Annotated in this window: 102 protein-coding genes and 1 pseudogene (2 of these 103 cut by a window edge); 45 read left to right on the top strand and 58 right to left on the bottom strand. The window is 70.9% G+C overall.

Annotated features, from left to right (window positions below; translation table 11 throughout):
* From K8Z49_RS16625 to K8Z49_RS16615, 3 genes are all read right to left on the bottom strand, one after another.
* On the bottom strand, positions 1-3,053 hold the 5' portion of the coding sequence (locus K8Z49_RS16625) for an AAA family ATPase (RefSeq protein WP_412519569.1). Its footprint begins 655 nt before the window's first position; 3,053 of the gene's 3,708 nt are visible here — the first part of the coding sequence; the start codon lies at positions 3,051-3,053; the stop codon falls past the left edge of the window.
* Positions 3,054-3,410: 357 nt separating this feature from the next.
* On the bottom strand, positions 3,411-4,070 hold the full coding sequence (locus K8Z49_RS16620; protein WP_021598886.1) for a response regulator: 660 nt from the start codon (positions 4,068-4,070) through the stop codon (positions 3,411-3,413).
* Positions 4,067-5,209 carry a sensor histidine kinase gene (locus K8Z49_RS16615; protein ID WP_021598887.1) on the bottom strand — a complete coding sequence of 381 codons (1,143 nt, stop codon included), beginning with the start codon at positions 5,207-5,209 and terminating at the stop codon, positions 4,067-4,069. The genes K8Z49_RS16620 and K8Z49_RS16615 overlap by 4 nt, the downstream gene beginning before the upstream one ends.
* A gap of 165 nt (positions 5,210-5,374) precedes the next feature.
* Here K8Z49_RS16615 and K8Z49_RS16610 point away from each other — a divergent pair, with 165 nt between their 5' ends.
* The 4 genes from K8Z49_RS16610 to K8Z49_RS16595 are packed head-to-tail and all read left to right on the top strand — an operon-like array spanning position 5,375 to position 10,732.
* Positions 5,375-6,835 carry an MFS transporter gene (locus tag K8Z49_RS16610; RefSeq protein WP_412519566.1) on the top strand — a complete coding sequence of 487 codons (1,461 nt, stop codon included), beginning with the start codon at positions 5,375-5,377 and terminating at the stop codon, positions 6,833-6,835.
* On the top strand, positions 6,832-7,212 hold the full coding sequence (locus K8Z49_RS16605) for a cupin domain-containing protein (RefSeq protein WP_021594139.1): 381 nt from the start codon (positions 6,832-6,834) through the stop codon (positions 7,210-7,212). Before K8Z49_RS16610 ends, K8Z49_RS16605 begins: the two co-directional genes overlap by 4 nt.
* Entirely contained in the window at positions 7,209-9,005 is a 1,797-nt protein-coding gene (locus K8Z49_RS16600) for an ABC transporter ATP-binding protein (RefSeq protein WP_412519564.1), read from the top strand. Before K8Z49_RS16605 ends, K8Z49_RS16600 begins: the two co-directional genes overlap by 4 nt.
* The gene (locus K8Z49_RS16595) at positions 9,002-10,732 is read left to right on the top strand and encodes an ABC transporter ATP-binding protein (RefSeq protein WP_075022511.1); all 1,731 of its coding nucleotides are present in this window, start codon (positions 9,002-9,004) and stop codon (positions 10,730-10,732) included. Before K8Z49_RS16600 ends, K8Z49_RS16595 begins: the two co-directional genes overlap by 4 nt.
* A 5-nt stretch (positions 10,733-10,737) precedes the next feature.
* On the opposite strand, the gene galT is transcribed toward K8Z49_RS16595, so the two are convergent.
* From galT to K8Z49_RS16560, 7 genes are read right to left on the bottom strand one after another with little or no spacing between them, the layout of a single operon-like run.
* Positions 10,738-11,865 (bottom strand): galactose-1-phosphate uridylyltransferase, encoded by a 1,128-nt coding sequence (gene galT, locus K8Z49_RS16590; protein WP_412519561.1) that lies wholly within the window; start codon positions 11,863-11,865, stop codon positions 10,738-10,740.
* Positions 11,862-12,845 (bottom strand): formylglycine-generating enzyme family protein, encoded by a 984-nt coding sequence (locus K8Z49_RS16585; protein WP_412519559.1) that lies wholly within the window; start codon positions 12,843-12,845, stop codon positions 11,862-11,864. The genes galT and K8Z49_RS16585 overlap by 4 nt, the downstream gene beginning before the upstream one ends.
* Positions 12,842-14,347 carry a sulfatase-like hydrolase/transferase gene (locus K8Z49_RS16580; protein ID WP_021594144.1) on the bottom strand — a complete coding sequence of 502 codons (1,506 nt, stop codon included), beginning with the start codon at positions 14,345-14,347 and terminating at the stop codon, positions 12,842-12,844. The genes K8Z49_RS16585 and K8Z49_RS16580 overlap by 4 nt, the downstream gene beginning before the upstream one ends.
* Positions 14,344-15,339, bottom strand: coding sequence for an aliphatic sulfonate ABC transporter substrate-binding protein (locus tag K8Z49_RS16575; protein WP_111829929.1), 996 nt, complete (start codon positions 15,337-15,339; stop codon positions 14,344-14,346). Before K8Z49_RS16575 ends, K8Z49_RS16580 begins: the two co-directional genes overlap by 4 nt.
* A 15-nt stretch (positions 15,340-15,354) precedes the next feature.
* Positions 15,355-16,173: an ABC transporter ATP-binding protein gene (locus tag K8Z49_RS16570; protein ID WP_021594146.1), complete on the bottom strand. Its 819-nt coding sequence runs from the start codon at positions 16,171-16,173 to the stop codon at positions 15,355-15,357.
* Positions 16,170-17,009, bottom strand: a complete 840-nt coding sequence (locus K8Z49_RS16565) for an ABC transporter permease (RefSeq protein ID WP_021594147.1) — start codon at positions 17,007-17,009, stop codon at positions 16,170-16,172. Before K8Z49_RS16565 ends, K8Z49_RS16570 begins: the two co-directional genes overlap by 4 nt.
* Positions 16,993-18,237, bottom strand: coding sequence for an ROK family transcriptional regulator (locus K8Z49_RS16560; RefSeq protein ID WP_200871812.1), 1,245 nt, complete (start codon positions 18,235-18,237; stop codon positions 16,993-16,995). Before K8Z49_RS16560 ends, K8Z49_RS16565 begins: the two co-directional genes overlap by 17 nt.
* A gap of 227 nt (positions 18,238-18,464) precedes the next feature.
* On the opposite strand from K8Z49_RS16560, the gene K8Z49_RS16555 reads away from it, so the two are divergent.
* The gene (locus K8Z49_RS16555) at positions 18,465-19,814 is read left to right on the top strand and encodes a family 43 glycosylhydrolase (protein WP_412519556.1); all 1,350 of its coding nucleotides are present in this window, start codon (positions 18,465-18,467) and stop codon (positions 19,812-19,814) included.
* A complete protein-coding gene (locus tag K8Z49_RS16550) occupies positions 19,807-21,024 on the top strand; it encodes a hypothetical protein (RefSeq protein WP_220126501.1) in 1,218 nt (405 codons plus the stop codon). The genes K8Z49_RS16555 and K8Z49_RS16550 overlap by 8 nt, the downstream gene beginning before the upstream one ends.
* Positions 21,025-21,076: 52 nt before the next feature.
* Here K8Z49_RS16550 and katG read toward each other — a convergent pair whose 3' ends face one another.
* Positions 21,077-23,296, bottom strand: coding sequence for a catalase/peroxidase HPI (gene katG, locus K8Z49_RS16545; protein ID WP_111829925.1), 2,220 nt, complete (start codon positions 23,294-23,296; stop codon positions 21,077-21,079).
* A gap of 236 nt (positions 23,297-23,532) precedes the next feature.
* A complete protein-coding gene (locus K8Z49_RS16540; RefSeq protein ID WP_412519553.1) occupies positions 23,533-23,976 on the bottom strand; it encodes a winged helix-turn-helix transcriptional regulator in 444 nt (147 codons plus the stop codon).
* A gap of 160 nt (positions 23,977-24,136) precedes the next feature.
* Here K8Z49_RS16540 and K8Z49_RS16535 point away from each other — a divergent pair, with 160 nt between their 5' ends.
* From K8Z49_RS16535 to K8Z49_RS16505, 7 genes are all read left to right on the top strand, one after another.
* Positions 24,137-25,048 carry a nitrilase family protein gene (locus K8Z49_RS16535; protein WP_021594153.1) on the top strand — a complete coding sequence of 304 codons (912 nt, stop codon included), beginning with the start codon at positions 24,137-24,139 and terminating at the stop codon, positions 25,046-25,048.
* A 4-nt stretch (positions 25,049-25,052) separates the two neighbouring features.
* Positions 25,053-26,222, top strand: a complete 1,170-nt coding sequence (locus K8Z49_RS16530; RefSeq protein WP_412519551.1) for a hypothetical protein — start codon at positions 25,053-25,055, stop codon at positions 26,220-26,222.
* Complete coding sequence (locus K8Z49_RS16525) at positions 26,219-27,532, top strand: amidase (RefSeq protein WP_412519549.1); 1,314 nt, start codon at positions 26,219-26,221, stop codon at positions 27,530-27,532. Before K8Z49_RS16530 ends, K8Z49_RS16525 begins: the two co-directional genes overlap by 4 nt.
* Before the next feature lie 15 nt (positions 27,533-27,547).
* Positions 27,548-27,949: a tautomerase gene (locus K8Z49_RS16520; protein WP_111829920.1), complete on the top strand. Its 402-nt coding sequence runs from the start codon at positions 27,548-27,550 to the stop codon at positions 27,947-27,949.
* Between the two features lie 98 nt (positions 27,950-28,047).
* Positions 28,048-28,506: an SRPBCC domain-containing protein gene (locus K8Z49_RS16515; protein WP_412519547.1), complete on the top strand. Its 459-nt coding sequence runs from the start codon at positions 28,048-28,050 to the stop codon at positions 28,504-28,506.
* A complete protein-coding gene (locus K8Z49_RS16510) occupies positions 28,503-28,898 on the top strand; it encodes an ArsR/SmtB family transcription factor (protein ID WP_412519545.1) in 396 nt (131 codons plus the stop codon). The genes K8Z49_RS16515 and K8Z49_RS16510 overlap by 4 nt, the downstream gene beginning before the upstream one ends.
* A gap of 22 nt (positions 28,899-28,920) precedes the next feature.
* Entirely contained in the window at positions 28,921-29,685 is a 765-nt protein-coding gene (locus K8Z49_RS16505; protein WP_412519543.1) for a VOC family protein, read from the top strand.
* Here K8Z49_RS16505 and K8Z49_RS16500 read toward each other — a convergent pair.
* The 5 genes from K8Z49_RS16500 to K8Z49_RS16480 form a co-directional block, all read right to left on the bottom strand.
* Entirely contained in the window at positions 29,676-29,927 is a 252-nt protein-coding gene (locus K8Z49_RS16500) for a hypothetical protein (protein WP_146877237.1), read from the bottom strand. The two genes, K8Z49_RS16505 and K8Z49_RS16500, sit on opposite strands and share 10 nt — an antisense overlap.
* A 93-nt stretch (positions 29,928-30,020) precedes the next feature.
* Positions 30,021-30,695 (bottom strand): hypothetical protein, encoded by a 675-nt coding sequence (locus K8Z49_RS16495; protein ID WP_412519541.1) that lies wholly within the window; start codon positions 30,693-30,695, stop codon positions 30,021-30,023.
* A 19-nt stretch (positions 30,696-30,714) separates the two neighbouring features.
* Positions 30,715-31,299 (bottom strand): RNA polymerase sigma factor, encoded by a 585-nt coding sequence (locus K8Z49_RS16490; protein ID WP_412519539.1) that lies wholly within the window; start codon positions 31,297-31,299, stop codon positions 30,715-30,717.
* A 106-nt stretch (positions 31,300-31,405) separates the two neighbouring features.
* The gene (gene lexA, locus K8Z49_RS16485) at positions 31,406-32,068 is read right to left on the bottom strand and encodes a transcriptional repressor LexA (RefSeq protein ID WP_021594163.1); all 663 of its coding nucleotides are present in this window, start codon (positions 32,066-32,068) and stop codon (positions 31,406-31,408) included.
* Between the two features lie 51 nt (positions 32,069-32,119).
* A complete protein-coding gene (locus K8Z49_RS16480; protein ID WP_412519537.1) occupies positions 32,120-32,860 on the bottom strand; it encodes an NIPSNAP family protein in 741 nt (246 codons plus the stop codon).
* 129 nt (positions 32,861-32,989) lie between these two features.
* Between K8Z49_RS16480 and K8Z49_RS16475 the strand changes: the two genes are divergently transcribed.
* Entirely contained in the window at positions 32,990-33,988 is a 999-nt protein-coding gene (locus tag K8Z49_RS16475) for a helix-turn-helix domain-containing protein (protein ID WP_021594165.1), read from the top strand.
* A gap of 27 nt (positions 33,989-34,015) precedes the next feature.
* On the opposite strand, the gene K8Z49_RS16470 is transcribed toward K8Z49_RS16475, so the two are convergent.
* The 14 genes from K8Z49_RS16470 to K8Z49_RS16405 all read right to left on the bottom strand — a co-directional run bounded on the left by K8Z49_RS16470 (position 34,016) and on the right by K8Z49_RS16405 (position 48,683).
* Positions 34,016-35,215: a glycoside hydrolase family 6 protein gene (locus K8Z49_RS16470; protein WP_412519535.1), complete on the bottom strand. Its 1,200-nt coding sequence runs from the start codon at positions 35,213-35,215 to the stop codon at positions 34,016-34,018.
* A 134-nt stretch (positions 35,216-35,349) separates the two neighbouring features.
* Complete coding sequence (locus K8Z49_RS16465; protein ID WP_412519533.1) at positions 35,350-36,573, bottom strand: flavin-dependent oxidoreductase; 1,224 nt, start codon at positions 36,571-36,573, stop codon at positions 35,350-35,352.
* A 50-nt stretch (positions 36,574-36,623) separates the two neighbouring features.
* Entirely contained in the window at positions 36,624-37,610 is a 987-nt protein-coding gene (locus K8Z49_RS16460; protein WP_075022522.1) for a helix-turn-helix domain-containing protein, read from the bottom strand.
* Between the two features lie 80 nt (positions 37,611-37,690).
* The gene (locus tag K8Z49_RS16455) at positions 37,691-38,836 is read right to left on the bottom strand and encodes a pyridoxal phosphate-dependent aminotransferase (RefSeq protein WP_021594169.1); all 1,146 of its coding nucleotides are present in this window, start codon (positions 38,834-38,836) and stop codon (positions 37,691-37,693) included.
* Entirely contained in the window at positions 38,836-39,705 is an 870-nt protein-coding gene (locus K8Z49_RS16450) for an amidohydrolase family protein (protein ID WP_021594170.1), read from the bottom strand. The genes K8Z49_RS16455 and K8Z49_RS16450 overlap by 1 nt, the downstream gene beginning before the upstream one ends.
* On the bottom strand, positions 39,702-40,337 hold the full coding sequence (locus K8Z49_RS16445; protein WP_412519530.1) for a bifunctional 4-hydroxy-2-oxoglutarate aldolase/2-dehydro-3-deoxy-phosphogluconate aldolase: 636 nt from the start codon (positions 40,335-40,337) through the stop codon (positions 39,702-39,704). Before K8Z49_RS16445 ends, K8Z49_RS16450 begins: the two co-directional genes overlap by 4 nt.
* Positions 40,334-41,365 carry a sugar kinase gene (locus K8Z49_RS16440; RefSeq protein ID WP_024935028.1) on the bottom strand — a complete coding sequence of 344 codons (1,032 nt, stop codon included), beginning with the start codon at positions 41,363-41,365 and terminating at the stop codon, positions 40,334-40,336. The genes K8Z49_RS16445 and K8Z49_RS16440 overlap by 4 nt, the downstream gene beginning before the upstream one ends.
* The gene (locus K8Z49_RS16435; RefSeq protein WP_081842541.1) at positions 41,358-42,344 is read right to left on the bottom strand and encodes an ABC transporter permease; all 987 of its coding nucleotides are present in this window, start codon (positions 42,342-42,344) and stop codon (positions 41,358-41,360) included. The genes K8Z49_RS16440 and K8Z49_RS16435 overlap by 8 nt, the downstream gene beginning before the upstream one ends.
* On the bottom strand, positions 42,341-43,864 hold the full coding sequence (locus tag K8Z49_RS16430; RefSeq protein WP_075022525.1) for a sugar ABC transporter ATP-binding protein: 1,524 nt from the start codon (positions 43,862-43,864) through the stop codon (positions 42,341-42,343). Before K8Z49_RS16430 ends, K8Z49_RS16435 begins: the two co-directional genes overlap by 4 nt.
* Positions 43,865-43,878: 14 nt before the next feature.
* Positions 43,879-45,189 (bottom strand): substrate-binding domain-containing protein, encoded by a 1,311-nt coding sequence (locus K8Z49_RS16425; RefSeq protein ID WP_024935027.1) that lies wholly within the window; start codon positions 45,187-45,189, stop codon positions 43,879-43,881.
* A complete protein-coding gene (locus K8Z49_RS16420; protein ID WP_412519527.1) occupies positions 45,147-46,115 on the bottom strand; it encodes an ABC transporter permease in 969 nt (322 codons plus the stop codon). Before K8Z49_RS16420 ends, K8Z49_RS16425 begins: the two co-directional genes overlap by 43 nt.
* Entirely contained in the window at positions 46,112-47,371 is a 1,260-nt protein-coding gene (locus K8Z49_RS16415) for a M20 family metallopeptidase (protein WP_412519525.1), read from the bottom strand. The genes K8Z49_RS16420 and K8Z49_RS16415 overlap by 4 nt, the downstream gene beginning before the upstream one ends.
* Positions 47,368-47,862: a pyridoxamine 5'-phosphate oxidase family protein gene (locus tag K8Z49_RS16410; protein WP_021592252.1), complete on the bottom strand. Its 495-nt coding sequence runs from the start codon at positions 47,860-47,862 to the stop codon at positions 47,368-47,370. Before K8Z49_RS16410 ends, K8Z49_RS16415 begins: the two co-directional genes overlap by 4 nt.
* Positions 47,859-48,683 (bottom strand): IclR family transcriptional regulator, encoded by an 825-nt coding sequence (locus K8Z49_RS16405; RefSeq protein WP_161791011.1) that lies wholly within the window; start codon positions 48,681-48,683, stop codon positions 47,859-47,861. Before K8Z49_RS16405 ends, K8Z49_RS16410 begins: the two co-directional genes overlap by 4 nt.
* 76 nt (positions 48,684-48,759) lie before the next feature.
* Between K8Z49_RS16405 and K8Z49_RS16400 the strand changes: the two genes are divergently transcribed.
* Both K8Z49_RS16400 and K8Z49_RS16395 read left to right on the top strand, forming a co-directional pair.
* On the top strand, positions 48,760-49,272 hold the full coding sequence (locus tag K8Z49_RS16400) for an NUDIX hydrolase (RefSeq protein ID WP_021592250.1): 513 nt from the start codon (positions 48,760-48,762) through the stop codon (positions 49,270-49,272).
* Positions 49,273-49,493: 221 nt separating this feature from the next.
* Positions 49,494-50,180: a haloacid dehalogenase type II gene (locus K8Z49_RS16395; RefSeq protein ID WP_412519522.1), complete on the top strand. Its 687-nt coding sequence runs from the start codon at positions 49,494-49,496 to the stop codon at positions 50,178-50,180.
* Here the strand turns inward: K8Z49_RS16395 and K8Z49_RS16390 are convergent.
* Positions 50,168-51,127, bottom strand: a complete 960-nt coding sequence (locus K8Z49_RS16390; protein ID WP_075022533.1) for a GlxA family transcriptional regulator — start codon at positions 51,125-51,127, stop codon at positions 50,168-50,170. The genes K8Z49_RS16395 and K8Z49_RS16390 overlap by 13 nt on opposite strands.
* 150 nt (positions 51,128-51,277) lie before the next feature.
* On the opposite strand from K8Z49_RS16390, the gene K8Z49_RS16385 reads away from it, so the two are divergent.
* Positions 51,278-51,925, top strand: a complete 648-nt coding sequence (locus K8Z49_RS16385) for a dihydrofolate reductase family protein (RefSeq protein ID WP_412519520.1) — start codon at positions 51,278-51,280, stop codon at positions 51,923-51,925.
* Between the two features lie 2 nt (positions 51,926-51,927).
* On the top strand, positions 51,928-52,482 hold the full coding sequence (locus K8Z49_RS16380) for a hypothetical protein (RefSeq protein WP_111829904.1): 555 nt from the start codon (positions 51,928-51,930) through the stop codon (positions 52,480-52,482).
* Positions 52,483-52,504: 22 nt separating this feature from the next.
* On the opposite strand, the gene K8Z49_RS16375 is transcribed toward K8Z49_RS16380, so the two are convergent.
* The 6 genes from K8Z49_RS16375 to K8Z49_RS16350 form a co-directional block, all read right to left on the bottom strand.
* Positions 52,505-52,954 carry a S26 family signal peptidase gene (locus tag K8Z49_RS16375; RefSeq protein WP_021592244.1) on the bottom strand — a complete coding sequence of 150 codons (450 nt, stop codon included), beginning with the start codon at positions 52,952-52,954 and terminating at the stop codon, positions 52,505-52,507.
* Between the two features lie 115 nt (positions 52,955-53,069).
* Positions 53,070-53,291: a hypothetical protein gene (locus tag K8Z49_RS16370; RefSeq protein WP_021592243.1), complete on the bottom strand. Its 222-nt coding sequence runs from the start codon at positions 53,289-53,291 to the stop codon at positions 53,070-53,072.
* Positions 53,263-55,236 (bottom strand): ABC transporter ATP-binding protein, encoded by a 1,974-nt coding sequence (locus K8Z49_RS16365; RefSeq protein WP_412519517.1) that lies wholly within the window; start codon positions 55,234-55,236, stop codon positions 53,263-53,265. The genes K8Z49_RS16370 and K8Z49_RS16365 overlap by 29 nt, the downstream gene beginning before the upstream one ends.
* 1 nt (position 55,237) lies before the next feature.
* The gene (locus tag K8Z49_RS16360; protein WP_146877234.1) at positions 55,238-55,792 is read right to left on the bottom strand and encodes a hypothetical protein; all 555 of its coding nucleotides are present in this window, start codon (positions 55,790-55,792) and stop codon (positions 55,238-55,240) included.
* Positions 55,793-56,161: 369 nt separating this feature from the next.
* On the bottom strand, positions 56,162-58,066 hold the full coding sequence (locus K8Z49_RS16355; protein ID WP_412519515.1) for a hypothetical protein: 1,905 nt from the start codon (positions 58,064-58,066) through the stop codon (positions 56,162-56,164).
* A 96-nt stretch (positions 58,067-58,162) separates the two neighbouring features.
* Positions 58,163-59,389 (bottom strand): DUF6351 family protein, encoded by a 1,227-nt coding sequence (locus K8Z49_RS16350; RefSeq protein ID WP_412521087.1) that lies wholly within the window; start codon positions 59,387-59,389, stop codon positions 58,163-58,165.
* A 1,155-nt stretch (positions 59,390-60,544) separates the two neighbouring features.
* Here K8Z49_RS16350 and K8Z49_RS16345 point away from each other — a divergent pair.
* The 3 genes from K8Z49_RS16345 (at position 60,545) to K8Z49_RS16335 (ending at position 63,524) form a co-directional block, all read left to right on the top strand.
* On the top strand, positions 60,545-61,303 hold the full coding sequence (locus K8Z49_RS16345; RefSeq protein WP_412519513.1) for a hypothetical protein: 759 nt from the start codon (positions 60,545-60,547) through the stop codon (positions 61,301-61,303).
* Positions 61,304-61,471: 168 nt separating this feature from the next.
* Positions 61,472-62,011 (top strand): peptidase inhibitor family I36 protein, encoded by a 540-nt coding sequence (locus K8Z49_RS16340; RefSeq protein ID WP_412519511.1) that lies wholly within the window; start codon positions 61,472-61,474, stop codon positions 62,009-62,011.
* A 535-nt stretch (positions 62,012-62,546) separates the two neighbouring features.
* Entirely contained in the window at positions 62,547-63,524 is a 978-nt protein-coding gene (locus K8Z49_RS16335; protein ID WP_075022711.1) for a helix-turn-helix domain-containing protein, read from the top strand.
* A 122-nt stretch (positions 63,525-63,646) separates the two neighbouring features.
* Here the strand turns inward: K8Z49_RS16335 and K8Z49_RS16330 are convergent.
* The 4 genes and pseudogenes from K8Z49_RS16330 to K8Z49_RS16315 all read right to left on the bottom strand — a co-directional run.
* Positions 63,647-63,993 (bottom strand): annotated as a pseudogene (locus K8Z49_RS16330) (transposase); the annotation flags it as partial.
* 268 nt (positions 63,994-64,261) lie between these two features.
* A complete protein-coding gene (locus tag K8Z49_RS16325) occupies positions 64,262-64,828 on the bottom strand; it encodes a dihydrofolate reductase family protein (protein ID WP_218163758.1) in 567 nt (188 codons plus the stop codon).
* Positions 64,829-64,906: 78 nt separating this feature from the next.
* Complete coding sequence (locus K8Z49_RS16320) at positions 64,907-65,746, bottom strand: helix-turn-helix domain-containing protein (RefSeq protein WP_075022543.1); 840 nt, start codon at positions 65,744-65,746, stop codon at positions 64,907-64,909.
* 704 nt (positions 65,747-66,450) lie between these two features.
* The gene (locus K8Z49_RS16315; protein ID WP_075022544.1) at positions 66,451-66,813 is read right to left on the bottom strand and encodes a hypothetical protein; all 363 of its coding nucleotides are present in this window, start codon (positions 66,811-66,813) and stop codon (positions 66,451-66,453) included.
* A gap of 332 nt (positions 66,814-67,145) precedes the next feature.
* Here K8Z49_RS16315 and K8Z49_RS16310 point away from each other — a divergent pair, with 332 nt between their 5' ends.
* Complete coding sequence (locus K8Z49_RS16310; RefSeq protein WP_412519507.1) at positions 67,146-69,857, top strand: tetratricopeptide repeat protein; 2,712 nt, start codon at positions 67,146-67,148, stop codon at positions 69,855-69,857.
* Positions 69,858-69,932: 75 nt separating this feature from the next.
* Here K8Z49_RS16310 and K8Z49_RS16305 read toward each other — a convergent pair whose 3' ends face one another.
* The gene (locus K8Z49_RS16305; RefSeq protein ID WP_111829897.1) at positions 69,933-71,180 is read right to left on the bottom strand and encodes a helix-turn-helix domain-containing protein; all 1,248 of its coding nucleotides are present in this window, start codon (positions 71,178-71,180) and stop codon (positions 69,933-69,935) included.
* Between the two features lie 209 nt (positions 71,181-71,389).
* Here K8Z49_RS16305 and K8Z49_RS16300 point away from each other — a divergent pair, with 209 nt between their 5' ends.
* From K8Z49_RS16300 to K8Z49_RS16290, 3 genes are read left to right on the top strand one after another with little or no spacing between them, the layout of a single operon-like run.
* A complete protein-coding gene (locus tag K8Z49_RS16300; protein ID WP_412519505.1) occupies positions 71,390-72,646 on the top strand; it encodes an iron-containing alcohol dehydrogenase in 1,257 nt (418 codons plus the stop codon).
* Positions 72,647-72,656: 10 nt separating this feature from the next.
* The gene (locus K8Z49_RS16295; RefSeq protein WP_412519503.1) at positions 72,657-74,018 is read left to right on the top strand and encodes a MadS family sensor histidine kinase; all 1,362 of its coding nucleotides are present in this window, start codon (positions 72,657-72,659) and stop codon (positions 74,016-74,018) included.
* Positions 74,015-74,704 (top strand): MadR family response regulator transcription factor, encoded by a 690-nt coding sequence (locus tag K8Z49_RS16290; RefSeq protein WP_412519501.1) that lies wholly within the window; start codon positions 74,015-74,017, stop codon positions 74,702-74,704. Before K8Z49_RS16295 ends, K8Z49_RS16290 begins: the two co-directional genes overlap by 4 nt.
* Here the strand turns inward: K8Z49_RS16290 and mftM are convergent.
* From mftM to mdo, 4 genes are all read right to left on the bottom strand, one after another.
* Positions 74,697-75,668, bottom strand: a complete 972-nt coding sequence (gene mftM / locus K8Z49_RS16285; RefSeq protein ID WP_412519499.1) for a mycofactocin oligosaccharide methyltransferase MftM — start codon at positions 75,666-75,668, stop codon at positions 74,697-74,699. The two genes, K8Z49_RS16290 and mftM, sit on opposite strands and share 8 nt — an antisense overlap.
* A gap of 34 nt (positions 75,669-75,702) precedes the next feature.
* Positions 75,703-77,220, bottom strand: a complete 1,518-nt coding sequence (locus tag K8Z49_RS16280) for a VWA domain-containing protein (RefSeq protein ID WP_412519497.1) — start codon at positions 77,218-77,220, stop codon at positions 75,703-75,705.
* A gap of 13 nt (positions 77,221-77,233) precedes the next feature.
* Entirely contained in the window at positions 77,234-78,454 is a 1,221-nt protein-coding gene (locus K8Z49_RS16275) for an AAA family ATPase (protein WP_412519495.1), read from the bottom strand.
* Between the two features lie 97 nt (positions 78,455-78,551).
* On the bottom strand, positions 78,552-79,844 hold the full coding sequence (mdo, locus tag K8Z49_RS16270) for an NDMA-dependent methanol dehydrogenase (protein WP_412519493.1): 1,293 nt from the start codon (positions 79,842-79,844) through the stop codon (positions 78,552-78,554).
* 294 nt (positions 79,845-80,138) lie between these two features.
* Between mdo and mftA the strand changes: the two genes are divergently transcribed.
* The 6 genes from mftA (at position 80,139) to K8Z49_RS16240 (ending at position 85,166) form a co-directional block, all read left to right on the top strand.
* Complete coding sequence (mftA, locus tag K8Z49_RS16265) at positions 80,139-80,282, top strand: mycofactocin precursor MftA (protein ID WP_412519491.1); 144 nt, start codon at positions 80,139-80,141, stop codon at positions 80,280-80,282.
* Positions 80,283-80,292: 10 nt separating this feature from the next.
* On the top strand, positions 80,293-80,559 hold the full coding sequence (mftB, locus tag K8Z49_RS16260) for a mycofactocin biosynthesis chaperone MftB (RefSeq protein WP_412519489.1): 267 nt from the start codon (positions 80,293-80,295) through the stop codon (positions 80,557-80,559).
* Positions 80,560-80,583: 24 nt separating this feature from the next.
* Positions 80,584-81,789 (top strand): mycofactocin radical SAM maturase, encoded by a 1,206-nt coding sequence (gene mftC, locus K8Z49_RS16255; protein WP_075022715.1) that lies wholly within the window; start codon positions 80,584-80,586, stop codon positions 81,787-81,789.
* A gap of 58 nt (positions 81,790-81,847) precedes the next feature.
* On the top strand, positions 81,848-83,053 hold the full coding sequence (gene mftD / locus K8Z49_RS16250; RefSeq protein ID WP_412519486.1) for a pre-mycofactocin synthase MftD: 1,206 nt from the start codon (positions 81,848-81,850) through the stop codon (positions 83,051-83,053).
* 41 nt (positions 83,054-83,094) lie between these two features.
* A complete protein-coding gene (gene mftF / locus K8Z49_RS16245; RefSeq protein ID WP_111829894.1) occupies positions 83,095-84,564 on the top strand; it encodes a mycofactocin biosynthesis glycosyltransferase MftF in 1,470 nt (489 codons plus the stop codon).
* 233 nt (positions 84,565-84,797) lie between these two features.
* Complete coding sequence (locus tag K8Z49_RS16240) at positions 84,798-85,166, top strand: histidine kinase dimerization/phospho-acceptor domain-containing protein (protein WP_075022555.1); 369 nt, start codon at positions 84,798-84,800, stop codon at positions 85,164-85,166.
* A gap of 138 nt (positions 85,167-85,304) precedes the next feature.
* Here K8Z49_RS16240 and K8Z49_RS16235 read toward each other — a convergent pair whose 3' ends face one another.
* Together K8Z49_RS16235 and K8Z49_RS16230 are read right to left on the bottom strand one after the other, a co-directional pair.
* On the bottom strand, positions 85,305-85,709 hold the full coding sequence (locus K8Z49_RS16235) for a DUF779 domain-containing protein (protein WP_075022556.1): 405 nt from the start codon (positions 85,707-85,709) through the stop codon (positions 85,305-85,307).
* On the bottom strand, positions 85,709-87,226 hold the full coding sequence (locus tag K8Z49_RS16230) for an aldehyde dehydrogenase family protein (protein ID WP_412519484.1): 1,518 nt from the start codon (positions 87,224-87,226) through the stop codon (positions 85,709-85,711). The genes K8Z49_RS16235 and K8Z49_RS16230 overlap by 1 nt, the downstream gene beginning before the upstream one ends.
* 217 nt (positions 87,227-87,443) lie before the next feature.
* Here K8Z49_RS16230 and acs point away from each other — a divergent pair, with 217 nt between their 5' ends.
* Positions 87,444-89,420: an acetate--CoA ligase gene (acs, locus tag K8Z49_RS16225; RefSeq protein WP_075022558.1), complete on the top strand. Its 1,977-nt coding sequence runs from the start codon at positions 87,444-87,446 to the stop codon at positions 89,418-89,420.
* 90 nt (positions 89,421-89,510) lie between these two features.
* Positions 89,511-90,080 (top strand): adenylate kinase, encoded by a 570-nt coding sequence (locus K8Z49_RS16220; RefSeq protein WP_111829892.1) that lies wholly within the window; start codon positions 89,511-89,513, stop codon positions 90,078-90,080.
* 29 nt (positions 90,081-90,109) lie between these two features.
* Here K8Z49_RS16220 and K8Z49_RS16215 read toward each other — a convergent pair whose 3' ends face one another.
* The 5 genes from K8Z49_RS16215 to K8Z49_RS16195 form a co-directional block, all read right to left on the bottom strand.
* Positions 90,110-90,739 carry a DUF5134 domain-containing protein gene (locus K8Z49_RS16215; RefSeq protein WP_075022560.1) on the bottom strand — a complete coding sequence of 210 codons (630 nt, stop codon included), beginning with the start codon at positions 90,737-90,739 and terminating at the stop codon, positions 90,110-90,112.
* A 106-nt stretch (positions 90,740-90,845) separates the two neighbouring features.
* Positions 90,846-91,940: a helix-turn-helix domain-containing protein gene (locus K8Z49_RS16210; protein ID WP_218163761.1), complete on the bottom strand. Its 1,095-nt coding sequence runs from the start codon at positions 91,938-91,940 to the stop codon at positions 90,846-90,848.
* Between the two features lie 275 nt (positions 91,941-92,215).
* On the bottom strand, positions 92,216-94,516 hold the full coding sequence (locus K8Z49_RS16205; protein WP_075022716.1) for a N,N-dimethylformamidase beta subunit family domain-containing protein: 2,301 nt from the start codon (positions 94,514-94,516) through the stop codon (positions 92,216-92,218).
* A gap of 10 nt (positions 94,517-94,526) precedes the next feature.
* Complete coding sequence (locus tag K8Z49_RS16200) at positions 94,527-94,889, bottom strand: hypothetical protein (RefSeq protein WP_075022562.1); 363 nt, start codon at positions 94,887-94,889, stop codon at positions 94,527-94,529.
* Between the two features lie 186 nt (positions 94,890-95,075).
* Entirely contained in the window at positions 95,076-96,083 is a 1,008-nt protein-coding gene (locus tag K8Z49_RS16195) for a helix-turn-helix transcriptional regulator (RefSeq protein ID WP_075022563.1), read from the bottom strand.
* 483 nt (positions 96,084-96,566) lie between these two features.
* Between K8Z49_RS16195 and K8Z49_RS16190 the strand changes: the two genes are divergently transcribed.
* The 3 genes from K8Z49_RS16190 to K8Z49_RS16180 are packed head-to-tail and all read left to right on the top strand — an operon-like array spanning position 96,567 to position 100,265.
* Positions 96,567-98,513, top strand: a complete 1,947-nt coding sequence (locus tag K8Z49_RS16190) for a primary-amine oxidase (protein ID WP_075022564.1) — start codon at positions 96,567-96,569, stop codon at positions 98,511-98,513.
* Positions 98,497-98,736, top strand: a complete 240-nt coding sequence (locus tag K8Z49_RS16185; RefSeq protein WP_075022565.1) for a hypothetical protein — start codon at positions 98,497-98,499, stop codon at positions 98,734-98,736. The genes K8Z49_RS16190 and K8Z49_RS16185 overlap by 17 nt, the downstream gene beginning before the upstream one ends.
* Positions 98,736-100,265, top strand: coding sequence for a sodium:solute symporter family protein (locus K8Z49_RS16180; RefSeq protein ID WP_111829890.1), 1,530 nt, complete (start codon positions 98,736-98,738; stop codon positions 100,263-100,265). Before K8Z49_RS16185 ends, K8Z49_RS16180 begins: the two co-directional genes overlap by 1 nt.
* Positions 100,266-100,374: 109 nt before the next feature.
* On the opposite strand, the gene K8Z49_RS16175 is transcribed toward K8Z49_RS16180, so the two are convergent.
* Both K8Z49_RS16175 and K8Z49_RS16170 read right to left on the bottom strand, forming a co-directional pair.
* Positions 100,375-100,488: a hypothetical protein gene (locus K8Z49_RS16175; RefSeq protein WP_412519479.1), complete on the bottom strand. Its 114-nt coding sequence runs from the start codon at positions 100,486-100,488 to the stop codon at positions 100,375-100,377.
* A gap of 41 nt (positions 100,489-100,529) precedes the next feature.
* A complete protein-coding gene (locus tag K8Z49_RS16170; RefSeq protein ID WP_412519477.1) occupies positions 100,530-101,399 on the bottom strand; it encodes a hypothetical protein in 870 nt (289 codons plus the stop codon).
* A 468-nt stretch (positions 101,400-101,867) separates the two neighbouring features.
* Here K8Z49_RS16170 and K8Z49_RS16165 point away from each other — a divergent pair, with 468 nt between their 5' ends.
* The 4 genes from K8Z49_RS16165 (at position 101,868) to K8Z49_RS16150 (ending at position 106,394) form a co-directional block, all read left to right on the top strand.
* Positions 101,868-102,782, top strand: a complete 915-nt coding sequence (locus tag K8Z49_RS16165) for a DAPG hydrolase family protein (protein ID WP_177287785.1) — start codon at positions 101,868-101,870, stop codon at positions 102,780-102,782.
* Positions 102,783-103,000: 218 nt separating this feature from the next.
* Positions 103,001-103,396 (top strand): hypothetical protein, encoded by a 396-nt coding sequence (locus K8Z49_RS16160; protein WP_075022568.1) that lies wholly within the window; start codon positions 103,001-103,003, stop codon positions 103,394-103,396.
* A complete protein-coding gene (locus K8Z49_RS16155; RefSeq protein WP_218163762.1) occupies positions 103,396-105,690 on the top strand; it encodes a LamG domain-containing protein in 2,295 nt (764 codons plus the stop codon). Before K8Z49_RS16160 ends, K8Z49_RS16155 begins: the two co-directional genes overlap by 1 nt.
* A gap of 80 nt (positions 105,691-105,770) precedes the next feature.
* Positions 105,771-106,394, top strand: a complete 624-nt coding sequence (locus tag K8Z49_RS16150; RefSeq protein WP_177287786.1) for a TetR/AcrR family transcriptional regulator — start codon at positions 105,771-105,773, stop codon at positions 106,392-106,394.
* Positions 106,395-106,536: 142 nt separating this feature from the next.
* Here K8Z49_RS16150 and K8Z49_RS16145 read toward each other — a convergent pair whose 3' ends face one another.
* Complete coding sequence (locus K8Z49_RS16145; protein ID WP_075022571.1) at positions 106,537-107,862, bottom strand: MFS transporter; 1,326 nt, start codon at positions 107,860-107,862, stop codon at positions 106,537-106,539.
* 343 nt (positions 107,863-108,205) lie between these two features.
* On the bottom strand, positions 108,206-108,844 hold the full coding sequence (locus K8Z49_RS16140; protein ID WP_075022572.1) for a TetR/AcrR family transcriptional regulator: 639 nt from the start codon (positions 108,842-108,844) through the stop codon (positions 108,206-108,208).
* 236 nt (positions 108,845-109,080) lie between these two features.
* Between K8Z49_RS16140 and K8Z49_RS16135 the strand changes: the two genes are divergently transcribed.
* The 5 genes from K8Z49_RS16135 to K8Z49_RS16115 all read left to right on the top strand — a co-directional run.
* On the top strand, positions 109,081-110,700 hold the full coding sequence (locus tag K8Z49_RS16135; RefSeq protein ID WP_075022573.1) for an AMP-binding protein: 1,620 nt from the start codon (positions 109,081-109,083) through the stop codon (positions 110,698-110,700).
* Between the two features lie 71 nt (positions 110,701-110,771).
* Positions 110,772-111,527, top strand: coding sequence for an alpha/beta fold hydrolase (locus tag K8Z49_RS16130; RefSeq protein WP_412519473.1), 756 nt, complete (start codon positions 110,772-110,774; stop codon positions 111,525-111,527).
* Between the two features lie 2 nt (positions 111,528-111,529).
* Positions 111,530-112,543 (top strand): LLM class flavin-dependent oxidoreductase, encoded by a 1,014-nt coding sequence (locus K8Z49_RS16125; protein ID WP_111829887.1) that lies wholly within the window; start codon positions 111,530-111,532, stop codon positions 112,541-112,543.
* Between the two features lie 37 nt (positions 112,544-112,580).
* A complete protein-coding gene (locus tag K8Z49_RS16120) occupies positions 112,581-113,339 on the top strand; it encodes an SDR family NAD(P)-dependent oxidoreductase (protein WP_111829886.1) in 759 nt (252 codons plus the stop codon).
* A protein-coding gene (locus tag K8Z49_RS16115) for an amidase (protein WP_412519470.1) crosses the window boundary here: on the top strand, positions 113,332-113,806 show its start. It continues 929 nt past the right edge of the window; 475 of the gene's 1,404 nt are visible here — the first part of the coding sequence; its start codon is at positions 113,332-113,334; the stop codon falls past the right edge of the window. The genes K8Z49_RS16120 and K8Z49_RS16115 overlap by 8 nt, the downstream gene beginning before the upstream one ends.

The following is a 113,806-nucleotide window of genomic DNA, read 5'->3' as shown; positions in this document are numbered from 1 at the left end:
CCGATGACATCGCGGGTGCGGAAGGCCATGAGCCGGCCGTCGGGGCTGAGCTCGACGGCCCAGCCCTCCTTGCCCGTGTCGACGGGCGGGCCGGCCTGGCGCTGGGTGGCGGTGTCCCACACCCTGATGACGCCGCCGGCGCTCACCGTGATGAGCGTCCTCCCGCCCGGCCCGAAGCCGATCTCGAACACCGTGTTCTGACCGGACGGCGGGCCGCCGGGTTCCAGACCGTCGCCGATCTGGCGCTGGGTCGCCACGTCCCACAGCCGCGCCGCGCGGTCGGCCTCCGTCGTGCCGGGAGCGCCGGCGCCGGGACCCGGGGCGGCGAGGGTCCTGCCGTCCGGGCTGAAGGCGACGGCGGACAGGCTGGTCATCGTCGTGCCGAGCTGCCGGTGGACCCGGGCGTCCCACAACCACACGGTGGCCTCGTCGCCGATGGCGACGAGGGTCCTCCCGTCCGGTCCGTACTCCACCGCGCGGACGGGAAGCCGCTGATCGTTCAGTGCCGGGCCCACCTGCCGGTGGGCGACGGTGTCCCACAGCCGGAGGTAGCCGTCCTCTCCGGCGGTGGCGAGCCTCGTGCCGTCCGGGCTGAAGGCCACGCTGGAGAAGGGGCGGCCCTCAGCCGGGCCGCGCAGTGCGCCGCCGATCTGCTTGCGGGTGGAGATGTTCCACAGCCGGGCGGTCTTGTCCTTGCTCACGGTCGCCAGGGTCGTCCCGTCCGGGCTGATGGACAGGTCGTCGATGCCGTCGGAGTGCCCGGTGAACGCCTTTCCGGCCTGGCGCCGCGTCGCGGTGTCCCAGAGCCGCGCGGTGCCGTCGGCCCCGGCGGTGACCAGGTGCCTCCCGTCCGGGGTGAAGGCCACCGCGCGGATGGCGTGGCCGCCGGACTTCGTGTCGGGGGTGCCGAGGGTGGGGCCGATCTGCTCGCGGGCGGCGATGTCCCACAGCCGGGTGGTGCCCTCGTAGGTCGACGTGGCGAGAGTCCTTCCGTCCGGGCTGAAGGCCATGGTCTGCGCGAAACCCAGCAGCTCGTCGGGATCCTGGGTGTTCAGCGGGCCGCCCGACGGCTTCCGCGTGGCCACGTCCCAGAACCGGACGGTCATCTCGCAGACCACGGCCAGGGTCTTCCCGTCGGGGCTGAAGGCCACGTCGAAGCCCGCGCCGCAGCCGCCCTCCGGATGGGTGACCGGGCCGCCGAGCCGCCGGCGGGTCGCGGTGTCCCACAATTGCACGGCGCCGGTGTCGCCCCTCCCGACCGCCATGACCGAGCCGCGCGGGGCGAGCGCCAGCTCCTCGTCGGGGACGCTCCCGCCGTACCCGGGCAGGACGGCCCGCGCCGGACGCGCCGTCGCGTCCAGCATCCGGTACCGGGCCTCCGGGGTCGGCGCGATCCGCCACGCCGCCACCGCGAGCAGGGCGGAGATCACCGGGTCGTCGGCGATCTCGCTCTGCGCCGCCAGCTGCCGCGACACCGCCAGGCCGCGCTGCCGGTCGGCGTTGCCCGCGGCGTCCACCGCGGCGACGGCGGCGAGCACGGCGGCCGCCGCCAGGACCGCCAGCCCCGCCATGACCATGCCGCGGCGGCGGCTCGCCCGCCTGGCGGCCGCCGCCGACGCCGCGACGAACCCCGTCACGGTGGAGCCGGGCGGCGGGAAGCTGTCGAGGTCGCGCTCCCAGCGAAGCCGCGCGTCCTCGACCGACAGCAGCCGGGCGCCCCGGTACAGGAACGCGGGGTCACGGTGGTTCTCGTCCCACCGCTCGGCGTCCTCGACCAGCCGGTCGTACACCGCCTGCGCGGTCAGGTCGGGTTCGAGCCACTGCCGCAGCGTCGGCCAGCCGGTGAGCAGCGCGTCGTGCGCGATCTCGACGCCGTCCTCGTGCAGGGTGAGCAACCGCCGGCCGGCGAACGCCGACAGCAGCGCCTCGACCCGCTCGCGCCGCTCCGCCGAGTCCGCCCCCGCGGCGGCATGGATCTCGGCCGGGGTGGCGGCGCGCCGCGCCGCCCGTCCGCCCGCCGTGATCACCGTTAACCGGCGGAACACCCTGAGCGCGGTCTTGCGGTCCTCCGGCGGCAGGTGCGCGAGGACCTGGTCGGCCGTGCGCTGCACCGAGTCGCGGACCCGGCCCGAGTCCTCATAGCCGCGGACGGTCAGCCGGCCGTTCTCGCGCCTCTCCCACGTGTTGAGCAGCGCCTGCGACAGCAGCGGCAGGGCCCCGGGCTCGTAACGGCCCTCGGCCGTGCGGCCCTCGCCCAGCTCGCTCAGGATCAGCTCCACCAGGCCGGGCTCGAGCTCCAGCCCGGCCGCCGCCGCGGGACCGGTGACGGCCAGCCGCAGATCCGACTCCGTCATCGGCTCGACGATGACCTGGCCGTCCTGGATGGCCTCGGCGAACTGCGGATAGGCCGCGCAGCGGTCCCAGTAGTCCGCGCGCACACCGACCACCACCCCGGCGCGGCGCGGCCCCTCGGCCATGGCGTGCAGCGCGCGCACGAACACCTGCCGCTCCCGCTCGTCGGAGACCAGGGTGAACAGATCCTCGAACTGGTCGACCACCAGCACGAAACGGCCGTCCGGGGCGGCCGACTCGGAGGGCCCGGAAGGGAGGTCCCACGGGTCGTCGCGCAGGCGCTCGTCCACCGCCTCGACCGGCCCGCCGAAGGCCCGCGTCCAGGCCTCCGCCAGCGCCCGCAGCGGCGTCGCGGTCGGTGTCATCAGCAGGCGCGGCCACAGCGCCGACCCGGCGAGCGGCAACGCGCCCTCCGCCAGCGCGGGCAGCAGGCCCGCCCGCAGCAGCGACGACTTGCCGACCCCCGATGCACCCGACACCAGCAGGATCGTCCCGCGCTCCTTCAGCCGCGGCCCCAACCGGTCGACGAGATTGCGGGTCGCCTGGACGCGCCCGAAGAACACGTCGGTCCGGTCGGCCTCGAACGGCGCCAGACCTTGATATGGGCAGACATCTCTTTCATCGGGCCGCCGGGCTTCACCGTTCCTCAGCGGTACCTGGGCCACGGCACTTCCGTGATCATCATCGTCCACCTCGGCCATGCGTCTCATTCTCGCACCGCGCGCCGCCGCGTGATCAGGGTCGTCCGATTCCGTCCAGCCGCCGTCCACGGCCGGACCGGACGGGAGGGAGCGCGCGAAACCCTAGGTCATCAGGCTGCTCGGTTCACCGCGGCCGTATTGAGGCTGTCCGAATCCGCGCAATTCCGTTCGACGCCTGATCCATACCCGCGGGGCCGCGTTCGATGGACGCGGGAGACGGGACGAAGACCGGTGAAAGAAGGGGGAGTAACCCGTCCTGATCATCGGGCACGTTATCGGGACGATGAGAATATCGACGACGGGGGACCCGCCGCGCCGGAGGACGCCGCGGCTCGGTCAGGCGGGGGTGTGAGGCCGTCAGGTGCGGCGCGGGGTGACGAGGCCGGACTCGTAGGCGAAGACCACGAGCTGGGCGCGGTCCCTGGCCCGGAGCTTGGTCATCGCCCTGCTGACGTGGGTCTTCGCGGTCGTCGGGCTGATCACCATCTGCGCGGCGATCTCGTCGTTGGACAGGCCTCGGGCCACCAGCGCGGTGACCTCGCGCTCGCGGTTGGTCAGCACGTCGAGGACCGCGGGCATGGGCTCGGGGCGGCGGGTGACGTACTCGCCGATCAGGCGGCGGGTGATCGCGGGGGACAGCAGCGCGTCGCCGCGGGCCGCGACCCGGACCCCCTGCACCAGGTCGGCGGGCTCGGTGTCCTTGACCATGAACCCGCAGGCGCCGGCGCGCAGCGCGTTGAAGACGTACTCGTCCAGGCCGTAGTTGGTGAGGATCACGACGTGGACGCCGCCCAGCCGCTCGTCGGCGACGATCCGCCGGGTCGCCTCGATGCCGTCCATCACCGGCATCTGGACGTCGACGAGGGCGACGTCGGGCCGGTGCTCGACGGCGAGCGCGACGCCCCGCTCGCCGTCCGCGGCCTCGGCCACCACCTCGATGTCGTCCTCGATCTCCAGCAGCGCGCGGAACCCGCCGCGGATGAGCGCCTGGTCGTCGACGAGCAGCACGCGGATCACGCCGGTCCTCCGAGAGGCAGCTCGGCGCGGACGGTGAAGCCGGACTCGGGACGCGGCTCGGCCCGCAACCGGCCGCCGAGGGCCGTGACGCGCTCGCGCATGCCGAGCAGGCCCGTGCCGGGGACGGGCGGCGCGTCCGGGTCGGCCTCGCCGTGGTCGTCGACCCGCACGACGAGGTCCTCCTGCCGGTAGTCGATGACCACCTCCGCGGCCGCCCCGCCGGCGTGCCGGGACACGTTGGTGAGCGCCTCCTGGACGATCCGGTACGCGGCCCGGTCCACCTCGGGCGGCAGCTCCCGGGGCGTGCCGGTGACCGTCACCGTGACCGGGAGGCCGGTCGAGCGGGCCCGCTCGACCAGGTCGTCCAGCCGGTCGAGGCCGCTGGCCGCGGTCTCGCCCTCGGAGCGGTCGTGGTCGCGCAGGACCTCCAGGGTCGCGCGCAGCTCGCGCATGGCGTCGCCGCTGGCCTCCTGGATGGCGACCAGCGCGGGGGGCACGTCCTCGCCCCGCCGGTGCGCCAGGTGGACGGCCACCCCCGCCTGGACCTTGATGATCGAGATGCTGTGGGTGAGGGAGTCGTGCAGCTCCCGGGCGATGCGCAGCCGCTCCTCGCCCGCGCGGCGCAGCGCCGCCTCCTCGCGGGTCCGCTCGGCCTCGGCGGCCCGCCGCTCGGCCTCCTCCAGGTACGCCTGCCGGTGCCGGGTCACCGTCGCCGCCGCCCCGGCCGCGACGAACCAGCCGACCAGCAGCGAGGTGCTCTGGAAGTTCTGCCCGGCCCCCTCGGCGCCGGGCAGGTTCACCGCGAAGCCGGTCCCGAGGAAGACCAGGCTCGCCACCGCCGCCACCAGCTGGTGTCCGGCCCAGACCGCGGCGAACACCGCCACCATCACGGGGTAGGCGACCGCCGGACCCGGCTGGAGGTGCGCCGCGACCGCGAGCATGCAGGCCGCGCTGGCGAACAGCGCCACCAGGGGCGCCCGCCGCCAGGCGACGAGCGCGAGCGACCCGGCGAGGACGCCCGCGAAGTCCGGCGCGCCCGCGTCCGGCGTGTAGAGCAGGATGGCCGACAGCAGGACGGCCATCCCCGCGGCGAGCAGACCGTCCTGGGCGAGCGGCTGCAACCGGCCAATGAACCTCATTCGTGCAGATTAGAGCCTTTTTGTGGCGGAGTCCTCCGCAGCAGGTCGTAAGAGATCAGTACTCCCGGCGAAGTAGTCGCGCGGTCCGTACTCCCCGCGTGCCAGGCGGAGATGTCTTCCCGTGCAGGACGACCGCCGGCCGGTCCGGGGCCCACGATGTCCGGCATGACGGTCAAGGAATCGGTGGCCCGGAGCGCGGCCACCCGGACGGCCCCCCGGCCGGGGCTCACCCTCGCCGCGGTGGCCGTCGTGCAGTTCATGGTGTCGCTGGACCTGTCGGTGGTGAACGTCGGCCTGCCCGAGATCGCCGCCGGGCTCGGCTTCGGCCCGGTGGGGCTGACCTGGGTGATCCACGCGTACGCGCTGACCTTCGGCGGGCTGCTCCTGCTGGGCGGCAAGGCCGCCGACCGGTACGGCCGCAAGCGGGTCCTGTTGCTCGGGCTGGGGCTGTTCGGCCTGGCGTCCTTCGCCGGAGGGTTCGCCCAGGAGCCCGGCCACCTGGTGGCCGCCCGCGCCGCGCAGGGGATCGGGGCGGCCGCGCTGGCCCCGGCCGCGCTGGCGCTGCTGGCCGCGACGTTCCCCGGGGGCCGGGAACGCGTCCGGGCGTTCGGGGTCTGGAGCGCGACGAACGCCGCCGGCGGCGCCCTCGGCGTGCTGATCGGCGGCCTGCTCACCGAGTACGCCGGCTGGCGCTGGGTGATGTTCGTCAACGTCCCGATGGCCGCCGCCGCGCTGGCCCTGGCGTGGCGGGGCGTCGCCGCCGGACCGCCGGCCGCCCGCGGGGGCCGGCCGGACGTGCTCGGCGCCGTCCTGGCGACGGCGGGCATGACCCTGCTGGTGTTCGGCGTCGTCCGCACCGACCAGCACGGATGGACGTCGCCGGTCACGCTGGCGACCCTGGCGGCCGCCACCGCGCTGCTGGCCGCGTTCGTCATCGTCGAGCGGACCACCACCCGCGATCCGCTGATCCGGCTCGGCCTGTTCGCCAACCGCTCGGTCACCGGCGCCAACACCTACATCCTCCTGGTGGGCGCGGCGATGGCCTCGTCGTTCTACTTCATGTCCCTCTACCTGCAGCGGGTCCTCGGGACGGGGCCGGCGCTGACCGGGATCGAGTTCGTGCCGTTCGCGCTCGGCGTCGTCGCCGGATCGGTGCTGGCCGTCCGGCTCGGCTACCGGTTCCCGCCGCGGATCCTGCTGGTCATCGGCGGGCTGCTGACGGCGGCCGGGTTCGCCTGGTTCGGCATGATCGACGCCGACGGCGGCTACCTCACCGACGTCCTCGGCCCGTCGATGCTCGCGAGCGTCGGCTTCGGGCTCTGCCTGGCCCCGGTCGTCTCCACCGGCACCACGGGCGTCGCCGCCCACGAGACCGGCACCGCCTCCGCGCTGCTCAACAGCTCGCGGCAGATCGGGGCCTCGCTCGGGCTCGCCGCCCTCGGCACCGCCGCCCAGCACCGCACCGGCCGGGCCGGCACGCCCGAGGCGCTCAACGACGGCTACGCGCTCGGCATGATCCTCGGCGCCGGGCTCCTGGTCGGCGCCGTCGTCATCGCCTTCACCGTCCTGCGGCGGACGGGCCCGGCGCCGGAGCCCGAGCACCTCGCGACGGAGGTTCAGGCATGACCGTCACCCCGATCGACCTGTTCGCGTCCCTGCTCCGCCTCCGCCAGGACGGCGGGATCCACGCCGGGCCGCGGGCGTCCGACCCCGAACCGGACGGCTGGCAGTTGACGGCCGTGCACGCCAAGACCGGCGCCGACGTCCACGCCGACCACTGGGAACTGCACCCCGAAGCCGAGGAGGTCGTGTCCTGCCTCATCGGGAAGGTGCGCCTCTACCTGCGGGAGGAGGCGCCGGGGCGGCGGGACGAGGAGATCAGGCTGCCGGCCGGGACCGCCGCGATCGTCCCGCGCGGGCGGTGGCACCGCATCGCGCTGGACGTCCCCAGCACCGTCCTCACCGTCACCCTCCCGCGCGGCAGCCGGATGGAGAAGCGATGACCGCCGCACCGCAGGCAGATCCCGGCCGCGCGGCCGGACCGAGCATGGCGGGGCTGGTGCGCCCCTTCGCACCGGCGTTCGCCGCCGTCGTGATCCTGCAGGTGATCGGGGCCGTCGCGGGCCTGGCGCCGCTGCTCGCGGTCGTCGAGCTGGGGCGCGCCCTCCTGGCGCCCGGCCCGGTCGACCACGGCCACGTCCGGCTCGTCGTGGCCGCGGGCGCGGCCGGCCTGCTCGTCCGGCTGCTGTTCACGGCCGCGTCGTCCGGGATCGGGCACCTGCTCGACGGCCGGGTGCAGCTGGCGTTCCGCCGCCTGCTGGCCGCGCGGCTCGGGCAGGCCCCGATCGGCTGGTTCTCCCGGCGCCGGACCGGCGAGCTGGCGAAGGTCGTCGGGGAGGACGTGGCCGCCGTGCACCCGTTCATCGCCCACACCCCCGGCGAGCTCATCTCCGCCTTCGCGGTGCCGTTGGTGGCGCTGGCCTACCTGTTCACCGTCGACTGGCGGCTCACGCTGATCACCTTGATCCCGGTGGCGCTGGCCGTGGCGCTGGTGCCGCTCATGATGACGCCGTCCCGGCTGCGCGAGCAGCGGGAGTTCGACGCGGCCATGGCCGGGATCGCGAACTCCGTCGTCGAGTTCGTGCAGGGCATCGCGGTGGTCAAGGCGTTCGGCGGAGGCCGGCGCGCCCACGACAGGTTCCTCGCCGCCGTGGACGGTTTCGTCGACAGCTTCTTCCGGATGGTCCGCGCCCTCGCGGGGATCGCCGCCGGGATGCAGGTGGCGCTGTCGCCGCCGTTCGTGCTGCTGGTCGTGCTGATCGGCGGGACGGCCCGGATCACGAGCGGCGCCATGGCTCCGGCCGACCTGCTGCCCTTCCTGCTGCTGGGGCTCGGGCTCACCGCCCCGGTGGAGGCGCTCGGCCACGGCTTCGACGACATGCAGACGGCCCGGCGCGCGGTCGGCCGGATCCGGGACGTCCTCGCGGTGGACCCGCTCCCGGAGCCCGCCCATCCGGCCGTGCCGCGAGGCCACCGGGTGGAGCTGCGCGACGTCCGGTTCGGGTACGACGCCGATCACGAGGTGCTGCGCGGGATCGACCTGGTGCTGGAGCCGGGGACGGTCACCGCGCTCGTGGGCCCGTCGGGCGGCGGGAAGTCCACGCTGGTCCAGCTGCTGCCGCGGTTCTTCGACCCGACCTGCGGCTCGGTCGTCCTCGGCGGTGCCGACCTGCGCGAGATCGCCGGCCGGGACCTCTACCGGACGGTCTCCTTCGTCTTCCAGGACGTCCGCCTGCTGCGCGCGACGGTCGCCGACAACATCGCGCTGGCGGTGCCGCACGCCGGCCTCGACGCCGTCGTCCGCGCCGCCCGGCTGGCCGGCGTCCACGACCGGATCCTCGAACTGCCGCGCGGGTACGACACCGTGATCGGCGAAGAGGCCGGGCTGTCGGGCGGCGAGGCGCAGCGGATCTCGATCGCCCGCGCGCTGCTCGCCGACACGCCCGTCCTGGTGCTCGACGAGGCGACCGCCTTCGCCGACCCGCAGACGGAACGGGCGCTGCGCCGGGCGCTGGCGTCGCTGGGGGACGACCGCACGATCCTGGTCATCGCCCATCGCCCGGAGACGGTCGCCGGCGCCGACACCGTCGTGCTGCTGGAGGACGGGGTGATCGTCGAGCGCGGCGCCCCCGCCGAGCTGCTGGCGCGGGACGGAAGGTTCGCGGCGTTCTGGCGAGACCGCCGGTCCGTGGTCGCCGATGACGACGGCATCCTGCGAGGAGACGAGCTCCGATGATCCGACTGCTGCTTCGCGTCCTCGGCCCGGAATACGCCCGGCCCGTGCGTCGCGCCCTGGCCCTGATGACGGCGACCGCGGTGCTGGAGGGGCTGTCCTACGCGCTGCTGATCCCCGTGCTGCGGGCGCTGTTCGGGAGCACGCCCGCGGACGCGCGGCCCTGGCTGGTCGCGTTCGGGGCGGCGGTCGCTGTCTACGCGGTGCTGCGCTATGTCAGCGACCTGTCGGGGTTCCGCGCCGCGACCACGCTGCTGCGCGGCACGTATCGCCGCCTCGGCGACCATCTGGCCCGGCTCCCGATCGGCTGGCACCACCCGGGACGCGTCGGGGAGGTGTCGGTCCTGGCCAGCCGCGGTGTGCTGCAGGCGATGAGCGTGATCGCGCACCTGATGGCCCCGCTCGTCTCCGCCGCCGTGACCCCGCTGACGATCGTCGTGGTGATGCTCGCCTTCAACTGGCGGATGGGACTGGCGGCGCTGCTCGGCGTTCCGGTCGTGGCGGCGATCCAGGTCCGGGCGGGACGGTCGATGGCCGCCGCCGACGCCGAGCGCGCCGAACACGACCGGGAGGCCACCGGACGGGTCATCGAGTATCTCCAGGCCCAGCCCGTCCTGCGCGCCGGCGGCCGGGCCGCCGAACGCTTCGAGCTGCTCGACGGCTCGCTGCGCGACGTCCAGCGCGCGTCCCGCCGGCTCACGCTGTCGGCGCTGCCGGGGGCCCTGGGCCTGACGCTGACGGTGCAGGCGGTGTTCACCGTGCTGCTCGTCCTCGGCGCCTACCTCGCGCTCGGCGGGGACGTCGGCGCGGCGGAGGTCCTGGCGATCCTCGTGCTCGCCGCCCGCTGCGCGGATCCGCTGCTGTCGCTGGCCGAGATCGGGGGCCGGCTGCGCGGCGCGCGGTCCGAGCTGGTCAGGCTGGACGCGGTGCTGCGCGCCGAGCCGCTGCCGGAATCCTCCGAGCCGATCGTGCCGGCGCACCACGACCTGGAGTTCGAGTCCGTCGTCTTCCGCCATGGCGACCGCACGGTTCTCGACGACGTGTCGCTGTCCGTCCCGGCGGGGCAGCGGCTCGCCATCGTGGGGCCGTCGGGTGCGGGCAAGAGCACCCTGCTCCAACTCCTGGCGCGGTTCTACGACGTGGACGGCGGCGCGGTGCGCGTCGGCGGTGCCGACGTCCGCGACATCACCACGGAGGAGCTGATGTCGCGGATCGCCATCGTCTTCCAGGACGTCTACCTCTTCGACGGCACGATCGAGGAGAACGTGCGGCTCGGACGTCCGGACGCCACCGAGGCCGAGGTGCGGGCGGCGGCGTCCGCGGCGCGGCTGGACGAGGTGGTCGAGCGGCTGCCCGGCGGATGGGCGGCGGACGTCGGCGAGGGCGGGGCCCTGCTGTCGGGCGGCGAGCGCCAGCGCGTCTCGATCGCGCGGGCGCTGCTGAAGGACGCGCCCATCGTCCTGCTGGACGAAGTGACCTCCGCGCTGGACCCGGTCAACGAGGCGGCCGTCCACGAGGGGATCGAGCAGCTCATGGCCGGCCGGACCGTCGTGATGGTGGCGCACCGGCTCCGCACCGTCCGGCGCGCCGACCGCATCGCCTTCCTGGACGGCGGCCGGATCGCCGAGGAGGGCGACCACGATGACCTGCTGCGCCGCGGCGGCCGCTACGCCGGCTTCTGGAACGTCGCCCTGTCACCGGCAACCGGGGCACCCGTGGCGCGCGACTGACCGGCTCAGACCTCGCGCAGGCGGCGGGCCACCTGCTCGGGGAGGGTGTCGGTGACGAAGGCGCCCATGCCCGACTCGGAGCCGGCGAGGTACTTCAGCTTGTCCGCGGAGCGCCGGATCGAGAAGAGCTGAAGATGCAGGTAGGCGAGATCGTCGGGGTCGTCAACCGGCGCCTGGTGCCACGCCGAGATGTAGGGGAGGGGTTTGCCGTACAGCCGGTCGAGGCGCGCGAGCAGATCCAGATAGATCGTCGCCAGCGCGTCGCGTTCCGCGTCGTCCAGGTCGGGGATGGTCTTCACCCTGCGGCGGGGGTAGAGGTGGACCTCCAGCGGCCAGCGCGCCGCCGCCGGGACGAACGCCGCCCAGTGCTCGTTCTCGGCGACGACGCGGACGCCGGACCGGCGTTCGGCGTCGAGGACGTCGGTGTGCAGGTCGCCGCCGGTCCGCCGCCGATGGCGCGCCGCCGCCTGGAACATGCGCGCCGTGCGCGGGGTCGTGAACGGGTAGGCGTAGATCTGCCCGTGCGGATGGGACAGGGTCACGCCGATCTCCTCGCCGCGGCTCTCGAAGCAGAACACCTGCTCGACGCCCTTGACGCGGGACAGCGCCAGCGTGCGGTCCGCCCACACGTCGACCACCAGCCGCGCGTGGCTTGGCGAGAGGTCGGCGAACCTACGGGAGTGGTCGCTGGAGAAGCAGATCACCTCGCAGCGGCCGATGGCCGGGCGGACGTCAACCAGCGGATGGTCGCCCGCCGCGCCGTCCAGGGCCGTGCTGTCCAGGGCCGTGCCGTCGAGGACCTTGCCGTCCAGGACCGCGCCGGTCGACAGGCTCGGGAAGCGGTTCTCGAAGACCACGACGTCGTAGTCGTCAGCGGCGATCTCCGTGCGGCGCCCGTCCGCGGAAGGGCACAGCGGGCACTCGTCGGCCGGGGGGAGGAAGGTGCGGTCCTGCCGGTGCGACGCCATCATGACCCACTCTTCGAGCAGCGGGTCCCAGCGCATCTGCGCGGTCGTGCTCACCGGCGGCAGCGTCCGCGTGTCGGTCCACCTCCGCCGCGCGCCGGCGCCGAGGTCGAAGTAGATCAGCTCCCGCCCGTCGGCGAGCGTCGTGGCGGTCTTATGCGGCGTCATGCTTCCTCGTCACGGGTGGCGGCGACCGTGCGGAACCCGGCGTTCCCCATGGACGAGTCCGGTGTGTTCGAGGAGCGGGCGGCGTTGCGGTACCGGTTGCAGTAGGAGTCGTGGCAGAGATAGGAGCCGCCGCGCAGCACCCTCGTCGTGCCACGGCCGGGTCCCTGCGGGTCCTCGGTGGGCGAGGTCCGGTAGTAGGTGGGGTCGAACCAGTCAGAGCACCATTCCCAGACGTTGCCGACCGTCTGCCAGAGCCCGTAGCCGTTGGGCTCGAAGGAGCGCACCGGCGCGGTGGTCGTCCAGCCGTCCTCGGCGCTGTTGTGCACCGGGAACTCGCCCTGCCAGATGTTGGTGCGCCACACGCCGTCCGGCATCAGCTCGTCCCCCCAGGGGAACCGGGTGCCGGTGAGGCCGCCCCGGGAGGCGCACTCCCACTCGGCCTCGGTGGGCAGCCGGCGCCCGCTCCATGTGCAGTAGGCGACCGCGTCGCCCCAGCTCACGTGGACGACCGGGTGATCGTCCAGCCCGTCGAGGTCGCTGAACCGCCCGCCTGGACAACGCCAGGACGCGCCGCGGACGCCGAGCCACCAGGGCGTGCCGGCGGCCCGTCCCATCACGTCCTCGGCGGGAGCCGCGAGCGCCAGGTGGAACACGGCGGAGAAGCCGTGGGACTCCGCGTCGGTGACGTAGCCGGTGGCGTCGACGAACTCCGCGTAGGCGCTGTTGGTCACCGCTGTGGCGTCGATGGTGAACGACTCGACGCGCACCTCGTGCACCGGGACCTCACCGTCCGCCGGATCACCGTCACCGTGGTGGTCGCCCATGAGGAACCGGCCGCCCGGTACGGAGCACTGCTCGGCGGGCGGGGGCACGGGATCCGGCCCCGGAGCGATCGGCCGGTCCCCGCGAGGCCCGTCGTGCAGGAGGGTGGGGGCGCAGCACGGCGTCTCCTGGCGGGGTCGGCCGGCCGCGCCGGTCATCGCTCGGCCTTCTGGTAGGTGGCCTCGTCCAGGCCGCTCAGCGTGGGGTCGTACGCGACCTCGCCGACGTCGTACATGGACGTCATCCAGTGGTAGAAGTTGTCGCCTCGCTCGCGGAGCACCGTGTAGAGGCGGCGCATCATGGCCGCGCGGACGCCCCGCATCTCCGGCTGCTCGTAGCGGTTCAACAGCTCGTCCGGGTCCGTCTCCAGGTCGTAGAGCTCGTTGACCGAGTCGGGGTTCACCACCAGCTTGTACCGGTCCGTGCGGAGCATCCGCTGCGGATAGGGGAAGTGGTGCCCGTGGAACTCGCACACGATGTCGTCGTCCCATTCGGCCTCCTCACCGCCGAGCAAGGGCAGCAGGCTGCGCGAGTCGACGGCCGTCTTGGGGTCGAGGCCCGCGAGGTCGAGGATCGTCGCGGTGCAGTCGAGCAGGCTCACGAACTCGTCGCGGACCACGCCGCCGGGCCGGCCCGGCACCCGCAGCAGGCCCGGCGTGCGGTAGATGTCCTCGTACATCGCCGGCCCCTTGTCGTGCAGCCGGTGCGCGCCGGTGAACTCGCCGTGGTCGCAGGTGAAGAACACGGCGGTGTCGTCGGCGAGGCCGAGCCGCCGCATGGCGTCCATGACGCGGCCGATCTGCCGGTCGATGAGCGCGACGTATCCCCAGTAGACGGCGATCAGCTTGCGCGTGGTCTCGATCGGCATGGTGTCGAACGTCCAGTGGGCGCTGTAGTTCCTCTGGACCGGGGGCTTGCCCTGGAAGGTCTCCGCGACCGAGCGCGGCAGATCGATGCCGGACGGGTCGACGAGGTCGAAGTACTCGTCCGGCAGGATGTACGGCAGGTGGGGTCCGAAGAAGTGCAGGGCCAGGAAGAACGGCTTCTCCTGGTTCCGCACGTCGGCGGCGTACCGTTCGAGCGTCTCGATCGCCCGGGTGGCGAGGTAGTGCTCGAACGTCGCCTCCACGGGCTGGTGCAGCCGGGCGGCGAGCAGGTTCCCGGGGCCGCCGTTGGGCAGCGTGCCGCGGATCCGGTCGGAGATCTCGTACGGGGGCAGGTCGTGCTCGGCGAGGTAGGCCAGGTAGTCGGGATGGTCGACGGGGTTGTGCCAGCCGGGCAGGTCGGGCCCGTCGAAGCCGAAGTCGCGGGCGGTCTTCTCCGTGCCGACGTGCCACTTGCCGATCAGGCCGCAGTTGTAGCCCTTCTCCCGCAGCGCCTCCGAGAAGGTGAACTGCCCGTCGGCGAGGTCCTCGATGTAGCCGACGTTGCGCTCGTGGTTGGCGAGCAGCTTGTGCCGGAACGGCGCCTGCCCGGTGAGCAGGCTGGCCCGCGCCGGGGTGCAGATCGCGGTCGGCGTGTACCACCGGTCGAAGCGGGTGCCGCTCCTCGCCAGCTCGTCCAGGACGGGTGTCGCGGCCCCCGGGTTGCCGTACGCGCCGAGGGTGTCCGCCCGGTGCTGGTCCGTCATGAGGAAGAGGATGTTCGCCGGGTTCGTCACTTGGCGCCCGCCGTGAAGAGGTCGCCCGTGTAGTAGGTCTTCGGGTCGACGGACGACTTGAGCTTGCCCGCGCCGACGAAGTAGCCGTTCATCCCCGTGAGCCACTTGCCGATGGTGCCGTCCTTGGTCATCGTGTCGAGTTCCTCGACGGACAGGACCTTGACGTTGGCGGCGTCGGCCTTCACCTGGTCGACCGGAACCTTGAGCATCTTGGCGGTGAGCTCGATCGACTCGTCCATGTGGGCCGTCCGGTACTGCATGGCCTCGCGCAGTGCCGCGATCAGCTTGGTGGCCTTGTCCTTCTCGCCGGAGACGAACTTGTTGCCCGCGACGAACGCGGTCGGGAAGGCCATCTGCGACTCGAAGTCGGAGTTCTTGGCCAGCTCGGTCAGGCCGGGGACCCGCTTCTTGATCGTCGCGATCGCCGGGTACCAGAACCCCGCGGCGTCGATCTTCTTGGACGAGAAGGCGGACACGATGGTCGAGGCGTCCATGTTGACCACCTTGATGTCCTTCCTCGTGAGGCCCGCCTTCCTGAGCGCGAGGGTGAGGATCATGTCGCCGGACGTGCCCTCGGGCACCCCGACGGTCTTGCCCCGCAGCTGCGCCAGGGACGCGGTGCCGCTCTGCGCGATCACCCGGTCGGCGTTGCCGAGGGTGTTGAGCGCGATGATCTTCGCCTGGCCGGAGGCCGGCAGCCAGAACGCGCCGGGGCCGATGTACCCGACGTCGAGGTCGCCCGTGCCGAGCGCCTGGATCTGCAGCGGGCCGTTGGTGAACACCTTCGCCTTGACATCGAGGCCGTGCTTCTCCCAGATCTTCTGGTCGTCGGCGATGGCGAGCAGGCTGGTGCCGTTGTAGTCGGCGATGTAGCCGAAGTCGACCTCCGCCTTGTCTCCACCTCCGCCGGAGCCGGAGCCGCAGGCGGTGAGCGCCAGCACGGCGGCCACGCCGAAGGCGGTCGCGGCGGGGAATCTGCGTGACAGTGACATGTCCGTCCTTGAAGATCAGGCCGTTGTCGATGACGGCATGGGGTGCTTGGAGTCGGCGGCCGTGCGGCCGTCCTGGTGGTAGACGGAGTGCCAGACGCGGTTGCGCAGCGCGGCGAACTCCGCGCTGAGCCGGAACTCCTCGGATCGCGGGTAGGGGAGGTCGACCTCGACCACGTCGTAGACGCGGCCGGGGTCGGCGGCCATCACGATGACGCGGTTGGCGAGGAAGACCGCCTCGTCGACGTCATGGGTGATGAACAGGACGGTGCGCTGCTCCTTGCTCCAGGTGTCGAGCAGCTGCTCCTGGAGCTTCACCCGGGTGAGCGCGTCGAGCGCGCCGAACGGCTCGTCCATCAGGAGGATCGAGGGGTTCACGGCGTACGCGCGGGCGATCGCGCACCGCTGCCGCATCCCGCCGGACAGCATCTTGGGCAGCGCGTCGGCGAACTGCTCCAGCCCGACCATCTCGATGAAGCGCTGGGCCCGCTCGCGGCGCTCCGCCTTCGGCACGCGCGCCGTCTTCAGCCCGAACTCGATGTTCTTGCGGACGGTCAGCCAGGGGAACAGCGCGTACTGCTGGAAGATGACGCCGCGCTCGGGTCCGGGGCCGGAGACGGCCGAGCCGTCCACGAGGGCCTGCCCCTCCGTGGGCTCCTCCAAGCCGGCGAGGATGTTGAGCAGGGTGCTCTTGCCGCAGCCGGACGGGCCCACGACGGTGACGAACTCGTTGTCCGCGATGTCGAGCGAGACGCGGTCCAGCGCGGTGAAGGAGTCCCTGCCGAGCGCGAAGGTCTTGCTGACGCCCTGGACCGAGATCTTTGCCGGGGTGGTCATCGGCGCTCCTGCCATCCGGTGAGCTTGCGTTCGGCCAGCAGGAGCACCCGGTCCATGAGCAGGCCGAGGATCCCGATGGTGATGAGCCCGACGAAGATCGTGGGCAGGTCGTAGTAGAGCTGCGCGTTCTGCATCCGGAAGCCGAGGCCCTCCTGCGCGGCGATGAGCTCGGCGGCGACCAGCGTCGCCCACGCCGAGCCGAGCCCGACCCGCATGCCGACGAGGATGAACGGGGTCGAGGCCGGCACCACCACCCGCAGGAAGATCCCGGCGTCCCCGGTGCCGAGGACGCGGGCGGCGTTGATCAGGGTGCGGTCGACGTCCACCACGCCCTGGAACGTCGAGATGACGCAGACGAGGAACGCCGCCAGGAAGATGACGAAGATCTTCGGTGTCTCGCCGATGCCCATCAGCACGATGGCGAGCGGGATGATGGCCAGCGGCGGGATGGTGCGGAAGAACTGCACCCAGGGTTCGACGAGGCCGCGGACGAAGCCGTACCACCCCATGAGGAATCCCACCGGGATCGCCAGGGCCGTCCCGAGGGCGAAACCGGCGAGGACCCGGCCCAGGCTGGCGAGGACGTCCTTCTGGAGCGTTCCGTCCGAGAGGAGCGTGCCCGCCTGCGACACCACCTCGCTCGGCGTCGGGAGGGTGAAGCCCGCCGCGGCGAGCCCCCACCACAGGGCGATGCCGAACCCGACGGACACCCCGTTCAGCAGCAGGGAGACCCCTCTTCGTCGCGGCCCCGTCCTCGCGCCGGTGCGGCCGCGGCCGCCCGCGGCGTTCGCACCGCCCCGGCTCGTCCGGGCGCTCTGGTCACTGAGCACGGCCATGGCCCACTCCTCTGTTCGCTGTCTTCCGTGCGCGCTCGATCGGCCCGGAACCGGCGGGGCCCGCCTCGGCGGCCTCCGGATAGGCCGCCAGCAGCGGCGAGCTGTGAAATAGCGCGGCGAGCGCGCCGAGCGCGCCGTCGTCGTCGGAGAGCCCGGCCCGCCGCACGACCGGCCGGGGGGCGCCGGGGAAATGCCCGGCCGCGACGGTGGCCGCGGCCTGCTCGAGCAGCGCGGGCGCCACGCGGGTGATCTCCCCGCCGATGACGACGTCCGCGGGGTTGAGGATCAGGGACGCCTCGCCCAGCACCCGGCCGACGGCGGTCCCGGCGGCGCGCAGCACCCGGTCGGCGACCGGGTCGCCCCGCTCGACCGCGGCGGCCAGGCCGCCGAGGTCCTCGACCGGGAGGCCCTGCTCCCGGCAGGTCCGCAGGATGGCGGGGACGGACGCGAGGGTCTCGACGCAGCCCCGCTTGCCGCAGCGGCAGTCCAGCCCGTCCGGGTCGGCCGTGATGTGCCCCAGCTCGCCGGCCAGCCCCGACGAACCGGTGACCAGCCGCCCGCCGACCACCAGCCCTCCGCCGACGCCGTCGGAGATCCGCAGGTAGAGAAGGTCGTCGACGGACCCGTGGCCGAAGACGACCTCCGCGAGCGCGGCCAGCCGGGTGTTGTTGTCCACGATGACCGGTGCCCCGAACCGTTTGGCGAACGCCGCCTGCGCCGCCGCCTCGGGGGCGCCCGCGGCGGCCGGCTCGTGCGGCGCCGCCACGAGCACCCCCGGGCTCGGGCGGTACGGCCCGGGAACCCCGATGCCGACGCCCTGCAGCGCCCCGTAGTGCACCCCGGACTCGGCGCTGAGGCGGTCGATGAGCTGGAACGCCAGGTCGAGCCGGACCGGCCACGGGGCGTCGTCGTACCGGTGCGACCCGGACACGACGATCTCGTGGGAGGCGTCCGCGACCGCCAGGTGCACCCGCCGGTGGCCGAAGTCGACGCCCATGAACTGCCCGGAGGCGGGGTCCAGGGCGAGCCGCTCGGCCGGCCGGCCGCTGCCCTCCCGCTTGGCCGCGTCGGTGTCGACCACCACGATGGCGCCGCGCTGCAGCAGGCTGCCGGTGATCTCGGAGAGGGTGGTGCGGGACAGCCCGACGGCGAGGGCGATCTGCCCGCGGCTCATCGCGCCGTGCTCGCGCAGGACGCGCAGGACGCGCTCCTCGTGAGTGCGTCTCACCAGCGCATGCACTCCGGCCGACGTCGTCATGCGGCAACGCTGACAGCGGGCAATTTTTCCGTCAACACTCCGACAGAAAGATCCTGCGTCTCCGAACCGGCGCCGGAACCGGCCATGTCACGCGTCCAATGACCTTTCTGTCGCCTGTTCACCGACGGAATGAGTCTCTATAACGTCTCCTCCCAGCCGGGCCACTGGGGTCCTGCGCGACGAACGAGGAGTGAGTGATGACCAGCTCCGAACACGGTTTGCACCTCGGCAGGCGGTCCCTGCTGATCGGTGCCGCCGGCTCCCTCGCGGCGGCGGCACTGCCCGCGACCGCCGCCGCCGTACAGGCGTCCCCCGCGGAGTCCGTGTCCAAGCGGCGGTACCCGCCGAACTGGCCCGACCCCGAGCCCTACGGCCTCGCCGACACCCGGCAGGACCTGTGGCCACGCCGCGACAACTCCTTCGTCCTGCCGCTTGAGCTGCGCCCCCGGGACAGAGAGCGCGGCGTGGTCTGGATGCGCGACACCTACGTCAACTGCTTCGTCGTCAAGGGACGTCCCCTCTACGTCGCCACCGGGACCTCGCGCGTTCCCGGACTCGACCGGGCCGCCCCGTGGAACGACGGCATCTTCGTGTGGGTGTCACGCTCGCTGCGAGGGCCGTGGCGGCTGGTCGACACGACCAGGGTCCGGCCGGGCGCCGAGAAGGGGAAGGTGTGGTCGCCCGAGTTCGTCGGCGAGAACCGGCCCGGACGCATGGTCGTCGCACCGTGGCAGGAGTACTGGTACGACGACAGGTTCGGGAAGCGCGGCGAGGTCTGGGCGCCCGAGCTGCACTACTTCCGCGGAAGGTGGTACATCGTCGCGTGCATGGGCGACCACTCCCGCAAGGTCGGCTCGTTCATGCTGGTGAGCGAGGGCGGGATCGAAGGCCCGTACCGTCTCGTCGAGGGGAACCACGACAAGCCGTTCGGCGACTCGTTCATCGGCGGACCGAACTTCATCGAGCCCGGCGCCTACCACCACATCGACGGCGGCCTTTACGCCGAGAACGGCGATGCGTGGCTCGTCCTGCACAACGACCTCTACGCGAAGTTCCGCGACGACATGGAGGACATCGTCCCGACGACCGACCTCCCGAGGTTCCGGCAGACGCCCTACTCGCCCGAGCCGTACCTCGAAGGCGCCTACGTCTTCAAATTCCAGGGCAGGTACTACCTCCTGCACGCCGCGTGGGACCGGAGGTCGGCCAATCCCGACGGCGGCACCCGCTACGCGTACGACCCGCCCGGCCCCGGCCGCACGCAGTACCAGTACGACGTGATCGTCGCCGTCTCGGACGCCTTCGAGGGCCCCTACTCGGAGCGGTGGACCGCGGGCGTCGGCGCCGGGCACAACAACTTCTTCACCGACGCCGCCGGCCGGCCCTGGTCGACGTTCTTCCGCAACCCGAACGCCGGCTACTGGGCCGACCCGTCGCGCGTCGCCGACGCGGCCGTGCCCGGGGTCGCCCGGCTGGAATGGACCGGCCCCGAGGGCAAGCGCCTGTACGTCCAGCGCCGCGACCAGGGCCGTGCGATCGATGGGTGACGATCGCTCGCGGCCTCGGAGCCGACGCGTCCCGCGTCACCGCCTCGTCACCCGGATCCTCACCATCGCCGGCGTCCTCGCCGCCCTGACCGCCTGCTCGCTCGGCTCATCCGCGGCCGGTGACGCGGGCGGCGGGGTCGAGCCGCTCCCCGCGCTCGGCGCGCTCGGCGCCAACTACAACGAGAACCTCGACCAGCTGAACTACCGGGAGCTGCGCGAGGCGCGCGCCGGCTGGGTTCGCGGCTTCTATGCCCTGCCCGAGGCGGACGAGGTACCGCCGGCGCGGAGCGACGCCATCCGGGTGATCCGCGGTGCTCACGACCGGGGGTTCCGCACCCTGCTCAGCCTGAAGTTCCCCATGTCGGGGACCCCGTTCCCCCAGCCCGGCGGTTCGGAGATGGCAGCCGAGCTCAAGCGGCTGGACAGCGTGCTGCCGCTCGTGCTCGGGACGGTCGACGTGATCACCATCGGCAACGAGCCGTTCATCGAGAGCCTGCCGGCCCAGCGCGACGAGCGGCTCAACCGGTTCTACGAGACCGTGGCGCGCCATGTCATCGAGACCCGGGCCGAACTCTGCGGCGCGGACTGCCCCACCCACCTGTTCATGGGGGCGCTGAACCGGCTGGACCTCCCTCAGAACCGGACCCCGGCCGTCGAGCGGTACCTCGCCTTCGCGCGCGGGACGCCCGAGATCGAGGGCGTCGACCTTCATCCGCACGTTCCCGACGAGGCGCGGATCCAGGACTTCCTGGACTACACCCTGCCGCGGCTTCGCCCTGGCCAGACCTTCCTGGTCACCGAGTTCTCACTGGTCTGGTACTGGCAGAAGCACATGACCGACCGGATACCGGCCGCCTTCGCCCGTCGCTACGGCTACGCCTCCGGCACCCAGGTCTGGCAGGTCATCGGCGAAGCGATCGAACGTCCCTTCCCTGCGCGCAAGTGGAACGAACTTCTCTCCCAGAGCCCCTGGTTCGAGTCCAAGAAACACATGCTGCGGGACGAGATGGCGCGGTTCCGGAGTACCGGCCGGCTGGCCGTGGCGACATACGGCTTCCGCCAGATTCCCTCCATGACGGCCGGCTGGAGCGCGACCAAGCCGCCCTGGCTGCTCAACAGCGTGTTCGCCACGCTGACGGTGCGGCACCGCGGCCAGGCCATGTCGACGCCGGGCTACGGCTGGATCGGCGATTTCCGCCGCCTGCAGTGACCGCGGCCGTCCGCCTGTCGACGACCCGGTGACCTGACGGCCCCGGGACGGGTCAGGCGAGGTCGTAGCGGTCGAGGTTCATGATCTTGTCCCACGCGGCGACGAAGTCGCGGACGAACTCCTGCTCGGCGTCGTCGCTGGCGTAGACCTCCGCGACCGCGCGCAGCTCGGCGTTCGCCCCGAAGACGAGGTCGGCGCGGCTGGCGGTCCACCGGACGGCGCCGGAGGCGTCGCGGCCCTCGAAGACCTCGGCGTTCTCGGACGTCTGCTTCCACACCGTGCCCATGTCGAGCAGGTTCACGAAGAAGTCGTTGGTCAGCGTCCCGGGGGCGTCGGTGAAGACGCCCAGGGACGATCCCTTGTGGTTCGCGCCGAGGACGCGCAGGCCGCCGAGAAGGACCGTCATCTCTGGCACGCTCAGGGTGAGCAGGTTCGCCCGGTCGACGAGGAGGAACTCGCCCGGCAGCATGTTGCCCTTCGTGAGGTAGTTGCGGAACCCGTCGTGCGTCGGCTCCATCACCTCGAACGACTCCACGTCGGTCTGCTCCTGCGACGCGTCGGTGCGTCCCGGCGTGAAGGGCACCTCGACGTCGTGGCCCGCGTCCCTGGCGGCCTTCTCGACCGCGGCGCAGCCGCCGAGGACGATGAGGTCGGCCAGGGAGATCCGCTTGCCGCCGGTCTGCTCGGCGTTGAACTCCTCCTGGACCCGCTCCAGGGTGCGCAGCACGGTGGCCAGCGCGTCGGGGTCGTTGACCTCCCAGCTCCGCTGCGGCTCCAGCCGGATGCGGGCGCCGTTGGCGCCGCCGCGCTTGTCGGTGCCGCGGAACGACGCGGCCGACGCCCACGCGGTGGTGACGAGCTGCGCGACCGACAGGCCCGAGCCGAGGAGCCGCTCCTTGAGGGCGGCGACGTCCTGGGCGTCGACGAGCTCGTGGTCCACCGGCGGGACCGGGTCCTGCCAGACCAGCGTCTCGGACGGGACCTCCGGGCCGAGGTAGCGCTGGATCGGGCCCATGTCGCGGTGGGTCAGCTTGAACCACGCGCGCGCGAAGGCGTCCGCGAACTCCTCCGGGTTGTCCTTGTAGCGGCGCGAGATCGGCTCGTAGATCGGGTCGAAGCGCAGCGACAGGTCGGTCGTCAGCATCATCGGCTGGCGCGTCAGCGACCCGTCCTCGGGGTCGGGGACGGTGCCGGCCCCGCCGCCGTCCTTCGGCCGCCACTGGTGGAGCCCGGCGGGGCTCTCGGTCAGCTCCCACTCGTATCCGAAGAGGATCTCGAAGAAGCTGTTGTCCCAGGTGGTCGGGGTGGGCGTCCAGGTGACCTCCAGGCCGCTGGTGTAGGAGTCGCGGCCCTTGCCGGTGCCGTGGGTGCTCTTCCAGCCGAGGCCCTGGTCCTCCAGCGGGGCGCCCTCGGGCTCGGGGCCGATGCTGTCGGCCGGGGCCGCGCCGTGGGTCTTGCCGAAGGTGTGGCCGCCCGCGATCAGGGCGACGGTCTCCTCGTCGTTCATCGCCATCCGGCGGAACGTCTCGCGGATGTCGCGGGCCGCCGCGATCGGGTCGGGGTTGCCGTTCGGGCCCTCCGGGTTGACGTAGATCAGGCCCATCTGCACCGCGGCCAGCGGTTTCTCCAGCTCCCGGTCTCCGCTGTAGCGCTCGTCGTCGAGCCAGGCGGTCTCCGGGCCCCAGAAGACGTCCTCCTCGGCCTGCCAGGCGTCCTGGCGGCCGCCGGCGAAGCCGAACGTCGTGAAGCCCATGGACTCCAGCGCGACGTTGCCGGCGAGGATCATCAGGTCGGCCCAGGAGATCTTCCGGCCGTACTTCTGCTTGACCGGCCACAGCACGCGGCGGGCCTTGTCGAGGCTCGCGTTGTCGGGCCAGCTGTTGAGCGGCGCGAAGCGCTGCTGGCCCGCGCCGGCGCCGCCGCGGCCGTCGCTGACGCGGTAGGTGCCCGCGCTGTGCCACGCCATCCGGATGATCAGCGGTCCGTAGTGCCCGAAGTCGGCCGGCCACCAGTCCTGCGAATCGGTGAGCACGTGCGCGATGTCCCGCTTCACGGCGGGGAGGTCGAGGCTGTTGAACGCCTCGGCGTAGTCGAAGTCCGCGCCGAGGGGGTTGGCCATGGGAGGGTTCTTCGCGAGGAGCCGCAGGTTGAGCTGGTCCGGCCACCAGCCGCGGTTGCCGCCGCCCTGCGTCGGGTGCGGGGCGCGGCTGTGCACGACCGGGCAGGCGCCTTCGCCTTCGGCGGGGGTGGCGGCTTCGTTCTTCTCGGACATGTGTTCCCTCCAGGGAGCGCGGGTGAATCAGGTGTCCAGATGGTTGGAACAGGCCGGGCATCTGCCTCCAGATGACTCGGCTTCCCCGATTCGCGGCTTGTTACGCGCCACCGGAACGGACGGCCGGACGTGCCGTACCGGCCCCGCCGCCGTCGGGCGGCCACCCGTCCACACTGACCCGCTGAGTTGAATGAGTCAAGTCTGCGAAATGATCAGCTCTGTGGCCGCCGCCGGGCTCACGACCCCGTTCCGACCTTGCGGACGAAGGTGTCGGTGGAGGTCAGGACGCGGCCGGCGGCGTCCCTGACCTCCAGTTTCCGGAGGGGGCTCTCGGTCTTGGCGTCGAGCATGACCGAGTGCTGCTCGGCGTCCTCGAAGAGGTGGCCCTCGCCCCACTGGCGCAGGCTGACGAGGATGACGAAGAGGTCCCGGCCCTTCTCGGTCAGCGCGTACTCGTGATACGCGCTCCCGTCGGTGGCCGGGACGATCTCCAGGATGCCGTGCGCGACGAGTTCGCGCAGGCGCGACGACAGGATGTTCTTGGCCAGGCCGAGGTTCCTCTGGAACTCGCTGAACCTGGTGATGCCGTCGAACGCGTCCCGGACGATGAGCAGGGACCATCGGTCCCCGATGACGTCGACGGCCCGCGCGACCGGGCACTCCGCTCGCTCGTGCGTCACGCGCCGCGGCATCGGCGTCCCTCCAGGTGATGCGACGGGTCGGCCCCGACCGGATCGACCCTGACCAAGTGGTTGCAAGTATAAACCACACCCTCTATGCTCGCGGCCAAGCTGGTTTCAACTTGAAACCAGAGACGCGTGCAGTGGAGGAGGCCACGTCATGACGGCACAGGCACGGGAGAACGGCGATCCGAGGGTGAGCCCGGCGCGGGTCGCGGTCGTGCAGTTCGAACCGCGGGTCGGGGTCGAGAACCTCAAGGCCAACGCCCTGGCGGTCGAGCGGCGGCTGACGGCGGCGGCGGACGGGGGAGCCGACCTGATCGTGCTCCCCGAACTCGCGACCACCGGGTACGTCTTCGAGAGCCGAGAGGAGGCCTACGCCCACGCCGAAGCGGTGCCGGACGGGCCCACCGTGGAGATGTTCGCGCGGATCGCCGCCGCGCGGAACGTGTACATCGTCGGCTGCGTGGCCGAGCAAGACGGCGTGAAGCTCTACGACACCGCCGTGCTGGTCGGCCCGGAGGGCTACATCGGCCGGTACCGCAAGACCCACCTGTGGAACACCGAGAAGCTGTGGTTCACCCCGGGCGACGAGGGCTTCTCGGTCTTCGACACCCGGATCGGACGGATCGGGCTGCTCGTCTGCTGGGACATCTGGTTCCCGGAGACGGCGCGGATCGTCGCCCAGATGGGCGCGGACATCATCTGCATTCCCACGGGCTGGGTGTGGACGCCGCCGCCCCTGTACGACGCGAGCGGCGTGTGCATGGCGGCCTACCTGACCATCACGGCCGCGCACGCCAACAACGTGTTCATCGCCACCGCGGACCGGATCGGTGAGGAGCGCGGTGCGGGGTTCATGGGCAACTCGCTCATCGCCGGAACGAACGGGTGGCCGATCGACCGGATCGCAGGTCCGGACGAGGACACCATCATCTACGCCGACGTCGACCTGACGTCCGCGCGGACGGCCCCGATCTGGAACCAGCTGAACGACCTCCACCGGGACCGCCGCACCGACCTGTACGACCAGATGCTCGGCTACCGCGACCGCGCCCCGCTGCCGAGGTGACGTGATGGCGACCGTCCGCGGGAAGGCCGACGCCGCCGTCCCGCGAAGGACCGCCCACCTGGGCGCCGGGCTGGCCGGCGTCCTGCTGGCGGTGCTCGCCGGCTGGACGTTCACCCGGGCCGCGAGCCGCCAGGACTGGAGCGCCGACTACACCGACGCCGGCCGGCTCGCGTCATGGCTGGTCGGATCCATCAGCGAGCCGCAGTTCTACGCGGTCGCCCCGGCGGGCGCGCTGCTGCTCGCCGGGGGCCTGGCGGGCCATGTCGCCCACCGGCGATCGTGGCGGTGGCAGGGGTTCGTCCAGGCCTGCGGGACGGGCCTGTGGCCGTGGGCCGCCGGGAGCGCGCTCGCCGGCCTGCTGCTGGGCAACCTCGCCTGGGGATGGACCCTCGCGCCCGGTGGCTGGCAGCCCCTGTTCGTGCCGCTGGTCTCCGTCGCACCGGCGATCGTCGTCCTCTACGGGCCCGGATGGAGGATCGCCCTGCCGGCCACCGTCCTCGGAGCCCTGCTGACTCCGCCGATCGCGATCCTCACCGTCGGGCACGTCACGGGCCCGCTCGACCTGCCGCCCGTGGTCGGCGCGACCACGGGGATGTGGGGCGGCGCGATCATCGCGTTCTGGCTCTGCGATCGCCTCCCGTGGATGCCGGCACCCGGAGCCTGGCGGACGCACCCCGATCCCGCGCCGAGCCGCGGGCACGTGTTCCTGTGGGTGCCCCGCCGGGCGTTGGCCGACTTCTCCGAGGCGCAGTTCTTCGGCAACGAATGGGCGAGCGCTGCGCTGATCCTCGGAGCCGTCCTGTCCCATCTGCTCGATCCGTCCAGCACCGCGTACGGATCCGGCCTGTTCCCGGAGGTCCTCGCCGGCCAGGTCCTCACCGCGGTCGCGGGCGTGGTGATCTGGCGCGGGCGCTGGGAGGCGCGCGGCTTCTACCCGACCTTCGTGCCGGTCGTCTCCGTCGCGCCCGCCACCGTGCTCGCCTTCGGAGGGACGTGGCAGTCCGTCGTGCTGGGCGCGCTGGCCGGCGCGCTGGTCGCCCCGCCCGCGGCGGCGGCGATCTCGGCTCGCCTGCCGGCGGGCTTCCATCCGTTCATCGGCAACGTCGCCTCCATGACCATCTCCACGGCGCTGATCGTCGCCGTGTTCCGCCTCATCCCTGGAATCGCCTCATGACCATCGCAGAATCCGCCCGCGCCCTCCGCCGGCGGGAGACCTCCGCCCGGGAGCTGACCGAGACGGCGTTGCGCCGCGCGCGCGAGCTCGATCCCACGCTGAACGCGTTCGTCCTCATCGACGAGGAGGGGGCCCGCGCGGCGGCGCGCGAGGCCGACGAGCAACTCGCCGCGGGCGCCGACCGTGGACCGCTGCACGGCATTCCGGTGGCGGTGAAGGACCTCATCGACATGGCCGGCCTGCCGACCACCTGCGGATCGGCCACCGCGTTCGGCGGCCTAGCCGGCAAGGACGCCGAGTCCGTGCGGCGGCTGCGCGACGCCGGAGCCGTCATCATAGGAAAGACGACCCTGCACGAGTTCGCGTACGGCGCGACCGGCGACCGGTCCGCCCACGGCGCCTCGCGCAACCCGGAGGACCCCGGCCGGATGTCCGGCGGCAGCAGCGGTGGCAGCGCCGTCGCGGTCGCCGCCGGCATGGTGCCGCTGACCCTGGGCACCGACACGGCCGGGTCGATCCGGGTGCCCGCCGCGCTGTGCGGCGTCGTCGGCTTCAAGCCCGCCTACGACGCCGTTTCGAGCGAGGGCGTGTACCCGCTGGCTCCGTCCCTCGACCACGTCGGGGTCTTCGCTGCCACGTCCGAAGACGCGCTGATCGGCCACCAGACGCTGGCCGACCGGCCCGTGCTCCCGGCCGCCGCCCTTGACCGCGTCTCCGTCGGCTGGATCCCACCCGAGTCCATCGCCGTGACGGACCGGCGGATCGAGGAGCTGACGCGACGGTTCGTGAGCCGGGCCTTCGACGTCGACGTCGTCGAGGGCTTCGCCAAGTGGGACCTGTTCGACGTCCTCTCCACCCTCCAGGGCAGGGAGGCGTTCCAGGTGCACGAGCACCACCTGGCGGCGGACGATGACCTCATCGATCCCGAGGTGCGCGCGCGACTCCACCGGGGACGCGAGATATCCGATCACCTCTACGCCGAGGCCGACGAGGTCCGCCGGGAGCTCCGGGCCGTGGTCGGCGAACTGCTGTCGACGTTCGACCTGCTGGCCCTGCCGACCGTGCCGATCGTGGCGCCGCCTCTCGACGCGCGCAGCGTCACCGTCGACGGCACCGGCCTGGAAGTCCGCGCGGCACTGCTCTCGCTGACCAGCCCGTGGAACCTGACGGGTTCGCCGGCGATCAGCGTCCCCGCGGGCCGGCTGGACGGGCTGCCGATCGCCGTGCAGCTCGTCACGTCACCGGGCAGCGAAGGGCTGCTGTTCGCCGCGGCCCAGGCGCTCGAAGATTCGCGGCACTCGGCCGTCTGACCCGAAGGGAGTCCCATGCCATCCATCCAGGTCGACCTGCCGCTGGTCGCGGACGAGGACGCCAAGCGGGAGTTCGCACGGCGCGTCGGCGTCATCTACGGGGAGATCATGCAGGTCGGCATGGATCTGCTCACCGTCTCGATCCACGACCTCGGACGCGGAGGGGTGTGGCGCTGCCACGAGTCCGGCCCGCCCACCCCCTCCGCGCTGATCATGTGCGACATCCGGAAGGGCCGCCCGGCCGAGACCCGGGCTCTGCTGGCCCGGTCCCTCATCGACGCCTGCGTGGAGGCCTTCGACCTCGACGCCCTGTGGGTGAAAGTCGAGTTCACCCAGCACAGCGGCGACGAGATGTACCACCCGCATCTCGGCGGATTCAACAAGGACTGGCACGGCGACGAGCGTTCAACGGGCTGATGGAGGGGAGACCGGTACCCCACTTATGCAACCGATGGTTGCGCGTCACTGGCCTGCGGGTTAGGGTGATGCGCAACCAAAGGTTGCAAAGGATGGGCATGGAATACGAATCCATCGAGCGGGAGATCCACATCGAGGCCTCGCCCGAGGTGGTCTTCGAGGTGGTGAGCAGCCCCCGGCACCTGCGCGAGTGGTGGCCGGACGAGGCGGAGTTCCCGGCCGTGCCCGGGGAAGCGGGCCGGATCGGCTTCGGAGACCCGCGGAACCGCGAGTGGATGCAGTTCACGGTCGTCGAGGCCGTCCCGCCGCGGCTGTTCTCCTTCCGGTGGACCCACCGGGAGGGGGAACAAGCCGGCGCGGGGAACTCGATGCTGGTCGTCTTCGAGATCGAGGCCGCCGGGAGCGGGACGCTGCTGCGGATGACCGAGAGCGGGTTCCGCGAGCGCGGCTGGGCGGAAGCGAAGATCGCCGACGAGTACCGGGCGCACGTCGAGGGCTGGGACCTGTTCCTTCCGCGGCTGCCGGGGTATGCCGCGCAGGTCGCCGCGGGCGCATGAGCGCGGCCGTGGACGACGCGCTGTGGGCGGCGATCGGCGATCCGACCCGGCGCCGGATGCTCGACCTGCTGCTCAGCGAGGGCGGCGGGACGGCGACCAGCCTGAGCGGGCACCTGCCGGTGAGCCGCCAGGCGGTGGCGAAGCACCTGGCCGTCCTCGACCGGGTCGGCCTGGTCCACGCCACCACCGCCGGGCGCCAGCGGCGGTACCGCGTCGACCAGGCCCGGCTCGCCCGCGCGGCCGCCCAGCTGGCCGAGGTCGGCGGCGCCTGGGACGCCCGGCTCCGGCGCATCCGGCGCATCGCCGAGGCGATCCAACAGGACAAGGACACCGAGACCGGGAGCGAAGACGCTCCAGATCCTCACGACGTGCGGATCGGCGACGAGCACTGACCGGCTGGAGGAGACCATGGGCATGACCACGATCGAGAGCATTCTCATCGGCAGCGCCGACCCGCAGCGGTTGCGGGAGTGGTACGCCGATGCGCTGGGCGCGCGGCCCGACGTCGACGGCTTCCTCGGCTTCGGGCAGGTCGGCGTGCTGATCGACGGCCGCGACGACGTCGCGCCCCGCGCCGCCGAGCCTGGACGGGTCATCATCAACTACTACGTCCCCGACATCCACAAGGCCGCGCAGCGCCTCGACGACCGCGGCGCCACCTGGGTGTCCAGGGCGGAGTACCGCGACGGCGGGCTCTGGTTCGCCACCGTCGAGGACCCCGAAGGCAACTACGTGCAGCTGATCCAGACCACGCCGACGTACTGGGCGAAGAAGAAGGAGCGCGCGGGGGAGACCGCCGGCCCCATGGACCACGCCCGCGCGGCGGTCCGGCTCCCGGCGCAGGACCTCGACCGGGCCCGGCGCTGGTACTCCGAACGGCTGGGCCTGGAACCGGTCGAGGAGCGCGAGGGCGGTCTGCGCTATCTGTGCGGCGGCACCGAGTTCGTGGTCTTCGCGTCGACAGGAAAGGCGTCGGGGGACCATACGCAGATGGGCTTCACGGTGCCCGACATCGATCTGGCCGTCGAAGATCTGCGCAAGCGCGGCGTGCGATTCGAAGGCGACATCGTCGACGTGCAGGGCAACTACCCGTCCACCGGGGCGGTCGGCGAGCGAGGGACGTGGTTCCGCGACAGCGAGGGAAATCTGCTCGGCCTGGGCCAGTACATCTACGAGTAGTGCTTGTGGCGGGTGACGATTCTTCTGATCAGCCGGCCCCAGAGAATCGAGGACACCGCCAACAACGCAAGGAAGCTGAGCAGCATCATGGGGCCGGCGCCGCCGTACAGCGGGTTCGTGCTCGCGCCTTGAATGAACCCTTCAGGTTTCTCCCAGCCTGACAGCCAGATCCCTAGATACCAGGCGAGTGGCACACAAGCGACGGCCGTGACGAACCACCCCACCACCGCGGCCAGCGTCATGAGCAGGCAACCTGCGGTGCGCTTCCCGCTCATATCAGTCGGACGTCCCCAGACCATTCCCGGTTCCCGGCCGCGGTGGTCGCAGGCTGGACGTCAGCGTGGGGGCCGGGGCCCGCCACCGCCGAAGAAGCGCTCGAGCTGGGGGAGCGGGACGGGATCGCAGGGCTTCACCGGGCCGCGTACCTGGTAGATGCTGAAGGCCACTGAGAACGCGCCCTTGGGGCCGTGGACCGAGAGCGTCCACACCAGGGTGTTTCCCGGTTTGACGCGCTCTGGGTGCACATAGAAGATCGCGCGCTTGTCCCTGTTGGGCAGGAGCCATCCGTCGTCCATCGCGGTGGTGTGGCGGTTGGTCTCCTGGTCGAGTTCGCCGCGCGGGATGTTCGAGCAACGCATGTGGACGGGTTGGAGTTCGATGTCCGCCTTGACCCCGAGCGCGGCGAGCTTCCGCTCGACACCGTCGAGCCGGCGCTGGATCACCTCGGGCGGGCCGGTGAGGTCGTCCATCGTCACCTTGATCCGGCCGTCCGGCAGCGGCTCGGCCGCGTACGCCCGGCCGCCCGACTCGCCGCCGAGGGTCCCCAACGGCACGATCGCGACCGCCGCGGTGGCGACGGCCGCCGCACCCACGACGTACCGGCGCCGCGGGGCCGCGCGCGCCGGCCTCCGCGCCTTCTCCCGCAGCCGGACGCGGGCCTCCGCGACGACCTCGGGCGACGGGCCGGGACGGGCGTCGTGGTACTCCCGCAGCATCTGCATCTCGTCCATCACTGCACGTCTCCTCGTCCTACTCCGGGTCTGCTTCGAGTGCCCGGCGCAGCTTGCGCCGCGCCCGTGTGAGCCGGGAACCGACCGTCCCGGCGCGGATGCCGAGGGCCTGCGCGACCTCCTCGTAGCTCAGGTCGCCGTAGGCGACCAGCAGAAGGACGTCGCGGTCTCCCGTGCCCAGACCCGCCAGCGCCTTCTCCAGCCGGGGCTGCATCCGCTGCGCGCTGACCATCTCGGCCACCCGGTCGGCGTGGTCGTCCACGGCCGCCGCGCGTCCGAACAGCCGACGGGCACGCTTCTCGGAACGCCGATGCCGCCGGACCAGATTGGTGGCGATCCCGTATAACCACGCGCGGGCCTGCGGCCGGTCGGCGTCATAGCGGTGCCGCGACGTGAAGGCGGTCAAGAACGTCTCGGCGGCCACATCATCGGCCGGCGCGCTTCCCAGACGGGACGCGACATAGCGGTGGATCTCCCCGAAGTACCGGTCGAATATCTCCGAGAACCGTTCAGGATCATCACGCGACGCCACGATCACCGCGGCGTCGCTGGGATCCGCCGGCGCCCTGGGCGGCGCGGCGGACTGGGGAACAGTGGCGCTCATGGACCGGCACCTTCCGGGTCATCATCCTGACACCCGTTATTGCCCTCCCGCCCGATCCGTCTTCACGACGGAGGGCGATATGGCCGGAAGGGGACGAAGGCAGGCCTCAGACGCTGCGGATGACCGAGACGACTATCCCGAGCACGACGGCCTCGTCGCCGTCGATGACGTCGTAGGCGGGATTGCGCGGTTCGAGGCGGACGTGTCCGTCGCGGCGCCGGTAGACCTTCACGGTGGCCTCGTCGTCGATCATGGCGGCGACGATCTGGCCGGAGTGGGCCTCCTGCTGCCGGCGGACCACGACGATGTCGCCGTCGCAGATCGCGGCGTCGATCATCGAGTCGCCGCGCACGCGCAGGGCGAAGACGGTGCCGCTCCCGGTGACCTCGCGGGGCAGCGTCAGCGTGTCCTCGACGTGCTCCTCGGCGGAGATGGGAGTACCGGCGGCGATGTGCCCCAACACGGGCACCGTCACCGGCCCGCCGGAAGCCTCCCGTCGCGGAGCCTCCTGCAAGAACATGCGCGTGTCGATCGGCCGCGACACCGCCGTGCCGCGCCGCAGGAAGCCCTTGTCCTCCAGGCTCGCGAGGTGGCGTGACACCGACGATGATGACCGCAGGCCGACCGCGTCGCCGATCTGGCGCGTGCTCGGCGCGTACCCGTACCGGACCACCCAGTCCTGGATCATGGCCAGGATCCGCTGCTGGCGCAGGGGCAGTGCGGAGGCGTCCAGGTCCCCGAACGCGTCGAGATCACGGTAGGCGGTCACGCACGGAATTGTAGAGGTGCGACGGCGAGGATCACGGTCGGGAATCGCCCTTCAGTGCACGAGGGACCGGGCCGTCGGAGCCAGCACCAGCCGCTCGGCGGGCGCGCTGAGCCGTGACTGAACCGATGCCCACGCCGCGGAGGCGGCCAGGCGCTCGTCATGGTCGCGAAGCGCGTCGGCACTCTTGACGATCGCCAGCGAGACCACCACGTTCTCGCCCTCCCGGATCGGGAGCCTGGTGAACGTGTTCTCCGAAGGCTCCGTCACCAGGCACCCGATGGGCGTCGCCCCGGTCTCGGCCATCAGCGGGTGGACGCGGTCGTCGATGAGCCGCACGACCTCGCCCGTGACCGCCCGTTCCGGGTGGTAGATGGTCACGAGGACGCGCGACCCGGGACGCTCGACCGATCCCGGACGCGGCCGCTCGGCGGCGACGGCGATGCCCCTCCCGGCACGCGCGGGCCGCAGCAGCAGGACGTCCGACGCGTCGATCATGGTCGCCGCCGCCGCGATCCCGTGGGCCTTCCACGCCTCGCCTTCGAGGTAGAACGCGGTCAGCGCCCGATGCCGCTCGGCCATGCCGGCGAACCCGCGTATCCAGACGAAGCGGTCGGAGCGGTCCTCATCGTGGAATATGCCGATGACGCTCATCCCGACGGCTTCCTGCGTCTCGACGAACTCCCGCTCGAAGAGCTCGGTCAGCTCTTCCCGGCGGCCGGGACGCAGCGTGTACTGCCTGAGTTCGACGACGGGCGAGGCGTCCTGCGGCTCGGCGGCGGAGATCGGGGCCACGAACCCTCCTATCAGCGGGCGCACCGCTCCCCGGCGCGCGGACACCGAGAGCGTGGCACCGACCGCTCCTGCGCTTCGAGTGGCAGGAAGGTCAACTTGCGCACGATTCCTGCCATAGGATGCCGTGCCATGGGCGCCGGATCCGTCGCGATCGCCGTGCTCGACGGCATGCCGCTGTTCGAGCTGACCATCGCGTTCGAGATGTTCGGCAGCCCGCGCCCCGACCTCGCCGACCCCTGGTACGACCTCCGGGTCTGCGGCATCGCGACCGGCGGCGTCCGCTCGGAGTACGGCTTCGCCGTCGAGACCCGCCACGGGCTGGACGAGCTGCCGAAGGCGGACACGGTGATCGTCCCGGCGCTGCCGTACGTCCACGTGCTCACCGATCAGCCGATCCCCTCCGAGCTGACCGACGCGCTCGCCGAAGCCTCCCGTTCGGGGGCCCGCATGGTGTCCCTGTGCACCGGCGCCTTCGCCCTGGCCGCCGCGGGCCTGCTCGACGGAAGGCGCGCCGCCACGCACTGGCTGTTCTCCGACGTCCTGGCGCGGCGCCACCCCCGGGTGCAGGTGGACGCCTCGGTCCTCTACATCGACGAGGGCGACGTGCTCACCAGTGCAGGGCGCAGCGCGGGCGTGGACCTGTGCCTGCACCTGCTCCGCTGCGACCTGGGCGCGGACGCCGCCAACCGCGTCGCCCGCCGCATGGTGCTGCCCGCCCATCGCGTCGGCGGGCAGGCGCAGTACATCGACCACGCGGTGCCCCCGTCCGGCGACGGCGGGCTCGGCCCCGTCCTGGAGTGGGCCTCCGAGCGACTCGACCACCCGTTGACCGTGGCCGACCTCGCCCGCAGGGCCGGCATGAGCCCCCGGACGTTCGCCCGGCGGTTCGTGGCGACGACCGGCACCACGCCCCTGCAGTGGCTCCTGGGCCAGCGCCTCGTCCACGCGCGCAGGCTGCTGGAATCCACCGACCTTCCGGTCGAGCAGGTGAGCAGGCGCAGCGGCTTCGGCTCCGCCGCCAACATGCGGCGCCACTTCACCGCGCACGTGGGCGTCCCCCCGACCGACTACCGCACCACCTTCCGCGCCGAACACGCGCCGGACGACCGAGCGCGATCCGGGCGCTGATCCGGGATCAGCGCCCGGGCCCGCGATCTAGCGAAGCGGAGGAACGGCTCGCTGGGCGAGGCCCAGGGCGTACTCGGGCCACCAGACGCCGGCCGCCGGATCGACCACGCCGTACTCGGGGTCCTCCGGGCCGGCGGTGCCGCGCGTGCACTGGCCGTCGGACTCGCCGGGACGCTTGATCCAGAGGAAGGCGTCGACCAGGGGATCACCGGTGCGGGTCGAGGGACGGGCGCCGAGGCCGCGGCCCGGCGGGTTGCACCAGACCTGGGGGTCGGTGTACTTGTCCGCCGGAGGCGTCCACGGCCCCTGGCCGTTGCGGCTGGTGTCCAGGACGAAATGCGTGAGCGCGCGCGAGTTGTCCGGGACGCCGGCCAGGTCGGCGTCGGAGCAGCCGGCCACGCCCGTCTTCTGGCGGAAGCGCAGGCACTTGGACAGCCGGGTCCCGTACGAGACCAACTCCTCGGTCGAGCGATAGTTGGAGACGTTCAGCGCGAAGCCGTCGGCCTTGGCGATACCGCCCTTGAGCAGGCGACTGGCCATGCCCAGCTGAGCGCGAGGTTCGCCGTATCCGGCGTCATAATCGTTAAGCGGCTGCCAGTCCGAATGCCCGGAATCCACATACACACCGGTGCGCGGCAGCCGCTGCAGGGTGCGGATCGCGTAGTTGACCTCGCGGAAGCGCTCGTCGACCAGGGCGGGGTCCTCCGGCGTCCCGGTGGTGCCGCCGCCGCCCTCGTTGCACCACGGCTCGCTGGACAGCAGTGCCAGCCCGTCGGGCTCGACGATCACCACGGCCCGGCCGCCGCCGATCCCCTTGGCGAAGGCGTCGATCCAGGCGCGGTAGGCGGCCTCGGACGGAGCGCCGCCCGCCGAGTACTGCGAGCAGTCCCGGCCCGGGACGTAGTACGCCACCAGCGTCGGGACGGCATGCTGCCCGGCCGCACCGGCCATCGTCCGCCGCACCGCCGTACGCACCTCGGCGGGCGTGCCGCCGGTGAACCAGATCGCCTGCGAGACCTTCGACAGGGCCCGCATGTGCGCCGCGTCGGCGTCGCGCCCCGCGGCCGTCCAGATGTCGGCCTGCCGCCCCGCGTTGGTCGTGGGCTCGACGTAGAACCTGGCCTTCCCGGCCAGCGGATCGTCGTGTCCTAACGCCTGCGCCGGCGGCGCAAGCACCGCGACGAGGCCCGCCGTAGCGGCGGCGAGCATCCCGATGCGTCGTCTCATCCGGTACTCCAGAGTCTCGGGGTGGTGGAGGAGACGCGCCCAAGACGTGCCCGCCCCTGCCGAGCACGGCATGGGAGCGCTCCCATGCCCCGGAGTCTGATGACCTCCCAACGATCCGTCAAGACCCAGACCAGTCAGGTTTTCGGGGGGTTGCGGGTGGCGGTGGAGGCTTGGAGGTAGCTGGTTACCAGGGCTTCCATTTCGGTGGGGTCCATTACGTCCTCGATTCGGGCGAAGCCGTTCGGGGCTCGGCGTTCGACCTCCTCGATGACCTGTTCGGGACCGCCCAGGCGGTTGCGGTGGACGATCTGGGCGGTGGCGGGGAGGCGGTCGTCCTGGTAGGCGCGCAGGGCTTCGGCGGGGTCCGTGCGGGTCGCCAGGTGGGTGCTCAGGTTCACCGCGTCCAGGATGGCCTGGCCTGCGCCGTTCGAGCCCATCGGGTACATGGGGTGGGCGGCGTCGCCCAGGAGGGTGACGCGGCCTCGCGTCCAGTGGGGGAGGGGGTCGCGGTCGCACATCGGGAACTCGAAGCGGTCCCGGGTGGCCTCGATCATGGCGGCGTGGTCGAAGTGGTCGTGCGTGAAGAGCTTGATGTGCTCGGCCAGGTCCGCCGGGTCGGCCGGACGCGCCCAGTCCTGCTCGCTGGGCGGCGGGTCGCCGGGACGGCCGGTGACGACGCCGATGGCCCAGTTGGTCAGTTTGGTGCCCGGAGTCGTCCCCGGTGCGATCGGGTAGACGACGAGTTTGGCGGTGTTGCCGCCGGCGATCACCATGGTCCGGCCGGTGCCGAATTCGGGCCATTCGGTGGCGCCGCGCCACAGCATCATGCCGCCCCAGCGCGGCGGGCCCTCGTCCGGGAACAGGGTCGACCGGACGGTCGAGTGGATGCCGTCGGCGCCCACCAGGATGTCCGCGCGGGTTCGCGAGCCGTCGGCGAAACGGGCGGTCACCGCTTCGGCGTCCTGCTCGAAGCCGACCAGGTGGTGGCCGGTGCGCACGGCGTCGGCTCCGAGCCGTTCGACTACGGCGCGGTGGAGCATGCCCTGCAGCCGGCCGCGATGCACGCTGATCTGCGGGTGGTCGAACCCGGCGGCCAGTCCGCAGGGGCGGCGCATGATCTCCTGGCCCAGGCGGTGGGTGTAGACGAGTTCGCCGGTGCGGACCCCGATCTCGTCCAGGCGGTCCAGGAGGTCCAACGCGGCCAGTTCCTTGGTCGCGAACGGCAGCACGTTGATCCCCACGCCGAGCTCGCGGATCTGCTCGCCGCGCTCGTAGACCACGCAGCGGACGCCTTCGGCGTGCAGGCGCAAGGCGGTGAACAGCCCGCCGATCCCCGCTCCCACAATCGCGACGTTCACGGTTGCCTTCCTCATTCAGAGAGGGTGCAGGTTGCCGACCCGGTTTGTCGTTACGTGTGAGCGCACTCGCCTTTAGCCTGCGCGCACTGTTGGCGGAATTCGCGCGGGGAAAGGCCGTAGGCGCTGCGGAAGGCCTGGCTGAAATGCGAGGGGCTGGTGAATCCCCACCGGGCCGCGATCGCGTTGATCGGACGGGCGGCGAGCCGCGGGTCGGCCAGGTCGCGGCGGCACCGCTCCAGGCGGCGCTCGCGGATCCAGCCGGCCACGGTGTGCCCGTCCTGCTGGAACAGCCTGTGCAGGTAGCGCAGGGAGATGTGGTGCGCCTCCGCGACCGCTCCCGGGGTCAGGTCCGCATCGCCCAGGTTCGCCTGGATGAAGGCGTGGATCTCGGCCGTCAGCGCTCGCTGCCGTGTATGGGACGGCAGGTGGACGTCGAGCGCGTTGGCCAGCGCCGCGGTCAGCACGTCGAGGGCGAGTGTCGAGAGCCGGGCGGCGTCCGCTGGGCCGAGTTCGTCCATGCGCAGGGCGAGCTGCCGGAGGAACTGCGAGGACAGCGCACCGACGCCCCGGTCGCCCGGGATGCCGACCGTGGTCAGTTGCCGCAGATCCCGTTCAGGCAAGGGGAGCGATGTGCGAGGGAACCGCAGAAGCAGCACCCGGCTCTCCGGCACGTCCGGCAGGAACGAGGCCAGGTAGGGGAGCGAGGTGTCGTAGAACATCAGGTCCCCGACCTTGAGCTCCACGCACCGGCCGTCCTGCTCCTTGAAACCGCCGCCTTTGACGAAGCAGCCCAGCTTGTACATTCCAGGGTCGGTCTGGCGGATGAGCTTGGGCGTGCGGTGAATGGAGTGCGGCATCGTGGTGATCAGCGTCGCCTGCACGGGACCGAAGTCGCTGACGCCGACCTGAGCTTGAAATCGGGGCTCCAACCGCGGATCGCAGCGTAAGTCGTAGGGCGCCCATAACTTCCCGTTGAGCTCGTGCCAGAAGGCGAACCGCTCCTCCGCCGGGACGTCGGCGGTGCTGATCACATCCATGACCCACCACGGTGTCGGCGCGGGGTCAGACCAGCATCGCCCGGCCGACTCTCGAACGCAACTCGGCCGGGTCCGTCCGGTCAGCGGAAGTCGAGCAGGCGGGTCAAGCCCTCCAGCAGGTCGTCGGTGGCGGTGGCCAGGGAGAGGCGGACCCAGCCTTCCCCCTGCGGCCCGAAGGTGGTGCCGGGGGCCACCGCGACGTGCCGCTCCTGGAGGAGGCGGATGGCCCAGTCCGAAACGTCGCCGCCGGTGAGGGAGGAGACGTCCGCCCAGAGGTAGAAGGCCCCCTCCGGCCGGAGGTAGGGCAGGCCCGCCTTGTCGAGGACGGCCGTCGCGGCGTCGCGGCGTTCGAGGTAGGCGTCGCGGGCGGCCGCGACCTGGTCCTGGGGGCCGGTCAGCGCGGCGAGCGCCCCGTACTGGGCGGGGGCGTTGACGCATGCGACGAGCGGCTCCTGGAGCTTGGCGCAGACGGCGGCGAGGGCGGGCGGGGTGACGAGGTAGCCGACGCGCATGCCCGTCATCGCGTAGGTCTTGGAGAAGCTGAAGGCGCCGAGCACGCGGCCGTCGGTGTCGAACGCGCCTGGGCTGACGTGCGGTGCGCCGAAGGTGATCGCCTCGTAGCACTCGTCCGAGACGAGCCAGAGGTCGTGGCGGCGGGCGAGCTCCACGAGGCGCCGGACGTCGGCCTCGGGGAGGACGGCGCCCAGCGGGTTGGACGGGGAGTTCAGGATGATGGCGCGGGTCCGGGGCGTGACCAGCGCGTCGAGGGCGTCGGCGTCGGGGAGGAAACCGCGCTCGGGGCGCAGCCCGTACCGGACGGGGACGGCCTGGAGGAGCTGGACGACCATCGCGAAGTTGGGCCAGCCGGGGTCGGGGATGAGCACCTCGTCGCCCGCGGAGAGCACGGAGGACAGGGCCAGGTGCAGTGCCTGCATCCCGCCCGCGGTGATGACGACCTGCTCGGTCGGGACCTGGACGCCGTTGCGCTCGGCGAGCTTGGCGGACAGCGCCTCGCGCAGTTCGCCGACTCCGGCGTTCGGGACGTACCGGGTGCGGCCCTGCGCGTACGCCTCCTCCGCGGCGGCGAGGACGTGCGGCGGGGTCGGGAAGCTCGGCTCGCCGACGTGCAGGCCGATGACCGGGTCCGCCAGGCGCCACGCCATGTCCATGATCGCGCGGATGCCGGAGCGGGGCATCCGCTCGGCGTTGGGGGCGATGGACGGCATCAGGCCTCCTTGAGGGCGGGGAGCAGGGTGAGGGCGGTCCCGCCGTGCAGGGCGGCCCTCTCGGACGGGGACAGACCGGGCAGCGTGCGGTCGGCGAGCCGCAGCAGCTCGGCGGGGCCGGGGACGTCCCTGGTCCAGGGGTAGTCCGAGGCCCACAGCATGCGGTCCGCGCCGTAGGCGCCGGTGAGCGCCCGGACCACGGGGAACAGGTCGGTGTACGGCGGTGCCTGGCGCGACAGCGCGTACTGCCCGGAGAACATCAGGTAGGTGTGCGGGTGCCGGGCCAGGCCGAGGACGGTCTCCGCCACGGGCGGCGGGAAGGGGTCGTCGAACGCGGGCCGGCCGTGCTCGTCCACGCGCATGTCGTGCGGTGCGAAGCCCAGGTGGTTGAGGACGATCCGCAGGCCGCCGACCGTGCCGGGCAGCTCGCGGAGCAGGGGGAGCTGCGCGGGCGGCAGGTAGCTCCACAGCGGCAGGCCGCGGTCGGCCAGCTCGCGCAGGACGGGCAGCATCGGCGACTCGGCGAGCGGGCGGGACGGGTCGCCGAGCCACTGCGTGCGCAGTCCCGAGAAGCCCCGGTCGAGGCGGGCGCGGAGCGTCTCGACCGGGTCCCCGGGGCCGCGCCCCTGGGTCGCGCGGTCGGCGACGGCGATGGCGGCGAACCGTCCGGGGTGGGCGGCGACCGTCTCCGCGACGTAGTCGTCCTCCGGGCCGAGCGGGACGAGGACCGCCTTGTCGATGCCGGCCTCGGCCATGACGGTGAGCAGGTCCTCGGCGGGCGCGTCCCGGCCGGCGGGCGCGAGGGCGTCGACGGCCCGCGGGTGGACGGAGGCGGGGCGGAAGACGTGCAGGTGGGCGTCGACGATCATGAGCGGGCCTCCGCGACCTGGGCGGCGACCCGGGCGGCCCGTTCGGCGATCAGCGGGACGTCGTCCTCGGACGGCGCCGCCGGGACCAGGTCGGAGCCGAGGCCGACCGCGGCGGCGCCCGCGTCCAGCCAGACGCCGGCGGCGTCGTGGCGGATGCCTCCGGTCGGGACGAAGGCGGTGCCCCGGAACGGCCCGTGCAGCGCGCGCATGAACGGGACGCCCAGCGGTCCCGCCGGGAACAGCTTGATGAGTCGGGCGCCGGCGTCCAGGGCGGTCGCGACCTCGGTGGCCGTGCCCGCGCCCGGCAGCGGTTCCAGGCCCGCCGCGAGGACGGCCCGGATGAGCGGCGCGTCGGTGTGCGGGCTGACGCAGTAGCGGGCGCCGTGCTCGGCGGCCTGCCGCACCTGGTCCGGCGTGCGGACGGTCCCGGCGCCGAGGAGCGCGTCGCCGGGGAGGGCGGCGCGCAGGTCGCGGAGGGCGGCGGGCGCGCCGGGATGGTCGAAGGTGATCTCCATGGCGGTCAGCCCGGCGCCGTACAGGACCCGCCCGACCGGCACGGCGCGGCGGTGGTCGGCCAGCCGCAGGATCGCGACGGCGCCCGCCGCGCGGATCCCGTCGAGCACGTCGCTCATCGCAGGATCCTCCGCGCCGGGGCGCCGCGGCGGGCGAGGTCGGCGGGACGGATCGTGCAGGCGTCCCCGGGCAGGGTGTGCTGGAACGCGCCCGCCCAGGCGGCCTTGTCCACGGCCGTCGCGAGGTCGTCGCCGGTCAGCAGGGACGCGATCAGCACGCCGAAGGCGGCGTCGCCCGCGCCGAAGGGGTCCACCGCGTCGGCCTCGTAGGTCGGGCTCGCGACCTCGCCCCCGGAGGTGACCGCGGCGACGCCGGTCGCCACGCGCCGCCCGGTGAGCCGGGCGGTCTCGCGCAGCACGACGGTGTCGCAGCCGAACTCCTCGATCGCCCGGTGGGCGAGCGCCACCCGGCCCGCGTCCGGGTCCGCGGAGGGGAGTAGCCGCAGGAGGTCCTGGTGCCCGGCGAGCAGGACGTCCACGGACGGCAGCAGGCGGCGCAGGACGGGGACGGCCTGCTCCCACGTCCACAGCTTGGAGCGGTGGTTGACGTCGAACGCGGTGCGCGCGCCGGCGGCGCGGGCCGCGGCGAGGAGCGCCTCGGCCGCGGCGGCGGGTCCGGCGCCGAGCGCGCAGGTGATGCCGCTGCACACGACGGCGCCGGCGCCCGCGACGGCGTCCGTCCAGCCGAAGGTGTCCGCGGTCAGCCGCGTCATCGCGGTGCCGGAGCGGTCGTAGAGCACCTCGGACGGCCGGGGGTGCGCGCCGTGCTCGACGAAGTAGAGCGGCGCGCGGGCGGCGCCGTCCCAGTCGACGTGCGGGACGACGCCGTGCGCGCGGGCGTGCGCGGCGATCCGGCGGCCGAGCGGGTTGTCGGCGAGGCGGGTCAGCCAGGTCGCGGGCAGGCCGAGCCCGGCGGCGCCGATCAGCGCGTTCATCTCCGCGCCGCCGACGTGGACGCGCAGGTCGCCCGCCTGGTCCAGGCGCTCGTGCCCCGGCGCGGACAGCCGGATGAGCGACTCGCCGAGCCCGACGACGCGCGGCGGCGGAGGGCTCGCAGAGGCGGGACGGGAGGGAGCGGGTTCATTCACGGGTGGACCTCGGGACGAACAGGGCCGCGGCGGCGAGGATGACGACGCCCCGGATCAGGTCGGACGCCGTGGCGGGGAACTGCAGCAGCGTGAACGAGCTCTCCACGAGGGCGAGCAGGGCCACGCCGCCGAGCGTCCCGGCGAGGCTGGCGCGTCCGCCGAGCAGCGACGCGCCGCCGACCACGACGACGGTGATGGCGGACAGCTCCAGGCCCTGCCCCGCGCTGGGCGAGCCGATGGTGGCGCGGGCGGCGAGCATGACGCCGGCCGCCGCGGCGAGGGTCCCGGCGAGGACGAACGCGAGGACGAGCGTGCGGCGGACGGGCACCCCCGCGGACCGGGCGGCCGCCGCGTCCCCGCCGACGGCGTGCACGTGCCGTCCGAACCGGGTGCGGTGCAGCAGCACGGCGACGATCAGCGCGGCCACCGCGAGGACGGCGAGGGCGAGCGGGAACGGCCCGAAGCGGCGCATCCCGACGTCCGCGAGGGCCCGGGTGACCTGCCCGGACGGCGTCGTGCTGATCATGAACGCGACGCCCTGGATCAGGTAGAACGTGGACAGCGTGACCACGAACGCCGGGATCCGGGTGTTCGCGACGATCAGCCCGTGCACGGCGCCGATCGCGGCGCCGAGCACCAGCATGCCGATGATCGTCGGGATCGTGCGGATCGGGTAGCCGTCGATGAGCATCGCCGTGAGCAGCGCGGACAGCGTGGCCGTCGAGCCGACCGACAGGTCGATCCCGCCGGTGAGGACGACCATGTGCTGGCCGAGCGCGACCAGCCCGAGCACGACGGTCGCGGTGAGCACGTTGGCGATGTTGGCGGCCGTCCAGAACCCGCCGGGGTCGGCGACGGTCAGCCCGGCGACGATGAGCGCGACGATCGTCCAGGCGGCGAGCCCGGTCCGGGCCGCACCCGACAGCGCCGTCCCCAGCCGCTCCCGAGCAGGAGCGCCCGGCGCCATGACCGCAGTCATCGGGCCACCTCCTGTGTGCCGAGGGCCAGATGCATGATGCGCTCCTCGCTGATCTCGTCTCCGGTCAGTTCGCCGGCGACCCGGCCGCCGCGGCACACGAGCACCCGGTGGGCGAGGCCGGTCACCTCGGGCAGCTCGCTGGAGGCGAACACGACGGCGAGGCCCTCGGCGGCGAGCCCGGCGACGATCCGGTAGATCTCCGCCTTGGCGCCGATGTCGATGCCGCGGGTCGGCTCGTCCAGCAGCAGTACCCGGGGGCGGGTGCGCAGCCACTTCGCGAGGACGATCTTCTGCTGGTTGCCGCCGGACAGCTGCCCGGTCGGCTGCTCGGGGCCCGACACGCGGATCCCGAACCGCTCGCGCTCGGCCTCGAACGCCTCCCGCTCGCGGGCGGACGACAGCCAGCCGCCGGGCGACACGGCCGCGATGCTGGACAGCGTCGTGTTGGCGCGGACGGGCAGGTCGAGCACCAGCCCCTCCGTCTTGCGCTCCTCGGGGACGAGCACCACCCCGGCCCGCATCGCCGCGTGCAGCGAGGCGCGGACGGGGGTCCCGCCGACGCTCATCGTCCCGGCGGCGCGGGGCTGGACGCAGGCGAGCGTCCGGAGCAGGCGGCTGCGGCCCGAGCCGAGCAGCCCGGCGACGCCGACGATCTCGCCCGCCCGCACCGACAGGTCGAGCCCCGGCCCGGCCGCGCCCGGCCCCGCGGGCAGCAGGCCGCGGACGCTCAGCACCTCGCCGTCGCCCGGTTCGGACAGGGCGGGGAAGACGGCGTCGACGTCCCGCCCGACCATCTCGCGGACGATCCGGTCGACCGGGTACTCCGCCGCCGGCCCGGTGGAGACGAGCCGCCCGTCGCGCAGCACGGTGACGTCGTCGGCGAGGGCCCGCACCTCCTCCAGCCGGTGCGTGATGTAGATGATCGCGACGCCGTCCGCGGCGAGCTCGCGGACGACGGCGTGCAGCGCGTCCAGCCCGCCGCCGGACAGCAGCGCGGACGGCTCGTCCAGCAGCAGCACGCGGCTGCCCCGCACCAGCGCCCGCGCGATCTCGACGAGCTGCTGCGTCGCGGCGGACAGGGTGCCCGCCCGCGCGCGCGGGTCGAGGTCGCCGAGCCCGGCGCGGCGCAGCGCGGCGCGGACGGTGTCGCGCTGCCGGTCGCGGTTCAGCAGCCCGCGCCGGCTGACCTCCTGGCCGAGCATGACGTTGTCGAGGACGGACAGCTCCGGCAGGACGGTCAGCTCCTGGTACACCGCCGTCACGCCCTGCGCGAGCGCGTCGCGGGGGTCGTGCAGCCGGACCGGCGTGCCGCCGATCCTCAGCTCGCCCGCGTCGGGCGGGTGGTTCCCGGTCAGGATGCGCACGAGCGTGGACTTCCCCGCGCCGTTCTCGCCGAGCAGGGCGTGGACCCGCCCGGCGCGGCAGACGAGGTCCACGCCGTCCAGCGCCGTGACGCCGGGGAACCGCTTGACCAGGCCGCGCGCCTCCAGCGCCGGGGCCGTGGAATCAGGTCTCGTCATCGTTCCGCCTCCCTTCAGCAGAGCTTGAGCTTCTTGAGCAGGTCCGCCGGGAGGGCGGAGGGGACGGCGAGGTCGTCGCTGCACTCAGGGCGCACGTACCGCGCGATCTGCTCGTCGGTGAACACGGCGGCGTCCACGTTGACCTGGCTCGCGACCTTCTTGCCTGCGAGGACGTCCAGCGCCGTGTCGAGGCACTGGGCGCTCTGCTCGGGCGGGAAGGCGCTCAGCGCGAACGGCACGTTCTTGCCCTGGACGGCCTTGAGGAAGGCGTTCGTCACGTCACCGGTCAGCGGCGGCACGGGCTTGCCCGCCTGGCTGTACGCCTCGTACACGCCGAGGTCGGTGATGGCCGAGTCCGACCAGATCGCCTTCAGGTCGGGGTGGCGGGCGAGGAGCTGCGCCGCGACGGTCTTGGCCTTGGTGGCCGACCAGTCGGTGTTCTGCTTGGCGACGACCTGGATCCCCGGGTACTTGCTCGCGAAGATCTTCTCGGCCTGCTTCTTCGGCAGCTCGGCCGTCGGCACGCCCGCGATGCCGGACAGCATCGCGATCTTGCCCCGGCCGCCGATCCGCCGCGCGATCCACTCGGCCCACAGCGTGCCCTGCAGCTCGTAGTCGCGGGTGACGGTGCTGACCGCGCCGGACCCCGGGGCGAGCCGTCCCGAGCACACCACGACGGGGATGCCCTGGCTCGCGGCGGCCCGCACCTGCCCGGTGATCGCGTCCCCCATCGGCACCACCACGAGCGCGTCGGGACGCTGCGCGACGAGCTGCTGGACGTTGTCGACCTGCTTGTTCACGTCCCCGTTCGCGGACGCGTAGAGGACCTTCGCGCCGCGCTGCTTCGCGCGGTACTTGAACGCCTCCTCGTTGGTGGTGGCCCACGCGTTCGTCGGCCCCTGCGCGGCGAACGCGATCCGGTAGCCCTTCTTCGGACGGTCCTTGGCGAAGCGGCCGGTGTCGATCTGGCAGACCTGCGTCCCCGCGACCGGGGTCAGGCCCGGCAGGCCGATCGCCTCGCCGGCCTCGCGCCAGCTCTGCGCGTACTGCTGCCGGAACGCCTCGGCGACGGACCCGCCGCAGTCGGCGGCGGCGCCGAGGCCGGTGCCCGGCGACTCCCGCTCGGTGCTGCAGCCGGCCAGCACGAGCGCGCCCGCGGCGACCGCCGCCACGGCGGCCCTGGGGAGACGGAACGGCACGGGGACGACCTCCTCGAAGCGGAGACGGAGGGTGCTGCGGCGGCGCGTGCCGGACGGTCCGGTCCGGCGGCGCCCCGGGGCGCTCATCGGGTGCCCGCCGGGGCCGGTCCGCGCTGGCGCAGCCACGTGGCCAGCAGGATCGCCGCGCCCTGGACGGCGAGCTGCCCGCCCGTCCCGGCGCCGAGCTGGATCATCCAGACGATCAGCACCGCGAGCAGCGCCACGCCGAGGACGGTGTGCCCGATGTGGCCCTTCCCGCCGCTCAGCGCGACGCCGCCGATGACGGCCGCGGCCAGCGAGTTGAGGTCCAGGCTGCGCGACAGCTGGGCGTCGACGTGCCCGGCGTAGCCCGCGCTGATCAGCCCGGCCAGGACCGCGAGCAGCGCGCTGGCGACGTAGCCGGCGGCGATGACCCGTCCGGTGCGGATGCCCGACAGCCGCGCGGCCCGCGGGTTCGCCCCGGTCGCGTACAGCCGCCGCCCGGCGCTCGTGCGGGCGAGCACGACGGCCGCGGCCGCGGCGATCGCGGCGAACACCCACAGCGGCGTCGGGACGCCGAGGACGCGGCCCGACCCGAGCGTCTGCACCGCCCGCGGGATGTCGCCCGCCGCCGCGCCCCGCGTCCACGCCGTGATGGCGCCCTGGACGAGGACGAACACCGCGAACGTCGCGACGAACGGCGGGACGCCGCGCAGCACGACCAGGCCCGCGTTCACCGCGCCGATCGCGATCCCGGCCAGCGCGGCGAGCAGGAGCGCGGCGGGCAGCTTCCCGCCGTCCCCGTCGGTCTGCGTCGCGACGATGACGGTGGTCAGCCCCATCACCGCGCCGACCGACAGGTCGATGCCGCGGCCGAGCAGGACGACCGTCTGGCCGACCGCGGTCACGCCGATCAGGCCCGCCTGGAACAGCACGAGGCGCAGGTTCGCCTCGGAATAGAAGCCGGGGGTCAGCAGGGCGGCGGCGACCAGCACCAGCGCCAGGCCGCTCAGCGGCATCAGCGTGCCGGCCGGGGCGAACCGCGCGGCCCGTCCGGCGGTCAGGGTCGTCATGGACCCTCTCCTCTCTCGCGTCCCCCGACGTGTACTTCCTCTCGGCCACTCGCTGCGCAGAAGGCGGCGGCGACGCCCGCGTACAGGTCGACCGCGCGGCGCAGCGCGCCGATCGAGACCCACTCGTCGGCGCCGTGCGCCCGGCGCAGCAGCCCCGGCCCGAACGCGGGCAGCACCGGAACGTTCCAGGCCGGTTGCAGGAATGCCGCGTCGGTCGTGCCGGGGAACATCGCGTCCGGCGGCGTCCGGCCGAGCACCGTCCGGCACGCGGCGCGCACCGCCTCCGGCAGCGGCCCGGACGGGTCCGACACCGTCCCGGGCAGGTAGCCCTGCTCGTCGAACTCGACCTCCAGGTTCGCGCCGGTGCGCGCCGCCACCTCGGCGACGAGCTCGGTGACCGGCACCCGGACGTCGTCGCGGCCCGTCCCGGGCAGGAGCCTCACCTCGGTGTCGACGCCCATCCGCCCCGGCAGCACGCCGAACCCGACGCCGCCCCGGAACGCCAGCGCGGTGTTCACGGTCGTCGTCCACCCCTGGATGCCGTACGGGTCCTCCGGGGACGGGATGGACAGCCCGGCCAGTGCCACCGCCGCGTGCGCCGCGTCCACCCCGGCGTTCCGGGTGCCCTCCGTTCCGGACAGGCTGGAGTGGCCCTGCCGCCCGTACGCGACGGCCCGGAGCCGCGCGATGCCGCGGCTGCCGAGGTGGAGCGTGTCGTAGTCGTCCTCCAGACCGCCGGGCTCGCCGATGAGGACGGCGTCGGCGCCGAGGTCCCGGCCCTCCTCGGCGAGGTACTGGGCTCCGTGGTAGGCGCCGTCCTCCTCGTCGGCGGTGAACAGCAGCGACAGGCGCCCCGAGCGGAGCGCGCCGCCGCGCGCCAGGTTCCGCGCGGCGAGCACCATGGCGGCCAGCGCGCCCTTCATGTCCGCCGAGCCGAGCCCGTACAGGCGGTCGCCGGAGATCTCGGCGCCGAGCGGGTCCACCGACCAGGCCGCGTCGCCGATCGGCTTGGTGTCCATGTGGCCGCACAGGACGAGGTGCCGTCCGCCCGGACCGAAGTCGAGGGTGAAGAGCAGGTTGGGGCGGGTGCTGGAACGCTCCAGCACGGTCGGTGCGGGCAGTCCGGCGTCCACCGCCAGCTCCGTCAGCGCCCCGGCGACCGCACGCTCGTCCCCACCCGGGTTCGGGCTCGGGATCCGGATCAGCGCCCGCGCCATCTCCACGACGTCCCCGCCGGCATCGGGCCGGACGGTCACTTGTAGCGCTCCGCCCAGTCGTTGCCCTGCCAGGTCTTGAGGGCGACGGGCTCCAGGCGGAACAGCCAGCGCGGCTTGTCCAGCGTCGGCTCCAGGTAGCGGGGACCGTTCTCGCCCAGGTAGCGGACGCTCATCCGTTCGGCGATCGGCAGCCACTCCCCGTCCAGGCAGGGCTCCTCCACGAGGTGCGCCCGGCACTGCGCCACGACCTTGCGCTGCGTCCCCGCCTCGTCCACGGTGATCGCGCAGCGCCCGTCCTCCGCGAGGTAGCGGCCCCAGGCGGAGCGCTCCCGCGGGACGACCCAGAACGACGAGCCGTCCCACTCGTGCCAGCAGGGCACCACGTACGGCCAGCCGTTCTCGTCCAGGCAGGCGAGCCGGGCGATCTGGCCCTCGGCGAGGAAGGCCGCGACCTCGTCCGCGGCCAGCTTCCCGACGGCGCCGCGCCAGCCCTCGCCGGCGCCGGACGGCGCGGGGGCAGTCTCGCTCATGAGACCTCCTTGGTGTCGTGTCCTGCGGTTCGGTGGCCCAGCCGCGCGGACAGCTCCGCGACGGCCTCCAGGGCCAGCTCGGCGATGGCGGGCAGGTCCTCCCGCGGGAACCGGTAGGCCGGCGCCGACACCGACAGCGCCGCGACGGCCGTCCCGGTGTGGTCGAACACGGGGACGGCCACGCACCGGACGCCGTCCTCGTTCTCGATCTCGTCCACGGCGTAGCCGCGCCGCCGGGTGACCGCGAGTTCGGCGGCGAGCGCGTCCGCGTCGGTGATGGTGTTGGGCGTGCGCGCGGTCAGCGGCCCGTCCAGGACGGCGCGGACGGTGGCCTCGTCGGCGTGCGCGAGCAGCGCCTTCCCTATTCCGGTCGAGTAGAGCGGGTTCACGCTGCCGACGACCGCCGCGGGCCGCACCGCCTGCGGGCTGTCGCTCTTGGCGATGTACAGCACCTGCAGCCCCTGCCGGACGCCGAGGTAGCAGGTCTCGCGCGTCCGCTCGGTGAGCCCGCGCATGAGGTCCTCGGCCCGCTCGCGGACGTCCAGCCGGTCGAGGAAGCGCTGCCCCCACACGGCCGCGCGCGGCCCGAGCTCGTACCGTCCGGCCGCGTCGGTGCGCAGCAGCTCGCTCCCGCAGAGCACGTCGAGCAGGCGGAGCACCGTCCCGCGCGGGACGCCGCTGGCCTCCACGAGGTCGGTCAGGCGCCGCGGCCCGGCCTCGGCGACGAGGTCGACGAGGGCCAGCCCCTTGACGAGCGCCTTGGCCGTGCCCGTCGCCTCCCGCACCACTTTGGACTCGACGTCCATTCCCGTTCTGGACATAGCGCCCATTCCTAGCAGGCCGCCTCTGACCTGGCAATAGCCGCCGGAGGGTGCGCGGGCTGGAAGGATGATCGGCATGGAGGATTCCGACGAGGTCTACCGCCGGCGTACCGCCCGCGTGCTGCTGGTGGACGACGCCGACCGCGTCCTGCTGTTCCGCTGGCCGAAGGTCGCCGGCCGGCCCGAGGCGGGCCACTGCTGGATCACTCCGGGCGGAGGCGTCGAGCAGGGCGAGACGCTGCGCGCGGCCGCGGCCCGCGAGCTGCGCGAGGAGACCGGCCTGGTCGTCACTCCCGACGACCTCGGCCCCCGGATCGCCCTCACTTCCGGCTACGCGGACCTCGGCTGGGCCGAGGGCCTGTTCCGGGACGACTTCTTCCTGCTCCGCACGGCCGCATACGACATCGACACCGCGGGGTTCACCCCGATCGAACGCGAGCACGTCGGCGCCCACCGCTGGTGGACGCTCAAGGAACTGGCGAGCGCGGAGGAAGAGTCGGTCTACCCGCTCAAGCTCGCGGACCTCCTCACCGACCTCCTCGCGGGCCGCGTCCCCACCGCCCCGATCCGCCTCCCCTGGCACCACTGACCCCCGCGGGGCCGCCAGCCGGACGTGAGCATCCTGCGCGACCAGTTGTCGATTCCCGACGGCCAGACCATCGTGGGCGGTGTCGCGCTCGGGTATGCCGACCCCGACCATGTGCTCAGCACCCAGCGCACGACCCGCGAGCCGGTGGAGGCGATCGTTGACGACGAAGCCCCCGGTCGCACGCGGTCCAAGACGCGGAGCAGTGACGGAAGGGAACCAAGTTGCCGAGCTCTGAAGCGCTCGCTTTCGACGTGTACGGAACCCTCGTCGACCCCATCGGGATCGCGAAGGACCTGGAGGAACGGCTGTCCTCCGCCGATGCGTCCAAGGCCGCCACAATCTGGCGGCAGAAACAACTCGACATCAGTTTCCGCCTCACCGCCATGGGACGGTACGAGGACTTCACCTGGTGCACGCGCAAAGCGCTGGACCACGCGCTCGCCGTCCTCGACATCGAATTGGAGGACAGCGACAAGGAAACGCTGATCGCGCGCTACAACGACCTCGAACCGTTCCCCGACGCGGCTCCGGCGCTGGAAGCCCTCCTCGAACAAGGGCACGTCCTGGCCGTCCTGTCCAACGGCGCGCCGGCGATGCTCGACGCGATCCTTGAATCCACCGGACTGCGACGGTACTTCGCCGAGGTCATCAGCGTCGACGAGGTACGGGCGTACAAACCGTCACCCCGCACCTACCGTCATGCGGCCGAACGCCTCGACCGGGCGCCATCGCGGGTGCGCCTGGTGTCGAGCAATCCGTTCGACATCATCGGCGCCGAGTCGGCCGGACTCCGCTCGGCCTGGGTCGACCGCTCAGGCGGCACGTTCGAACCGGACGGCAGCCCACCGGACATCGTGATCCGCTCCCTCGCCGACCTCCCCGCCGCGCTCGCCGATCACCGCGAGTGAGCCGAGCGGTAACGCGAGGGCGCGATCCCGTAGAGGTCGACGAACGCCTGGCGCAGCGTCTCGGCGGATCCGAATCCGCAGCGCCGCGCCACGCTCGTGAGCGGGTGCGTCGTCGTCGCCAGCAGGTGGGCGGCCGCCTCGGTGCGGGCCTGCCGCACGTACCGTCCCGGCGTGCGGCCGAGGTGCTCCAGGAACAGCCGGGTGAGGTGGCGCTGGCTGACCCCCGCCAGCGGAGCCAGGGCGGCGGTGCTCAGGTCGCCGTCGAGGTTGCTCGCGACGTGGTCGGTGATCCGCCGGACGAGGCTGTGCTCGGGCGGCGGCGCGGTCGCGACGAACATGCTCATCTGCGCCTGGTTGCCCGGTCGCTGCAGGTAGGTCACCACCAACCGCGCCACACCGCGGGCCAGATCCGGCCCGTGGTCCTCCTCGATGAACGCGAGCGTCAGGTCGAGCGCGCTGGTGACGCCGGCCGAGGTCGCGACGTCGCCGTCACGGATGTAGATCGGCTCGGGGTCGAAGGTGACCTTCGGATACGACTTGGCGATCTTGTCGACCCACATCCAGTGCGTGGCGGCGTGCCTGCCGTCGAGCAGGCCGGCCGCGGCCAGCACGGCGGAGCCGGTGCACACCGACGCGACCCGCCGGCTCTCCTTGGCCAGCCGGCGCACGTGCCCGACGAACCGCGGGTCGGCCGCGGCCTCCTGGTAGCCCAGCCCGCCCGACACGATCAGCGTGTCCAGCGGGCCCCTGAGCCGTTCGAGCGACTCCTGCCCGTGCAGCGTCATCCCGTCGGTGCAGGTGATCGGCCCGCCTCCCGGGGTGGCCAGGCGCACCCGGTAAGGCGGGTTCGCGCCCCAGTTCGCTTCGATCAGCGTCGATGTGACGCAGGCGATGTCCAGCAGCTGCGCCCGGTCGTATCCGACGACCACCATCAGCCGTTCGTCCACACGCAGACTCTACGTCGAAAGACGAGGATGCCAAGTTTCCGGACATCGTCCTTACATTTCGTTGCCGCAGGCGAACCGGCTCCCGAAAATTGAAGGCATCGACTCCCTGCTGACTCCGGCGGGTATTCCAATCATCGAAGGAGCATTCCGATGTCCGAGCTACGCGTTCACAACCTCGCGATCTCGATCGATGGCTTCGCGACCGGCGAGGGGCAGGCCCCGGACGCTCCGTTCGGGCACGCCGGCGAGCGCCTGCACGAGTGGATGTTCACCACCCGGTTCTGGTACGAGATGGGCGGCGGCCGGGGCGGCAGCGTCGGTGCCGACAACGCCTTCGCCGTGATGCACGGCCACGACATCGGCGCCGAGATCATGGGCGCCGGCAAGTTCGGCCCGCCCAACTGGCAGGACGACCCCGACTACAAGGGCGCCTGGGGCCCCAACCCGCCGTTCCACACGCCGGTCTTCGTCCTCACCCACCGGCCCCGTCCCTCCATCGAGATGGAAGGCGGCACCACCTTCCACTTCCTGAACGCCTCACCCGCCGAGGCCCTCAAAGTGGCCCAGGAGGCCGCGGATGGCAAGGACGTGCGCCTGGGCGGAGGCCCCACGGTGGTCCGCGACTTCCTCACCGAAGGCCTGGTCGACCACATGCACGTGGTCCAGGTCCCGATCCTGCTCGGCCGGGGCGTCCGGCTCTGGGACGGCCTGGAGTCGCTGGAGGAGGCCTACGACATCGAGGCCGCCTCCACGCCAAGCGGCGTCACCCACCTGACCTTCACTGCCAAGGGCCGCTGACCATGGACACCTTCATCAAAGAGGTGGCGTCGTTGGTCGGCAGCATCGACGACGAACACGAGATCACGAAGCGGGTCGCGGCCCGATTGTCGGGCCTGTTGGCCGGCGACTACCGGCTTCCCCCGGAATTCACCCTGCCCTTGGAAGATCACCACGCCAACTACCCGCTCTACATCGCCCCCGACGACAGCTGGTCAATGGTGTGCGTCGTCTGGAACGTAGGCCAACGCACACCCGTGCACGGGCACGAGACCTGGGGCGTCGCCGGAATCTACGCGGGCGCCGAACACGAACTCCGCTACGTCAAGCCCGCGGCGTCCGAGCCGAGCAAGGCTTTGACGCCGGCCGGTGAGCACGTCTGGGAACGCGGCCAGGTCACCGTGTGCTGCACGACCGACGACGACGTCCACGCCGTAACGGCCGTCGGTGACGAGCCCACCATCGGAATCCACGTCTACGGAGCCAACATCGGCACCCTAAACCGCCCGATGTACAACCCAGCCACCGGAGAAGTCCAATGGTTCGTCTCCGGCTGGGACACCCCGCCCGGTACCTAGACGGGCCAGTTCGGTGCGTTCATCACGACATCCGGCGATCCCGAAGAATTCGGGTGGCTGGTTGTGGGGCTTTTCGGAGTCTGGTCAATACCACGCCTTGGACCAAGTCGCTTTGCAGGGGGCCGAAGTGCCGGGAGTCGTAGCTGTCCTCTGCGTCTCCGACGACGAAGACGTGGCCGGGAGGGACGGGGACGCCGCCTGGTGCGGTGTCGCCGGGGAGGGCCACGACGCGTTTCAGCACCAGGGACGGACCGTTGCGGGAGCCGGTCGGGTTCAGGGCCTCCGGCAGGCGGACGAGCACGACGACGTCCTTCGCCAGGGCGCGTGGCCCGCGGCGAGCGACCAGGACCCGGTCGCCGTGGTGGAACGTCGGGTGCATGCTGCCTCCCCGAACCGTGACGATGAGGAGGGTGATCCTGGCGGCGATGACGCAGCCGCTCGCCGCCGCCAGGATCACCAGTAGCACGGCCATCTGTCTCCGTTCGTTCCCACGGTCGCGGCGGCCGGCGAGGTCGGTCGGTCCGCATGCCTTTCAGATTTGTGTGCGGTGCGGGTCGTCGCCCGCGTCGGGGTGGCGGCTCAGTGCCTCAGCACTTGCCGTTGAACTGCGCATAACACCCGTCTGCGGGGTTGCTGCTTCTCGGGCAGGTCCGGAACCAGAAGGTGCTGTTGCCCACGAGGCAGCAGTTCCAGTCGCTGCAACGATCGGTGCAGCGGTTGACCTGGCACGTCTTGTAGGCCCAGGCGTCCGTCTCCGGGAGGATCAGCGACAGCGCCTTGTCAGCGAGCCGCTCGATGCCTTTGATCATGGCTTTCTTCCTTTCCGTCGAATGTGCCGAGCAATGCGGACCGACCGTTATCGTTCTCCGGGTTTGGAAATGTCGCGTCGCCGTAGCCTTCGGCCTGCAGGGCGAAAAGCCGGGCGTACAGGCCGTCCGCCCGGCAGAGGTGAGCATGGGTGCCCTGTTCCGCGATCCGGCCGTCCGCGAGGGCGACGATCAGGTCCGCCTCGCGCACCACGTTGAGCCGGTGCGAGACGAGCAGGGTCGTGCGCCCGGCGCGATGCTCGCCCAGCCGCCGGTGCATCCGGTGCTCGGCCTCGGCGTCCAGTCCGGCGCTGGGCTCGTCCAGGATGAGCAGGTCGTGGTCGTCCCGCAGCAGCGCGCGGGCGAGGGCGACCCGCTGCCACTGGCCGCCGGACAGCACGACGCCGGCCTCCGGATCATCGCCGTCCTCCGCCTGGAAGGCGCGGCTGAGCAGCGTGTCGTAACCGCGCGGCATCGCCTGGATCTGTTCATGGACGCCGGCGATGCGGGCCGCCCGCTCGATCCGGGGCCGCTCGCGGAGCGCGGGGGGATCACCGACTCCGATGTTCTCGGCGGCGGTGAGGTCGTAGGTCATGAAGTCCTGGAACAGCGCGCCGATCCGCCGGCGCAGTTCGGCCACCGGCACCTGGCGGATGTCGACGCCGTCCCAGAGGATCGCACCCCGGGTCGGGTCGTAGAACCGGCACAGCAGTTTGATGAGCGTGCTCTTTCCCGCGCCGTTCAATCCCACGAGCGCGACCGAGGCGCCCGCCGGAACGGTCAGGCTGACCCCGCGCAGAATCCACGGATGCGCGTCGTCATAGCGGAACCACACGTCCCGCAATTCGAGGCCCGAACGCAAGGGCGTCAACCGGGAACCGGCCGGCGGGTCGGGAAAGTCGTCCGGAGCACCGACGACCTCAAGGTGATGCCCTAACGACAGCAGCGCCTGGTGAGCGGCGCCGATGCCGCTGACCAGCGCGGCCAGCGCCGCCTGCACCCCCGCCACCGCGGCGGCGAACGCCGACACGTCACCCACGCTGAGCCGTCCGTGGGACGCGGCGCGCACCGCCCAGAGAAGCCCGGCTCCGGCGATGACGCCCCCGGCCAGAGCCAATACCGCCTGGACGAGTGCGGTCCGTTTGTCCAGCCGGCGCTCGCCGTCCTGGATCCTGGTCAATGTGCCCAGCAGGCGTTCCCGCAGAAAGGATTGCAGGCTGAAAAGACGCACTTCCTTCGCGGCGCGCACGTCCGTGATCAGCGACTTGTAGAACAGGTATCGCCGATTGGCAGGTGAGAGCACCATCATCATTCCCACCTGCTGCCTGGACAGCAGGATCTGGGCCATCAGCGCCGGGAACGCCGCGCCCACCAGGACCACCGCCATGACGGGACTGAGGACGTACAGGGTCACGAGCAGGCTCAGCAGCGTCAGGACGCTGCGTCCGACGTCGAACAACCCCGTCGTGGCAGGAGTGAGCGCGGAGCCGGTGGCCAGCGAGGCCATGCGCAGCCGGTCCAGGAACCGCGGGTCCTCGAACCGGGCCAGCCCGGAGAACGAGGAGACGGCACTGTAGAGGCGGTCCTGGACGTGCCGGTCCACCCGCCGCACCAGTTCGGTGTCCATGTAGGCCGACAGGTTCGGCACGACCGCGGTCACCAGGCCGATCGCCACCAGCGCCGCGGCCCACCACAGTGCCGACGCGGCCGGACGCCCGGACGCGACGGAGTCGAGAACGGCCTTGGTGGACCACGCGGTGCCGGCGGGCAGCAGGCCCGTGACGACGGTGACCGCCAGCAGGCCCAGATACATCCACGGGCCGGCGCGCAGGCACAGCAGCGACGCGGCGGCGAGCCGTCCCAGACCGGCGGCAAGGCCCTTCCAGGGGACGGCGACCGGGCGCATCGCACGCCGAAGCCCGGGAGGCGCCCACCGCGCTCGGTTCACTTCAGCTCCGTGCCGAGCCGGCGGTGACCGTGGCGTCCGCCTCGGCGATCGTGGCGTCCGCCCGGACGATCCGGCCTGAGACGTTCACCTCAAGGAACGTCGGGAACATCGTGACGTCCAGCAGCTCCGCCAGGGCCGCGGCGTCCGCCCCCGTGACGGCCATCGCCTCGCCCGGCAGCAGGTCCAGCAGCTCTTCGGCGTCCTTTCCCGTCCCGGTGACCACCGCGAGCGCGGCGTCGGTCCCGAGGGCTCCGAAGGCCGGTGCCTGCTCGTGGCACGGGGCGCATCCGGCGCTGAAGAAGCCGATCGACCACGATCGCCCGACCATGGACCTCGAAGACAGCCCCACCTTTCCGGTGGTGGTCACAGAGAACTCGGGAAAGCGGCGGTTTTCAAACCGTTCCAGATAGCCCGTGTCCCCCAGCTTCTCGGCGAAAGAGAGCATGGCGAAACGGGTGGAGTGATCCCGCAGGCGGCGGAGCACCGCGAAGGTCATCAGCATGTCCAGAATGCAGAGAGTCCCGACCAGCAGGACTCCCGCTACGACGTAGGGCATCGTGAGGAACCTCACCATCTCGACCGAGCGGACGTTGACGTGCCGGCACCCCGGAACGGGTGGGAGCACCGCGAGCCTCGCCGCCGGGGACGATCAGAGGGGCGGGGCGGACATCGACCGGCGGCACCATTCGGCCCGCACGACGAAACCCCCTCACCACTCCGGATGCTCTCTTCGCTGACACGTGTCGAAGGGACGGATTCGTGACGTCAGGCGGGAATGCGCCTTCCGTTTTACGGAAGTGTCAGATCTGTTCCAATTGAGCGTGCTCTCGGGGGTGACATGAACGAGATCTAAGCATTGACCGGCTTCAGATCGGCTTCAGGACGGCTTCCCGATCCGTGCCTCGGAATACAAAAAACTCTTGCGTCATCCCCGGTCGGTTCGGGGCGATTCTCCGTCACGCCGGCTGCGGGGGAGCAGCCCCTCTCCGGCCTGCCGGGCGGCGCGGACGGACGCGTCCAGAGCCTCCTGGATCCGCCGCGCCTCCGACGTCATGGCCGCGACCTGTTCGTCGGCGAGCCGGTCGCGGACGGTGCGCGCCAGCAGCTCGCGATACTCGTCATCGCGGCCGGTCAGCTCCTGCACGGTCATCCACTCGGCATAGGCGGCATCGGCGACACGGGTGCGCTGGGCATAGGCCTCCAGTGCGACGACGCGCTCGGTCACCGAGGCCAGAGCGGTGTTCAGCGCCTGCTGCCGTTCTCGCAGCACCGCGGTGACCGAACCGGTCAGACGTTCGGGGTCGATCGCACGCTGGGCGGCGCGCAGCTCGGTGATGGTGCGCAGCGTCCGGGCGATCTCCCATTCCTGGTCGGGAAGCGCGACGGCGTTGCGGATGTCGTCCAGCAGCCCGGTGCCGTTCACCGTCGATCGTCGAACGACCGCCACGGCGGTCTGCGCACGCAGGAGCAGACTTCTGGACTGCTCGTCGAGGTCGTCGCCGCGCAGGTACCGCCCGTGCGCCTCGCGTCCGAGCCGCTGCGCCTTCGCCCGGCCGCCGCGGACCGTCCAGGCACGCCGGGGTTCCGGCGGCGAGGCCTCGGCGGGCTCCAGGACATCCGGGTGAGCGGCCAGAAGCGCGCGTACGTCCGCGGGCAGCTCGGGATCGAACACCGGCTGCGGCATGGCCGGTTCCCGCCTCACCGAAGGGCCGTGCCCCTCGCCTCCCTGATCATCATCCTTCCGCACATCGCCGTCCCGCCAGTACGCCTCCACGAGGTCGCCGGGCACGGCCTGGGCGAACTCCTCCTCACCCACCACCGCGCCGAACCACCTGCCTTCGGCGCGGACGGCCCCGTCCCGCAGCAGGCGGATCCGGCAACGCGCCGGTACCGAGCCGTGCAGGACGTCGAACCAGGGCGCCCCCGCGCTGCTCGGTGCCCGCGTGACGCGGGCCAGACCGATGCGCCGCTCCTGGGGGAGTCCCGGAACGCCGTAGGCGACGACGTGATCTCCCGGCCGCAGATCCGCGAAACCAAGATCGATCAGCAGGTCTCCGTCCTCGCCCGACTCGGCGATGACCGGACGGTAGGTGAACGAGAAGGGCGTCTTGGAGACCTCAAGCCGTTCGCCCCGTGCGCTGTAGTGAATGCGCAGGGCTTCGGCGACCACCGTCCCGTCCCGGACGACGCGGGCGCGGGCGTGGCGGCGCAGCTCTCCCGACAGCGGCTCGGCCCGGGCGATGGTGACCCCGCTCCCGCGGATCACGTCCTTGATCTCCGCGGTGCCCAGTGCCTCCTCCCGCAGCGGATCGTGGCCGTACCCGGGGACGGAGAGCCGGTCGCCATCGACGCGGTCGCCGCGCGCAAGCCGGATGTACGTCTCGGCGACGTCGCCGGCGATGGCCTGTGCGCACCCCAGCGACAGCACGCACCCGACCTGGCCTTCCCCGCCCGCCTTGAGCCGGGTGACGAACTCCAGCTCCGGGTTCTCACACAGCAGCGCCGCCACGCGCAGGTCTTCGGCGATCACTCGGCTGTCGCGGATCAGACGCGCCCGAGCACCCACGACGAGGACTCCGTCCCGCACCACAGCGGTCACCATGCCGCTCATCCAGGCGTAGTCCCCGGTTATCTCCAAAGTGGCCAGCCGGACCTCTCCGTCGGTGTCCGCGACCGGAGCCATGCGGGCGCCGAGCGGCCCGCCGATGAACGGAAGCACCGCGTGCCGCCCATCGGCCTCGGCTCCCGAGGCCGCCCGAAGGGCCCGGGCGGCGAACCCTGCCGCGGTCCGCCGCCATCGCCGCGTCACATACTCGGCCCTTCGGTCCACGCGGACTCCGTCCAGATGCCGCCGTGCCATGAGGTCGCACCGCCTGCCGGCGGTCGGCTCCCCATGGTTCCACGAACGGCCGCGCGGGAGCCGGCGTCAGGGAGCGATGCCCACGCCGTCGATCCGGCTCCACGCACGCTCCTGCGCGGCGGTCATGGCCGGCCAGTGAAGGCCACCAGGCCGAGGACGGATCTGCGTGGCCAACGGGGCAGGACGGAAGTTCGCGTCGTAAAAGCACCCTCCGCCATAGACCGTGTCGAACGCTTTACACGAACGCGCGATCGAAACAGAAGTGGGCTTCTTGCCGGTACGTGCCCATGTGTCAAGCGCGGCAAGGGAGTTGGCGTACTCGGCATTGCTCAACGTGCTGTGCTCGGTCTCAGTCGTAAAGGTCTGGACGAGATTCTCGCCTCGTCCGGCCGCCCGGACGGTGGACCGGTAGGCCGCCTCATGCTCCACGAAGACCTGCGGGTCATTGATCGCGTGCAGGGTGAGGACGGGAAGAGGGATCCGACCGGTGAGGTCGCTGTCATAGGAGAGGTCGCGACGCGCGGTGGGATCGGCCGAGAACCGCGCCACACCAGCGTTGAGCGCCTTGTCGTCATGCGAGCCGTCGTACCTGACCCCACGGTTGCTGAACGGATTCCGGCCACCCAGCCGATTGGACACGATGTCCTGCACCAGGAAGGCCGCGTACAGCATGTTCGTGGCCAGCGACTCTTCCGGAATGCGGGTGACGGCAAGAATGTCGTCCAGATTGCGCTGCTGGCGCGAGGTCCTGTCCGCGGGCGCGGAATCGATGCCAGTGCACTCCTGAAGCCGTCCGTGCACCTCATCCGGCGTCAACGTCGAATCTGCGGGCAGCCCTTGCCACAACGGATATTGCGGCTCGCTAGGGCGGGGCAGGTTGCGGCAGTAGTACTGGTACACCATCCGCAGGTCCACGCGCGTGTCATAACCGCGGGAGCCCCCGGCCACGAACCCGTTGGTCAACAGTACCCCGTCATAAGCCCCGCGCTTCCCGTAAGTCTCGGCGACCTTCGCGGCAACATTGCCACCCCAAGACTGACCATGGAGATAGGTACGGCGAGGACGGCTGAAGTGCCTGACAAAAAGACGCCGCATGTTCTCCGTATCAGCGGCGGCCATCCTGACCCCATAACCGCCTCGCCGGTACGAGCTACCGGCCCAGGCGTACCCCTGCTCAACCATGACGGCCCAGCGTTCAAGGTCCTCAGCGGTGGTGGACTCGTCATAGGAGAAATCGGGTCCACCATGGGCGTGGACGACAAGGGAGCCATTCCAGCGCCTAGGAACGGCCACCGTGTAGTAAGCGCCGTTGCCGTCCCGACCCGCGTAGCACCTGGCCTTCCCCTCCAAGCCACCCGGGCAGGCCGCAGCAACAGGCTTCCCAACGCCGGGCGGAGAGGCAGGCGCGGCCCCAAGCGTCCCCACAAGCCCGACGAGCAGCACCCCCAGCGTCACCGAACGACGCCCCAGAAGGCGGGAACTGGCAACAGCAGTATTCAAGGAATTGCTCCTTCAGACGCTGGCTACTCTCACGTGCTTCAGCAGACACTGGCGAAGCCGCCAGGCCGAACCCCTGCACCCGGCGACGGCCGACACCCTCCACCGCACGGCCTGGCCCCACCTTGGCCAGCAACGAAACCCACAACAAGACCAAACCCGGCAACGTATGCTTTCCCTGACAGAAAACCACCCCGCCCGAGCGCATATGGCCGTGAATCCCGGCGGTCCCGGACACGACCCATGCTGGCCAGACGTACTGCTGGCTTGCCTCCGCTCCCATGCCGGCTCCAAGCCGCATGCAGGGCATGGGAGTTGTCGTGGCACCGCCGGAGCCGCTCACGCTGCGAGAGGGCTCCGCAGCTCGTCAGAGAACGGCGGCCGATCCCCGTTGTCCGGGACGGTTGCGGTGAGCAGGGCAAGATGCCTGTGTTACATCGAGCTAGCCGAATTCATTCATGGATGACTCGGTTATGACGAGACGTGGCCGATCGAAAAGATGATCCGCTTTCTCGTAATGATTTAACGGCAATACCGACATGATCGAGGAAAGCTGGCGCGCCGGCGTTGACCTCGTGTTCAGATGAATGCGCAGGATAGGACCTTTCGAGTTCGCGGAAGGACGACATGAGGCATCGGGTGATTCGCGCCATCGCGGCGATAGGAATGGTCGCGGTGGTCGTGGCGGCCGGACGTTCTTCGGCGGCAGACCGGCGTCCTGGCTCGGTACTGGTCCACGAGGCGTTCACCGCGGCTACCGCGGACGCCCGCTTCGTGGGATACGGTGCCGCATGCCTGACGGGTGCTCCGCGCGGTGGGAAGGTCGCGGAAGCCACGAACCATCCGCTCGGCGGCTGTCACCCGGATCCGGCCGGCCCTGTCCCACCAACGGGTGCGGCGCCGCACGGCTATCTCCAACTCACCGATGCCCATGTCGAAGAGACCGGCGCCGTGCTCTTCGACTCACCGGTTCCGGCGCAGGACGGTCTGGAGGTGACCTTCGAGCAGTGGCAGTACGGCAACACCACGCGGACGCCCGCCGACGGGATCTCCTTCTTCCTCACTGACGGCGCCCAACGGCTCACCACGCCGGGCGCGTTCGGTGGAAGCCTCGGTTACGCCCAGAAACTGCCGGACGCCAGGCCGGGCGCCCATTTCGTCCCCGGCGTCGCCGGCGGTTACCTCGGCATCGGACTCGACGTGCTGGGCGACTACTTCGGCGACGGAGAAAAGCGCGGAAATGGCTGCCGTCGGCGTTCCCCGGCCGGGACCTCGTTTCAGCCGCCTCCTCCCGGACCCAACATCGTGACCGCCCGCGGTCCAGGGAACGGCGTCAACGGATACTGCGTCCTCGCCGCCACGATGAGAAAGAAGACCTCCCCCGGGCCCTGGCGGTCGGCACTGCCGGGCCGACTCCACGGCGAGTTGGCGACCATGCCCGCCAACGTCACGCCGACGCGGGCCGAAGCCCTGCTCGAACCGGTCAAACGGATCATCCGCATCGCGATGGCCCGCAAGCCGACCCCGATGGTGACGGTCGACATCGATTTTCAGGACGGATACGGCTTCCGCCAGGTCTTGCGCTTCCCCGCCCCCGAGCCCATCCCGAACGCCGTCAGGTTCGGATTCGCCGCGTCCACAGGACCGCTCACCGACGTGCACCTCATCCGCCAGGTCACCGTACGTTCCTGGGAGCCTCCGCAATCTTGAGGTTCGCCTCCCCCATTCCCATACAGTGCCCAGATACTAAAGACTTGTGCGCTCCGTAGTAATGACAGGCCCGGCCGCAGCCCGGCACCCTTAGCAAGAAGCTCACTCCAGGCAATCAACCGTGCTGCCCGGGGCGCAGTCCGCCTAGGAGAGATGGGGAGAACAGTCATGTCGATGCGGAAACTGGGAGCCGTGGCAGCTTTGGCTGCAGTAGCGTTGCTTGGTACGGCACCTGCGGAGGCCGGCGCACTCGCGAAACAGGAGACTCCATGGCGGAAAGCCCCTATCTTCGGGCCTTCCTGCCCTGCCTGGAACGTCTGTATCTGGACGGAACCTAACTATGGCAACCAAGGCGTGCGCTTCTCTGCCAGAACTACGGTTTACTCGTGTCAGGGCGTACGATTCGAGGGCACAGGCTTCCAGAACCAAATGTTGTCACTCAAGAACTACACTTCCGGTTACATCTCATTCTGGAACCGATACGCCGACGGGTCCTATAACTACGGGCGGCTCGGCACCTTCGCGCCGGGCCCGGGGAATGAGATCTACGACTTCACAAATGGTCGCCTGGCAGATGCATTCGTCTACGACCCCCGCGGCGACTGCAAGATCCTCACGCTCGACCATATCGCCGACGTAGGCGCGACGCGGTCAACAGTGGTCCTCAAGGTTGACTCTGGCGGTGGGACCGCCAGGGCGGTCGCCTAGCCTCAACCGTTCCGAGGTGTGTCGAGCCGTTTCGCCGCCCTACCTCTGTTCAGAGCCCGCGCCTGCTTGGTGCGCCGCGATGCTGGTCACCGGTCGGCCGTCCCGCCCCAGGCACACCTCAGCGGCGGGTGTCGCGGACAGAGTGCCTGGTCGGCGATCTTCCCGACGGCTCCGAGTTCACGCACGGCAGTGGTCTGGTCACGGGACCATGCGGCTGGCCCATCTACCGATTCCGCCACGCCGAACTCCACGATCACCGTGTAGCCCACCGCGTCCGGTGAAGACCTTCGAGTCCCTGGCCAACGCGGGCCGAGCCCCTATTGACCGCCGTCCGAGCAATGCGGGATCGGCTCCATCTTTTCTGTCAGACTTCCGCAGCGCCCACGGCCTCTCGACACCTGCGAGTTCCGTCAGTAGCGTGCGAACCGCTGGCAGGCCCGCTGAGATGAGCCCGGCCCGGTGGCTTGAGTTCGTGTCCTTTCCGGGCGATGATGATCGGGTCCTCGCGACGGCCGCGACAATACTGTGGTGGGTTATGGACGTGATCGACACCGCCGAGGTCCTGGTGGGGGAGCGTTTCGCCTTTTGGCGTGAGGTGCACTCGAAGCTTTGGGCGCCTTTTGACCTGCGCTGCGAACCGGCGTTGGAGAAAGGGTTTCGGGGTCAGGTCGATGTTTGCGCCTTCGACCCTGTGCAGGCGACGCTGATCACCACGATGCCGCACTCGATCCATCGCACGCCCAACCTCATTCGCCAATCAAATCCCGAGATATTCGCGCTGGGCTGCATCGTGCGTGGTGGCGTCATGGCAACGCAGGACGGCCACTGCGCAAATCTAGGGGTCGGGGACCTAAAGCTGTGGGACCCCTCACAGTCGTATGTGGGCGAGTTCGCCCCGGACGTACCGCTGAGCCAGGTGCTCCTCCTGCGATTCCCGCGATCCCTACTGCCGCTGTCGCCCCGGGACCTGCGGTGGCTGAGCACGGTTCGCATCCCGGGTGCTAAAGGTGTCGGGGCGCTGTCGTCACAGTTCATGCTCCAGCTCGCTCGGCACATGCACGAGCTCAGCCCAGCCGATGCCGCCCGGTTGTCCACTCTGACCTTGGATGTGCTGACCGTAGCGCTGGCAACCGCGCTGGACACTGAGACGGTCGCGCCGTCCCATACCAGGCGGCAAGCGCTGATGGCCCAAATCCACGCCTTCATCCGCGCGAACCTGGGCGACGCGGATCTGACCCCAGGCGCGATCGCCGCGGCGCATCACATCTCCCTGCGCTATCTGAACAAGCTGTTCCACGAAGAGGGGCACACCGTTGCCGGCTGGATCCGCCAGCGCCGTCTGGAACGATGCCGCTGCGACCTCGCCGAGCCCCATCTGGCCACCCGCCCGATCAACGAGATCGCGGCCCGGTGGGGGTTCACCAACCCTGCGCATTTCAGTCAGGCGTTCCGCAGCGCCTACGGCCTGTCACCGCGCGAGTTCCGTCAACAGTGCGCGGCGGACACAACCTGAAACCGTGCAGGAGACACTCGGTTTCCTCGATCACCCTCGCCTCCGCGCCCGGCCACAGCAGGCAGGCGCCAAGAGTCCTACCGCCCCGCGCAGCGGTTGGAGGGCGATGTAGTTCGTGAGGTTGCGGAACCGCGCAGGTGGTCGAGCCGGCCGTTGATCGCCTCGGCGGGGCCGTTGCTGATGCCGGGGTTCTTCGCTGGTAGATGCACCAGGTCGCCTCGACCTCGACATGCGCGTCGTCGGCGAACAGCGCGGTGGGCCGAGCGGTCTGCTTGTCGGTGAGCAGCCCGGCACCGGTGTGCAGGGTCCTGCGCGCGGAGTAGAGCGGGTCGTTCTTCCTGCCGCGGTGGCCGTGGATCGCCAACTGGACCCGGTGGCGGCACCGGTCCGACGCATTGCCGTCCAGGCGCACGATGTGGAAGGGATCCATGACCGCTGTCACGTCGGGGAGCTCTTCGGATGCCGAAGAGCCGGGCGGATGTCCTGGCGCCGCCGTGCGCTGCTACCGGTACACCGGTAGCAGCGCACGGTCACCGCGAGCATCGTCGGCCCCCAGCCCAGCGGCGCGTGGGTAATCGGGGCAGGTCAGGGCAGGTGAAGGTGGCGTCAGACAAGTCGAGGTCCACCAATCTGGAAGACCTCGACGTCCATGGCGGGACGGCGATGCACAAACGCAGCCGGAGGCCCGACCTGGTGTCACCGTCGCAGTGGCTTCTTCGCCTACCCCCTCAGATCGGTCAACGGCGCACCCGATAGCGCAGGTGAAGCACCCGGTTGCCTTGGATCACCACGTCTGGATCCTCCAACAGGTGCTGCCCGCCGATGGAGCCGAAGTAGCGCTTGCCGGACCCGAACACGACGGGCGCAACGTCCATGCGCACCTCGTCGACCAGCCCGGCGGCAAGCATCTGCCCTCCGACGTCGCCGGCGGCGACCTCGACAGTGCGGTCACCCGCGAGCTCCCGCGCCTTGGCCGCGGCTGCCTTGATGCCGTCGACGAAGTGAAAGGGCGCCTGGGGGTCCCAGCCCTCGGGCGCCGGCCGGTGTGTCACGATGACCGCGTGGTCGACCCCGCTGGGAGGTGTCCCGTCCCAGCCGTCGGTGATGTCGAAGACGTGGCGGCCGGCGATGGTCACTGCGATCTCGTCCCAGTACGGCCGGGTGTGGTCGTAGGACGCCTGCGACACCTTCACGACGCCACTGTCGTCCAACGGCACGTCACCGCTGACCAGCCACTCGAAGATCGGGCCGGGATCGTCGTTCTCCGCCGCGATGAAACCATCCACCGAGACCGACGCGCTCATGACAACTTTTCCCATGGGTTCCTCCTCTGTTCGGAGGTCCGAGTCTTGTGCGGAGCGAGTGCTCGTTCTTGTACGAAATCAATCGGCCGGCAGGGGCCATCCGTCCAAGGCGTGCCCGGGGTAATCGCGCAGGAACCGCCGCCGGACCTCGACGTACCGGGTCGGCGTGAGACCCGTGAACTCCCGGAACTCGCGCCCGAAGTGGGCCTGGTCGAAGTAGCCCGCGTCAGCGGCGACCTCGCTCCAGTCGATCGGGGCAGCGACGTCGATCGCCAACACGGTGGAACTGAAGCGATAGCTGCGAGCCAGCCTCTTTGGCGTGACGCCGACGATGGCTTTGAACCGCTTCGCCAGATAGGTACTGCTGACGCGGGCCGCCACGCCAAGGTCGCTGATCGGCACGGTCCCGCCGGTCGCCGCGATGGCGCTGCTCACCTGACGGACAAGGTCGAGACCGTCGATCGTGCGCAATCGTCGCACCAGTTCGTCCTCGAGCAACGCGAGTAGGTCCTGCGGTGAGTCCGCCACGGCCAGTCGGTCTCGTAGCTCACCGGTCGCGCGTTGGCTCCGGATCTGATCCAACGTCGCCGGTCGGTCGCACAACTCGGCCGCGGGCATCGGAAGAAACGGCGCCAGACCCCACGGCTTGAAGTGGACACCAACGGACTGCGTCGGCGTCGGATAGCCGAACTCCCACGCGCGGGTGGGAATGACGACCGCGCAGCCGTCGGCGTACTCCGCCGCCTCGTCGGCGGAGCCGGCGCGGATGAGGAACGGCGCCCCGAGATTGACGATCAGCAACGGCGCCGGCGCCGCCGGCAGCAGCAACCTGGAGTACGGCGGCGCGCCCTCCAGGTAGTACAGGTCGTCGATCAGCCCGTCCAGCGGCGGACGCGGCACTCTGGACACATACTGCACACCCCCATCATCGCCGACGGCCCGCCTAGCGCCGCGCGCCGAAATGGTCCGGCCGCGCCGACGCCGGCATGGAGCCGACGCCGTCCCTGACGGACACCCCGGCGGATCTCAGGCCCAACCAAACGCCACTTTGTGAAGAGCCGCTAAAAGCCAATGCACACTGAGTCTTTGTAAAGGAAACGAGGTGTCGAATGCTGGCGGCTGTGAGGAGGCCATGTCGCAGGTGATAAAGCACTGGAGCGCTATCGGCGATTTCTTGATTAAATCAGAGTAAGTCATCGAGGTAGATCGGAAAGTGAGGTACTCGAAGCACTCACGGCTGCCTTTGAGGCTGAGGGTATCGGGGTGTGGAGAGAAGTTGCCGGAGACGCCGCTCGGTTGATCTCGGAGCGAAGGTGAAGACCTCCGATGGCTCGATGATCTCGTGCATGCCGACGAGAATGCCAGGTAGGCGTGGGTGACCATGGCCAGGCTGATGTGCCGGTACCAGTCGGTGGCTTGCGGACCTCCTACACCAGCACTCGATCCAATCGAACACCGCCGCCCCAGCATCCGGGGCAGGGAGCGCTCGGCCGGGTGCGTCCGGACGGCCTTCTGGGCCCGGCCTCCCCCTGGTTGGGGCGAAGACTTGCGGTCAGGCTAGCCGCCGCAAGTGCTATCCACCGCGGTCTGGCGGTGCCGGCTACCGGTGCTGTTTCTTCCTTTCATTCGTCTTCCTGGGCGGTTTCCATGACCTGCTTGACAGTTGTGGGATCGCTCCACTTGCGGTCCTTGGCGTATGCTCGGGCGGCCTCACGTACGTCTGCGGCGTCCTTCGCGTTCTTGTGGGGTCCGCAGATCGCGGCCTTGGTGACGCGGGTCAGGGCACGTCCCTCGAACCAGATGCGCATGAGCTCGGGCAGGCGGCGGACGGCCGGCGCGCCCAGTCCCAGAACGGCGATCACGATGGCGACCAGTAATGCGATCTTGAAGGCCAGGACGGTGTCGCCGGTCGTCTCCATGATCGTGATGGCCGCGCCGGCGGGCGCGCTTGCCAGGGCCGCGATGGCGGCGGTCGGCCGCTTCATCGCCGCCCGCCCATGTCGCGGCCTGCGAGGCAGGCTAGTGAGTACGGACGCATGGCCGCTCCTTGGGTTGGGTCGGGACTCCCGCTCCCGACCGGGGCTGAGGCGGCTCACTGAACTCGTACTGCGATTTTTCCTGCGATATCGCGTCGCTCTGTGCTTCGACGTCTAGCCTGGTCAGTCCATACTGTCGCCCGAATTCCGACGACATCGCATAGGCGCGGAGGCGGGACCCGTTGACCGAGACTTCTCGTCCACGAGGGGATCGACTGCGTGCCGAGCTCGCTCGTCTTCGGGCTGCCGCGGGGGACCCCAAGCTCGCGACCCTGGCCCGTATGGCCAGCGACTCGAAGGGGGGCAAGAAGTGGCCATCGGTGATCGACGGCTGGTTCAAGGGCCCGTCGGTGCCCGGTGCCGACTCCACTGCTTCTTTTCTTCGCATGGTCGAGCAACTGCGGACGAAGGTGGGCGAGGACGCCGACTACCGGGCTCTGACCGAGGCTGAGTGGACACACCTGCTGACGCAGGCCCAGCAGGAGAGCAAGAAGCGGCAGACGGGGCGTCCTCCGGCCGACCGGAGGCCAGTCACCGAGACGCCGATGACGCTGCCGGTGAGACCGACCGCCTTCACCGGCCGCCAGGACATGCTTCAGAACCTGCTCGGCCGGCTCGATCCCGACCGGTCGCCGCATGACATGGTCGTCGTCTCCGCGGTAGCGGGCATGGGCGGTGTCGGAAAGTCGGCTCTCGCCATTCACGCCGCTCACGAGGCCCGCGATCGCCGCTGGTTTCCTGGCGGGCTCCTTCACCTCAACCTGCACGGTTACGACCCACGGCACGGACCCGCCGACGCCGAGACCGTTGTCGACCGCCTGCTGACAGATCTCGGCATCAAGACCCGAGACCTTCCGCCCGACCTGGACGGCAAGCACAGGCTTTGGCAACAGACTCTGGCCCGGCTCGCCGATCAGCACCGCCCGGTGCTGGTCTTGCTGGACAACGTCGCCTCATCCAGCCAAGTGATGCCGTTGCGTCCGCCAACTCCGCACCGGATGCTCGTCACGTCCCGGCAGAAGCTTTCGGATCTACGTGCCTACCGGATCGAGCTTCCCCCAATGGCAGAACCGGAGGCAGTGCAGCTGCTGGACGCCGCCCTGCGCGTGACCAACGACAGCGACGACCGCGTACAGCGCGACCTGCAAGCCAGTCGGGACGACGATGACGGGCAGGCACATCGGATCGCCGCACTGTGCGGATACCTGCCCCTGGCACTCTGGATCGTCGCCGGACTGCTCAGTGACGAACCCCTGCGTCCGCTGGCCGACCTGGCCGACGAACTCCAGGAAGCGCACACTCGGCTGGACGCGCTCGGCTATCCCGGCATCGACGAGGAAGGCCGCCCCCTGGCCGTGCGAGCGGCGATGGATCTGTCCTACCGGCGATTAGATCCCCAGGAGCAGCGCGCCTTTCGGCTGATGGCATTCGCTCCCGGCCATGACATCTCGACTGACAGCGCCACCGCCCTGCTGGACGGCGACCGGTTCGACGCCCGCCGCCTACTCGCCGACCTGGCCCGCGGACATCTGCTGGAGGCTCCCGCTTTCGACCGATGGAGCATGCATGACCTCATCCGTCTCTACGGCGCCGAACACAGCGCCGCACACTCCGCCGCCGACCACCGCGACCAGGCACTCGCACGCCTCATTCAGCACTACTTGCGCCTGACGCGAGAGCGCGACGCCCGCCTGACAGCACCCGTCACTTCCAGCAGCGATCCGGAACCGAGGTCCAGCGCTTTCGCCGACCTGGACATCGAGTACCTCAACCTTACGGCGACCGCGTTCAGCGCCGTCGACGACCACTACGACCAAGTCCGCGATCTCGCCCTCTACCTGGGCGCCTATCTCAAAGCCCGCCGCCAGTTCGGCATCTGGATCGACCTCAGCGAGCGGATCCTCCAAGCCACCCGCGACCGCAAAGACCGCGCTGCGGAGAGCAAGGTTTTGTGCGCCTTGGGTGTGGCGTTGGAGGGCGCACGTCGCTACCCCGAGGCGGTCGAGGCGCATCGGCGGGATCTGCGCCTGTCCCGTGAGCTGGCCGACCACGCTGGGGAGAGGACCGCGCTCAACAATCTGGGCAGCGCCCTCCGAGGCGCGAGGCGACTACATGAAGGCATAGAGGCAACCCGAGAAGCACTCAACCTCAGCCGCTCGCAGGGCGACACCGATGGCGAGGTCAGGGCGCTGATCAACGGGGCCGGCATTCAAGACGAGGCCCGCCGTTTCGACGACGCGGCCCGCAGCCTCCGCCGCGCGTTGACCATCATCCGCTCTGCGAACGGCGACCTGGAAGCCGAGATGGTCGCATTGAGCACGCTCGGCATCGTCCTGCAGCGCACCGAACAGTTCGAGGAATCCATCGACGTCCTCAACGAAGCGATCACCGCATGCCGGCGTCTCGGGGACCGCCATGGCGAGGCTGCCAACCTGTCCCACCTCGGTATCGCCCTCGGACGAACGGGCGAGACCGAGACCGCGATCACCACGTATCGGAAGGCGATCGCGATCACCCGCGACATCGACGATCCGCCCAGCGAGGCGCAGAACCTCACCAATCTCGGCATCTGCCTGGACGTCGCCGGGCGTCCCGAGGAAGCCGTCCCCGTGCTCCGGCGAGCTATCGCCCTTTACGAGGAATCAGGTGATCCGCACGAACAGGCAATGGTGCTGGACGCTCTCGGCAATGCGCTCGAAGCAGCGGGACGGCCAGAAGAATCATTGGCCACGCTGACTCGCGCCGTCGCCGCGTTCCAAGCCCTGAACGACCAGTACCAGGAAGCCACGTCTCTGACCAACCTGTCGGCGGTCCAAGCCGGACTCGATCGCTATTCGGACGCCATCGATACTTGCAAACAGGCAATCACCATCTTTCAGGTTCTGGACGACCTGGACAGCGAGGTGCAGGCCCGAAGGAACCTACGGATCATCAAGAAGCTCGCCAAACGCGAGAGAAAAGGCCTCGTCAGGCGCCGCTGGTTCGGTTCGTGAGCCCAGCAGGTGGGCGTGGATTCCACGATCGCCCGGGCATACCAGCACGCCGCCGACCCCTCGCCGCGGTTCCGGTCAGGGGTGGGCGGGCGGTTCGGGCAGGGATGTGGTGAGGCGACTCACCACGAGGGGGCGCCTGCTGTCGCCCGGGTTCAGCAGGCGCAGCGCGTGCTGGTGGATCTCAGTGTCGTAGGGGACACGTTCGCTGTAGCGGAGGGCGAACTCCGGGTCGGTGCTGGTGAGGACCGCCTCCCTGACGGCGACCTCCAGGTGGGCGCGCCATTCCATGATCCCGGGGGCCTCGGAGAACGGGAGGAGGGGGCCCCGGTAGAAGCGGAGCGCGGTCGTCGTGTCGCCGCGTTCCAAGGCGCGCAACACGTCCACGGCGTCGCACGAGACGGGCGAGGTCAGGGTGTACCGGCGGTTGGCGATGCCGCCGCCGAGCGCGTGGCGCAGGTGGGACACCTCCGCCTTGAAGGTGGAGGTGCTGATGGGGCGGTCGCCGTAGACGGCTTCGCGCAACCGGCCGGGTGTGAAGCCGTCCGGCTCCAGCGCCAGCAGGGTCAGGATCTCCAACTGGCGAGGACGGAGCGACAGGGGCGTCCCGGCACGTTCGGCACCGCCCGTGCCGAGGCAGTGCACGCGGACGCGCGGACCGCGGGCCGGGAGCCGGCCGGCGCGGAGTTCGGCCTCGATCCTGGACACCAGGCTGCGGACCATGGTCATGGCCAGGGGGTGCGAGCGATCCCACGTGGTGGAGATGTCGACGACGCCGAGGATGCGCCCGTCCGGGGCGCGGACGGGGGCGCAGTAGCAGACCCAGTCGTGCAGCGTCGCGACCAGGTGCTCGGCGGAGAACACGGTGCTGGGGCGGCCGGTGTGCAGCGCCAGGGACAGGGCGTTGGTGCCCATGGCCTGCTCGTCCCAGCAGCCTCCCGGCGCGAAGTTGACGCGCTCCGCCCGGCGGCGCATGGTCCGGCCGCCGCACGTCCACAGGATCGTGCCGGACTCGTCGGTGACGGCGGTGACGAACCCGGCGTCTTCGGCGATGCTGCGGAACTCGCCGGCGAGTTCGGTGAGGGGCCCGCGCAGCGGCGACCCGGTCCAGCGGTCGAGGGCCTCGCCGCCGGCCGAGGCGGGGGCGCTGTCGCGTTCGGGATCGACGCTCACCAGCGAACGCCGCCAGGACTCGGTGATCTCCGCACGCAGCGCTCCGGCGGAGGCATGGGACGACCCCGCACCCGTGCTGAGCCGGGGCACCCAGTGGGACCATTCCTCCACCAGGGCGCTTCGCCGTAGCCGGAGGCTGTCGTGTTCTGACATGGATTCGCCTGTAATGGGTCGGACGAGTACCCCATTATCGGCCCTCAGGCGGCGGGGCGCCCCGTCCGATCGGACAGGTGCCGGGGCGGGGGTATCCGGTCTAGCTTGGCAGCAGGTGTGACGAACGCGATATCGGCAGGAGCCAGCTCGTAGTATTCGAGACACGGTGCGTTGCAGGCACCAGGTCGCGGTCGGCCCGGGAGGGTGACATGTCGCTGATGGCAGACCTGACGATCGTTCACGGCGAGCCGGGCACGGGATGGAGGTGCGATGCGGGCCCCTGCGGGCCGCCGGATCTCGCGGGCGGCCGGCCGGCCGCGCCGCTCACCAAGTTCCACGTCCCCGAGATCGTCTTCGGCCTGGGCTCGTTGGCCGAACTCGGCCACTGCGCGCTGCGGCTGGGCGGGCGCAGGCCGTTCCTGGTCACCGACCCGGGACTGATGGAGACGGGCTGGGTGGACGAGGCGGTCGGCCACCTGCGCCGCGCGGGGCTGCGGCCCGTGCTGTGGCACGACGTCACGCCGAACCCGAAGGACCACGAGGTCGAGGCGGGGTTCCGGCGGTACGCCGAAAGCGGCGCCGATGTGATCATCGGGCTGGGCGGCGGGTCCTGCATCGACGCCGCCAAGGGCGTCGCGATCCTGTCGGGCAACGGCGGCCGGATCCTCGACTACGAGGGCGTGGACCGGGTCGTCCAGCCGATTCCGCCCTCGGTGATGGTGCCGTCCACCTCCGGGACGGGCGCCGACGTGTCGCAGTTCGCCGTCATCACCGACACCGCGGAGCACGTCAAGCTGACGATCGTCAGCCGGACCCTGGTGCCGGAGACGTCGCTGGTCGACCCCAGGCTGCTGACCACCATGCCGGACTGGCTGAACGCGGCGACCGGCCTGGACGCCCTGACCCATGCCGTCGAGGCGTTCGTGTCGAGGGCGCACAATCCGCTGTCCGACAATCACGCCCTGCACGCGGTCAGGCTCATCATAGACAACCTCACGCGCACCCACCTGAAGCCCGGGGATGTGGATGCCAGGGTCGCCATGGCGCAGGCGTCGCTGGAGGCCGGGATGGCCTTCACGAACGCGATCCTCGGCGCGACGCACGCGATGAGCCACCAGGTCGGCGGCCTGCTGGACGCACCGCACGGGGTGGTCAACGGCGTGCTCCTGCCCCACGTCATCCGGGTCAACGCCGAGGCGCGGCCGGAGCGGTTCGTGTCGCTGGCCGAGGCGGCGGGAATCGCCGCGGAGGGCATACCGCCGCACGAGGCGGCACTGCGGTTCGCCGATCGGGTCCGCGCGCTGGCCGACGAGCTGGGCGTCCCGAAGGGGCTCGCCAGCCTCGGCGTCGCCGCGAGCGACGTCCCCCGCCTGGCGCGCACCACCCTGAAGGACGCCTGCATGGCCACCAACCCGCGGGACCTGGACGTCCACGACGTCCAGGCACTGTTCAGCCAGGCGCTGTGAGGCGATGCGGATGAGCGCCCCGGACCCCGCGCACGACCTCGGTGTCCTCACGGGCCTGCGCTCGGGCAAGCACTCCTTCTATCCGGCCTACGTGCGGTCCAACGAGCGGCTGGAGCACACGGTCGCGGCCCTGGACAGCATCTCCCGCGCCCTGGTGCGCACCGCGGAGGGGCCGCGCGCCCTCGTCGAGGCGGTCGTCCGGGCCGCGGCCGAGCATCTGCAGGCGCACTGGCTGCTGCTGGTCGTGGCGGACGGCGCGTTGCGCGCCGCCCGGCCGAGGTTCCTGCTGTACGCGGACGACGTGCTGATCGACGACGAGGCGTTGCTGCCCGCCGAGCCGCGGGAGCACCTGGCGGTGCTGCGGTCCCGGCCGTGGGAGGCCATGTCCGCCGACCCGGACGGCGTCTGGGTGCGGGCCCCGATGGCACTGGACGACGAGCCGGTCGGTGCGATCGCCGCGCGTCCCGGCCCGGGCGTGGAAATGGCGGACACCGACCTGGCGATCCTGCGCGTGCTGGCCAACCAGGCGGCGGTGGCACTGCACAACTCCTATCTGTTCCACGCGGCGACGATGCTGCGGGGGCGGACGGAGGAGCTGTCGGAGGCGGCGGAGCGGCAGGCCCGGGACCTGGCCGCGCGCAACGCCGAGCTGGCCGCGACGCAGGAGCTCCTGTTCGGCGCGATGCAGCGCCAGGCCCTGGACGATGAGCGGCACCGGATCGCACGGGAACTGCACGACAGCGTCACCCAGTACGTGCTCAGCGCGGGAATGATCGTCGAGGTGTGCCGGGCGGAGCTGGCGGCTCAGGGCGGGCCGGCCGCCGCGATCGCCGGGCGGCTGGCCGAAGCCAAGGACCTGAACCGGCAGGCGGTGGAGCAGCTGCGGGCCTCGATCTACGCCCTGCACCACACGTCTGAGGAGCCGGCGGGGCCCCTGCCGGTGATGCTGGAACGGCTGTCGACGGTGCACCTTCCGACCGACCTGGACGTGCGGGTGCGGACGGAGGGCGGCGCGGTGCCGCTCCCGCCGCATGCCGAGCAGTCCATTCTGCGGCTGGTCGGGGAGGCGTTGTTCAACTCGGCCGCGCACGGCAAGGCGAACCGGGCGCTGGTCCGGCTGCGCTACCGGCCGGCTGGGGTGACGGTGAGCGTGTCCGACGACGGAAGCGGCGACCCGGCCCAGCTCCGCCGCGCGCTGGTGGTGTCGCGGGCCGGAGATCTCTCGGGTCGCCACCGAGGGTTGACGAACATGGCCGTCCGGGCGGAGGAGATGGGCGGCCGGCTGTCCATCGGACGGTCGGGGATGGGAGGCGTCATGGTACGGGTGGAGATCCCGCTGCCGGTGCGATCCGCGGGGGAAGGCCGCACATGATCGGTGAGCTGGGGACGGAGACCGGAGCCGGAGCCGGAGCCGGGGAGGGCGCGGGAACCGTGCGGATCGTGCTGGTCGACGACCACGCGATCGTCCGGCACGGGCTGCGCTCGATTCTGGAGCGCGAGGCGGACCTGGAGGTGGTGGGGGAGGCGAGCACGGCCGCGGAGGCGCTCGTGGTCGTCGAGCGGTCCCGCCCCACGATCGTCCTGCTGGACCTGAAGCTGTCCACGGGGGCCGACACCGAGGGCATGGAGCTGTGCGCGCGGCTGACCGGGAGCCATCCGGGGCTCGCGGTGCTGGTGCTCACCACCTTCCTGGACGACTCGCTGGTGGTGGAGGCGGTGCGGCACGGCGCCCGAGGCTACGTGGTGAAGGACGTGGACACCACCGAGCTGCTGCGCTCCATCCGCGCCGTGGCCCGCGACGAGTGCGCCTTCGACTCGCACTCGTCCGCGGCGATGATGCGGTCGATGCGCATGGTCTCCGAGCAGCCGAAGTTCACCGAGCGGGAGCTGACGGTGCTCCAGTTCCTCGCGCGTGGCCTGAGCAACCGGGACATCGGCATGGAGATGTACATCTCGGAGACGACCGTGAAGTTCCACCTCCGCAACATCATGCGGAAGATGGAGGCGAGCAGCCGCGCGGAGGTCGTCTACGAGGCCACCAAGATGGGCCTCATCTAGGCCGGCCGGTGTCGATGACGAGCCAGCCCCCGTGGTGGTCGTCGACGCGGAAGGGGTGCCCGCTGGCACGGCCGAGGTCGGCGAGGGCGGCGCGGTCGACGACCCGCACGTGCCCGTAGGCGGCGGTGGGCTCCTCCTCGTAGGGGACGGCCACCACGACCCGCCGCCGGGCGAGCCGCAGCGCCTCCCGCACGACGGCGCCGCCCTGCGCGGCGTCCATGTGTTCCAGGAGGTGGATGGCGGTGACGGTGTCGACACAGCCGTCCGGCAACGGGACACGCACGGCTTCGCAGGTCAGCGTGTCCAGCGGTGTTCCGCGCGCGGCGGCGACCGCGCGCAGCAGCCGCATGGTGCCGGCGGACAGGTCCGAGGCGACGACGTGGCCGCGGGCGCGTTCGGCGAGCATGAGCGGCAGGAACCCGAAGCAGGAGCCCACGTCGAGCACCGGGCCCGGCGGGACGAGGTCCAGGGCGCGGCGGTACACGGGCGCGAAGCCGGCGATCGACGAGCACGCGGTGGCCCCGGCGGGGCGCCGGTCCTGCCTGATCCGCGCCAGCGTGTTGGCGTAGAACGTGCACCAGGCGCTCAGCGGGCCGTCCACGCAGCTGCGCACCACCCCGGTGAAGAGCCGCTCGAACACGCGGAGGCCCGACACCCAGCCGGGTGCGAACAGCTCCCTCGCGAGGAGCCCGGCCAGGTCGTTGTCGAGCTGTTCGGGACGCAGCCAGTGGTCGAGTTGGATCCGGCGGGCGCGGCGGTGCAGGCGGAAGTGCTCGGTCCGGATCACGGGGGTGCGGCCCGGCGCGGTGCGCGGCTGAGCGGTGGGCGCGCGGTGCCCGCGGGTGCGGGGAGGGGCGACCCGGACGACGCGGACGAGGTGATCGGTGTAGCGGCCGGGCGGGTGGGGCGCGAGCGGGTCGAGCCGGTGCGCCGCCGCGGCGAGGAGCCGGGCGGGGTCCGTCACGACGGCGCCGTCCCGGCGACGCGGACGCGGGACGTCATCGTCCCGCCGCCCCCTCCGCGAGCCGGTGGGACGTCCGCTCCAGCGCGGAGAGGTCCGCCACCACGTGCACCCGGTCGCAGTGCTCGGCGTAGAGCGGCAGGTCGCAGGCGCCCAGCCGCCAGGAGTACCGGGGCTCGGGGGTGATCCAGATCGTCTCCCGGACCCTCCGCGTGATCTCCTCGAACGTGCCGAGCGCCGGGTCGTTGCCGTTTCCCCTGCCGTCCCCCAGGACGAGGAGGGTGGTGCGCCGCCCGAGCGCGGGGGCGTGTTCGGCCAGCATCATCTCGAAGGTCCCTCCGTAGTCGGAGTGCGCGCCGGTGTCGAGCAGGCCCCCCTCCGGCAGCCCGTCGAAGACCATCCCGAGTGCGCGTTCGAGGGGGTGCTCGGCGAACAGTTCGGTGATCTCCACTGGTTCGTCCACGAAGGCGAACGACCGGACCTGCCCGAACAGCGCCTGCAGGCCGTGCACCATGTGCAGCGTGAACCTCGCGGTCGCCCGCACCGACAGCGAGACGTCGGCGAGGACCAGCAGGCGCGGCCGGTCGTCGGCGCGGGTCACGGTGGCGGGGCGGAACGGCACCCCGTCGTAGCGCATGTTGCCGCGCATCGTGCGGGCGGGGTGGATGCGGCCGCGCGGGGCGCCGCGCCTGCGGCCGGTGGGGGCGCCGCGCAGGGACCGGCCGATGCGGCGCAGCGCCTCCTCCAGGCGCGTCCGCTCGCCCTCGTCGACGGCCTCGGCGCGGGCGCGCTCGGCGATCCGGGCCGACTCCACGGCCACCTGCTCCAGTTCGGCCAGCCGGTCCAGGTACCGCTTCAGCAGTTCCGGCAGGTGGTCGATGATGCCCGCCGGCGGCCGCGGCGACGCGCCGGGGGCCGGGTCGCCGGAGGTGTCGGGCGGTTCGGGGACGTCGTGCGGTGCGACGGCCAGTTCCATGTCGATCCGGCGCTGGGTATCGGGTGCGAGCCGCCCAGGGACTCCCGCCCCGTGCAGGCGCTCGATCTGCAACTGGACCGGCTCCATGGCGCCCGGCCCGGCGGCACCGTCCGGGGACAGGACGATCTCGTCGGTCAGCGACGTCATGTCCACCTTGTTCGCCTCTTGGTGCAGGTTGTAGCGCTGGGCGAGGTCGCGCTGGTGGAAAAGGTCCCGGATGTCGGCGGGCTTGCCGTGGCTGTGCCCCTGCCGCGGCGTCTGGGACGGCTCGTCCGACACGGCGAAGGATTCGAGTTCGCCTCCGTCGGTGAGATCGGCGTGCTCATGCCCGTGTCCGTGCTCGTCCGCGTCCCCGCTCAGTGGGCGCAGCGAGAAGAACGCCGAGAACAGCTCGTCGAACGGCGCGTCGTCGCGGCGGTCCTTGACCAGGGTGATGCGCAGGGCCTCGCGCAGCGTCTCCCTCCCGCCGAGCACGCCGGGCTGGGCGGCGGCGAGCATGGCGTCGGCCCCCTCCGAGACGGAGACGCGCATCCCGTAGAGCCGGAGCGCCCGGACGAAGCGGTGGACAGCGGCCTCCATCCCGTCTCCCCGGTCAGCCGTCGCGGCGGCGGGTGATGGCGGCGAACGCACGAGCGCCCTGGCCGGCTCCCGGGGCGGGGCGGTCGGCGGGTCCCCGGCCGGGCGCCCCGTAGTAGCCCTCGTCGTGACGGTGGGGCAGGTCCTTGGCGGCCCGGACCGCTTGGCCGTCGCTCTCGTCGTCGGGTGGTGCATGACCGTTGCCGGAGTGCCCGTGCCCATGTCCATGCCCGTGGCCATGTCCGTGGCCGGGTTCGGGAAGGGTGCGGTTCGGGTCGACGAGGCGCGGCAGGACGTCGAGGGCCTGGCGCAGGTCGCGCTCGTACTTCAGCACGACGTTGGCCGTGTCCGCGAGCACCCGCGGGTCGAGTTCCTCGACGCCGAGCACGGCGAGTGTGCGGGCCCAGTCCACGGTCTCGGAGATCCCGGGGTTCTTGCGGAGCCGCAGCTCGCGCAGCCCCCGGACGACCTGGACGAGATGCCGGGCGGCGGCCTCGGGCAGCCCGGTCCGCTTGGAGCGCAGGATCTCCAGCTCCCGCTCGGCGGCGGGGTAGTCGAGGAACAGGTGCAGGCAGCGGCGCTTGAGGGCCGCCGACAGGTCGCGCGTGTTGTTGGACGTCAGCACCACGTACGGCGGAACCCGCGCGGTGAACGTGCCGATCTCCGGCACCGACACCTGATACTCGGCCAGGCACTCCAGCAGCACCGCCTCCAACGCCTCGTCCGCCCGGTCCATCTCGTCGATCAGCAGCACCGCGGGCTCGGCGCCGCGGATCGCCTCCAGGACCGGGCGCGGCGACAGGAACCGCTCGGAGAAGAACACCTCGTCCTGCTCCTCGATCCGCCGCACCGCCGCGGCCAGGTCCGGGGCGTCAGCGGTGAGGTGGCCGATCTTGTCGCGCAGCATCTGCGTGTACAGGAGTTGCCTGCCGTAGTCCCAGTCGTACAGCGCGCGGCTCTCGTCCTGTCCCTCGTAGCACTGCAGGCGCAGCAGGCGGCGTCCGGTCACGGCCGCGAGCGCCTTGGCCAGCTCGGTCTTGCCGACTCCCGCCGGCCCCTCCAGCAGGACCGGCTTGCCCAGGCGGGTCAGCAGGAACACGGTGGTGGCGAGGCGGCGGTCGGTGATGTAACCGCGGTCGGCGAACCGGTCGGCGACCTCGTCGACCGAGCCGAACTCGTGCTGTGTCGTGTCGGGAGCCGGTGCGGTGTCGTCGGGAAGCCGGGGCGTGTCGGGCACGGTTCCTCCGTCCGGGAAGGGCAGGCGAGGTCGGGACTGCGAACTGCTGGGAAGGCCCGGGAGGGCGAGGAGGTTCCACGGCCCTCCCGGGGGAGGCTCAGGTGAGCAGATCGTCCAGGTCACCGGTCATGCAGTGCTCGACGACGGGGCGGACCGTCTCGAACGTGCACTCCTTGGCGTTGCCGGGGGTGCAGGCGTCGCCGAGGACATGGTTGGTGATCCGGTCGATGTCGGCGGCGTCGCCCCTGACCTCCTTGGCCCTTTCGTAGAACTTGGTCGGGCCCTTGCCCAGCCGGTTTTTGCTGTAGGTGTCCTGCTTGACGTCCGCGAACCTCTCGGGGATGCCGACGTCGCGCAGCAGCCGGATGCCCTCGGCGACCGCCGCCTCCGCGGCCCGCGCCTTGGTCATGCCGCGGGTGTCGACGCCCATCGCCTCGGCGATGTCGGCGAACCGCTCGTACTGCGTGGGCATGTTGAACGCCCACACACGGGGGAGGGCGATGGCGTTGTTCAGCCCGTGGTGGATGTCGTAGAACGCGCTGACCGCGTGCGAGATGGAGTGGATGATCCCGAGACCGCCGGAGTTGAACGCCTGCGCCGCGATGTACTGGGCGTACATCATCCCCTCGCGGCCGGCGAGGTCCTGGCCGTTCCAGACCGCCTGGCGCAGGTGCCCGGCCGTCAGCTTGATCGCGTGCAGCGCGTTGCCCAGCGACGGCTGGAAATTCAGCCGGGACACGTACGGTTCGGACGCGTGCGCGAGGACGTCGAACCCGCACTGCGCGGTGTAGTCCAGGGGGCAGTCGTAGTACAGCACCGGGTCGTCGATCGCCAGGGTCGCCACGCAGGCGTCATCGAACGCCACGTACTTGTGCGGGTTGTCGGGGTCGGTGGTGGTGTCGGTGATGACGTAGGCCCAGGACGTCTCCGACCCCGTCCCGGCCGTGGTGGACACCGCGATGTGCGGCGGGTTCTGCGGGTTCTCCGACTTGTTGAAGCCCTCGAACTCGTTGATGTTGCGGCCGTCGTGGGCCACCGAGACGCGGGCGCCCTTGCAGGCGTCGTGCGAGGACCCGCCGCCGATCGACACGAACGAGTCGCACTTGTTCTCCTGGTACAGCGTCACGGCGTCCATGACGTTGTAGTCCTTGGGGTTCGACTCGACCTCGTCGTACACCACGACCTCAAGCCCGTGGTACTTCATCGACTCGACGATCTTGTGCACGGTGTCGCTGCCGCGCAGCCCCGTGGTCATCACCAGCGTTCGCCGGAAACCCAGCTTCTTGGCCTCCGGGCCGATCAGCTCGTGCGCGCCCGGCCCGAGCATGGCACGGGGGAACGGGTGGAACTCCTTGATGGGGAACGGCTTGAGAAGCTCCTCGACTTGCATGATGCGACGTTCCTTTCCACGGGGTGGGCTGTGTCCGATTCACCTTCCGGGACGCGGAACGGCGCCGGTACCGGCCGGCCGGACGGGAAGCGGGCGCAGGCGGAGGGGGCCGCCCCCGCCCGGATGGACGGCTACCGGCCGGTAATCGCCGGCGGTGCCGGTGCACCTGTCCGACCGGAGGGGACGGGGACGGCCGAAAGTACGGCGAGACGGGCCGGCGCCCGCTCCTAACGTCGAGTCCCGACCGCCGAAAGCGCCGGCCGACCGGCCGGCCCGCCCACCGGAGGAGATCCGATGCGAAACATCCGCGACACCGAGCAGCCGCGCGACGCCGATGCCGACGACGGCGCCGGCACCGCCGAGGCCGTCCCCGACCTCCTCGACGAGGAGCTCCTCGTCGAGGAGGTCTCCATCGACGGCATGTGCGGCGTCTACTGAAGCGCCCGCCATGACGGTCCCCTTCGACCCGGCCCGGCCCTACCGGCTGAGCCCGTCGGTCGCACTGCGCCCCGAACCGTTCGGGGCACTCGCCTACCACTTCGGAAACCGGCGGCTGTCGTTCCTGAAGGCCCCCGAACTGGTCGAGCTGGTCCGGAACCTGGATCGGTACCCCAGTGCCGGTGACGCGCTCGCGGGTGTCCCCGGTGACCGGCGCGATGTCGTCCGGGGCGCTCTTGACTCGCTGGCCGCGGCCGGCATGATCGTCCCCCGTTGAGGGGCCACCGATGGGAGTGCGGTGATGTCCACCCTTCACGACCTTCCGCGCACCGAACGCGTCCCCGCCCTGGCGGAGCAGTTCAAGGGCGGTCTGGACGCCCCGATCTGCTTGACCTGGGAGTGGACGTACGCGTGCAACCTGTCCTGCGCGCACTGCCTGTCATCGTCCGGGAGGCGTGACCCCCGGGAACTGTCCACCGCGGAGCTCGAGGCAGTCATCGACGAGCTGGAGCGGATGCAGGTCTTCTACGTCAACGTCGGCGGCGGTGAACCCACCGTCCGCCCCGACTTCTGGCACCTGCTTGACTACGCGGTCGCCCACCGGGTCGGCGTGAAGTTCTCCACCAACGGGGTGCGGCTCGGCCCCGAGCGCGCGCGGCGCCTGGCCGCCACCGACTACGTGGACGTGCAGATCTCCCTGGACGGGGCGACCCGCGACGTGAACGACGCGGTGCGCGGCCCCGGCTCCTACGACATGGCGGTACGAGCCATGGAGAACCTCGCCGCCGCCGGGTTCGCCGACTTCAAGATCTCGGTGGTGATGACGCGACGGAACGTTCCGCAGCTCGACGACCTGCGCGCCCTCGCCGACCGGTACGGGGCGCAGCTGCGGATCACCCGGCTCCGGCCGTCCGGCCGCGGCGCGGATGTGTGGGACGAGCTGCACCCCACAGCCGAGCAGCAGCGCCGGATCCATGCCTGGCTGCTCGACCACGGCGAACGGGTGCTCACCGGGGACTCGTTCTTCCACCTCAACGCGCTCGGCACACCGGTGCCGGGGCTGAACCTGTGCGGCGCGGGACGGGTGGTCTGCCTCATCGACCCGGTCGGTGACGTGTACGCCTGCCCGTTCGCCATCCACGACGCGTTCATGGCGGGCAACGTCCGCTCGCCCGGCGGGTTCCAGCGGGTGTGGCGCGAGTCGGCGCTGTTCGCGGACCTGCGCCGACCTTCGTCGGGGGGAGCGTGCGCCGGTTGCTCGGCGTACGACGCGTGCCAGGGCGGATGCATGGCCGCGAAGTTCTTCACCGGCCTGCCGCTGGACGGCCCCGATCCCGAGTGCGTCAAGGGCCACGGCGAGGCCGCCCTGCGGTTCGTCGATCCGGCGGCCGCACCGCGCCAGGGCAACGACCATTCGCGCCGCACCGTCGCCCTCGGCATGCCCGCCGTCCGGGCCGCGCCCCGCCCCTGCGACGAGAGCCCCCTGGCCGGGATGGGGCCTTCATGACAGGCCACCACCGGCGAACGGCACCCGGCCCGCGACCAGACGAAACGGAAGGACGGTCATGAGCGGTTGGTTCGAGACCGTGGCGCACGCGCAGCGGCTGGCCGAAAAACGCCTACCGAGATCGGTGTACGGCGCGTTGCTCGCCGGTTCGGAGAAAGGCGTCTCCTACGACGACAACACCGCCGCGTTCGCCGAACTGGGGTTCGCGCCGCACGTGGCGGGCCTGTCCGGGGAGCGAGACCAGGGCACGACGGTCATGGGCGAGGAGATCTCACTGCCCGTGATCATCTCCCCGACCGGGGTGCAGGCCGTGCACCCCGATGGAGAAGTGGCGGTGGCGCGGGCGGCGGCGGCGCGGGGCACCGCGATGGGGCTCAGTTCGTTCGCGAGCAAGCCGCTGGAGGAGGTGGTGGCGGCCAACCCCCGCACGTTCTTCCAGATCTACTGGATGGGCGGCAAGGACGCGATGGAACACCGGATCGCGCGCGCCCGCGAAGCCGGGGCCAAGGGCCTGATCGTCACGCTCGACTGGTCCTTCTCCCACGGCCGGGACCGGGGAAGCCCCCGCATCCCCGAGCGGCTGACCCTCCGGGAGATGGCGCGGTTCGCGCCCGAGGCCCTCGCGCGGCCGCGCTGGCTGCTCGGCTTCCTGCGAGCCCGGGGTCTGCCCGACCTGACGACGCCCAACGTCGCCGGCCCCGGCCTGGAGGCGCCCACGTTCTTGGGTGCGTACGGGGAGTGGATGCGGAGCCCGCCGCCCACGTGGGACGACGTGCGGTGGCTGCGCGACCTGTGGGACGGGCCGTTCATGCTCAAGGGCGTGTGCCGGTTGGACGACGCCCTGCGCGCGGTCGACGCCGGGGTCACCGCCATCTCGGTGTCCAACCACGGCGGGAACAACCTCGACTCCACCCCCGCGCCGATCCGCGCGCTGCCGGCCATCGCCGGCGCGGTGGGCGACTCGGTGGAGGTGCTGCTGGACGGCGGCGTCCGGCGGGGCGGCGACGTGGTCAAGGCACTGGCGCTCGGCGCCCGCGCGGTGATGATCGGCCGCGCGTACCTGTGGGGCCTGGGCGCCGGCGGGCAGGCCGGGGTGGAGAACGTCCTGGACATCCTGCGCGGCGGTATCGACTCGGCGCTGCTCGGCCTCGGCCGCTCCTCGGTCAGCGAGCTGACCAGGGACGATGTGGTGGTTCCGCCGGGTTTCACGCGCACCCTCGGGACCGCGGTGTCCGCGCCGCGGCCCTTCGAGCCGACCCCATGACCTCCCGGCTCGCTCGTGCCTGCGGACGGGGGATTCACGGCATGAGGTCTCCGACGAGCCCGCGGCCTCCGCGGGACGCGCGCCTGCCGGACGGCTTCGCGGTCGAACTCGCTCCCAACGTGCACCGCTCGCGGGATGGGCGGCTGATGCTGGGCGGTTCGCCGCCGCGCCTGCTGCGCCTCGGGGACGGGGCGGTGCGCCTGCTGGCGAGCAGCCGGTTCAAGGTGACCGATCGGACGAGCGCCGCGCTCGCCCGGCGGCTGCTGGACGCCGACGTCGTCAACCCGCGCCCGCCCGCCGTCACGGTCCGTGACACCACGATCGTGATCCCCGTGCGTGACCGCGGCGACCGGCTCGACCGGCTGCTGGCGGCCCTGCGCGCCGATGCCGAGACCTCCCGCCTGCCGATCCTGGTGGTGGACGACGGCTCCGACGACCCGGGGGCGGTGGCCCGCGTCGCCGGACGCCACGGCACCCGGCTTCTCGTGCATCCGCGCAACATGGGTCCCGCGGCGGCCCGCAACACCGGGCTGCGTGAGGCACGGACCTCGTTCGTGGCGTGCTGCGACTCCGACATCGTCCCCGAACCCGGCTGGCTCGCCCCCCTCCTGGCGCAGTTCACCGATCCGATGGTGGCCCTTGCGGCACCTCGGGTGTGCGCGCTGCCCGTGGCGGCCCCGCGCCCGCTGGACCGGTACGAGCGGGTCCGCTCGCCCCTGGACATGGGTGGGCGGGAGGGACCGGTCGTGCCGTTGACCGCGGTGCCGTACGTACCGACCGCCACCGTCGTGCTCCGGCGCGATGCCGTCGGCGGCGGCTTCGACCCCGCGATGCGGGTCGGCGAGGACGTCGACCTGTGCCAGCGGTTGCACGAGGCGGGCTGGCGGCTGCGCTACGTTCCCGCGTCCCGCGTCCGGCACGCCCACCGCACGGACCTGCGGTCCTGGCTCGCCCAGCGGGTCGGATACGGCACCGGCGCCGCCGACCTCGCGCTGCGGCATCCCGGGCGGGTTCCTCCGCTGTACGCGTCGCCGTGGACACTGGCCGCCTGCGCGCTGCTGTTGCGCGGCAGGCCGGGCCCGGCCGCCGCCGGCCTCGTGCTGACGGGTGTGGCGGCGGTCCGGCTGGCGCGGCGGATGCCCGACGCCGACACCCCGGTCAAAGCCGGGGTGCTGCTGTCGCTGGCCGCACTGCGCGGCACCGGCGAGCAACTGCTGCGCTGCGCCGTCCGGCACCACTGGCCGATCGCCGTCGCCGTCGCCGCCGCGAATCGCCGGGCTCGCTATGTGCTGGCCGCCGCCGCCCTCGCCGAGGGCCTGGCCGACCATCGCCGCTCCGGCACCGATCTCGGGGTGGTCACCTACCTGGCCGTCCACCGCCTCGACGACCTCGCCTACGGATGGGGTGCGTGGACGGGGGCCGCGCGGAGGGGCACCGCCGCGCCCCTGCTGCCCCGCCTCGCACTGCGCCGGAAGGCTCCGGACGGAGGATCCCGCATGTCGCGCGACTGAACGCCGCCGGCGGCCAACGACTGCCCGGTCCCGCCATCGTCGCCCGGTGCGGGACCGGGCGTACCGCCAGTATCTGCCCACCTCGCCGCCGGTTGGGCTCTGCAATCCGTAGGTTGACGGATGGTCCTGGGCAGCTCCCGCTCGTAGCGTCGTCTATGTCAACGGAGCCGGCGGCGCCCCTGGCCGGGACCGGCTGAGGCAGCCTACGGCCCTACTCTGAAAGAGAACCGGTTATGACCACCTCACACCTGATCAGCAGTTGCTCGACCGCACAGCGCCCCGGCACCGCCGCTGGTGACGCGGCGGCGGTCACCGGCATCGTCCCGCTTCCGTGGGCCGATTCCACATGCCACGCCCGAACCGCCCACGAGCTGCGCACCCCCATGGCGGCACTGCGGCTTCGACTGGAAGAAGCGCTGCTGCACCCCGCCGAAGTCGACTGGCGGACCGCAGCCGCGGAGGCGCTGAAGGCCGCTGACCGGCTTGAGGCCGTCATCACCGACCTCCTCCGGCTCACCGAGATAGCCAGCCGCGATGCCGAACGTTCGGCTTTCTCGTTTCCTCCCTGCCCGTCATTGGCCGCCGACCGTGTAGGTGCTTGACAACAACATCCCTAGCACGGCGGCTCGGCGCATCGACGGCCGTTTGGTACCTCCCCGACCGCACTGGCTTGACGAGCGAGCGCCCATAGATGCGCCGAAGGGGCGTCGCTCTTCCAGGCGGCCGGGGAGGGGCTCACGTCACCCCGTCACCTCGGCCCCCGTCGGCAACGGCGGTTCCGCCTCGATGCGGCTGGTCTCCTCGTCGGCCAGCAGCCGGGAGCGCAAGAGGAAGCGCACGCCCTCTGGGGCTTCCAGGGAGAAACCGCTGCCCCGGCCAGGGACCACGTCGATGGTGAGGTAGGTGTGCGACCAGTACGCGTACTGGTCCGCGCTCATCCAGAAGGGGGTGTCGCCGGCCACATGACCGAGCAGGACGTCGGAGGCGCCGACCATGAACTCCCCGCGCGGGTAGCACATGGGGGCACTGCCGTCGCAGCAGCCGCCGGACTGGTGGAACATCACCGGTCCGTGCCGCCCGGCCAGCCGCCGCACCAGGTCCTCGGCGGCCGGCGTCAACTCGACGCGCCTGGTGCGGGCGCCCATCAGAAGAAGCCGAGCTTCTGCGTGGAGTAGCTGACCAGCAGGTTCTTGGTCTGCTGGTAGTGGTCGAGCATCATCTTGTGGGTCTCGCGCCCGATGCCGGACTTCTTGTAACCGCCGAAGGCGGCGTGCGCGGGGTAGGCGTGATAGTTGTTCACCCAGACCCGGCCCGCCTTGATCTCGCGGCCGAGGCGGTAGGCGGTGTTGCCGTCCCGCGTCCACACGCCGGCCCCGAGGCCGTACAGCGTGTCATTGGCGATCTTCAGGGCCTCGTCGACCGAGTCGAACGTGGTGACCGAGACGACCGGACCGAAGATCTCCTCCTGGAAGACGCGCATGTTGTTGGTGCCGCGGAAGATGGTCGGCTCGACGTAGTAGCCGCCCTCGAGCCCGGGAACGGCACGGGGGCCGCCGCCGGTGAGGAGCTCGGCGCCCTCCTGCCGGCCGATGTCGATGTAGGAGAGGATCTTCTCGTACTGGTCGTTGGACGCCTGCGCCCCGATCATGGTCGCCGGGTCCAGCGGGTCGCCGCTGACGATGGCCTCGGTGCGCGCCACGCAGCGGGCGATGAACTCCTCGTAGATCGAGGAGTGGACGAGCGCCCGGGACGGGCATGTGCAGACCTCGCCCTGGTTGAGCGCGAACATCACGAAGCCCTCGACCGCCTTGTCGAGGTAGTCGTCGTCGGCCGCGAGCACGTCGTCGAGGAAGATGTTGGGGCTCTTGCCGCCGAGCTCCAGAGTGACCGGGATGATGTTCTGGGACGCGTACTGCATGATGAGCCGGCCGGTGGTGGTCTCGCCGGTGAAGGCGACCTTGGCGACGCGGGGGCTGGTGGCCAGCGGCTTGCCCGCCTCGACGCCGAACCCGTTGACCACGTTCAGCACGCCGGGCGGGAACAGGTCGGCGATCAGCTCGATCACCAGCAGCAGGCTGGCCGGAGTCTGCTCGGCGGGCTTGATGACCACGCAGTTGCCGGCGGCCAGCGCCGGGGCGAGCTTCCAGGCGGCCATCAGGATCGGGAAGTTCCACGGGATGATCTGTCCGACCACCCCGAGCGGCTCGTGGAAGTGGTACGCGACGGTGTCGGCGTCGATCTCGCCGACGCCGCCCTCCTGGGCGCGCACCGCTGCCGCGAAGTAGCGGAAGTGGTCCACGGCCAGGGGCAGGTCGGCGGCGAGCGTCTCCCGGACGGCCTTGCCGTTCTCCCATGTCTCGGCGACCGCGAGCCGCTCCAGGTTCTCCTCGATCCGGTCCGCGACCTTGTTGAGGAGGCCGGCGCGTTCCGCGGCGGAGGTGCGGCCCCACCGGTCGGCCGCGGCGTGGGCGGCCTCCAGTGCCAGCTCGATGTCGGCCGAGGAGGAGCGGGCGACCTCGCAGAATTCCTTCCCGGTGACCGGCGACGGGTTGGCGAAGTACTCGCCCTCCACCGGGGCGACCCAGTCGCCGCCGATGAAGTTGTCATAGCGCGGGGCGAAGCTGACGATGCTGCCGTCTGTTCCTGGCTGTGCGTACACCATGGCGGTCCTCCTCGATGGGGTGAGAGCGACGGCAACGCCGTCGGATGCGGTTCACTCTGACCCGCCGAGGTTGGCGGAAGGTTGGTCCGTGCTCCTTCCTGAACCAACCTCCCGCCAACCCTCTCCCGCCAGGCTGACCACCTGCCCTGCCTTGCCGCGCCCGTCTCCGGCTGCCGCACAGGGGGCGTCAGCACCCGCAACCATGGAAGGAATCCGGATGTCCTTGTCGCCCGATCCGCATGCATTCCCCGGCACGTCGCTCGCCGCATCGGACGATGCGGCCCCTGGTGGGCAGGAGCGGACGGCTGCTGATCGTCTGGCGTTCTGGGCGTGGCAGGCCGGACGACTGGACTGGGCGACCGGGTGGGACGAGGTGCTGGACTGGTCGGACGCGCCGTTCGCCCGCTGGTTCACCGGCGGGAGGCTGAACGTCGCGTACAACTGCGTCGACCGGCATGTGGAGGCCGGACACGGTGACCAGGTCGCGTTCCACTGGGAAGGAGAACCGGGCGACCTCCGGACCATCACCTATGCGGACCTCAAGCGCGAGGTGTGCAAGACGGCCAACGCACTGCTCTCTTTGGGACTGACCACCGGTGACCGGGTCGCGATCCAGCTGCCGATGATTCCCGAGGCGGTCTTCGCCATGCTGGCCTGCGCCCGCCTAGGGCTACCGCACAGTGTGGTGTTCGGCGGTTTCTCCCCGGGGTCCCTCCAGTCACGCATCGAAGATGCCGAGGCCAGGCTGCTGATCACATCGGATGGACAATACCGCCGGGGCAGGGCGGAGCCCATGAAGGCGAACGCCGACATCGCCGTCAGGGACACGTCCAGTATCGAGCACGTCCTGGTGGTCGCGCGCACCGGAAGCGACGTCTCCTGGACCGAGGGCCGTGATCTGTGGTGGCACGACGTGGTGGACGCCCAGCCGGACGAGCACGCCTCGGAGGCGTTCGACTCCGAGCACCCGCTGTTCATCCTCTACACCTCCGGGACGACGGATAAGCCGAAGGGCATCCTGCATACCTCTGGCGGCTACCTCGTCCAGGCCGCCTACACCCACCGCACCGTCTTCGATCTCGCCCCTGAGAAAGACGTCTACTGGTGCACCGCCGACATCGGATGGATCACCGGGCACTCCTATCTCGTGTACGGGCCGCTCGCCAACCGCGCCACGTCGGTGATGTACGAGGGCACGCCCAACACCCCGCACGAAGGGCGGCATTTCGAGATCATCGAGAAGTACGGGGTCACCGTCTACTACACCGCCCCCACGCTCATTCGCACCTTCATGAAGTGGGGTGAGCACATCCCCGCCCGCTACGACCTCGGCTCGATCCGGGTTCTCGGCAGCGTCGGCGAACCGATCAACCCCGAGGCGTGGCGCTGGTATCGGGAGCACGTCGGCGGTGATCGGGTGCCGATCGCCGACACCTGGTGGCAGACCGAGACGGGCGCGATCATGATCGCGCCCTTGCCCGGCGGGGCCGCGGCCAAGCCGGGCTCGGCGCGGACTCCGCTACCGGGGATCTCCGCAAAGGTGGTGGACGACCGTGGCAGGGAGGTCGGCAGGGGCTACAGCGGCTACCTCGTGCTCGACCAGCCGTGGCCGTCCATGCTGCGCGGCGTGTGGGGCGACGAGCAGCGGTACCGGGAGACGTACTGGTCCCGGTTCGCCCGCCAGGGCTACTACTTCGCCGGCGACGGCGCCCGCTACGACGAGGACGGGGACATCTGGCTGCTCGGCCGGGTCGACGACGTCATGAACGTCTCCGGCCACCGGATCTCCACCGCCGAGGTCGAGTCGGCGCTCGTCTCCCACCCGGCAGTGGCCGAGTCCGCGGTGGTCGGAGCGTCGGACGCGACAACCGGCCAGGCGATCGTCGCCTTCGTCATCCTGCGCGCCGGCGCCACCGCGGGCGGGACGGCGCGCGAGGACACGGTCACGCGGCTGCGGGAACATGTGGCACGGGAGATCGGCCCCATCGCCAAGCCCCGCCAGATCATCGTGATTCCGGAACTGCCCAAGACCCGGTCCGGGAAGATCATGCGCCGCCTGTTGCGCGACGTCGTCGAGAATCGCGAGGTCGGCGATGTCACTTCCCTCGCCGACTCCTCCGTCATGGACTCGATCAATGCGGGGCTCGGCAACGGATCATTCCAGGCCGGTGCAGACGGCACTCCATCGGCGTAGTGACATTTCCGATCCACCGCACCGACCGCGGATCGCGCCGCCGCGAGCACCACGGCGGCGCACAGATGAACTGGAAGGCGTACACCGCTGATGCGACTCGTCCTCATCGGCCCGCCCGGAGCGGGCAAGGGCACCCAGGCGGCAAGGTTGAGCCGAAGGCTCGGCGTCCCGCACATCTCCACCGGCGATCTGTTCCGCGACCACCTGACCCTCGGGACGCCTCTCGGGCGGCTGGCCGGGAAGTACCTCGAGACGGGCGAACTCGTCCCCGATCACGTCACCGCGGACATGGTGCGCCGGCGGCTGGTGCGCCCGGACGCGCGGCGGGGCTTTCTCCTCGACGGATTTCCCCGCACCGTACGGCAGGCGGGCGAGCTCTCGGCCATGCTGGCCGCCGAGGACGGTGACCTGGACGCGGTGGTCGAGTTCACGGCCCCCGAGGACGTCGTGGTCGAGCGGTTGCTGAACCGGGGCCGCGCCGATGACACAGAGGAGGTCATCCGGCTACGGCAGCGGACGTATCGCGAGCGGACGGCGCCGCTCCTCAGCCGATACGCCGACATCCTGGTGACGATCAACGCCATCGGAACCGTGGACGAGATCGCCCGCCGAGTGGTAGAGGCGCTGTCGGACGCGCGGGCGGCGAAGCGGGCCCCCTAGGAATCCGCCGCACTGATCCCCGCAGCCGGTCACATCATCAGCAGCATCACGCACATGCCTACGGCCATCAGCTTGCCGCAGGTACGTGCCTTGTCCGGTCCGCCCACCGCGTGGCCGGTTCCGGGCATCGGCGCATGGTCCGCCTGGACAGGACGGCGGCCGCCGGGCCAGACGGTGTATGCGCAGAAGTAGAGCAGAAAGGCGCCTGTGAGCAGCGGCATTCCGCTGGAGTGTTCTGCCGCGCTCATGTGCATCTGGTGCGTCTGCCCGTGGTGCGTGGACGGGGACGGAATCGCCGCGGCCGGCATGACCAGGCCCATGTACACCATGGAGAGGTGACTGACGACGTCGTGCAGGTGGCGGCCTCGGCGTCTGGCGCCCCGGAATCCCGCAGCGCCCAACCTGGCCAGTGACGCCAGCGCCGCGGCACCGAACAAGATGACCCAGAGTGGCGCGGGAATGGCCATGCCCAGGCCAAACGGCAGGGCCATCACTGCTGCGCCCAGGCCCATCAGCGCGTCGGACGCGTAGGACAGGGTGTCCCGGTCGCAGGGAGCAGGAGCCGGCGACCGGGAGCGCAGCCGGCTCAGGCTGTTCAGTCCGGCGCTGCCCATGAGCACGACCACCGCACAGGCGATGACAGGTGGGGCGTTCATCATCGTGAGCTCCGATTCCTGGTGCCGGCCGGTGCGGCGGTTTCTCCCCTTCACGGAGGACGAGTTCGGCTCGGGCCGGCTCCCAGGGCGAATGACATGTGTCTCGCGTTCAGCGATTCGCCGTGCGCAGGCAGGCCGTGAGCAATGGCCGGGCCGGGTGAGGCGCGCCGCCCAGCGCTGCCACCGCGCGTTCCAGCACCTCCACATCGTGGGGGGCGTGATCGGCGTAGCGCAGCACCGCCTGCGGCTCGGGGCGGTCCAGCAGCGCCTCGCGTAGCGCGACGGCCAGGTAGTGACCGTGTTCGACCAGCGCGGGCGCGTCGGTGCCGGGCAGCAGGTCGCCGCCGTAGACCTCGGTCGCCGCGGCCACGTCCCCGGCACGTAGATGCTCCAGCAGCTCGTTCGCGTCGCACCGCACCGGCAGCTGGAGTCGGTATGGACGGGACCCGATCCGGCCGCCGAGGATGGATCGCAGGTGGGATACCTCTGCTTTGAGAGTCGTCCGGCTTGTTCTGCCATGTCCATACACTCGGGCGTGCAGCATGTCCAAAGAGAGCCCCCGGTTGTTCAGCGCCAGCACCGCCAGGATCTCCGTCTGACGATGGGTCAGCCGCAGGAGATTCCCGCCGAGCCATGCTTCGGCCCGGCCGAGCAGCCTCAGCCGCAGCAAGCCTTCGGGCGTGCCCTCCTGTTCCCGGTCGGTGCCCGTGAGGTGCGTCGCGGCGGCGGGGATCTCTCGCTCCAGGACGCCGGCCAGCGCGCGGGCGGTGGCCAGCCCCATCGGGTGGGCCCGCTCCCACGTGGTGGACAGGTCCAGCACGCCCAACTGCGCGCCGGTCCCCGGGTGGTGTACCGGTGCGGCCCAGCACGCCCAGCCGTGCACGGCGCCGGCGTAGTGTTCGGCGGAGTACACCGTCGCAGCCCTGCCGGTCCGCAGCGCCAGGTCCAGCGCGTTGGTCCCGACGCTGGACTCGTCCCAGCGGCCGCCGGGCACGAAGTTCACCCGCTCGGCCCGGCGGCGCATGATCCGGTCGGCGTACGTCCACAGGATGCGCGCGTGCGGATCGGTCACCGCCACGACCAGGTCGCCGTCCCCGGCTGCGCGGCGCAATTCCGGCTCCAGCCGTCGCACGGCATCCCGCAGCGGGCTCTCCTCCCACACCGCCGCCGTCTCGTCCGGGTCCGCCAAGGGCGCGGCGTCCACGCTCGGCGCCAGGTGATCGGCTGACCGTTTCCAGCTCGCTGCGATCTCGGCTCGCACTCCGGTCCACGCGGCTCCCCGGGTCCGCTGGCCTTGCAGATAGGCCGCCCAGGCACGTTCCAGCCACAAGCGTCGTTCTCGCGAATCCGTACTGGACGGCATCGGTGCCTCCGGTGTCAGCGGAAACCACTCCCTCATCGGCACCGGCCGGCGTGCGGTCCTCGATCGGCCGCACGCCGGCCGGATGTGTCAGTGGTCGATCTGGTCGGTCGGCGGACTCAGCCGGCGGGAGTGCCGGACGCGCTGGGCGCCTCGGTGAGAGACGGCAGCGGCTCGTCCGACATGAACCTGCGTAGGACGTTCTCGGTCATGCGGGACACGTTGTTGTCGCAGCCGTTCTCCAGGAGTGAGCCGCACCAGGCGATCGAGCTTGACGAGAACACTCCGCCGCCGTTCTTGGTGGTGAAATAGACGATGTCGGCGCGAACGTTGGGATCCATGGACCCGCCCACCATCGGGATGTTGAAGAGGATCTCCTCGACCACGCGCGGATAGTTGTCGGAATGGCCCTCGCTGTAGGCCAGCAGGAGGGTATGGGGAGGTGTCCCCAGCGAGAGGTCGTAGCGGTCCAGTTCGCTGCCGGCCGCGCCCCCGCCGACCAGTCCGAAGTCGCCGATCTTCTCGTTCGGGCCGATGCCGTCCATGATGAAGTTCGCGCGCGGGTCGCGGGCGTCGGGCATCTGGACGTAGTAGGACGACTCGTCGAATCCCTCGGCGGTGAATCCAGTGCCGAAGTTCTTCTGCGGGGTGCGTGCCCGTCCACGCCACAGGCCGGAGCGCTGACCGTTGGTCTGCAGATGGTACTCACCCGGGCTCGCCTGCCAGGCGCGCGAACCGTATTCGGCCTTGCGCACCTCCATCAGGTGCTTCTTCTCCGGGTGCCAGTTGGCGATCCAGTAGAACCCGTTCGCTCCGAGGTACATGCCCCGGCCGCCGGCGGCCAGGTAGGTCTCCCAGGCGTCGAGCATTTCGCCCGAGTAGTACTCCGGGTGCGAGCCGGTCATGACCACCTGGTAGCGGCCGAGCAGGTCCGCTCCCTGGTCGTGGAGTTCGCGGTCGGTGGCGACGTCGAACTCGATGCCGATCGCGCCGAGCCAGGCCCCCAGATGCAGGTCCGCCGGGAACTGCCAGGGGCCGCCCGAGGCGGTGCGGAACTTGGGCCGCAGGTTGACGATCGGCCGCAGAGCGGAGGAGTAGTGGACGCCGCTGCCGTCGGTGTGGGTGTCGTAGGTGGAGCGTCCGAACTCGGGATGCTCGTGCAGCCAGAAGTCGAGCTCGTCGATGACGGCGGTGCGCCCGAAGATCGACTGGGCGATCTGGATGTCGTTGAAGTGCTCGTTGGCGTAGGCGAGGTAGCTGGTGGTCGGGATGAGCAGCAGCGCCTTCGCCGTTGCCCGGCCTCGCGGCGGAAGCACGAAGAACGGAATCCAGTCCTCCGACTCTCCCTGCAGCAGCCGCAGGGCGTAAATGCCCGAACGGAAGTCGTCCGGTACCCGCCAGGCGAAGTCGGTGTCCCAGCCGCAGTCCTCCAGGTCGTCGTCATGGAAATGGATGGCGCCGTACTCGCCCGGGGCGTGCGTGAAGTTCTCCTCGACGCCGCGCCAGTTCCACCCGGTCACCGCCCGGGCGGGAAAGTTCACGCACTCACCGTGCAGGCCGTGCGGGCCCCGGTCAGCGACCCTGTCGCCGATGATGCCGTCCGGTCCGATGCCTTCGGCGAAGTCCCAGGAGGCCAGCAGCCCCTCGCGCGGGGGTGCGCCCCCACGAGTGATGGCCTCCAACTCGTCCTCGCGCAGCACCCGGTTCCACACCTTGGGCGAGTCGACCTTGCCGTTGTAATGCGAATCGACCCGAGGCGACCCCTCCGTCACCGGGCATCCGCCGATCATGAACGCGCCGCGGCCGTTCGCGACCCGCGCGGTCAGCCGGACATCGGTGTCCCCCTCGCCGCTGATGGGCACGACCGGCGACAGCAGGCTGTTCACCGAGTTGACGACGGAACGGACGTAGACGGTCGCGCGCTGGTCCGCGGGGTCGTAACCGACGGCGATCGAGTACCAGCAGGAGCGATGCAACGGTGAGCGCGTCTCGACGACCGTCGTCTTGGTGCCGTCGCCGATCAGGAGGCACGGCCTCCCGTGCCTGATGCCCAGGGCATAGCCGGTATTGGACTCCTTCACATAGCGGCCGAACACTATCTGGTCGTCGTTCTCCGGCGTGGTCGGGCACACGAACGCGTGCAATGTGAAGGGTCCGTCCAGAGCGAGCTTTCCCTGGTCGTGGACCACCACGTAGGATCCCGGGTCGGTCGGTTGGAACCGCGCCGGATAGGTCCCGTTGATCGGGACTTCGAGGACCTCGTCGAAGCCGGGTCCGGCCGGATTGGTGTCACCGTTGACGAGCCGGACGACATCGGCGCGGTAGGTACCGGTTCGGACGCTGCTGACCTTGAACTCGATCGTCTCTCCCGGCGCGACGGACAGCCGGTCCGCGTAACCGTGGATCGCGGTCTCCTTCATTTCCTCCATCTCACTCGCCCTTCAGGTCGCGCACCCGCCGGAGGAAGATCCCGTGCAGAACGGCCTCCTCGGTGGGAAAGGTCTCGTCATCAAGGATCTTGGCGGGCTGACCGCGCACACCCGACAGCACGCCGATCCGGTATTCGGCCCACGGCCTGGTCATCACCCCGATGTACTTGCCGGCCTGTGGCTGGCGCCGGAAGTACTGCAGGACCCGTTCGAGGTCATCAGAGTGCTGACCGAGGGGCCTCTTGCAGTGCTCTTCGATGAGCTCATCGGTGATGAGCGAGCGGATCATCCGACGGTGCTTCGCGCTCCAGTCCTCGTAAACCTGCAGCTGCTTGTCCACCAGCCGGTCTTCGTTGGCGGCCATCACCCCTCCTTTCGTTGGGGTCAGCCTCCACACCGCGGCGGCGCGAGTCCATACGTCAATCGACCTATAGGGCCGCGCCGGAAGCGATGGACGCCGTGGGCGACCTGCGCGCGAGGGCGCACCGGCCGCCCGCCGAACGGGCCGATCGGCAGACGGGCCACTCGACCGGCGGACGCGAAGTCGGAATTACGGCTCGCCCATGAGCAGCAGATCGCCGTCCACCGCCACGGCCGCGAGCTGGGCACGCGTCAGGCAGCCGAGCTTGTCGAGAATGTGCTCCACGTGCGTGGAAACTGTTCTCGGACTGATGTACAACCGCTTGCCTATCTGCGGATTGGAGAGACCGCCGGCGATCAGGTGCAGGATCTGTGCCTCACGCACGGTGAGCCCATGAGGCCATGGCACGGTCCGCTCGGTGATGAGCGTTATCCCGCCACGGCAAGGGGTGATCTCCACCCGATGGCAGCGTCCTTCGACATCCGGCCACAGGTATCGCCGGGTGGCAGGAAGCCTGGCATATCGGGGAAGCATGCCCCGCACCGGGCCGCCTTCGGAAAGAAGGGGACCGGCGGATCGGCCGGGCACCTCGGTCACCTCGCCCTCCCTTGACATCAGCAACGCGTGTGCGTCCGAAGGGAGCCGCTCCACGCCCACCTGGACGCTGCGGAGCATGTCGCACACGATCGCCAGCAGCGGACGAAACCGCTCGATCAGCTCGCGGCATTCGTCGGTGGCATCTCCGGGGGAGGACCAGCTCATGTGCAGAGAGCCGGTGTAGCGTCCATCCAGCAGTCGCAGGCACATGGTGGTGCCCTCGTGGAACCCGGCAGGAATCAGGAATTCCTGGGCTGAAACGGTCTCGGCGAAGGTGAGGTTCCAGTCGCGAGCCAGATCCACCCAGCGAAGCGCGCTGGACGTCTTTGTGTGGAGAATTCGAAAGGCCGGATTACTGTCGATGAACGCATCATTCATGTGCCTCTGCACATCGTCGTCGTAGCCCTCGCTGGCGAGGGTCACGTGGCGATGCGTTCCCGACACCGCGTCCCAGGCGGACAGCGCATAGCCCGAGCACGCCACGAGAGCCCGCATGACGTTCGCCACCTCGGCGGCGCTGGAGCGCATCTCGTCGTGCACATCGCTGGACGGGCTGCCGTGCCGCGAAGCCATCGCGGGGAGCAAAGCCTCGATACGCATCGCATCCCCCAGAGCTGTCCATGCCTGCCGGCCGGGCACAGAAACCGGCCGCTGGGCCGTGACGCCGTTGTCCGCGGGGCCTTCGGCGGGACTCTAGCGCCGTCACAAGACCAAGTCCACAGGTCAGCGACATTCCCGGCCCAGAATTAGATTCTAGAATCATCCACTTCTCGACGAGGACGGGCGCCACCTCGTTCCCGCCTTCTCCCGCCGGAGCCGGCATCGGTCGATTGACGTATGGACTTCCACCGCGGCGCTATGGAGGCTGAGCCGCAACGGAGAAGGGGCGGTGACCAGCGGCGGGCGACCTGGTGAACGGGCATCGGAACGGTGCGCCCGCCCGCGATGTACTCAGCGCCTCGGTGCCACGAACACGCCGATGACGCTTTGCGCCATTCACCGAATTGTCCCGCGGGCCTCGATGACGCGGCCACGGCGGGCGGCGTCCTTCGGTTCCCTTCCGTACTTTCGAGGAGCTCTGGCATGACCATTCGCACTCCATCCGGCACCAGCACCATGCGTCATCCGCTCGATCCGCTGTCGACGGAGGAGATCACCCGCACGGTCGGCATCCTGCGCGCGGACAAGGCCGCCGCCGAGACCTTCCGTTTCGTGGCGGTCTATCTGAACGAGCCGGACAAGGCGCGTCTTGCCGCAGCGCCGTCGGAAGTGCCACGTGAGGCGTTCGCGGTGCTCATCGACCGCGCCGACGGCTCCGCCTACGAGGCGGTCGTGAACCTGGACGTCGCCGCTGTCACCACCTGGACGCCGCTGCCGGCGGGGACACAACCAGCGATCATGCTGGACGAGTTCGAGGAATGCGAAACCCGGTGCAAGGCCGATCCGCGCGTGATCGAGGCCCTCGCGGTCCGGGGAGTGAGGGACCTCGACCTGGTGTGCGTCGAGCCCTGGTCGGCGGGCTACTACGGTGAGGACGCCGAGGGCCGGCGGCTCATGCGGGCTCTCGTGTACACCCGGCTCGACCCCGACGACAACCCGTACGCCCACCCGCTGGAGCAACTGGTCGTCGTGTACGACCTCAACGCCGGCCAGGTCGTACGCGTCGAGGACGGCGGCGTGATCCCGGTGCCGCGGGAGCGCGGTGACTACCTGCCCCGGCGGATCGGGCCGGAGCGCACCGACCTCAAGCCGATCTCGATCACCCAGCCCGAGGGCCCATCGTTCGAGGTGGTCGGCAACCACGTGCGCTGGGCCAACTGGTCGTTCCGCGTGGGCTTCACGCCACGGGAGGGCCTGGTGCTTCACCAGTTGGCGTTCCGTGACGGCGAGAAGGAGCGGCCCGTCCTGCATCGGGCTTCATTGGTGGAGATGGTCGTTCCCTACGGTGACCCTTCGCCCGTCCAGTACCGCAAGAACGCCTTCGACGCCGGTGAGTACAACATCGGCGCCTTGGCCAACTCCCTCGCTCTGGGCTGCGACTGCCTGGGAGCGATCCACTACTTCGACGCGGTCGTCAACGACAGCCATGGCAATCCGCTCACCATCCGCAACGCCGTGTGCATGCACGAGGAGGACGACTCCATCCAGTGGAAGCACTACGACTTCCGCACCGACCGGACCGAGGTCCGCCGGTCGCGGCGGCTGGTCATCTCCTTCATCGCCACCGTCGCCAACTACGAGTACGGCTTCTACTGGCATCTCTATCTGGACGGCACGATCGAGTTCCTGGTCAAGGCGACCGGGATTCTGTCCACCGCCGGCCAGCCCGCAGGGGAGAAGTCCCCCTACGGCCAGACCCTCAACAACGACGGCCTGTACGCGCCGATCCACCAGCACATCTTCAACGTGCGGCTGGACTTCGCCCTCGATGGTCCGCGCAACGCCGTCTACGAGGTCGACACGCACGTCCCCGCGGACAACCCGACGGGCAGCTGCTTCTACACCGTCGACCGGCTCCTGGAGCGAGAACAGGGCGCCATCCGCAAGGCCGACGCCGCGCGGCACCGGTTCTGGAAGGTGGTCAACCACGACCGTCGCAATGTGGTCGGTGAGCCCGTCGCCTACCGCCTCATCCCCACCGACGCCATCACCCTGGCCGCGGTCCCCGACGCCCACGTGAGCGAACGCGCGGCCTTCGCCACGGCCAACCTGTGGGTGACCCCCTTCGACCCCGCCGAACGCTTTCCCGCCGGGGACTACCCCAACCAGAGCGTCGGCGGGGACGGCCTGCCCGCCTGGACGAGCGCCGACCGCGGAATCACCGACGAGGACATCGTGGTCTGGTACACGTTCGGCATGCACCATGTGGTGCGGCTGGAGGACTGGCCGGTGATGCCGCGCCAGCACGTCGGATTCATCCTCCAGCCGTTCGGGTTCTTCGACCAGAACCCCACCCTGGACCTCCCTCGGCCTGAGCTTTCAAGGACTCATCTCGATCAGAAGGAGGTATGCGATGGCACGGGCCGATGACGGGACCGGCGGATCGCACAAGAACATGGTGTTCGGTGTGCTCTTCGGTATCGGACTTGTGGTAGCACTTCTCCCGCCCATCTACATATGGGCGGGAGAGCAGCACTCGAATCTCCTCGGACTGCCGCTGTCCGTCCTGTACATGTTCGGTGTGAGCGGTTATGTCACGGCGGTCTGCGCCGCCCTGTACGTCGTCGAGCTCGCCCGAGGGGAGCTGGACTGATGGTCATCACGTTCGGCACCCTCACCGCCTTCTTCGGGCTCATCGTCATGGTCCTGTACATCACGCAGCGCCGCTCGACCAACGCGACGTTCAGCGGGTACGCGGTCGGCGACCGGTCGTTCGATTCGATGTACGTCGCGATGTCCTACGTCAACTCCTGGTGGCCCGGCGCCACCTTCGTGGCCTTCTTCGGCATGGGCGCCGCACTCGGCGTCATCGGGCTCTACGCTCTGGTCTACACACTGATCGGTGTCACGGCCATGTACTTCCTGGCCCGCCGCGCCTGGCGCTGGGGCAGCCGGTTCGACCTGCGCACACAGCCCGACATGATCGGGCTCAGATTCGGCGGGCGCGCTCCGAAGATCCTCGCGAGCCTCATCGGGGTGGTGGCCCTGTACCCGTGGGTCGTGCTCGGCTTCCAGGCGATGGGCGCCGTCGTCTCCTGGGCCTCGCTCGGGCGGCTCTCGACGGGTGAGGCCGTCGTGATCGGCGTGGTGATCATCGCGGTCCGCCAGATCTGGACCGTGCAGATGGGCATGCGCGGCCTGATCATCACCGACCTCTTCCAGGGCTTCGTCGCCTACCTCGGCGCGGCCGCCATCTGCGTCGGCCTCCTGCTGTTCTACTTCGACGGGTTCGGCGCGATACGCGAGCTGCCCAGCGCCAACCTGAGCCTGCCCGGATTCGATGCGCCGGTCGGCGGCCTCTACTACATGAGCATCGTCGCGGCCGGCGTCATCGGGAGCCTCTGCTGGCCGATGATCTTCGTGCGCATCTACACGGCGAAGGGAGTCCGGGCGGTCAAGAAGGGCACGCTGTGGACGATGGTCATATCCATCGTGTTCTACGGTTCGCTGCTGCTGGTCGCCCTCGCGGCCACCAAGATCCCGGCCGTCGCGGCCGCACCGCAGGACGGCTGGTTCCTGATCACCCGGTCGGCGGGCGGCACGTGGCTGCTCGCGGCGGGGATCCTGGTGGTGTTCGCGGCCAGCATGGGTTTCGTCGACGGGATGATCCAGGCCATCGGCACCCAGGTGGCCAACGACATCATCGGGGGAACGAGACCGCTGTCGGACAAGCAGCAGATCGTCATCGCCAAGCTCGCCATGGCGGCCTTCGCGGTCGGCGGCGCGGTCGTCGCGTATTTCACGTACAACTACGCGCATCTGGTCAACTTCGCACAGATCGCCTATCAGGCCATCATCCAGCTCGCGGTACCCCTGTTCCTCGGGATGTTCTGGCGCCGCGGCAACAAGTTCGGGGCCACCGCCGGCCTCGTCGTCGGCTTCGGCGCCGCGGTCGTCCTGACCATCCCCTACGCCGATCAGGGCGGCGCCGTTCCCTGGCTGGCCGGCCTGGGCAGCGGCCTCGTCGCGCTCGCCCTGAACCTGATCGTCTACGTCGCCTGCGCCTACCTGATCCCGAGCAGTGAGGAGGAACAGGCCAGGGTCGACGCGCTGTTCGAGATGACGCGGGCCGGGACGGATGTCGAGGTGTCCGCCCCGCCTCTGGAGCCAGACCCCGCATAGCCGGGCTTGCCGGCCGCCCGCCCCCTCCCCGGATCGTGGCCCTCACCAGAGCCACCGCCCAGGGAGGGGCTGCGGCTTACCGCACGCCGAGCCGGTCGCCGTGCGAGCCTCACTCTGGCACCCCCGGCTCCGGCTCGCCCATCAGCAGCAGGTCGTCGTTCACCGCCATCGCCGCGAGTTGGGCACGCGACAGGCATCCGAGTTTGTCGAGAATGTGTTCCACATGCGTGGACACCGTTCTCGGGCTGACGTACAGCCGCTTGCCTATCTGAGATTTGAGAGGCCACGTGCAATCAGGTGAAGGATCTGTGCTTCACGGAAGGTGAGGCAATGAGGCCATGGCACGATCTGCTCAGTGACGAGCGCCGCACCGCCCCTGCACGGGATGATTTCAATGCGGTGGCACCGCCCGGTCGCATCGGCCCACAGGTAGCGCCGAGGAACCCGGGGCAAAGTGTGCCCGGAGAGGATTTTCCGCAACGCGCCGCCGTCACAGAGGAATGTCCCCAGGGACCGTCCCGGTAGCTCGGCAGCCTTGCCTTTTCCTGAGATCACCAATGCGTGCGCGTCCGGGGGGAGTTGTGCGATGCCCGCCTCGGCGCTCCGGAGCATGTCGCAGACGAGCGCCAGGAGTGGACGAAATCGGTAGATCAACTCGATATTCTCGTCGGTGGCCTCCCGCGCCGATGACCAGCTCACGTGCAGAGCACCGGTGTAGCGTCCATCCGGCAGGCGCAGGCACATGGTCGTACCTTCGTGGAACCCTGCCGGAATCAGGAGCTCTTCAGCCGAGTACGTCGTGTCGAACCTGACGTTCCAGTCGCGTTCGAGGTCGATCCATCGGAGCGGGCCGGACGTCTTGGTGTGGAAGATCGGAAAGGCCGGATTGCTGTCGACATACGCGTCGTTCAAGTGACTCATGGTCCGGTCGTCGTAGCCGCGATTGACCAGGGTCACATGCTGGTGCGTCCCTGACATCGCGTCCCATGCGGCCAGCGCATACGCCGCGCATGGCACGAGCGACTCGAGCACGTGCGTCGCGGCGGCGGCGCTGAGACGCGCCTCGTCGTGAGTGCCGCCGGACGGGTTGTCATGTTGTGGAACCTGCGCGGGAAGCAGGGCTTCGATCTGCATCGCCGACCCCCAGAGCCGTCCATGCCCGCGGCCGCCCACACGTGCCGACGAACCGTGACGCCGGCGTCCGCGGACCGGTAGTGAAGACATTACCGCCACCGCACACCAAATCCACAGACAGGGCGACCGCTGACCTGCTGAAACATCCGGATGGTCGGTTCCGTGGCGAGCCGACGGGCCGAGGTCGACGGCGGGCGGGCTCCGCCTTTCCGCTCTGGCTCGGAGCGCCTCCCAGACTTGCCCTGGATCCCCGCCTCGCATACACGGCATGTGCAAATTTGCACATGCCGTGCAAAATCGAGTCGAATGGGGAGGCGAGTGGTTGCGGACGGTCGAGGCGGGCGCTGAAGCCAGCGGGACGGCGATGGCGGCGACGTCCTGTTCACCACCCTGCCGCCGCTCGGCATGCCAGGCGAGACCCCGTCCGCGCCGCGATGCGCGGTGCCCGCACCCGTGAGAAGGACCGCGATGAGATACGAGCCCACCCCCGCCGACCGCGCGCCGATGCCCACCGGCTACGCGGTCGAGCCGCGTTACCTGAAGTACCGGGAGACCGACGAGGCCAAGCCCTACGCCGAGTACTTCCAGATCTCGACCCGTCCGGTTCAGGAACACGTTGTCCACGCGCTGGTCGGCGGGATGGCGCCGCAGGAGTGTGGATACGGCGTCGACGAGGTCGCCGACCGGCTCGCACGCCCCGGCTACGAGCCGCTGGAGACCGGCTGGACCCGGCTCCCCGGCGGGGTGGTGATGGTCGCCGTCCACACGCCGATGCCGGAGGTCACCGCGGCCATGTGGGATTGGTGGTTCGGCTGGCACGGCCGCGAGAGTGCCCGCTACAAGCTCTGGCACCCCGACGCCCACCAGTACTGCGCCCTCGCTCAGGACCGCAGCTCCGACCGGTCGCTGACCGACCGGCAGCGGTACATCGGCAACGTCGCCTACGTCGATGAGTACATCGGCGGGCGGCTGCAGCCCTTGGCGATCCGCTTCCTGGACCCCGCCGCGATGGGCATCGCCCCTGCCTCCGGCACCACCCACATATGCGCCCGCGTGAGCCTCAGCTCGCATCCCATCGCCATCGGCTGGCTCGTCCACCAGGTCCGGCCCACCGACGACGGCGCCGAGATGCGTTCCCGGTTCTTTCTGGGCGACACCGCACTGCTGAACTTGCCCGCCCACGCCCTGCCGCCCGGCCGCACCACTCGCCCGCTCACCTCACCGATCGGACGCGCCCTGAGCCGCACCGCCATCGCCAAGGCCGGTCATCGCTTCATACCCGGCACGATCGGCGCCGACATGGTCCACCACTGTGCCGCCGAGATGAACCATCTGGCCTCTTTTCTTCCCCAACTCCACCAGGAATTCCAGGACACTCCATGAATCATCAGGCCCCCCTGGGCCAGGGGCCAGGGGCCGGCTGTCGGCAGGAACCCCACCAGGCGCCATTGCCGCGTGTTCTCTGTGTCAAGGGCCTCACCTGCGGAAATGGGTTCAGTTGACGGATATCGGTTCGTGCGGGACGTCCCTGGCCTCTGACTGGACCAGAGGACGCGCCGCGAGGCGATCCGGTTCTTCCACTCCGCAGTCTTGGAGGGCCGATGAGCTCACTCCCTTCACTCGAGGAACAGAACGCACGGGCGTACGCCGCGTTCCGGCAGGTCGAGGACCGCATCCTGGCCACGGAGATCCGCCCTCGGATCACGACGGCGGTCATCGAGGAGCATCGGCGGCGGCCGGTCGGCAAGCACAGCGACGATCTTGAGCGCGTGCTGGTCTACCTGCGCAAGAACCATCTGGTCATGGCCAGCAAATACATCCTGGTGTGCACCAGACCTCACGAGGAGTGGCGGATCGCGGCCATCACCGGCGAACCGGACCGGCCGCCGAGGCTTCTGGACGACACGTTCTCCGACCGGTTCGAGGCCGAGCACGGGTTGTTCCTGAAGCGGCTGCGTGACAACGGCCTGCTCGCGGACGCGGAAGGAGCGCGCTGATGAAGGTCGTCGGATACAGCGAACAGCTCAGCGTGCGCCCCGGTGAACGGGTGGACTTCAACGTCAGCTGCGATGCCGACCGCTACCACGCGGACATCGTCAAGCTCGTCCACGGCGACACCAACCCCGACGGTCCCGGCTTCAAGGTCGAGCCGGTCGCGACGTCGGTCGACGGGGAGTACCCGGGGCAGGTCCAGCGGATCCACTCCGGGTCCCACGTCCTGGTCGACGACGACGAGGCGCTCAGGTTCACCGGCCCCTTCACACTGCAGGTGCTCATCTGCCCGACGACGCCCGCGAAGGGCGTCCAGGGTCTGATCACCAAGTGGGACAGCGCCCGGCACTCCGGATACGGCCTGTTCATTGGAGAAGACGGCGGTGTCCAGCTCTGGATCGGGGACGGGGCCGGCAGGGTGCAGCGCCTCAGTACCGGCAGGCCGCTGCTGGCCGGCATCTGGTACCGGGCATCGGCGTCGCTGAACACCGACGGCATGATCACGGTACGGCAGGAGCCGGAGGTGGCGAAGGCGAACGGGCGCTTCACGCTGGCCTCTTCCTTCGCGTCGACCACGGCGGAGGTCACCGGGAGCGCGGTTCTGCGGCCGGCCTCGGACAACGGCGTGCCGCTGGTGATGGCGGGCTTCGTCGAGGCGCTGACCGCCGAGCGGATCGGTGTCGTCGTCGGCGGTCACTACAACGGCAGGCTCGATCGCCCTCGTGTGCATGCGCGGGCTCTGGACGGCGACGCCGTCCGCGCGCAGACCGACCGGCCGGGCGGCGACGGGCTTGTCGCCGCGTGGAACTTCCAGCACGAGATCACGCCGAACGGCATCGAGCAGACCCGCCAGATCACCGACGTGTCGTCGAACCGGCTCGACGGGCGCACCGTCAACCTGCCCACCCGCGCCGTGACCGGCTACAACTGGGAGGCGCGCGAGCAGAACTTCGTCCACGCGCCCGAGCAGTACGGCGCGATCCACTTCCACGACGACGATCTCGACGACGCGCGCTGGCGGGCCGACTTCTCGCTCACCGTGCCGGACGACCTGCCGTCCGGGCTGTACGCCGCGCGCCTCGCCGCCGCCGATGACACCGACTACGTGCCGTTCTACGTGCGCGCCCCGCGCGGGCGAGAGAAGCGCGTCTGCTTCCTGGCGCCCACCGCCAGCTACATGGCCTACGCGAACGATCATGTGACGCTGTCGGCACCGCTCGCCCAGCTTCTCGTGGCGCGGACGCCGGTGCTGGAACAGCGGAACATCGTGCTCAGCGAGCACCGCGAGTTCGGCCTGTCCACCTACGACACGCACACCGACGGCTCCGGCGTCGCCTACTCCACCCGGCTGCGCCCGATCCTCAACATGCGGCCGGGCTTCCGGCACTGGCTCTCGCCCTCGCTCTGGCAGTTCAACGCCGATCTGCACCTGATCGACTGGTTGATCGAGATGGGCTACGAGTTCGACGTGGTGACCGACGAGGACCTGCAGCGGGAAGGGCCGGAGGCCATTGCCCCCTACCGGGTCGTGCTCACCGGCTCGCATCCGGAGTACTACTCCGAGCAGATGCTCGACGCGCTCAACGGCTACGTCGAGAACGGCGGCCGGCTGATGTACCTCGGCGCCAACGGCTTCTACTGGGTGATCAACTACGACCCGCAGAACAGGAACGTCATCGAGGTCCGCAAGGGCAATGGCTCCAACGCCTGGAAGTGCGCACCGGGCGAGTTCCACCTGTCGTTCACCGGAGAGTACGGCACCCTGTGGCGGCATCGCGGGCGTGCCCCGCAGCGGCTCGTCGGGGTCGGCTTCGGCGCCGAGGGCTTCGACGTCTCCTCGTACTACCGGCGCACGCCCGAGGGCCGCGACCCGATCACCGCATGGATGTTCGAGGGGATCGAGGACGAGAGGATCGGCGACTTCGGGCTCGTCGGCGACGGCGCCGCCGGACTCGAACTGGACATCTACGACGCCGCCCTCGGTACACCGCCGGAGACGGTCATCGCGGCGACGTCGGAGGACCACACCGACATCTACCTTGAGGTGCTCGAGGAGCTGTACTTCAACGTGCCCGGCACCGGCGGGAGCCAGAGTGGCCAGGTCCGCGCGGACATCACCTATTTCCCTGCGCCGAACGGCGGTGGCGTGTGGTCGGCGAGCTCGATCGCCTACTGCGGATCGCTGTCGCACAACGGCTACGACAACAACGTCTCCCGTCTCACCAAGAACGTCCTTGACCGCTTCGCGTCGGACCAGCCTGCCCCGGCGGGCGCGCGGTCCGCTGGCCGAGAGATGTGACCCTGGGGCGGGCCTGCGGCGGCCAGCCCGCGGGCTGGAACGGGATTATGGAGCTGTAGGCATCTTTGGAGGGGGAGCGGGTGGCTGCTGGGACGGTGCGAACGCTGACGGCGCGGAGTCGGAACCGTCTGTCGATTCTGAGCGCCGCGCGGGAGGTGCTGGCCGCCGACCCGGACGCGAGCATGGACGACATCGCCGCCGCGGCCGGGATGGTGCGGCGCACCCTGTACGGGCACTTCCCGACTCGGCGCGATCTGGTCGCGGCCCTGGTGCAGGTGGGCGCCGAGGAGTTCGTCTCCCGGCTGGGTGCGATCGACGTCGAGGCCGCCGACCCTGGCACGGAGCTGGCCGGGATGGTACTGCGCACCTGGAGCGAAGCGCGCCGGTTCGCCCCGGTGATCGAGCTGGCCCGGCGCGGCGCCGCCGACGCGGTGACGGCGGCGATGGAGCCGTTCAACACGGCCGTCGCCCACCTGATCGGCCGCGGGCAGCAGCGCGGGATCTTCACCAATCGCCTCGATCCGGGTGTGCTGTCGCGGGTCCTGGAGAACGTCGCGCTGACGTTCTTGTCCGCCGGACTCGACGAGACCTGGGACGGCGACGCCGCCGACGTCGCGTTCACTCACCTGCTGCTGCTCGGGATGCCCGTGGACGCGGCCCGCGCCGCGGTGGACCGCGCACGGCTCCGTGAGCGAGATCGATGAGCTACGAGGGGTGTGCTCGCGGTTTCGTGCCTGGGTGACTTGGATCGAGCAAGTGCGCTCCAGGCGACCGGGGCCCCTCGCTCGCCGGTCGCCTGGTGCCGCTGTAGCTGATAGCCGAGATCGGCTCCGCTCCGGGAACTCCTTAGCGGGAGCTCAGTGTGGATTCGTGCAGGTCGACCTGCGTGGTCTCCGGGCCGGCGAGTGCCGATCCGAGGACGAGGAGCGCGCCGACCAGCAGGAGGATGGTCCCGGTGTAGTCGAAGGGCATGAGGTTGCCCAGTCCAGCCTGGTAGAAGGCGTAGAAGGAGGGCAGGACCACGGCCAGGCTGTAGGCGAGACCGTAGCCGGAGGCTCTGACCGAGGTCGGGAACCGCTCGTTGATGTAGGCGGGCAGCACCGCCCACGGGCAGATCGCGACGAGGATCACCACGATCGTCCCGGCGGCGGCCGCAGGGGTGCTGGTGGGCCCGAAGCGGACCACGGCGAACAGGGCCGGCGTGGCGATGACGATCATCGCCATACCGGACCAGGTCAGGTAGCGACGTCGCCCGATGCGCTGGGAAAGCGCCGCGGCCGGGGGCTCCACGCAGGCCAGGAGCAGGTAGGCGACCACCAGGAGCAGGGTCGTCTCCCGGCTGGTCAGCCCGATTCCGTCGGGGCCGAGCAGGGACGGCAGCACCGCTGTGACCGGCTGCATCGACAGCCAGAAACCGCTCATGAGCACGAACACCTGGATGAAGCGGGAGCGGTTGCCGCGCGCGAACAGTTCCTTGATCGGGCTCTTCGCCCGTTCTGCCGAGGCGAAGACCTCCGACTCGTCCACCGAGCGCCGGAAGTACAAGACCAGCAGGACGGTGAGCACGGCGCCGATCACGAACGGGATCCGCCAGCCCCACTGGACGTAGGCCGAGTCGAGGTCCTGCGCCGGCATCAGCAGCAGCAGGAACAAGGTGATCAGGGAGATGGCCGCGTAGGCGAGTGGGAAGCCGGTGTTGATGATGCCGCTATAAAGCCCGCGCTTGTGCGGGGGCGTCGCCTCCATGGCCAGGGGGTTGGCGCCCGTGTACTCACCGCCCAGGAAGATGCCGCCCACGAAGCGGATCACCACGAACGCCACGACGCTGACGATGCCGACCTGATGGAAGCCGGGCAGCAACGCGATCAGGAGCGTGGACACCGCCGCCCCGCTCATCGCCATGATCGTCGCTCGGCGGCGGCCCAGGGTGTCGGCGATGCGGCCGAAGACGGCCGCGCCGATCGGCCGTCCCAGCAGCGTGGCGGCGAAGATCGCTCCATTGACGATCGCCTTGCCGCCGGTGCCGAGGTCGGGCGAGACGAAGTAGGCGATCGCCGGGGCGAGCGTGACGATCGGCAGGTAGATGTCGAACAGGTCGACGAAGAATCCGAACCACGCCCCGAGCATCGCCCGGCGCCCGCGCTCGGCCGAGACCTGCTCGCCGTCCGGCACCCCTCCTTCACCGGGATTCTGCGCCGTGGCGGGCGCTGGTAGATCACCAGTGCCCGAAACCGCTGAGCGCGGCGGCCGCGTCGCGCGCACAGGGTCGGTTCCGGTTCCGTCTGACGTGATGGATGGGTCAGGTGTCGCCATGGGGCACCTCGCGGATCGAGTGTGAGGCGTTCGGATGTGCCCATGCTGGGCGTGCCCTGCATCACAGTCAAGAGTGATGTCGCTTTTTTTTAAAAGTGGCATCGCTTTTTGCTGTGCGGCGTTGTGCCTGGTCCCGCCCCGTCAGGGCATGCGAAAGCCCCGGTGCCATGGGCTCGCGGCACCGGGGAGCGATGAATCCGGGTCAGTCGCCGGCCGGCGCGAATTCCGGGGCGTCGGCGAAGAACAGGTTGTGCCATGCCTGGGTGACGATGACCGCCGCATCGGCGAGGGGAACGGTCTGCGCGCGCAGCTTCTCGTGCGCGTACCAGACATAGGCCGACTGTTCGACCATGCAGGCCGCCGCCTCGGCCATCAGTCGGGCGGACTGTCCGCCGACAGTGTCGATCCCGTGGTGCTCGGCGAGCGCGGTGACGAATCGGTCGACGTGCCGCTCCCTCATCCGGAACCACACGTCCCGGAAACGCGCGTCGACGTTGGCCGCCTCGATCAGCGCTCGCATCACGTCCCGGTTGGCGTGGTAGTGCTCCAGATACCCGCGGTTGGCGTCGAGCAGGGCGGCATAGGCGTCCGTGCGGAAGTCATGGGCGGTGCGGCCGCTGGCCTGGTACAGCTCGTCGTGTATGTCGCCGATCAGCGACTCGAACACGTCCTCCTTGTTGCCGAAGTAGCGGTAGAGACCGCCCAGCGACAGCCCCGACTCCTCGGCGATCGCGCTCATGGTGGCGTTCACGTAGCCGGATCGGGCGAACACCCGCCGTGCGGCCGCCAGGATCTGCGTTCGCGTGCGGATGCCTTTCGGGGTGGTCGGGACCGCTGCCACCGCGCGCCTCCTCGTCGGCGGACCGCCGCGGGACCGCCTGTGTCGTGGGGTGTTTCCGGCGTGCGCGAGACGTGGGGAGGACGCCACGCGCCGCGGCTCATGCTACCGCCGATCACTCGTGAAAGCGACGTCGTCATATAAAAAAAGCGATGTCGCTATCTTGACGATCTCGTGAAGCGTCCGTGACGATGGGGACGGTAACGGGTGGCTGTCACCCTGACCAGCGAGGAGGCCCCATGACCACCCTCCCTGAGCCGGCCCCGCACGATCGGGCGGACCGGTATCGCCGCCAAGGCTGGTGGCCGGGCGAGGCGCTCGTCGCCCGCTTCAGGCGCCAGGTGGAGGCCGACCCGGAGGCGATCAGCGTGCGCGATGATCGCGGCGCGGTGCTGACCAGGGCCGGCCTCTGGCACGCCGCCGGCCGGTTCGCCGGCCTGCTGGCCAGCCGCGGAGTGGGCCGCGGGGACGTCGTCGTCCAGTGCTTGCCGAACGCGGTGGCCTGGCAGGTGATCTTCCTCGGCTGCCTGCGGCTGGGCGCGGTCCCGGCGACCATCCCCGTCACGACCGACCCCGGGACGCTGCGCTACGTGGCCGACCTGGTCGCGGCGCGCGCCCTGGTCACCGACCGCACCTACTCCGGCGGCACCGACGACGGCGTCGCCCTGCGCGTCGCCGCCGAGAGCGCCCACGTCGTGACGGCCGTGACGGTCGACGCCGACGCCGGGTCGGCACCGGAGCCGGCGATGGTCCTTCGCGACGTCGCGAGCGGTGCCGGGCCCCCGGCATCACCGCCCCACGCCGCCGGGCTCGCGCAGCTGATGTTCACCTCCAGCACCACCGGGCGTCCGAAGGCCGTGGCGCACACCGAGGACACCCTCGCCGCGGTCAATATCGGCTTCGCCGAGCGCTTCGGGCTGACCTCCGCGACGCCCATCTTCATGGCCTCGCCACTGGGGCACAGCGTCGGCGCCTGGCACGGTGCCCGGCTGTCGTTGTTCACCGGGGCCGAACTCGTCCTCCAAGAGCGCTGGGATCCCGAGCGGGCGCTCCGGGTGATCGATCGTCACGGCTGCGCCTTCACCGCCGCCGCCACGCCCTTTCTGAAGGACCTGATGGACCTGCCATGGAAGGGCCCGAAAATGGCGGGCCTGCGGACGTTCCTCTGCGGTGGCGCCCCGGTGCCTCCCGCACTGCTGGAGGAGGCGGCCGCGCAGGCGCCCGGAACGTTCGTCACGGTGCTGTGGGGCATGACCGAAGGCGGCGTGACCACCTGCCTTCCCGGCGATCCGCCGGAACGGATCACCGGTACGGCCGGGACCGGGCTTCCCGAGCTGGAGCTGCGGATACTGGACGACACCGGGGCGTGGGCGGCGCCGGGCGCCGAAGGCGAGCTGGCCATGCGCGGGCCGGGGGTGTTCACGGGATACGCGGGGCAGCCCGAGATGTACCACGAGCTGATCACCGAGGACGGCTTCTTCCGCACCGGCGACCTCGCCCGGCTCGACGGGGACGGATATCTACACCTCACCGGCCGCCTGAAGGACCTGATTATCCGAGGCGGCGTGAACATCTCCCCGATCCCGCTGGAGAACGCGCTGTCGGAGCATCCCGCCGTCCGTGCGGTGGCCGTGATCGGAACGCCGGACGCGCGGCTCGGCGAACGCATCTGCGCGGTGGTGGAGCCCGCCGGCGAGCCGCCGACGCTCGACGCCTTCCTGCACTGGCTGGACGAACGGGGCGTCCCGCGCCGGCTGTGGCCGGAACGGCTGCGCCTGGTCGACGGGATGCCGAGGACCGCCGCCGGCAAGATCCGCAAGGCCGATCTCCGTGAGCGCATGGCGAAGGAGCCGACATGAGCACGAGCGGGAACTCTCAGGGAACCGGGACCATTCCAAGAACCGAGACCACTCGTCTCAGGGACATCGATGTGCGCTACCGGGTCTCGGGCCAGGGGTCGCCGGTGCTGATGGCGCACGGCCTGGCCGAGGACCACCTCACCTGGCGTCCACAGCAGGAGGCACTGGCCGGCTACCGGACCTACGCCTACGACCTGCGCGGCCACGGCGGTACCACGCTCGGTGCTCCCGACGGCACGCCGGAGCAACTGCGCGACGACCTTCTGGAGTTCCTCGCCCGGGTGACCGGTCCGGCCCCGGTCGTCGGCTTCTCCCTCGGGGGCACGATCGCGCTCGCCGCGGCCGCACGGGACCGCCGTCTGGTCACCGGAGTCATCGCGCTCGGCGCTTCCACCAAGGTCGGACGCGCGGCCGCCGGCTTCTACGCCGAGCGGATCGGGCGCGCCGGTGACCGGGCCCGCCTCGCTCAGGCTCTTCGCGAGGACTCTGAGGCGGGTCTGCACGACCCGTCCTCCAACGCCGAGGCGGTCGGCGCCGCCAGGGTGGCCGCCATCGGTGACGGAGTCGGCTACGCCAACGCGGCCGCCGCGATGGCCGCACTGCACGATCGTCCGCTGACCCCCGCGCTGGCCGGTATCCGCTGCCCGGTCACGGTGATCGGCGGCGAGTACGACACCTTCTGCCCCCGCAAGGCCGCCGACATCATCCTCACGGCGCTGCCGCAGGCCGAGTATCGCGAGATCTCCGGTGCGGGCCACCTGATGAACATCGACCGCCCGGACGCCGTCACCGCCGCCGTCCGCGAAGCCCTGGAAGGGATGAGCTGATCATGACCCGCACGATGAACCGTTGGGGACTGTCGATGGGCGTCAGCCCGCGCGAGCCGCTGGCCAACGTCACCGAACTGGCCCTGCAGGCCGAGGGACACGGGTTCGAAGCGATGTGGTTCATCGACTTCCAACTCGGCATGAAGGACGTGTACGCCGCGATGAACCTGGCGGCGCTGGCCACCGAGCGGATGCACATCGGGTCGGCGGTGACCAACCTGGTCACCCGGCACCCGACCGTCACCGCCAACGCGACGGTCGCGCTGGACGAGCTGTCGGGCGGGCACGCCATGCTGGGCCTGGGCGCCGGCTGGTCGGCGGTGCTGGGCGCGGGCGGGCGGCCGTCCAAGCTCGGCGATCTGCGGCAGGGGATCGCCGAGTTCCGCGCCCTGTTCTCGGGAGAACCGGCGCAGCTGTACGGAACCGAGGTGCAGATCGCCGCCGCCCACCACCAGATTCCCATCTACCTGGCCGTCTCCCAGCCGGGCATGCTGCGTCTGGCGGGGGAGGCATGCGACGGCGCGATCCTGATGGGCGCGGCCGACCTCGAATTCTGCGCATGGCAGCTGGACTTCATCCGTGAAGGCTTGGCGAAGGCCGGGCGGGACCGCTCCGAGCTGCTGATCGACCTGATCGTCACGATGAGCGTGGACGAGGACGAGGAGCGGGCACTGAGCGCGGTGCGGGCGTGGGCCACCAGTCAGGCCGCCACCATGGACGTCTGGAAGAGCATGCCCCCCGCCTGGGAGAGGTTCCGGCCCGAGTTCGCCGCCGCCAGCCGGGGCTACCACCTGGTCGACCACCTGTCCCGGCACGCCGGCCACAAGAAGGTCGTCAGCGACGACTTCGTCCGCTCCGTCGCCCTGGTCGGCGACGAGCGGACGTGCGTCGAGCGACTGCGGGAACTGGCCGCGCTCGACATCGACCGGATCACCTTCGCGCTGCTGTCCGGCGGACGCAGGCGGCACATCGCGCAGCTCGCCGAGCGGATCATCCCCGCCGTCGCCGCGGGCTGAGCGAACCCTCCCTTCCTGAGAAAGGCGGACACTGGAGATGGACGGTCGTCAGGTGGCGGTGGTCACCGCCGCCGCGGGGGCGGGCATCGGCAGCGCGGTGGCGCGCCGGCTGGCCGCCGACGGGTTCGACGTCGTGATCACCGACGCGCACGAACGCCGCGCCGAGGAGCTGGCGGCCGGGCTGGAGGCCCGGCACGGCCGCCCGTTCCTCGCCCGGCGCCTCGACGTCACCGATGAACAGGCGGTCGAACGGGTCATGGACGATGTGGTGGCCGCGCGCGGCGGCCTGAACGTCCTGGTCAACAACGCGGGCTGGAGCAAGATCGAGCCGGTGGCGCGGATGTCGGGGGAGACCTGGCGGCGCTGCCTGGACGTGGACCTCAACGGCACCTTCTACGCGATGCGGTACGCGCTGCCCCACATGATCGAGTCCGGGGCGGGCGCGGTGGTCAACATCAGCTCGATCGCCGCCTGGGAGACCAGCGTCGAGCACGGAGCCGCCTACTCGGCCGCGAAGGCCGGAGTACTGGCGCTGACGCGCGTGGCGGCGGCGGAGAACGGCCGGCACGGAATCCGGATCAACGCGATCGCCCCCGGCCTGATCTACAACGACTTCCTCCGCAAGATCTACCCCGACGACTTCTTCGACGGCTACGCCGAGGAACGATCGCGGGTGGGCAGGGTCGGCCGCCCGGACGACGTGGCGGCGCTCGTGTCGTTCCTGGCCGGGCCGGAGGCGGGGTACATCACCGGCGAGGTCTACGGGATCAGCGGCGGGGTGGCCCCCCATGCCTGAGCATCCCCTGGAGCTTCCCGTCCGCGCGCTCACCAGGGCCTTCGCCGACGGCACCCTCTCACCGTCCGAGCTCACCGCCGAGGTCCTGGAGCGCATCGGCCGGCTCGACCCGTACCTGCACGCCTACCTCACCGTGACCGGCGACCTCGCCCGTGAGCAGGCGTGGCAGGCCACCGAGACGTACCGGCGCGGAGAGTGGGATCCCCGGCGCGCACCCCTGCTCGGAGTGCCGGTATCGATCAAGGACGCCTTCCACCTCCGGGGCGTGGAGACCACGCTGGGCTCGCTGGTGCACCGCGGAGAGATCGCCGAGAGCGACTCGGGCGTCGTCCGCAGGCTCCGCGCGGCAGGCGGCGTCTTCACCGGAAAGACCAACACCGCCGAGTTCGGGCAGTCCGCGACCACCGACAACCTGCTCGGCCCCGCCACGGGCAACCCCTGGGACCCGGACCGCACCGCTGGCGGCT

The organism is Actinomadura madurae (assembly GCF_047130825.1).
GTDB lineage: Bacteria > Actinomycetota > Actinomycetes > Streptosporangiales > Streptosporangiaceae > Spirillospora > Spirillospora madurae.
Note: the sequence above shows the minus strand (reverse complement) of the source record. Positions and strands in the feature narration are given on the sequence as shown.

Bases quoted from the DNA above. Each gene is read 5' to 3' on its own strand.
- K8Z49_RS16435 (WP_081842541.1), bottom strand. From the start codon at position 42,344: ATGACTGCGGTCATGGCGCCGGGCGCTCCTGCTCGGGAGCGGCTGGGG.
- K8Z49_RS16555 (WP_412519556.1), top strand. From the start codon at position 18,465: ATGACCAGCTCCGAACACGGTTTGCACCTCGGCAGGCGGTCCCTGCTG.
- K8Z49_RS16230 (WP_412519484.1), bottom strand. From the start codon at position 87,226: ATGGTGTACGCACAGCCAGGAACAGACGGCAGCATCGTCAGCTTCGCC.
- K8Z49_RS16615 (WP_021598887.1), bottom strand. From the start codon at position 5,209: ATGAGGTTCATTGGCCGGTTGCAGCCGCTCGCCCAGGACGGTCTGCTC.
- mftD (WP_412519486.1), top strand. From the start codon at position 81,848: ATGAGCGGTTGGTTCGAGACCGTGGCGCACGCGCAGCGGCTGGCCGAA.
- K8Z49_RS16575 (WP_111829929.1), bottom strand. From the start codon at position 15,339: ATGTCACTGTCACGCAGATTCCCCGCCGCGACCGCCTTCGGCGTGGCC.
- K8Z49_RS16240 (WP_075022555.1), top strand. From the start codon at position 84,798: ATGACCACCTCACACCTGATCAGCAGTTGCTCGACCGCACAGCGCCCC.
- K8Z49_RS16420 (WP_412519527.1), bottom strand. From the start codon at position 46,115: ATGACGACCCTGACCGCCGGACGGGCCGCGCGGTTCGCCCCGGCCGGC.
- K8Z49_RS16180 (WP_111829890.1), top strand. From the start codon at position 98,736: ATGGTCATCACGTTCGGCACCCTCACCGCCTTCTTCGGGCTCATCGTC.
- acs (WP_075022558.1), top strand. From the start codon at position 87,444: ATGTCCTTGTCGCCCGATCCGCATGCATTCCCCGGCACGTCGCTCGCC.
- K8Z49_RS16405 (WP_161791011.1), bottom strand. From the start codon at position 48,683: ATGTCCAGAACGGGAATGGACGTCGAGTCCAAAGTGGTGCGGGAGGCG.
- K8Z49_RS16525 (WP_412519549.1), top strand. From the start codon at position 26,219: ATGACCATCGCAGAATCCGCCCGCGCCCTCCGCCGGCGGGAGACCTCC.
- K8Z49_RS16135 (WP_075022573.1), top strand. From the start codon at position 109,081: ATGACCACCCTCCCTGAGCCGGCCCCGCACGATCGGGCGGACCGGTAT.
- K8Z49_RS16505 (WP_412519543.1), top strand. From the start codon at position 28,921: ATGACCACGATCGAGAGCATTCTCATCGGCAGCGCCGACCCGCAGCGG.
- K8Z49_RS16380 (WP_111829904.1), top strand. From the start codon at position 51,928: ATGGACACCTTCATCAAAGAGGTGGCGTCGTTGGTCGGCAGCATCGAC.
- K8Z49_RS16290 (WP_412519501.1), top strand. From the start codon at position 74,015: ATGATCGGTGAGCTGGGGACGGAGACCGGAGCCGGAGCCGGAGCCGGG.
- K8Z49_RS16280 (WP_412519497.1), bottom strand. From the start codon at position 77,220: ATGGAGGCCGCTGTCCACCGCTTCGTCCGGGCGCTCCGGCTCTACGGG.
- K8Z49_RS16535 (WP_021594153.1), top strand. From the start codon at position 24,137: ATGACGGCACAGGCACGGGAGAACGGCGATCCGAGGGTGAGCCCGGCG.
- katG (WP_111829925.1), bottom strand. From the start codon at position 23,296: ATGTCCGAGAAGAACGAAGCCGCCACCCCCGCCGAAGGCGAAGGCGCC.
- K8Z49_RS16475 (WP_021594165.1), top strand. From the start codon at position 32,990: ATGGGCGCCGGATCCGTCGCGATCGCCGTGCTCGACGGCATGCCGCTG.
- K8Z49_RS16295 (WP_412519503.1), top strand. From the start codon at position 72,657: ATGAGCGCCCCGGACCCCGCGCACGACCTCGGTGTCCTCACGGGCCTG.
- mftF (WP_111829894.1), top strand. From the start codon at position 83,095: ATGAGGTCTCCGACGAGCCCGCGGCCTCCGCGGGACGCGCGCCTGCCG.
- K8Z49_RS16595 (WP_075022511.1), top strand. From the start codon at position 9,002: ATGATCCGACTGCTGCTTCGCGTCCTCGGCCCGGAATACGCCCGGCCC.
- K8Z49_RS16310 (WP_412519507.1), top strand. From the start codon at position 67,146: ATGGCCAGCGACTCGAAGGGGGGCAAGAAGTGGCCATCGGTGATCGAC.
- mftB (WP_412519489.1), top strand. From the start codon at position 80,293: ATGACGGTCCCCTTCGACCCGGCCCGGCCCTACCGGCTGAGCCCGTCG.
- K8Z49_RS16160 (WP_075022568.1), top strand. From the start codon at position 103,001: ATGAGCTCACTCCCTTCACTCGAGGAACAGAACGCACGGGCGTACGCC.
- K8Z49_RS16490 (WP_412519539.1), bottom strand. From the start codon at position 31,299: ATGAGCGCCACTGTTCCCCAGTCCGCCGCGCCGCCCAGGGCGCCGGCG.
- K8Z49_RS16550 (WP_220126501.1), top strand. From the start codon at position 19,807: ATGGGTGACGATCGCTCGCGGCCTCGGAGCCGACGCGTCCCGCGTCAC.
- K8Z49_RS16170 (WP_412519477.1), bottom strand. From the start codon at position 101,399: ATGCAGATCGAAGCCCTGCTTCCCGCGCAGGTTCCACAACATGACAAC.
- K8Z49_RS16305 (WP_111829897.1), bottom strand. From the start codon at position 71,180: ATGTCAGAACACGACAGCCTCCGGCTACGGCGAAGCGCCCTGGTGGAG.
- K8Z49_RS16215 (WP_075022560.1), bottom strand. From the start codon at position 90,739: ATGATGAACGCCCCACCTGTCATCGCCTGTGCGGTGGTCGTGCTCATG.
- K8Z49_RS16190 (WP_075022564.1), top strand. From the start codon at position 96,567: ATGACCATTCGCACTCCATCCGGCACCAGCACCATGCGTCATCCGCTC.
- K8Z49_RS16125 (WP_111829887.1), top strand. From the start codon at position 111,530: ATGACCCGCACGATGAACCGTTGGGGACTGTCGATGGGCGTCAGCCCG.
- K8Z49_RS16470 (WP_412519535.1), bottom strand. From the start codon at position 35,215: ATGAGACGACGCATCGGGATGCTCGCCGCCGCTACGGCGGGCCTCGTC.
- K8Z49_RS16565 (WP_021594147.1), bottom strand. From the start codon at position 17,009: ATGGCCGTGCTCAGTGACCAGAGCGCCCGGACGAGCCGGGGCGGTGCG.
- K8Z49_RS16585 (WP_412519559.1), bottom strand. From the start codon at position 12,845: ATGACCGGCGCGGCCGGCCGACCCCGCCAGGAGACGCCGTGCTGCGCC.
- K8Z49_RS16450 (WP_021594170.1), bottom strand. From the start codon at position 39,705: ATGATCGTCGACGCCCACCTGCACGTCTTCCGCCCCGCCTCCGTCCAC.
- K8Z49_RS16610 (WP_412519566.1), top strand. From the start codon at position 5,375: ATGACGGTCAAGGAATCGGTGGCCCGGAGCGCGGCCACCCGGACGGCC.
- galT (WP_412519561.1), bottom strand. From the start codon at position 11,865: ATGACGCCGCATAAGACCGCCACGACGCTCGCCGACGGGCGGGAGCTG.
- K8Z49_RS16520 (WP_111829920.1), top strand. From the start codon at position 27,548: ATGCCATCCATCCAGGTCGACCTGCCGCTGGTCGCGGACGAGGACGCC.
- K8Z49_RS16205 (WP_075022716.1), bottom strand. From the start codon at position 94,516: ATGAAGGAGACCGCGATCCACGGTTACGCGGACCGGCTGTCCGTCGCG.
- K8Z49_RS16430 (WP_075022525.1), bottom strand. From the start codon at position 43,864: ATGACGAGACCTGATTCCACGGCCCCGGCGCTGGAGGCGCGCGGCCTG.
- K8Z49_RS16220 (WP_111829892.1), top strand. From the start codon at position 89,511: ATGCGACTCGTCCTCATCGGCCCGCCCGGAGCGGGCAAGGGCACCCAG.
- K8Z49_RS16455 (WP_021594169.1), bottom strand. From the start codon at position 38,836: ATGCCGTCCATCGCCCCCAACGCCGAGCGGATGCCCCGCTCCGGCATC.
- K8Z49_RS16200 (WP_075022562.1), bottom strand. From the start codon at position 94,889: ATGGCCGCCAACGAAGACCGGCTGGTGGACAAGCAGCTGCAGGTTTAC.
- mftC (WP_075022715.1), top strand. From the start codon at position 80,584: ATGTCCACCCTTCACGACCTTCCGCGCACCGAACGCGTCCCCGCCCTG.
- K8Z49_RS16315 (WP_075022544.1), bottom strand. From the start codon at position 66,813: ATGAAGCGGCCGACCGCCGCCATCGCGGCCCTGGCAAGCGCGCCCGCC.
- K8Z49_RS16600 (WP_412519564.1), top strand. From the start codon at position 7,209: ATGACCGCCGCACCGCAGGCAGATCCCGGCCGCGCGGCCGGACCGAGC.
- K8Z49_RS16185 (WP_075022565.1), top strand. From the start codon at position 98,497: ATGGCACGGGCCGATGACGGGACCGGCGGATCGCACAAGAACATGGTG.
- K8Z49_RS16120 (WP_111829886.1), top strand. From the start codon at position 112,581: ATGGACGGTCGTCAGGTGGCGGTGGTCACCGCCGCCGCGGGGGCGGGC.
- K8Z49_RS16410 (WP_021592252.1), bottom strand. From the start codon at position 47,862: ATGAGCGAGACTGCCCCCGCGCCGTCCGGCGCCGGCGAGGGCTGGCGC.
- K8Z49_RS16445 (WP_412519530.1), bottom strand. From the start codon at position 40,337: ATGAGCGACGTGCTCGACGGGATCCGCGCGGCGGGCGCCGTCGCGATC.
- K8Z49_RS16495 (WP_412519541.1), bottom strand. From the start codon at position 30,695: ATGGACGAGATGCAGATGCTGCGGGAGTACCACGACGCCCGTCCCGGC.
- K8Z49_RS16530 (WP_412519551.1), top strand. From the start codon at position 25,053: ATGGCGACCGTCCGCGGGAAGGCCGACGCCGCCGTCCCGCGAAGGACC.
- K8Z49_RS16570 (WP_021594146.1), bottom strand. From the start codon at position 16,173: ATGACCACCCCGGCAAAGATCTCGGTCCAGGGCGTCAGCAAGACCTTC.
- K8Z49_RS16300 (WP_412519505.1), top strand. From the start codon at position 71,390: ATGTCGCTGATGGCAGACCTGACGATCGTTCACGGCGAGCCGGGCACG.
- K8Z49_RS16375 (WP_021592244.1), bottom strand. From the start codon at position 52,954: ATGGCCGTGCTACTGGTGATCCTGGCGGCGGCGAGCGGCTGCGTCATC.
- K8Z49_RS16360 (WP_146877234.1), bottom strand. From the start codon at position 55,792: ATGCCCTACGTCGTAGCGGGAGTCCTGCTGGTCGGGACTCTCTGCATT.
- K8Z49_RS16335 (WP_075022711.1), top strand. From the start codon at position 62,547: ATGGACGTGATCGACACCGCCGAGGTCCTGGTGGGGGAGCGTTTCGCC.
- K8Z49_RS16195 (WP_075022563.1), bottom strand. From the start codon at position 96,083: ATGCGTATCGAGGCTTTGCTCCCCGCGATGGCTTCGCGGCACGGCAGC.
- K8Z49_RS16155 (WP_218163762.1), top strand. From the start codon at position 103,396: ATGAAGGTCGTCGGATACAGCGAACAGCTCAGCGTGCGCCCCGGTGAA.
- K8Z49_RS16235 (WP_075022556.1), bottom strand. From the start codon at position 85,709: ATGGGCGCCCGCACCAGGCGCGTCGAGTTGACGCCGGCCGCCGAGGAC.
- K8Z49_RS16500 (WP_146877237.1), bottom strand. From the start codon at position 29,927: ATGACGCTGGCCGCGGTGGTGGGGTGGTTCGTCACGGCCGTCGCTTGT.
- K8Z49_RS16510 (WP_412519545.1), top strand. From the start codon at position 28,503: ATGAGCGCGGCCGTGGACGACGCGCTGTGGGCGGCGATCGGCGATCCG.
- mftA (WP_412519491.1), top strand. From the start codon at position 80,139: ATGCGAAACATCCGCGACACCGAGCAGCCGCGCGACGCCGATGCCGAC.
- K8Z49_RS16385 (WP_412519520.1), top strand. From the start codon at position 51,278: ATGTCCGAGCTACGCGTTCACAACCTCGCGATCTCGATCGATGGCTTC.
- mdo (WP_412519493.1), bottom strand. From the start codon at position 79,844: ATGCAAGTCGAGGAGCTTCTCAAGCCGTTCCCCATCAAGGAGTTCCAC.
- K8Z49_RS16370 (WP_021592243.1), bottom strand. From the start codon at position 53,291: ATGATCAAAGGCATCGAGCGGCTCGCTGACAAGGCGCTGTCGCTGATC.
- K8Z49_RS16165 (WP_177287785.1), top strand. From the start codon at position 101,868: ATGAGATACGAGCCCACCCCCGCCGACCGCGCGCCGATGCCCACCGGC.
- K8Z49_RS16605 (WP_021594139.1), top strand. From the start codon at position 6,832: ATGACCGTCACCCCGATCGACCTGTTCGCGTCCCTGCTCCGCCTCCGC.
- K8Z49_RS16400 (WP_021592250.1), top strand. From the start codon at position 48,760: ATGGAGGATTCCGACGAGGTCTACCGCCGGCGTACCGCCCGCGTGCTG.
- K8Z49_RS16340 (WP_412519511.1), top strand. From the start codon at position 61,472: ATGTCGATGCGGAAACTGGGAGCCGTGGCAGCTTTGGCTGCAGTAGCG.
- K8Z49_RS16460 (WP_075022522.1), bottom strand. From the start codon at position 37,610: ATGGATGTGATCAGCACCGCCGACGTCCCGGCGGAGGAGCGGTTCGCC.
- K8Z49_RS16325 (WP_218163758.1), bottom strand. From the start codon at position 64,828: ATGAGCGCGTCGGTCTCGGTGGATGGTTTCATCGCGGCGGAGAACGAC.
- K8Z49_RS16515 (WP_412519547.1), top strand. From the start codon at position 28,048: ATGGAATACGAATCCATCGAGCGGGAGATCCACATCGAGGCCTCGCCC.